Annotated in this window: 96 protein-coding genes and 1 tRNA gene (1 of these 97 only partly in view); 47 read left to right on the top strand and 50 right to left on the bottom strand. The window is 36.4% G+C overall.

Annotation, left to right across the window (positions count from 1 at the left end; translation table 11 throughout):
• Positions 1-30 precede the first annotated feature (30 nt).
• Genes FJA49_RS03460 through FJA49_RS03435 form a run of 6 tightly spaced genes read right to left on the bottom strand, consistent with a single transcriptional unit; the run spans position 31 to position 6,925 of the window.
• On the bottom strand, positions 31-999 hold the full coding sequence (locus FJA49_RS03460) for a hypothetical protein (protein WP_139998890.1): 969 nt from the start codon (positions 997-999) through the stop codon (positions 31-33).
• A 2-nt stretch (positions 1,000-1,001) separates the two neighbouring features.
• Positions 1,002-2,699 (bottom strand): DUF6909 family protein, encoded by a 1,698-nt coding sequence (locus FJA49_RS03455; protein ID WP_139998888.1) that lies wholly within the window; start codon positions 2,697-2,699, stop codon positions 1,002-1,004.
• A gap of 42 nt (positions 2,700-2,741) precedes the next feature.
• Positions 2,742-3,644 carry a carboxypeptidase-like regulatory domain-containing protein gene (locus FJA49_RS03450; RefSeq protein ID WP_139998886.1) on the bottom strand — a complete coding sequence of 301 codons (903 nt, stop codon included), beginning with the start codon at positions 3,642-3,644 and terminating at the stop codon, positions 2,742-2,744.
• Positions 3,644-4,474: a carboxypeptidase-like regulatory domain-containing protein gene (locus tag FJA49_RS03445; RefSeq protein ID WP_233590061.1), complete on the bottom strand. Its 831-nt coding sequence runs from the start codon at positions 4,472-4,474 to the stop codon at positions 3,644-3,646. Before FJA49_RS03445 ends, FJA49_RS03450 begins: the two co-directional genes overlap by 1 nt.
• Positions 4,475-4,523: 49 nt before the next feature.
• Positions 4,524-6,005, bottom strand: a complete 1,482-nt coding sequence (locus FJA49_RS03440) for a GH3 auxin-responsive promoter family protein (protein ID WP_139998882.1) — start codon at positions 6,003-6,005, stop codon at positions 4,524-4,526.
• A 50-nt stretch (positions 6,006-6,055) separates the two neighbouring features.
• Positions 6,056-6,925 (bottom strand): M23 family metallopeptidase, encoded by an 870-nt coding sequence (locus tag FJA49_RS03435; RefSeq protein ID WP_139998880.1) that lies wholly within the window; start codon positions 6,923-6,925, stop codon positions 6,056-6,058.
• Between the two features lie 237 nt (positions 6,926-7,162).
• Between FJA49_RS03435 and FJA49_RS03430 the strand changes: the two genes are divergently transcribed.
• Together FJA49_RS03430 and FJA49_RS03425 are read left to right on the top strand one after the other, a co-directional pair.
• On the top strand, positions 7,163-7,342 hold the full coding sequence (locus FJA49_RS03430) for a Sec-independent protein translocase subunit TatA/TatB (protein ID WP_139998878.1): 180 nt from the start codon (positions 7,163-7,165) through the stop codon (positions 7,340-7,342).
• 159 nt (positions 7,343-7,501) lie between these two features.
• A complete protein-coding gene (locus FJA49_RS03425; RefSeq protein WP_139998876.1) occupies positions 7,502-7,873 on the top strand; it encodes a MauE/DoxX family redox-associated membrane protein in 372 nt (123 codons plus the stop codon).
• 38 nt (positions 7,874-7,911) lie between these two features.
• Here FJA49_RS03425 and FJA49_RS03420 read toward each other — a convergent pair whose 3' ends face one another.
• From FJA49_RS03420 to FJA49_RS03405, 4 genes are all read right to left on the bottom strand, one after another.
• Positions 7,912-8,259 (bottom strand): helix-turn-helix domain-containing protein, encoded by a 348-nt coding sequence (locus FJA49_RS03420; RefSeq protein ID WP_139998874.1) that lies wholly within the window; start codon positions 8,257-8,259, stop codon positions 7,912-7,914.
• Positions 8,260-8,338: 79 nt separating this feature from the next.
• Positions 8,339-10,492: a Tex family protein gene (locus FJA49_RS03415; protein ID WP_139998872.1), complete on the bottom strand. Its 2,154-nt coding sequence runs from the start codon at positions 10,490-10,492 to the stop codon at positions 8,339-8,341.
• A 101-nt stretch (positions 10,493-10,593) separates the two neighbouring features.
• A complete protein-coding gene (gene rpiB / locus FJA49_RS03410) occupies positions 10,594-11,025 on the bottom strand; it encodes a ribose 5-phosphate isomerase B (RefSeq protein ID WP_139998870.1) in 432 nt (143 codons plus the stop codon).
• Between the two features lie 637 nt (positions 11,026-11,662).
• Positions 11,663-11,902, bottom strand: a complete 240-nt coding sequence (locus FJA49_RS03405) for a putative signal transducing protein (RefSeq protein ID WP_139998868.1) — start codon at positions 11,900-11,902, stop codon at positions 11,663-11,665.
• Between the two features lie 139 nt (positions 11,903-12,041).
• Between FJA49_RS03405 and rnr the strand changes: the two genes are divergently transcribed.
• The 3 genes from rnr to FJA49_RS03390 all read left to right on the top strand — a co-directional run bounded on the left by rnr (position 12,042) and on the right by FJA49_RS03390 (position 15,735).
• On the top strand, positions 12,042-14,228 hold the full coding sequence (gene rnr / locus FJA49_RS03400; RefSeq protein WP_139998866.1) for a ribonuclease R: 2,187 nt from the start codon (positions 12,042-12,044) through the stop codon (positions 14,226-14,228).
• A gap of 27 nt (positions 14,229-14,255) precedes the next feature.
• Entirely contained in the window at positions 14,256-14,936 is a 681-nt protein-coding gene (locus FJA49_RS03395) for a head GIN domain-containing protein (protein WP_139998864.1), read from the top strand.
• Between the two features lie 115 nt (positions 14,937-15,051).
• On the top strand, positions 15,052-15,735 hold the full coding sequence (locus FJA49_RS03390; RefSeq protein ID WP_139998862.1) for a LysE family translocator: 684 nt from the start codon (positions 15,052-15,054) through the stop codon (positions 15,733-15,735).
• Between the two features lie 61 nt (positions 15,736-15,796).
• On the opposite strand, the gene FJA49_RS03385 is transcribed toward FJA49_RS03390, so the two are convergent.
• Positions 15,797-15,870, bottom strand: a tRNA-Cys gene (locus FJA49_RS03385).
• Positions 15,871-16,004: 134 nt separating this feature from the next.
• On the opposite strand from FJA49_RS03385, the gene FJA49_RS03380 reads away from it, so the two are divergent.
• The gene (locus FJA49_RS03380; protein ID WP_233590060.1) at positions 16,005-17,942 is read left to right on the top strand and encodes an LTA synthase family protein; all 1,938 of its coding nucleotides are present in this window, start codon (positions 16,005-16,007) and stop codon (positions 17,940-17,942) included.
• Between the two features lies 1 nt (position 17,943).
• Here FJA49_RS03380 and folB read toward each other — a convergent pair whose 3' ends face one another.
• Positions 17,944-18,303: a dihydroneopterin aldolase gene (gene folB / locus FJA49_RS03375; protein ID WP_139998860.1), complete on the bottom strand. Its 360-nt coding sequence runs from the start codon at positions 18,301-18,303 to the stop codon at positions 17,944-17,946.
• A 127-nt stretch (positions 18,304-18,430) separates the two neighbouring features.
• Here folB and FJA49_RS03370 point away from each other — a divergent pair, with 127 nt between their 5' ends.
• The 4 genes from FJA49_RS03370 to FJA49_RS03355 all read left to right on the top strand — a co-directional run bounded on the left by FJA49_RS03370 (position 18,431) and on the right by FJA49_RS03355 (position 21,765).
• A complete protein-coding gene (locus FJA49_RS03370; RefSeq protein ID WP_139998858.1) occupies positions 18,431-20,524 on the top strand; it encodes a glutamine--tRNA ligase/YqeY domain fusion protein in 2,094 nt (697 codons plus the stop codon).
• 295 nt (positions 20,525-20,819) lie between these two features.
• A complete protein-coding gene (locus tag FJA49_RS03365; RefSeq protein WP_139998856.1) occupies positions 20,820-21,146 on the top strand; it encodes a YtxH domain-containing protein in 327 nt (108 codons plus the stop codon).
• Between the two features lie 12 nt (positions 21,147-21,158).
• Positions 21,159-21,512, top strand: a complete 354-nt coding sequence (locus tag FJA49_RS03360; RefSeq protein ID WP_139998854.1) for a competence protein — start codon at positions 21,159-21,161, stop codon at positions 21,510-21,512.
• A gap of 10 nt (positions 21,513-21,522) precedes the next feature.
• Positions 21,523-21,765, top strand: coding sequence for a DUF6327 family protein (locus tag FJA49_RS03355; RefSeq protein ID WP_139998853.1), 243 nt, complete (start codon positions 21,523-21,525; stop codon positions 21,763-21,765).
• Between the two features lie 44 nt (positions 21,766-21,809).
• On the opposite strand, the gene FJA49_RS03350 is transcribed toward FJA49_RS03355, so the two are convergent.
• Positions 21,810-22,796 (bottom strand): SPFH domain-containing protein, encoded by a 987-nt coding sequence (locus FJA49_RS03350; RefSeq protein WP_139998851.1) that lies wholly within the window; start codon positions 22,794-22,796, stop codon positions 21,810-21,812.
• Positions 22,797-22,867: 71 nt separating this feature from the next.
• Positions 22,868-24,382, bottom strand: coding sequence for a glutamate--tRNA ligase (gene gltX / locus FJA49_RS03345; protein ID WP_139998850.1), 1,515 nt, complete (start codon positions 24,380-24,382; stop codon positions 22,868-22,870).
• 207 nt (positions 24,383-24,589) lie between these two features.
• Here gltX and FJA49_RS03340 point away from each other — a divergent pair, with 207 nt between their 5' ends.
• From FJA49_RS03340 to FJA49_RS03310, 7 genes are all read left to right on the top strand, one after another.
• Positions 24,590-27,919 carry a DUF4175 family protein gene (locus FJA49_RS03340; protein WP_139998848.1) on the top strand — a complete coding sequence of 1,110 codons (3,330 nt, stop codon included), beginning with the start codon at positions 24,590-24,592 and terminating at the stop codon, positions 27,917-27,919.
• The gene (ybeY, locus tag FJA49_RS03335) at positions 27,912-28,331 is read left to right on the top strand and encodes an rRNA maturation RNase YbeY (RefSeq protein WP_139998846.1); all 420 of its coding nucleotides are present in this window, start codon (positions 27,912-27,914) and stop codon (positions 28,329-28,331) included. Before FJA49_RS03340 ends, ybeY begins: the two co-directional genes overlap by 8 nt.
• A 98-nt stretch (positions 28,332-28,429) precedes the next feature.
• A complete protein-coding gene (mnmG, locus tag FJA49_RS03330; RefSeq protein WP_139998844.1) occupies positions 28,430-30,301 on the top strand; it encodes a tRNA uridine-5-carboxymethylaminomethyl(34) synthesis enzyme MnmG in 1,872 nt (623 codons plus the stop codon).
• 10 nt (positions 30,302-30,311) lie between these two features.
• A complete protein-coding gene (locus FJA49_RS03325) occupies positions 30,312-30,827 on the top strand; it encodes a hypothetical protein (protein WP_139998842.1) in 516 nt (171 codons plus the stop codon).
• Positions 30,824-31,678, top strand: coding sequence for a class I SAM-dependent methyltransferase (locus tag FJA49_RS03320; RefSeq protein WP_139998840.1), 855 nt, complete (start codon positions 30,824-30,826; stop codon positions 31,676-31,678). The genes FJA49_RS03325 and FJA49_RS03320 overlap by 4 nt, the downstream gene beginning before the upstream one ends.
• 231 nt (positions 31,679-31,909) lie before the next feature.
• Complete coding sequence (locus FJA49_RS03315) at positions 31,910-32,488, top strand: OmpH family outer membrane protein (protein ID WP_139998838.1); 579 nt, start codon at positions 31,910-31,912, stop codon at positions 32,486-32,488.
• 91 nt (positions 32,489-32,579) lie between these two features.
• Positions 32,580-34,847 (top strand): helix-turn-helix domain-containing protein, encoded by a 2,268-nt coding sequence (locus FJA49_RS03310; RefSeq protein WP_139998836.1) that lies wholly within the window; start codon positions 32,580-32,582, stop codon positions 34,845-34,847.
• 1 nt (position 34,848) lies between these two features.
• Here the strand turns inward: FJA49_RS03310 and FJA49_RS03305 are convergent, their stop codons facing one another.
• The 3 genes from FJA49_RS03305 to FJA49_RS03295 all read right to left on the bottom strand — a co-directional run bounded on the left by FJA49_RS03305 (position 34,849) and on the right by FJA49_RS03295 (position 37,224).
• On the bottom strand, positions 34,849-35,232 hold the full coding sequence (locus FJA49_RS03305; RefSeq protein WP_139998834.1) for a DoxX family membrane protein: 384 nt from the start codon (positions 35,230-35,232) through the stop codon (positions 34,849-34,851).
• A 5-nt stretch (positions 35,233-35,237) separates the two neighbouring features.
• Positions 35,238-36,386: a DNA polymerase III subunit gene (locus FJA49_RS03300; RefSeq protein ID WP_139998832.1), complete on the bottom strand. Its 1,149-nt coding sequence runs from the start codon at positions 36,384-36,386 to the stop codon at positions 35,238-35,240.
• A gap of 67 nt (positions 36,387-36,453) precedes the next feature.
• A complete protein-coding gene (locus FJA49_RS03295) occupies positions 36,454-37,224 on the bottom strand; it encodes a hypothetical protein (RefSeq protein ID WP_139998830.1) in 771 nt (256 codons plus the stop codon).
• Between the two features lie 257 nt (positions 37,225-37,481).
• Between FJA49_RS03295 and FJA49_RS03290 the strand changes: the two genes are divergently transcribed.
• From FJA49_RS03290 to FJA49_RS03275, 4 genes are all read left to right on the top strand, one after another.
• The gene (locus tag FJA49_RS03290; protein WP_139998828.1) at positions 37,482-38,669 is read left to right on the top strand and encodes a phosphoglycerate kinase; all 1,188 of its coding nucleotides are present in this window, start codon (positions 37,482-37,484) and stop codon (positions 38,667-38,669) included.
• A 102-nt stretch (positions 38,670-38,771) separates the two neighbouring features.
• Positions 38,772-40,691 carry a LysM peptidoglycan-binding domain-containing protein gene (locus tag FJA49_RS03285; RefSeq protein WP_139998826.1) on the top strand — a complete coding sequence of 640 codons (1,920 nt, stop codon included), beginning with the start codon at positions 38,772-38,774 and terminating at the stop codon, positions 40,689-40,691.
• A 41-nt stretch (positions 40,692-40,732) separates the two neighbouring features.
• Positions 40,733-41,704 (top strand): DUF4837 family protein, encoded by a 972-nt coding sequence (locus FJA49_RS03280; RefSeq protein ID WP_139998824.1) that lies wholly within the window; start codon positions 40,733-40,735, stop codon positions 41,702-41,704.
• Positions 41,705-41,715: 11 nt separating this feature from the next.
• On the top strand, positions 41,716-42,162 hold the full coding sequence (locus tag FJA49_RS03275; RefSeq protein WP_139998822.1) for a GNAT family N-acetyltransferase: 447 nt from the start codon (positions 41,716-41,718) through the stop codon (positions 42,160-42,162).
• Here the strand turns inward: FJA49_RS03275 and FJA49_RS03270 are convergent.
• The 4 genes from FJA49_RS03270 to FJA49_RS03255 all read right to left on the bottom strand — a co-directional run bounded on the left by FJA49_RS03270 (position 42,159) and on the right by FJA49_RS03255 (position 45,591).
• Positions 42,159-42,977: an OmpA family protein gene (locus FJA49_RS03270; RefSeq protein WP_139998820.1), complete on the bottom strand. Its 819-nt coding sequence runs from the start codon at positions 42,975-42,977 to the stop codon at positions 42,159-42,161. The two genes, FJA49_RS03275 and FJA49_RS03270, sit on opposite strands and share 4 nt — an antisense overlap.
• Positions 42,977-44,614, bottom strand: coding sequence for a S41 family peptidase (locus FJA49_RS03265; RefSeq protein WP_139998818.1), 1,638 nt, complete (start codon positions 44,612-44,614; stop codon positions 42,977-42,979). Before FJA49_RS03265 ends, FJA49_RS03270 begins: the two co-directional genes overlap by 1 nt.
• A 162-nt stretch (positions 44,615-44,776) precedes the next feature.
• Entirely contained in the window at positions 44,777-45,172 is a 396-nt protein-coding gene (gene rnpA / locus FJA49_RS03260) for a ribonuclease P protein component (protein ID WP_139998816.1), read from the bottom strand.
• An 11-nt stretch (positions 45,173-45,183) separates the two neighbouring features.
• Positions 45,184-45,591: a hypothetical protein gene (locus tag FJA49_RS03255; protein ID WP_139998814.1), complete on the bottom strand. Its 408-nt coding sequence runs from the start codon at positions 45,589-45,591 to the stop codon at positions 45,184-45,186.
• Between the two features lie 345 nt (positions 45,592-45,936).
• On the opposite strand from FJA49_RS03255, the gene FJA49_RS03250 reads away from it, so the two are divergent.
• Positions 45,937-46,194 (top strand): hypothetical protein, encoded by a 258-nt coding sequence (locus tag FJA49_RS03250; protein WP_139998812.1) that lies wholly within the window; start codon positions 45,937-45,939, stop codon positions 46,192-46,194.
• Between the two features lie 65 nt (positions 46,195-46,259).
• Here the strand turns inward: FJA49_RS03250 and FJA49_RS03245 are convergent, their stop codons facing one another.
• The 7 genes from FJA49_RS03245 to FJA49_RS03215 form a co-directional block, all read right to left on the bottom strand.
• Positions 46,260-47,297 carry a patatin-like phospholipase family protein gene (locus FJA49_RS03245; protein WP_139998810.1) on the bottom strand — a complete coding sequence of 346 codons (1,038 nt, stop codon included), beginning with the start codon at positions 47,295-47,297 and terminating at the stop codon, positions 46,260-46,262.
• Between the two features lie 42 nt (positions 47,298-47,339).
• Entirely contained in the window at positions 47,340-47,660 is a 321-nt protein-coding gene (locus FJA49_RS03240) for a hypothetical protein (protein WP_139998808.1), read from the bottom strand.
• Positions 47,661-47,665: 5 nt separating this feature from the next.
• Complete coding sequence (locus FJA49_RS03235; RefSeq protein ID WP_139998806.1) at positions 47,666-48,133, bottom strand: hypothetical protein; 468 nt, start codon at positions 48,131-48,133, stop codon at positions 47,666-47,668.
• A gap of 7 nt (positions 48,134-48,140) precedes the next feature.
• On the bottom strand, positions 48,141-48,617 hold the full coding sequence (locus tag FJA49_RS03230; protein ID WP_139998804.1) for a M15 family metallopeptidase: 477 nt from the start codon (positions 48,615-48,617) through the stop codon (positions 48,141-48,143).
• 196 nt (positions 48,618-48,813) lie between these two features.
• A complete protein-coding gene (locus tag FJA49_RS03225; protein WP_139998802.1) occupies positions 48,814-49,242 on the bottom strand; it encodes a hypothetical protein in 429 nt (142 codons plus the stop codon).
• A 2-nt stretch (positions 49,243-49,244) separates the two neighbouring features.
• Positions 49,245-51,845 (bottom strand): hypothetical protein, encoded by a 2,601-nt coding sequence (locus FJA49_RS03220; RefSeq protein WP_139998800.1) that lies wholly within the window; start codon positions 51,843-51,845, stop codon positions 49,245-49,247.
• A 63-nt stretch (positions 51,846-51,908) separates the two neighbouring features.
• Entirely contained in the window at positions 51,909-55,391 is a 3,483-nt protein-coding gene (locus FJA49_RS03215) for a hypothetical protein (protein ID WP_139998798.1), read from the bottom strand.
• A gap of 371 nt (positions 55,392-55,762) precedes the next feature.
• Between FJA49_RS03215 and FJA49_RS03210 the strand changes: the two genes are divergently transcribed.
• Positions 55,763-56,461, top strand: a complete 699-nt coding sequence (locus FJA49_RS03210) for a S24 family peptidase (protein ID WP_139998796.1) — start codon at positions 55,763-55,765, stop codon at positions 56,459-56,461.
• Between the two features lie 31 nt (positions 56,462-56,492).
• On the opposite strand, the gene FJA49_RS03205 is transcribed toward FJA49_RS03210, so the two are convergent.
• The 5 genes from FJA49_RS03205 to FJA49_RS03185 all read right to left on the bottom strand — a co-directional run bounded on the left by FJA49_RS03205 (position 56,493) and on the right by FJA49_RS03185 (position 64,142).
• On the bottom strand, positions 56,493-58,397 hold the full coding sequence (locus tag FJA49_RS03205) for a M1 family metallopeptidase (RefSeq protein WP_139998794.1): 1,905 nt from the start codon (positions 58,395-58,397) through the stop codon (positions 56,493-56,495).
• A 59-nt stretch (positions 58,398-58,456) separates the two neighbouring features.
• Positions 58,457-60,052: a S8 family peptidase gene (locus FJA49_RS03200; RefSeq protein WP_139998792.1), complete on the bottom strand. Its 1,596-nt coding sequence runs from the start codon at positions 60,050-60,052 to the stop codon at positions 58,457-58,459.
• A gap of 139 nt (positions 60,053-60,191) precedes the next feature.
• Positions 60,192-62,636 (bottom strand): TonB-dependent receptor, encoded by a 2,445-nt coding sequence (locus tag FJA49_RS03195; RefSeq protein WP_139998790.1) that lies wholly within the window; start codon positions 62,634-62,636, stop codon positions 60,192-60,194.
• A gap of 35 nt (positions 62,637-62,671) precedes the next feature.
• Positions 62,672-63,100: a MarR family winged helix-turn-helix transcriptional regulator gene (locus FJA49_RS03190; protein ID WP_139998788.1), complete on the bottom strand. Its 429-nt coding sequence runs from the start codon at positions 63,098-63,100 to the stop codon at positions 62,672-62,674.
• 184 nt (positions 63,101-63,284) lie between these two features.
• The gene (locus FJA49_RS03185) at positions 63,285-64,142 is read right to left on the bottom strand and encodes an MBL fold metallo-hydrolase (protein WP_139998785.1); all 858 of its coding nucleotides are present in this window, start codon (positions 64,140-64,142) and stop codon (positions 63,285-63,287) included.
• A gap of 181 nt (positions 64,143-64,323) precedes the next feature.
• Here FJA49_RS03185 and FJA49_RS03180 point away from each other — a divergent pair, with 181 nt between their 5' ends.
• The 5 genes from FJA49_RS03180 (at position 64,324) to sufD (ending at position 68,832) form a co-directional block, all read left to right on the top strand.
• A complete protein-coding gene (locus tag FJA49_RS03180; protein ID WP_139998784.1) occupies positions 64,324-64,653 on the top strand; it encodes a HesB/IscA family protein in 330 nt (109 codons plus the stop codon).
• A 51-nt stretch (positions 64,654-64,704) separates the two neighbouring features.
• Positions 64,705-66,153, top strand: coding sequence for a Fe-S cluster assembly protein SufB (gene sufB, locus FJA49_RS03175; RefSeq protein ID WP_139998782.1), 1,449 nt, complete (start codon positions 64,705-64,707; stop codon positions 66,151-66,153).
• Between the two features lie 34 nt (positions 66,154-66,187).
• Positions 66,188-66,934, top strand: a complete 747-nt coding sequence (sufC, locus tag FJA49_RS03170) for a Fe-S cluster assembly ATPase SufC (protein WP_139998780.1) — start codon at positions 66,188-66,190, stop codon at positions 66,932-66,934.
• Positions 66,935-67,027: 93 nt separating this feature from the next.
• Positions 67,028-67,396, top strand: a complete 369-nt coding sequence (locus FJA49_RS03165; protein ID WP_139998778.1) for a four helix bundle protein — start codon at positions 67,028-67,030, stop codon at positions 67,394-67,396.
• A gap of 119 nt (positions 67,397-67,515) precedes the next feature.
• On the top strand, positions 67,516-68,832 hold the full coding sequence (gene sufD, locus FJA49_RS03160) for a Fe-S cluster assembly protein SufD (protein ID WP_139998776.1): 1,317 nt from the start codon (positions 67,516-67,518) through the stop codon (positions 68,830-68,832).
• Between the two features lie 53 nt (positions 68,833-68,885).
• Here sufD and FJA49_RS03155 read toward each other — a convergent pair whose 3' ends face one another.
• Positions 68,886-69,569, bottom strand: a complete 684-nt coding sequence (locus FJA49_RS03155) for a hypothetical protein (RefSeq protein ID WP_139998774.1) — start codon at positions 69,567-69,569, stop codon at positions 68,886-68,888.
• Positions 69,570-69,621: 52 nt separating this feature from the next.
• Positions 69,622-70,968, bottom strand: a complete 1,347-nt coding sequence (locus FJA49_RS03150) for a serine hydrolase domain-containing protein (RefSeq protein ID WP_139998772.1) — start codon at positions 70,966-70,968, stop codon at positions 69,622-69,624.
• 160 nt (positions 70,969-71,128) lie between these two features.
• Between FJA49_RS03150 and FJA49_RS03145 the strand changes: the two genes are divergently transcribed.
• From FJA49_RS03145 to FJA49_RS03135, 3 genes are all read left to right on the top strand, one after another.
• Positions 71,129-73,279 (top strand): TonB-dependent receptor plug domain-containing protein, encoded by a 2,151-nt coding sequence (locus FJA49_RS03145; RefSeq protein WP_139998770.1) that lies wholly within the window; start codon positions 71,129-71,131, stop codon positions 73,277-73,279.
• A gap of 12 nt (positions 73,280-73,291) precedes the next feature.
• Positions 73,292-74,698 carry an HmuY family protein gene (locus FJA49_RS03140; RefSeq protein ID WP_139998768.1) on the top strand — a complete coding sequence of 469 codons (1,407 nt, stop codon included), beginning with the start codon at positions 73,292-73,294 and terminating at the stop codon, positions 74,696-74,698.
• Between the two features lie 68 nt (positions 74,699-74,766).
• Positions 74,767-76,866 carry a T9SS type A sorting domain-containing protein gene (locus FJA49_RS03135; protein WP_139998767.1) on the top strand — a complete coding sequence of 700 codons (2,100 nt, stop codon included), beginning with the start codon at positions 74,767-74,769 and terminating at the stop codon, positions 76,864-76,866.
• Positions 76,867-77,070: 204 nt separating this feature from the next.
• Here the strand turns inward: FJA49_RS03135 and FJA49_RS03130 are convergent, their stop codons facing one another.
• The 4 genes from FJA49_RS03130 to FJA49_RS03115 form a co-directional block, all read right to left on the bottom strand.
• Positions 77,071-78,108, bottom strand: coding sequence for a hemin-degrading factor (locus FJA49_RS03130; RefSeq protein WP_139998765.1), 1,038 nt, complete (start codon positions 78,106-78,108; stop codon positions 77,071-77,073).
• 11 nt (positions 78,109-78,119) lie between these two features.
• Positions 78,120-78,896 (bottom strand): heme ABC transporter ATP-binding protein, encoded by a 777-nt coding sequence (locus tag FJA49_RS03125; RefSeq protein WP_139998763.1) that lies wholly within the window; start codon positions 78,894-78,896, stop codon positions 78,120-78,122.
• 1 nt (position 78,897) lies between these two features.
• Complete coding sequence (locus tag FJA49_RS03120) at positions 78,898-79,932, bottom strand: FecCD family ABC transporter permease (RefSeq protein ID WP_139998761.1); 1,035 nt, start codon at positions 79,930-79,932, stop codon at positions 78,898-78,900.
• 81 nt (positions 79,933-80,013) lie between these two features.
• Positions 80,014-80,895, bottom strand: coding sequence for a heme/hemin ABC transporter substrate-binding protein (locus tag FJA49_RS03115; protein ID WP_139998759.1), 882 nt, complete (start codon positions 80,893-80,895; stop codon positions 80,014-80,016).
• Positions 80,896-81,189: 294 nt separating this feature from the next.
• Between FJA49_RS03115 and FJA49_RS03110 the strand changes: the two genes are divergently transcribed.
• From FJA49_RS03110 to FJA49_RS03080, 7 genes are all read left to right on the top strand, one after another.
• Positions 81,190-82,404, top strand: coding sequence for an aminotransferase class V-fold PLP-dependent enzyme (locus FJA49_RS03110; protein ID WP_139998757.1), 1,215 nt, complete (start codon positions 81,190-81,192; stop codon positions 82,402-82,404).
• A 12-nt stretch (positions 82,405-82,416) separates the two neighbouring features.
• A complete protein-coding gene (locus FJA49_RS03105) occupies positions 82,417-82,854 on the top strand; it encodes a hypothetical protein (protein WP_139998755.1) in 438 nt (145 codons plus the stop codon).
• 4 nt (positions 82,855-82,858) lie between these two features.
• On the top strand, positions 82,859-83,284 hold the full coding sequence (locus FJA49_RS03100; protein ID WP_139998753.1) for a SufE family protein: 426 nt from the start codon (positions 82,859-82,861) through the stop codon (positions 83,282-83,284).
• A gap of 16 nt (positions 83,285-83,300) precedes the next feature.
• Positions 83,301-84,020, top strand: coding sequence for a hypothetical protein (locus FJA49_RS03095; protein WP_139998751.1), 720 nt, complete (start codon positions 83,301-83,303; stop codon positions 84,018-84,020).
• A 35-nt stretch (positions 84,021-84,055) separates the two neighbouring features.
• A complete protein-coding gene (locus FJA49_RS03090) occupies positions 84,056-84,379 on the top strand; it encodes an SUF system Fe-S cluster assembly protein (protein WP_056066957.1) in 324 nt (107 codons plus the stop codon).
• 131 nt (positions 84,380-84,510) lie between these two features.
• Entirely contained in the window at positions 84,511-85,014 is a 504-nt protein-coding gene (locus FJA49_RS03085) for a DUF2480 family protein (protein WP_139998749.1), read from the top strand.
• A gap of 68 nt (positions 85,015-85,082) precedes the next feature.
• The gene (locus FJA49_RS03080) at positions 85,083-85,970 is read left to right on the top strand and encodes a DUF3078 domain-containing protein (protein WP_394344077.1); all 888 of its coding nucleotides are present in this window, start codon (positions 85,083-85,085) and stop codon (positions 85,968-85,970) included.
• Between the two features lie 59 nt (positions 85,971-86,029).
• Here the strand turns inward: FJA49_RS03080 and hflX are convergent, their stop codons facing one another.
• On the bottom strand, positions 86,030-87,262 hold the full coding sequence (gene hflX, locus FJA49_RS03075; RefSeq protein ID WP_139998745.1) for a GTPase HflX: 1,233 nt from the start codon (positions 87,260-87,262) through the stop codon (positions 86,030-86,032).
• A gap of 48 nt (positions 87,263-87,310) precedes the next feature.
• Positions 87,311-87,418 carry a T9SS type A sorting domain-containing protein gene (locus FJA49_RS18655; RefSeq protein WP_139998743.1) on the bottom strand — a complete coding sequence of 36 codons (108 nt, stop codon included), beginning with the start codon at positions 87,416-87,418 and terminating at the stop codon, positions 87,311-87,313.
• Positions 87,419-87,896: 478 nt separating this feature from the next.
• On the opposite strand from FJA49_RS18655, the gene FJA49_RS03065 reads away from it, so the two are divergent.
• The 3 genes from FJA49_RS03065 (at position 87,897) to FJA49_RS03055 (ending at position 97,655) form a co-directional block, all read left to right on the top strand.
• Positions 87,897-94,766, top strand: a complete 6,870-nt coding sequence (locus tag FJA49_RS03065; RefSeq protein ID WP_139998741.1) for a choice-of-anchor J domain-containing protein — start codon at positions 87,897-87,899, stop codon at positions 94,764-94,766.
• A gap of 65 nt (positions 94,767-94,831) precedes the next feature.
• Positions 94,832-95,764 carry a PorP/SprF family type IX secretion system membrane protein gene (locus FJA49_RS03060; RefSeq protein WP_139998739.1) on the top strand — a complete coding sequence of 311 codons (933 nt, stop codon included), beginning with the start codon at positions 94,832-94,834 and terminating at the stop codon, positions 95,762-95,764.
• A gap of 19 nt (positions 95,765-95,783) precedes the next feature.
• On the top strand, positions 95,784-97,655 hold the full coding sequence (locus FJA49_RS03055; RefSeq protein WP_139998737.1) for an OmpA family protein: 1,872 nt from the start codon (positions 95,784-95,786) through the stop codon (positions 97,653-97,655).
• Between the two features lie 998 nt (positions 97,656-98,653).
• Here the strand turns inward: FJA49_RS03055 and FJA49_RS03050 are convergent.
• Genes FJA49_RS03050 through FJA49_RS03040 form a run of 3 tightly spaced genes read right to left on the bottom strand, consistent with a single transcriptional unit; the run spans position 98,654 to position 103,448 of the window.
• A complete protein-coding gene (locus tag FJA49_RS03050) occupies positions 98,654-99,988 on the bottom strand; it encodes a DUF5689 domain-containing protein (RefSeq protein ID WP_139998735.1) in 1,335 nt (444 codons plus the stop codon).
• A 19-nt stretch (positions 99,989-100,007) separates the two neighbouring features.
• Positions 100,008-100,613: a choice-of-anchor J domain-containing protein gene (locus FJA49_RS03045; protein ID WP_139998733.1), complete on the bottom strand. Its 606-nt coding sequence runs from the start codon at positions 100,611-100,613 to the stop codon at positions 100,008-100,010.
• A 12-nt stretch (positions 100,614-100,625) separates the two neighbouring features.
• Positions 100,626-103,448: a carboxypeptidase-like regulatory domain-containing protein gene (locus FJA49_RS03040; protein ID WP_139998731.1), complete on the bottom strand. Its 2,823-nt coding sequence runs from the start codon at positions 103,446-103,448 to the stop codon at positions 100,626-100,628.
• A 136-nt stretch (positions 103,449-103,584) separates the two neighbouring features.
• On the opposite strand from FJA49_RS03040, the gene FJA49_RS03035 reads away from it, so the two are divergent.
• The 5 genes from FJA49_RS03035 (at position 103,585) to FJA49_RS03015 (ending at position 109,283) form a co-directional block, all read left to right on the top strand.
• Positions 103,585-104,631, top strand: a complete 1,047-nt coding sequence (locus FJA49_RS03035) for an endonuclease/exonuclease/phosphatase family protein (RefSeq protein ID WP_139998729.1) — start codon at positions 103,585-103,587, stop codon at positions 104,629-104,631.
• A 64-nt stretch (positions 104,632-104,695) separates the two neighbouring features.
• Positions 104,696-105,235 carry a 3-hydroxyanthranilate 3,4-dioxygenase gene (locus FJA49_RS03030; protein ID WP_139998727.1) on the top strand — a complete coding sequence of 180 codons (540 nt, stop codon included), beginning with the start codon at positions 104,696-104,698 and terminating at the stop codon, positions 105,233-105,235.
• Positions 105,236-105,458: 223 nt separating this feature from the next.
• Positions 105,459-106,385, top strand: coding sequence for a magnesium transporter CorA family protein (locus tag FJA49_RS03025; RefSeq protein ID WP_139998725.1), 927 nt, complete (start codon positions 105,459-105,461; stop codon positions 106,383-106,385).
• 111 nt (positions 106,386-106,496) lie between these two features.
• Positions 106,497-108,050 (top strand): L-piperidine-6-carboxylate dehydrogenase, encoded by a 1,554-nt coding sequence (gene amaB, locus FJA49_RS03020; RefSeq protein ID WP_139998723.1) that lies wholly within the window; start codon positions 106,497-106,499, stop codon positions 108,048-108,050.
• A gap of 333 nt (positions 108,051-108,383) precedes the next feature.
• The gene (locus FJA49_RS03015; protein ID WP_139998721.1) at positions 108,384-109,283 is read left to right on the top strand and encodes a DUF6268 family outer membrane beta-barrel protein; all 900 of its coding nucleotides are present in this window, start codon (positions 108,384-108,386) and stop codon (positions 109,281-109,283) included.
• Between the two features lies 1 nt (position 109,284).
• On the opposite strand, the gene FJA49_RS03010 is transcribed toward FJA49_RS03015, so the two are convergent.
• From FJA49_RS03010 to FJA49_RS02985, 6 genes are all read right to left on the bottom strand, one after another.
• A complete protein-coding gene (locus FJA49_RS03010) occupies positions 109,285-110,031 on the bottom strand; it encodes a LytR/AlgR family response regulator transcription factor (RefSeq protein WP_394344076.1) in 747 nt (248 codons plus the stop codon).
• 1 nt (position 110,032) lies between these two features.
• Positions 110,033-111,076 (bottom strand): sensor histidine kinase, encoded by a 1,044-nt coding sequence (locus tag FJA49_RS03005; RefSeq protein WP_139998717.1) that lies wholly within the window; start codon positions 111,074-111,076, stop codon positions 110,033-110,035.
• 157 nt (positions 111,077-111,233) lie between these two features.
• Positions 111,234-112,193: an L-histidine N(alpha)-methyltransferase gene (locus FJA49_RS03000; RefSeq protein ID WP_139998715.1), complete on the bottom strand. Its 960-nt coding sequence runs from the start codon at positions 112,191-112,193 to the stop codon at positions 111,234-111,236.
• A 6-nt stretch (positions 112,194-112,199) separates the two neighbouring features.
• Positions 112,200-113,345 carry an ergothioneine biosynthesis protein EgtB gene (gene egtB / locus FJA49_RS02995; protein ID WP_139998713.1) on the bottom strand — a complete coding sequence of 382 codons (1,146 nt, stop codon included), beginning with the start codon at positions 113,343-113,345 and terminating at the stop codon, positions 112,200-112,202.
• 407 nt (positions 113,346-113,752) lie between these two features.
• Positions 113,753-114,238, bottom strand: coding sequence for a DUF6646 family protein (locus FJA49_RS02990; RefSeq protein WP_139998711.1), 486 nt, complete (start codon positions 114,236-114,238; stop codon positions 113,753-113,755).
• A 51-nt stretch (positions 114,239-114,289) separates the two neighbouring features.
• Positions 114,290-115,018 (bottom strand): metallophosphoesterase family protein, encoded by a 729-nt coding sequence (locus tag FJA49_RS02985; protein ID WP_139998709.1) that lies wholly within the window; start codon positions 115,016-115,018, stop codon positions 114,290-114,292.
• Between the two features lie 129 nt (positions 115,019-115,147).
• On the opposite strand from FJA49_RS02985, the gene FJA49_RS02980 reads away from it, so the two are divergent.
• A protein-coding gene (locus FJA49_RS02980; protein WP_139998707.1) for a DUF5686 family protein crosses the window boundary here: on the top strand, positions 115,148-115,343 show its 5' end (the start). It continues 2,198 nt past the right edge of the window; the window shows 196 of its 2,394 coding nt (coding positions 1-196); it begins with the start codon at positions 115,148-115,150; the stop codon falls past the right edge of the window.

The following is a 115,343-nucleotide window of genomic DNA, read 5'->3' as shown; positions in this document are numbered from 1 at the left end:
TTACTCTTAACTAATAATGGTTATAATACTTTAGGACTTAACTTTTAAGGCTTGGTTTTTGTAAAATTTTATAGATATACGTATGGCTAAAAATAATCCCAAAAACAATAGAGGAAATAAAATAATCTTTTTTTCTTTTAAGGGTTTTGTGCGCTCAATATTTAGTACATGGCTATTTTCTTTTATCGTTTTATCCAAATTTAATAAATCAATCCTCAAGTTTCCCTGTAATTGAATCATGCCTTCCTTAGTTTTAATTACATCATTCAATTGATTATTTTCATTATTGTAAACTAATTTATCACTCTTAAGGTTTTTAGAAAAATTATTTAAGATCCTATCTATTTGATTGATTATTGAATCATTTTGATTGATTTTCATTTGAATATTTTTATAACTTTCTTTTTGTAAGGAGCTATAAAAATCATTATCATTAAAAAATTTCATTAATGAATTTACCATACTTTCTTCATTAACTTTATTTTTCATAAAGAAAGAGATTGTATGAAAAGGATAATTTCTACTCGTTAAATCATCTTTAATTACATCATTCAAGTTATCATTTTCTGCTAAAAGTTTTACAAATTCAAAATTTTGTTCGTTAGCGCTTATAAATTTATATATATCAATTATAGGTTCAATTTTGATTTCGGTAATGTTTTTATAATCCGAAATACCTGTGTTTTTTAGATAAATTGAATCATTTTCATTAATTTTTGATTGTAGTAATTGAACTTTTGAGTATAAATAATTTATACTTCCAAAATTAGCAGTTACGATTATTTTATTTTCATAGCCTTTTTTTTCTTTATCCAAATAAAACCCCAATCCAGCTCCAATAATAAAAAGAATTGCAAGAATTATAATATTCCTTTTTACAAAAAGGAATCCTCTAAATACCCAACTTAGAAAATTCTCATATGCCTGGCCTAATTTTCTTGAAACTTGTGACAAGTCAATTTCTTGATTGTCTGGATTGGTTGGTGAGTTTGAACTCATGGTTAGTTTGTTTTTATGTTAAAAATTTGTTCTAGTATTTTAATCGTGATAAGGTAAGTTGGTTTTACTCCAGTAGTTCCTAAACCACCTGAAGCCAACGTACTTCCTGTTTCTAATGGATTATCAGAAGCATAATAAGCATATCTGACCTGAACGTCTGGGTTAATGCTTTTTCTAATTTTTGAAGCCGACTGTATTGCTTTCTGATAGTAAGCTCCTTCCATTTCCAAGCCAATAACACCCCAAGTTGATTCGTGGAAAAACTTCAATAAATCTTTATTTTGAAGCGAAGTCCCTAAAACAGAAACCATAGGCCCTGCATAGACTGGAATTCCGTTTCCTTCAAACATTTTGGCTGTCAGCTGATTTTCAAAAGGGTAGTTATCGCCTGTTCCTTCGTTGATATGGGCAGACGGAATCATAATATCTCCTTTTCCACCTTCCAAAATTCCGGCTTTCCCCATGATAGAAACTGATTCTACATTCAAGAAATATTTGTTTTTCCCGTCTTTGTAAGGTTTTAAAAGCTCATCTATGGTTTCATAGGCCTGTTCACCAAATGCATAATCCATGACGATAATAACCGGAGCATGGGCTCCTATTTTCGCTTTTGGGAAAGCTGATTTTGCCCATTCGATTTTGGCAGTATCAAAAATCTGCACGTCGATATTGGTTCCTGAAGTGTCCGGTAATGAAATCATACCGTATTTTAACGCAAATTCTTCTACTTTGTTTCGCAGGTCGTTTGCACCTGGCTTACTTAGTTCTTCATATACGAAGAAATCAGCCTTATCCTTAAATTTTGTCTTAAGCGTATGTGTTGCAAAAATAGAATTCATAACACTATGCATATTGGCACTGATAATATGGATAGGTCTGTCCAGCAATTCATTTTGCTTCAAGACTTCTTTTATATTATTGGCCCAGATTTCTCCGTGGATATGGTGGCCTAAACGCTCTCTAAGTATCGGACTGAAGGTTATTGTTCTTTTATTATTGAATATTACTTCTTCAATAGCCAGTTTTCCTAACCAGTAAATTACGTGAAGGAAACGATCTGGTTTTTCTTCCGTTCCAAAGGCTTCATAAATATCAAGTATTTCCTCAAAAGAACGCCCTAGAATAATAGAAGCATGCGAAATCGCTATTTCTTTTTCAATCAGGGTGAGTTTTTTATTCTGAACAACTATTTGCTCAAGTTTCTCCCAATCACGAGTCATTTCCTTGGTGTTTTCATCCAATAGAACTCTATCCTTGATTTTGTGCGATTCGATAAAAATAAAGGTAAGATGCGTCAGGATATCATAAATATCGGAACGTCCTCTTGTGATTTCAACATTCATTTGTTCGCTATCAATTCTATAGCAATTTCTCTTTCTTTTTGGAGGAACAATCGCCTTGAAATGCGATTTTGAATAGCCTTCATCCGAGGTAAGATTGATAAAACGACATTCTTCAATTCCTACAGGAAGCCTTTCAATAACGTACAAAAGTCCGCTTAATTCTACTTTTTCTTCTGCAATCGTTCCGTAGATTTCTGGTCTTAATTGTAACAATGCTTCTCTTAACGTATCACCTGAAACACCCATTGGCTTATAGAATCCTCTATTAAACAAATGGCGCATAGTGATGTACAGTTTTTCAATAGCCGCAGAAGACTCCTGGGCTCTTGATCGTGATATATTTTTAGTTTCTTTCATTTCTATTTATTTTCTAACCTGCAAATGTAGGTTTTTTATTTTTTAGTTGGTAATTGTAATGCTCATTGCTATCTCTAAATACTTGTCGTTGTATTTTCGCATCAACAAATTGCTATAGCTTTTAGGATTTTGTATTTTGTGTAATTCCCTCTGTGTCCATTTCCCTTCGAAATACCAACAGGTGTTTTCATCTGAAGGCAAAAATCCAAAAAACGGCTCAAAGGTTTCAACATCCATTCTTTTTTTGTTTCCGGTTATGTCTTTATACTGAGCCCCTTTTTTATGAAATTTATTTTCATTGATTTTCAGATGCTCAACAACCACAAAAAATCCGTTACTTGGAATTTCAATATTATTTTTCTCCATATTGACCGTCGTGTTCTTACTCCCCTTTTTGACCTCAACAATATGGTTATCTTCTAATATATCTTCTCCCGGAGATCCATCAGGGTTTACATTCAAAAGCCTCAGATTGACTTTTGCGTTTTCAATCTTACTGCTTGTGTATATAATGATTTCTTTTAAAAAAGGATAATTTTTGGCCTCATCCGAATACGCAAAATACTTTGCTGTTGTTTGCTGACTGTAATAGCGTATGCCTCCCCTTCCAAAACTGCCTATTTCTTTTTGCTTTTGCTTTTTTGCAGAACTAATAATCACTTCATTCAGCTCGATTTCCTTTTTTTGCAACACGACATTCTTTGCTTCTGCTGCCCTAATAATTTTGGTTTCAAATCCTACTGCAGAAAAAATAAGGTTTTTTGTAGCGTCAATCGTAATAGAAAAACGACCGTCTTCTTCAGATGAAGTCCCATCTTTTTCATCTTCAACCGTAATACTTACATAAGGGATGGGATTTCCAGCTCCATCTTTTACAATACCTCTGGTTTGTGAAAAGAGAGAAAGACTGAATAAAAAGAAGATTAATGCCGTTTTGGTTTTCATCAATTGGTAAGTATTAGCGTCACTGAAGGCTCATAAACTGTTTTAGAACCCGAAAACGGATTTATTTCTTCTCTCGTCCTTTTCAACCATCTTCCACCTGAAAAGCTAAACAAAAAATCTCTTTCTACAGCATTATAAAGTACCAGAGGCGCATAAGTTATCTGGATTTTCGTAGTATTTGTATTAAAGTTTGTAATTGTTTTTTCTACTTTATTTTTCTTGATCAGCAATTTTTCAAAAACTACAAAAATCCCGGTTTTTGGCATTTCCAAATTAAAATCCGATAGGTCAACTTCACTTTTGGTAATTCCTTTTTTTAACGTAACTATATAGTCTTTTGTCAACAATTCATTACCTGGAAAACCATTTTCATCAACATCATAAAGATGTAGTTTGATTGTAGCATCATCAATTTTGCTGTCGGTCATAATAATCGCCTTTTGAATCCAGCGTGTCTTTTTGTATTCTGGATAGTATGGAAAAAATTTGGCATCCATCCTTGGCCCGTTGTCAAAAGCTTCGGCTACCGTATTTTTGGTCTTACCTATTTCTTGCTGCTTTTTTTCCTTTTTATTGTTAATCGTAACCTCATCCAATTCAAAAGACGAAGGCGAAAGCAGGACTATCTGCGATTCTGAAACCTTGCTTATTTTTTTCTGATATCCCAATGCCGAAAAAATCAAGTTTTTATTCTTGTCATTCGTTCCGATATGGTATTCTCCATTTTCTTCGGAAGTAGTTCCGATATTTTCGTTCTCCACCCAAATACTTACATAGGCTATAGGATTTCCAGTCAAGCTGTCCTTAACAACGCCTTTTGTTTGGGCCATAGCGTTTACTGCAAAAAACAAAAAAAATATCGCCAGTTTTTTTATCATACTATCTTAACTTATCTGCAATGGTTCTGTCATTGCTTAATCTCGGAATTTTATTCTGTCCGCCCAGTTTTCCTATAGATTTCATGTATTCCTGGAAACCGTTTTTTGAAACATTAGTTACGACCAGCTTTCGCAATACGTTGCCTGCAATCAGATCGTCATAATACACATTCTGTTTTCTCATGGCATCATCTATTCGAAGAGAAAAAGCAGCCAGGTCTTCCGGTTCATTTTCAAACTCAATAAACCATTCGTGGTAAGGCAATCCTTCTTTTGGCGTAATCTGTGGTGCTACAGTAAATTCATTCACGCGTATTGTCGTATTTTCCATCGCTTCCTTGAGCGCTTCTTCTACCTCTTTTCCTATGACATGCTCTCCGAAAGCAGAAATATAATGCTTGATTCTTCCAGAAACGATAATACGATAAGGTTTTAATGAAGTGAACTGCACCGTATCGCCAATATTATAACTCCAAAGTCCTGCATTTGTAGAGATAATCAACACATAATTGACTCCCATTTCCACTTCGCCTATGGTATATCTTTTTGGGTTTTCTGTAAAAAATTCGTCTGCTTTTACAAACTCATAAAATATTCCGGCATCCAAAAGCAATAGCATTCCTTTTGCTTTTTGAGAATCCTGGTAGGCGAAAAAACCTTCAGAAGCAGGAAAAAGCTCAATGCTATCCACTTTTCTTCCAATCAGATTTTCAAATTTGGCTCGATAGGGCTCATAATTGACTCCTCCATAGATAAAAAGATTAAAATTCTTGAAAATTTCACCGACAGGTTTCCCTCCTTTTTGCTTTAGTTTTTCAAAATACATTTGCACCCATGACGGAATCCCGGAAATTACGGTCATGTTCTTGTCAAATGTTTCTTCAACAATGGCATTGACTTTGGTTTCCCAATCTTCGATACAGTTGGTTTCCCAACTTGGCATTCTGTTTTTTTGAAGGTATTTTGGAACAAAATGAGCTACAATTCCTGACAAACGCCCTAATTTGATTCCGTTTTTTTCTTCTAAAATTGGGCTTCCCTGCAAGAAGATCATCTTTCCGGAAACAAATGAAGCATTTTCAGTTTCGTGAATATAGTGAAGGATGGCGTTTCGTGCAGCTTGAATATGAAACGGCATAGACTCTTTGGTCAGCGGAATATATTTAGCACCGGAAGTTGTTCCTGAAGTTTTCGCAAAATAAATCGGCTTCCCTTTCCATAAAACATTTTCTTCTCCCCTTTTTACTTTTTCGACATAGGATTTTAAACCCTCATAATCACGTATTGGGACATTTTTTGCAAAATCTGAAAATGACTTTATCTCACTAAAATTATGATCTTGACCAAATTGGGTGTCTTTTGCCTGCTGAATCAATTCTTTGAAAACCCGTTCCTGGGTTTCAACAGGATTATTGGCCCATTTTTGAGTCTTGTCATAAATTTTTTTGGCGAATTTTTTAGCAAAAAAAGCTTTTATTGACATTTTTAAAATTTCTGTTTTTTAGGAATAGCTAGGAAAATGACGCTTCCTAATTATTCAAATTCTATAAAGTTGGTCGGATCAATGGCAAATCCATCTTTCCATAATTCAAAATGCAAATGCACACCTGTCGATTCCTGACCTGTCGATCCAGCCATGGCTATTACTTCACCAGTTCTGACAACATCTCCCTGGGATTTGGTAAGTGATGCCGCATGTTTATAAACTGACATAATTCCTTCCCCATGTCTGATAATTATCACATAACCTGTACTTGGTGTCCAATCAGCAAAAATTACGGTTCCGTTTGCCACAGATTTTATAGGTGTGTTTTTGGGAACGGCAATGTCAACCGCAAAATGTTTGTTTTTAGGATCATATTTATCTGTTATATGTCCTGTTACCGGTGGAAAAAGTACCAGATTTACTTTAGTCTGAGCCTTGTCAAAAAGATTGTATTTGTCTTCCTGGGCTACTTTTTCCCTCAGAATGGAATCTTGTTTTGATGGCTTGAAATTAATCTCTGAAGCATCTGCCAACTCAGCTGCCATAATGGAATCTTTATTCAGTTTAGCTACTTCAACATCACCAGCAAGCACTTTTTTGATTGATTCAATATAGGCATTGTTCATTTTGATGGCTTTTTCTAAAGAATCCGATTTCAAAGCCAGCTCAGTAGCTTCCCTTTTTAATTTGGTTGAAGCATAACCCGGGATATATTCCCGCAATGGAGTAAATGCAATGATATAAGTAGTAATTGCAATCAGGAAAATAGCTCCGCCTGTTAGCACTACAAATACATTCATCAGATTCAATTTCAGGGAGAAAATTTCTTCAAAAGTTTCTTCATTCAAAATAACCAGTCGGTTTTTTGTGAAGAGTTTTTTCTTTAAAATTTGTCTTTTTAGCCTCTTACCTGACATTTCATTTTTGTATTTTACAAATATAATGATTTGGATGTCTTGCCAATGTTTTTCTGCAATTACTAAGCTGTTAAATCAGTTATAAAAGGAAAAGCTTATTGATTAGGAAGGCTTTCCAAGTTAAAAGGCCTTTTTTAACTTATAATTATTTGTTATAGAAAGAAAGTGGTACGGTTTTTCTTTTTACATTTGCAGAATATTTACAAATGCTTTTGCCAAAGCATAAACTTTTTAATCATGGGAAAATTAGGTTTAACAGAAATTCTTGTAATCGTTGCGATTATCTTATTGCTTTTTGGAGGTAAAAAAATTCCAGAATTGATGAAAGGATTGGGTTCGGGTATAAAAGAATTCAAAAATGCTGCTAAGGATGACCAACCGGCTGCATCTAAAAAAGAAGAAGATACAAAAGTTTAAGACCGTTTTTTAAAACTGTTTTATTGAAGCCTCAAGGATTATGAAATCTTTGAGGCTTTTATTTTAATGATTATTTTACTTAATTTTTTATTATTTTAAAATATAAACGCTTAATTTTTTAATTTAGCTATAACAAAATAACTTAAAAAATAATAAAACATGAAAATAATCAAAACCATTCTTTGTGTTCTTTTTGGGCTGATGTTTATCAACGCCGGCCTGGACAAATTTTTTCATTATATGCCTATGCCTGAGGCAACACCAGAACAATTGAAACTTTATGAAGCTATAGGTACCCTTGTATGGCTTTTGCCTTTGGTTGCTACAATTGAGTTGTTAGGCGGGTTATTATTTATTTTTCCAAAAACAAGAGCTTTGGGAGCTATTGTTATTCTTCCAGTAACTGTTGGGATCGTATTGCACAATGCAGTATTTATGCCTTCCGGACTTTCTATTGCCGGCGTGCTTTTTCTGATTAATATCTGGATGATTGCTGACAACTGGGACAAGTATAAACCTATGTTCACTTAATAAATAAAAAAAGCCTCCAGATAATCTGGAGGCTTTTTTTATTCCCTATCGTTTTTCAAAACTTCATATAGTTCTTTAATTTTAGAAACAGGCAAGTCGTTTAACAACTTGTGGATTTCTCCAATAGTGTCACCTTTCGAAATGGAATAAAGAGCATGGTCTTTTGAAAGTTTCTGGTCTTTTTCCGGAATGAAATCAAACAGATCGTTTGGTGTACAGTTAAAATCGATACAGAACTGTTCTAGTTTCTTAAAAGGAATTGACATGAGTTTGTCGTTTACTGCTCCATTGGCATAACTTCCCGAATGCCCTTTTTCAATAAGATACTTTACTGGTTTAGTAATCCCTTTCATCTTAAAAATAGGCTTTAAATTTAGTTTTATCATTTGGCTTACAATTTAGTTACGGCTTTAATTTTCAGGGAGTTTTTCAAATATAAAAAATTTTGTATTCGATTTACAATTTTTATAAAATCATAGTCAGCTGAATCCTTTTTCTACTTTCGTCTATCTCAACTACTTTTACCTGGACTTGCTGGTGTAATTTGACCACTTCATTCACATCAGAAACATAGCCTTCTTTTAGTTGCGAAATATGAACTAACCCACTTTCCTTGATTCCGATATCAACAAAACATCCAAAATTAGTAATGTTGTTTACTATTCCTGGCAAAACCATTCCTGTTCTGAGGTCGTTCATTGTTTTTACATTCGGATCAAATTCAAAAACCTTGGCTGATTTTCTCGGATCCAAGCCTGGTTTTTCTAATTCTTTGACGATATCTTTCAAGCCTAATAATCCTACATCTTCCGTGACATATTTTTCTAATGGTATCTGGCTTATTTTTTCCTTATTGGCAATCAGCTCATTTAGCGATATTTTCAAGTCTTTTGCCATTTTTTCAACTATACCATAAGCTTCCGGATGCACTGCAGAATTGTCCAGCGGATTTTTTGCATTTGAAATTCTGACGAATGCTGCTGCCTGTTGATAGGCTTTTTCTCCCAATCGAGGTACTTTCTTTAATTGTTTTCTTTCTTCAAAAGCGCCGTTTTCTGATCGATAAGCCACAATATTTTCAGCCATCTTTTCCCCTATTCCAGAAACATAACTCAATAAAGATTTGCTCGCAGTGTTAATATTAATACCTACAGAATTCACGCAACGCATGACTACTGTATCTAATTCTTCTTTTAGCTGAGATTGGTCAACATCATGCTGGTATTGACCTACTCCTATCGATTTTGGTTCAATTTTCACCAATTCGGCCAAAGGATCGGATAATCTTCTTCCGATGGAAACTGCCCCACGAACTGTCACGTCATAATTTGGAAATTCATCTCGGGCAATTTTTGAAGCTGAATATACCGAAGCTCCCGCCTCACTTACCACAAATACCTGAAGTGGTTTATCAAAAGCTATCTTTTTAATAAAAAATTCGGTTTCACGCGAAGCGGTTCCGTTTCCAATTGAAATGGCATCAATTTTATAAGCATTTACCATGGAACGGATTTTTTTCATGGCAATAGCCGTTTCATTTTGAGGCGCATGCGGGAAAATCGTTTCGTTGTATAGCAGGTCACCTTTCTCATCTAGACAAACAATCTTACATCCACTTCTAAAACCCGGATCAATCGCCAAAATCCTTTTTTCGCCTAAAGGTGGTGCTAGTAACAGCTGTCCTAAATTGCCAGCAAAAACCTGAATTGCTGTGATGTCGGCTTTTGCTTTTGCTTCCTGCAACGTTTCATTTGAAATGGCCGGAGTTAACAATCGTTTGTAACTATCTTCAATTGCCTTTTTAAGATGGATAGCCGTTTCTTTCTTATTTTTGATAATGGACTCTTCCATCATTTCAATGGCTTCCTCATTTTCAATCTCAATCTTTAGTTTTATAAATCCTTCATTTTCTGCACGAAGCATTGCCAAAAGTCTATGAGAAGGCGCTTTTATCAAATTTTCCGACCAATCGAAATATTGTTCAAATTTTTTAGCTTTTTGTTTAATCTGTTCTGCTTCCGGGCTCGATTCATTTTCAAATTTCAGCTTAACGGCTTTGGTTACAATTGCTGATTTTCGTTGATAAATACGTCTAAGGTTTTTCCTAATGAAGATGTTTTCGTTAATCCACTCAGCTATAATATCTCTTGCTCCCTGAAGTGCTTCATCTTCGTTTTCAACCTTGTCGTTGATATATTTCGAAGCCACAAAATCAATATCATCATTGTTTTGCGCCATTATAATCTTGGCCAAAGGTTCCAATCCTTTTTCACGGGCAACATCAGCTCTTGTTTTTTTCTTTTTCTTAAATGGCAGGTATAAATCTTCCAGATCGTTTAAATCAAAACTCTGCCTGATCTTTTTTTCCAATTCAGGAGTTAACGAATTCTGTTCTTCTATCGATTTAAGAATAGCTTCTTTTCTTTTAACAATGGTTTCGAATTCTTTATTCAATTTGGCAATCTGTTCGATTATAACCTCATCAAGGTTACCCGTTTTGTCTTTTCTATATCTTGAAATAAAAGGTATAGTGCAATCTTCACTTAAAAGCTGCAATGTGTTTTCTATATTTTTTACTGGCGCTGTAACTTGCTTGGAAATGAATTCTAAATTGGTCATATGAAGTCTTGATAATAATTTTAAGAGGAGGCAATTTAAAAAAAGCATCTTAAAAACCCGTGTTTCAAAGATGCTTTTAAATTATATTTCGAAAAGATGTTTTAGCTGCAAGCTATCTTATTTACACGATTTTGGTGTCTTCCGCCTTCGAAATCGGTATTTAAAAAAGTTTCTACCATTTCTACGGCCTGGTGTATGGCTGTAAAACGTGCCGGGATACTGATGATATTGGCATTGTTATGCTGTCTTGCCAATGCTGCAATTTCTTTAGTCCAGCATAAAGCACTACGAATTCCCTGATGTTTATTAACAGTCATATTGATTCCGTTGCCGCTGCCACAGATTACGATTCCGAAATCTGCTTTTCCGTTTTCAACATCCAAAGCTACAGGATGTCCAAAATCAGGATAATCCACGCTATCAGTCGTATCAGTTCCATAATTGGTTACTTCATAACCTTTAGCTTTTAGCATTTCTACAATCGCCATTTTATATTCCGGTCCGGCGTGGTCATTTCCTATTGAAATTTTCATAGTTCTATTAATTAGTTGTGTACTGCAAATTTACCGCAACAGTTTCCATTTACCAAACTAAATCCTATTGAAGTTGCTTCTTTTGATTATCAATCCTTTACGATTTTGTGGTTTTGTAAAAGACTGATAATCATTATATAAATTGTAACGTAAATGTTAATTTATTGCGATGTTAACAGGAATTTACAATGTACTGACTTTTAGTTAATTATAAATTAACATGGATTGTTCATAACTTCGGATAGAATTTTAGAAGTATTTCTTGTTTGTTCAATTAAAATGACTAATCCAAAATTACATTTAGAAAAGCAAATTTAGTTTGGCGATTTTTTGGAAAAGTTATCAGCATCAAAAATTAGTTTGTTAACACAAATTAACAAGTAAAGTTATTTACAATTTAGAAGTAAAAACGATTATCAACGGATGTTAACAAAGTATTAAAAATACTTAAAAATGAAGTCTTTAAACCAAATTCTAATTGTTGATAAGTCGGTATAACAAATGCTATCTTAAAATCCTACATCTAAAAAATTAAATTATTCTAACTATCAACAAGCTATAATAACCATCAAAAAATTAATTTAAAATTTCTTTTTTCTTTTTATGTTTTTAATGAATGTTGACAACTTCGGAAGATTTAAACGATTTTCAAATTTTGGTTACGGTTAAGTTCGTCAAGAATTTCTTTGGTTTCTTCTACATCTTCCGGATGGACTTTCAATTTGATTCCTCCCAATGCCTGAGAATACATTGGAACGATGTTCATCATTGTCTCGTTTTCGAAAAAATATCGGATGTCCTCTAAATCGAGTCTATGTTTTAAAATAGTGATTTCATGAGGATAATTGAAGATTGCGATAGTAATGAAATTTTCCATTTGAATTTGGTTTTCATAAAGATAGCAAGAAATGCTTTTATTCATGAACAGACCAAAAGTTATATTTTGTTTAAAAAAATTAACATTTGAGAAGAAACTGCCTACAATTTCGTAATTTTCAGCATTATTAGAAAAGAATATGAGTAAGAAACCCAGAAAGCCTGTAAATAAAACTAAAGACTTTACAGCAAAAATTTTAAAGATTTTATCGCAAGACGCCAATAAGACATTCAATTATAAACAAATAGGAGCAAAGCTTGAAGTAGATGATACAAAAAGCAGAAATGAAATTATAAAAGACCTTAAGCTTTTAGCCTCACAGAAAAAAATTGTAGAGATTGAGCCGGGTAAATATATGGTAATAGCTACCAGCCAGGATTATTACGAAGGTGTTATCGACATGACGAGCAGAAAAACTGCTTATTTTGTTTCGGAAGAATTTGAAGATGATATTTTTATTCCTACCAATAACCTGAACAAAGCCTTAGATGGTGACAAGGTAAAGATTTATGTCTATAACCGAAGAAGAGGTAAAAAGCCTGAAGGTGAGGTCATTGAAATTATTGAAAGAAAAAAGACTGATTTTGTAGGAGTCATTGATATCCAAAAAAACTTTGCCTTTGTTTCTACAGCTAATCCGAAAATGTATACGGATATTTTCATTCCAAAAGATAAGATAGGAGAAGCTCAGAATGGTGATGTTGTTCTAGTTCATATTGAAGATTGGCCTAAAAAAGCCGACAGTCCGTTTGGAGTTGTTATCAAAGTTCTTGGAAAACCTGGTGAGCACAATACAGAAATCCATGCGATTTTAGCAGAATACGGCTTACCATACGATTTTCCTGTCGAAGTTGAAGCCTATGCCCAAAAACTAGATACATCTATCCAGGAAAGCGAAATAGCCAAACGACGTGATATGCGTGATGTTTTGACTTTTACAATCGATCCAAAAGATGCTAAAGATTTTGATGACGCTTTGTCTTTCCAGGTGTTAGAAAATGGAAATTATGAAATAGGTGTCCATATTGCCGATGTTTCCTATTATCTGGAAGAAGGAACTATTTTGGATAATGAAGCCTATCAAAGAGCTACTTCGGTATATCTGGTAGATAGGGTAGTGCCAATGCTTCCTGAAGTATTGTCAAATTTTGCCTGTTCATTGCGACCGCATGAAGAAAAATATACATTCTCAGCCATTTTTGAATTAAAGGAAAATGCTGAGATAGTTAACCAATGGTTTGGAAGAACGGTAATTTATTCTGACCAGCGTTTTGCTTATGAAGAAGCACAACATATCATCGAAACAAAAGGAAATAGTATTCCTGCAGAGATTTCGTTAACCAGAAGCGAATTCATCGTACCGGAAGCCATTCAGAAAGCAACCTTAAAAATGGATGAGCTGGCCAAGATATTACGCAAAAAGAGAATGCGTGATGGAGCTATTTCATTTGATAAAGTTGAAGTAAAATTCAATCTTAATGAAGCGGCAGAACCTGTTGGAGTGTATTTTAAAGTCTCTAAAGATGCCAACCATCTGATTGAGGAATTTATGTTATTAGCCAATAGAAAAGTAGCTGAATTCATTGGAAAACAAAAACCTAAGAAAACATTTGTTTATCGAATTCACGACGAACCGGATGAAAATAAACTGATCAATTTACAAACGGTGATTTCAAAATTTGGATACAGTATCAATTTTAAATCTAAAAAAGATATTTCCAAATCGCTGAATCAATTGCTTGAAGATGTCAACGGAAAAAAAGAACAGAATATGGTTGATACGTTGACCATCCGATCTATGAGTAAAGCGAAATATTCAACAGAGAATATAGGGCATTATGGTTTGGCATTTGACTATTATTCGCACTTTACATCACCAATCAGGCGTTATCCTGATGTAATGGCACATCGTTTGTTACAGCATTATCTCGACGGAGGAAAATCAGCCGATGAAGAATCCTATGAAGAGAAATGCCAACACTCGTCTAATATGGAAGTTTTGGCTACAAATGCAGAACGAGACAGTATTAAATACATGCAGGTCAAGTATATGCAGGATCACCAAGATGAAGAGTTTTTGGGTGTGATTTCTGGAGTAACAGAATGGGGAATTTATGTAGAAATTGTTTCCAATAAATGTGAAGGTATGTGTAGAATTCGTGAAATACGTGATGATTATTACACATTTGATGAAAAGCAATATGCATTGGTTGGAGAAATTTCAAAGAATATCCTGCAATTAGGAGACGAAGTTTATGTTAAAGTAAAAAGCGCCGATCTGGTTAAAAAACAATTGGACTTTACTTTTCTGAGAAAGAATGAATAAGTAAGATACTAATCAAATTATAAGACCATGAAAAAGATAATTTTAGTAGCATTATTAATGCTATCACAGGTGAATTTTGCACAAGAAAAGCTTACCAAAAATTTAGGTGACTTTGACCAGGTAAAAGTTTTTGATAGGATTTCACTACAGCTGGTTCCTGCTAACGAAAACAAAATTGAAATAACAGGAGAGCGTAGAGAAGATGTTGAAATTGTCAACAAAAATGGAGAGCTGAAAGTAAGAATGAAACTTAAAAAGCTTTTGAAAGGAGAAGATATTACTGCTATTCTTTATTACAAAAACGAAATTGAAACTATTGAAGCCAGTGAAGGTTCTTATGTTTCAAGCGAAAAAACGTTCAAAGCCATTGATTTTCATGTCAATTCAAAAGAAGGAGCAGAAATAAAAATCAGCCTTGATGTTCAAAAATTAGATGTAAAAGCTACTTCGGGCGGTATCGTAAAACTAAAAGGAAATGCTAACAGCCAGGATATTGTTATCAATTCTGGAGGTATAGTTGATGCTAAAGATTTAGAAACTTCACATACTGCAGTTGCTATCAATGCTGGTGGAGAAGCTGATGTAAGAGCTTCAGAACTTGTTGATGCAAAAACCAGGGCAGGAGGAGACATCACTATTTATGGAAGTCCTAAAAAAATAAACAAAAAGACTTTCGCAGGAGGAAATATTACAGAATCCAAGCGATAAAGACTGCTAAGGATTGTAATTTTTAAATTATCTTTGTGTTACTATTTTTAATTTGCATAAATTGCTGATTGAATATGGATCTGAAGAAACTTTCAAAAATTACAATCCTTTTTTAATGATTCAAGACATCTTAACAGGCATTCCTCTAGGTTTATTCCTATGCTTTATGATCGGGCCTGTTTTTTTTATACTGCTAGAAACTGCCGCAGTTAAAGGTATACGCGCTGCATTGGTTTTCGATTTTGGAGTTATAGTAGCAGATGTTCTTTTCATCTGCATTGCTTATTTCAGTAGTTACCGACTTATCAACAGTTTAAAAGATGAACCGGCTCTTTTTATTTTTGGAGGACTGATTATGCTTACCTATGGCATCATTTCCTATCTAAAACTCAACAAGGCAAGTAAAAATATTTCTGAAGAAGCTGAAGTTGAACTTATCAAAAAAAATTACGGAAGCCTTTTTATTAAAGGATTTCTTCTCAATTTTATCAATGTTGGCGTACTGGGATTTTGGCTTTTGATTATCATTACCTTCGGACCTCAGCTTGATTTAAAAACTTCCCGTCTAATTGTTTTCTTTGCTTCAGTTATAGGTACTTACCTTATGGTCGATTTGGCAAAAATGTTTTTAGCAAAAAGACTTAAAAACAAAATGACATCTTCTAATATTCTAAAAATTAAGAAAATAACCAGCATACTTTTAATTATTTTCGGATTCTCGATTATGTTGCAGGGATGGTTTCCAAGTGACCAAAAGCTTGTAAAATCAGCTCTTGAGAAAATAGAAAAAAGAAAATAAGGGAGTATTAAATACGACTAAAAATAAAAAAAGAGATACTGAAAAGTATCTCTTTTTCTTTTGGAGGCATCGAGCGGATTCGAACCGCTGTAGGAGCTTTTGCAGAGCCCAGCCTAGCCACTCGGCCACGACGCCATAACTTGATTGGATGGCAAATTTACATATTATTTGCTGTAACGCAAGAAAATCTTTAGCAAATATTAATTTTTAATTTTAATCATTTGATAATAATAAATTTTACTTTTGGCTTGAACAAAATCAAAAAGCATATGTTGAAAAAGCTCCATTTTCTAAAGCCATTATTTAATTTTATTTCTATTGGATTGATAATTATGACATTAAGCAGAATATTGCTTTTTTTCTTATATAGGGATAGGATTGACGAAACCGAAAATTATTGGCGTATTTTTCCAATCGGATTACGCTTTGACCTGATTATTTTATGTTACATTTCCTTTCTTCCTGCAATCCTAATTTGTCTTTTACCTGACAGTTTTCTGCAAAAAATCAAAAAGTTTTTCCACATCTATTTTTTATTCTTCCTGTTTCTATTCCTTTTGATGGAAGTTTCAACCCCTGATTTTATTGCTCAATATGATACAAGACCTAACAGACTTTTCCTGGATTACTTGATTTATCCAAAAGAAGTGATGGGAACCTTATTAAAAAGCTACCTGCCTTCTATGATATTTGCAGTAGTGTTTTTAAGTGTAGCAGTTTATTTTGGTTATAAAAAAGGAAAAAAATTGTTTTATCCTTCGTTCCAGAATTATAAAACAAAGCTGATTTTATTTCCTCTAGTGGCTTTTTTATTGTTTTTCGGAGCTCGTTCCAGTTTAACGTCAAAACGTCCTATAAACGCAAGTAATGCTGTTTTTTCAACCGACCAGTTGACTAATTGTATCGGTTTAAATTCTTTTTATACGGTTGCTTTTGCAGCTTATTCTTTGAAAAATGAAGGTAATTCTGCAAAAATGTATGGCAAGATGGATAGCAAAGAAGCCTACGACCGAGTTAAAAAATACATGACCGCTTTGCCAGGAGATTTTACAGATCCTGAATTGCCTTTATTGCACAATCAAAACCCGGATTCATTAAGAGAGAAACCATATAACCTGGTTATTTTTCTACAAGAAAGCCTTGGAGCTGAATATGTAGGATGCTTAGGAGGGAAGCCACTAACACCTAATTTTGATGCATTATCCAAAGAAGGTTTATTATTTACAAACCTGTATTGCACCGGAACCCGTAGTGTTAGAGGTATTGAAGCAGTTGTTACCGGTTTTTTACCATCGCCTTCAGAAAGCGTTGTCAAATTAAGCAATTCACAATCTGACTTTTTTACACTGGCAGGACTGTTAAAAAGCAAAGGATTTGATACGAGCTTTATCTATGGAGGAAGTGCTAACTTTGATAATATGGCCTCTTTCTTTAATGGAAATGGCTTTGATAATATTATAGATGAAGCTGATTTTGACAGCGATGGAAAGAAATATGCTTTTAAAGGAACTTGGGGTTATTCCGATGAAGATCTGGTTACAAAAGCAAATGAATATTTCAAATCACAAAAAGGTAAACCTTTCTTTTCTTTGATGTTTTCAACTTCTAACCATGAGCCTTTTGAATTTCCTGATGGAAGAATTCAATTGTTTGATAAGAATAAAAATACGGTCAATAATGCTATGAAATATGCCGATTTTTCTATCGGTAAATTCTTTGAAATTGCTAAAAAAGAAGACTATTTCAAGAACACTATTTTTATAGTAATTGCAGACCACAATACAAGAACCTATGGAAAGCATTTGGTACCAATCAAAAAATTCAGAATTCCGGCTCTGATTATCGGCCCTCAGGTTCCAAAAGGTGAAAAATTTGATAAATTGAGCAGTCAAATTGATATTCCACCAACTTTACTAAGTATGCTTGGAATGAAAGTACAGACGCCAATGCCAGGAAGAAATATTCATGATCTAAAGCCTGAAACCAAAGGAAGATCAATCATGCAGTTTCACGATATCAATGCTTTCCGTGTAGAAGATCAGGTAGTGATCATGCAGCCAAATAAAAAAGCATTGCAATTCAAAATTGAAAGCGATACTATTCTGACACCGGTAAAATTAGATGAAGAGTTGGCAAAAGATGCTTTAGCTCACGTTACCGCAGCTTCTGATTTATACAAAGAGAAAAAATATAAAATAAAGAAATAGACTAGTTTCTATATTCCTCCAATTGAATGGTAACTGCTTCAACGTCACCACCAATTGGAGGATTTATTTTTGAAACAGAAACAATTATTCTGGAAACAGAAGCTATTTCTCTAAAAACACGCTGCACGATTCTATGGGCTACATGCTCTAAAAGTTTAGAACGGATAGCCATTTCTTCCATCACAATTTTATTAAGATGAACATAATCTACTGTATCTAAGAGTTCATCTGTTTCCATCGATTTACGCATATCGGTTTTGATTTCCAGATCTACAGAATAGTCGGAACCAATTTTACTTTCTTCTACTAAACATCCATGAAATGAATACGTTCTGATGTTTTTTAGCTTGATAATTCCCATGACAATATGTGTTTTTTGATTGGAGATATTCGTTCAATAATTTCGTTGTTCAAAATTAGGTATTAAAGAATAAAAATTAAGCATTTTCTTGGCAAAATGAATAACTTTGCTGTCTTAATTTATGAATATGGCATCAGAAGAAAAATCACTGAATTTTATTGAACAAATCATTGAAGAAGATATTAAAAATGGTTTGTCTCAACAGAAATTACGTTTTCGTTTCCCGCCTGAACCCAACGGTTATTTGCATATCGGACATGCAAGCTCGATTGCTTTAAATTTTGGACTAGGCATTGATTATCAAGCACCTGTTAACCTTCGTTTTGACGACACCAACCCTGCAAAAGAAGAGCAGGAATTTGTTGACGCCATCAAAAGAGATGTACAATGGCTTGGATATCAATGGGAACATGAATGTTATGCTTCTGATTATTTCCAGCAATTATACGATTGGGCTGTTGAATTTATTAAGAAAGGTAAGGCTTATGTAGATAGCCAGACTTCTGAAGAAATGGCACAGCAAAAAGGTACGCCTTCCACTCCGGGAGTTGATAGTCCATACAGAAATCGTTCGGTTGCCGAAAATCTTGATTTGTTCGAAAGAATGAAAAATGGTGAATTTCCAGAAGGGACGCACATTTTGAGAGCAAAAATAGACATGAAATCAACCAATATGCTGATGCGTGATCCTATCATGTATCGTATATTACATAAACACCACCATAGAACTGGCGATGCTTGGAAAATATATCCAATGTATGACTGGGCACATGGTGAAAGCGATTATCTGGAGCAGATTTCTCACTCTTTTTGTACGCTTGAATTCTTGCCTCACAGAGAATTATACGACTGGTTCCTGGATCAGATTTATGATGACAAAACGATTCGTCCAAAACAAAGAGAATTTGCGAGACGTAATCTTTCGCATACAGTTGTGAGCAAAAGAAAACTATTAAAATTAGTTGAAGATAAGCATGTTAACGGATGGGATGATCCAAGAATGTCAACCGTTTCCGGATTGAGAAGAAGAGGTTATACACCTGCTTCTATCCGTAATTTTGCCCATACTATTGGTATTGCAAAGCGTGACAATTTGATTGATGTTTCTGTTTTGGAATTTTGCATACGTGAAGATTTAAATAAGACAGCACCTCGCGTTATGGCAGTTTTGGATCCTGTAAAACTAGTTATTACCAATTATCCGGAAGGAAAAGAAGAATGGCTGGATGCAGAAAACAACCAGGAAGATGAAAATGCAGGATTCAGAAAAGTCCCTTTTTCAAGAGAATTATATATTGAAAGAGAAGACTTTTTAGAAGAAGCTTCAGGCAAATTTTTCAGATTGACTCTTGGAAAAGAAGTACGTTTAAAAAATGCGTATATCATTAAAGGTGAAAGAGTTGTAAAAGATGCGAATGGAAATATTACAGAAATCCATGTAACCTACGATACGGATAGCCTTAGCGGTAGTGGTACAGAAGCAAGCCAAAGAAAAGTTTCCGGTACGTTGCATTGGGTTTCTATTGCCCACGCAATTGAAGCTGAAGTACGTTTGTATGATAGACTTTTTACGGATGAATCTCCAGATACTCACAAAGGAAAAGATTTCTTGGAATTTGTAAACCCAAATTCGCTTCAGGTAGTTACTGGTTATTTAGAACCAAGTCTGAAAGAAGCTAAAAATGAAGACAAATTCCAGTTCCAAAGATTGGGTTATTTTACTGTAGATAAGGATTCTACTGATAAAAAATTAGTTTTCAACAAAACCGTTTCTTTAAAAGATACCTGGGAAGAAAAAGGTAAAAAAGAAGAAAATATTATCAATAATTCCCTTAAGGAAATCAACAAATATTTCAAAGTAGCTACTCAAGAAGAGCGAAATGCAGTTGAAAAAGCAATAGGTGAAGAACTGAAAAATGTGAATAATTTTAGCTTACTGCAGAATACTTTAAAGAAGAATATCAATAATAACAAAAGCTCTTTGTTATTTTCAAACTATCTTCTGAAATATTCATCGCTAAAACCTTCAGATGTTGAAACGGAAACCTTGCATAAGTTATACTCGATGTCGTTAAAAAGCGAATCACCTTATGTTCGATTGGAAGTTATTAAGAATTTAAAAAATGATGAGGCAAATCGTTCGGAGTTTTCTTCACAGCTAGCTGAATTAAAAAATTCTGAAAAAAATGAAGAAGTTTTAAATCTGCTTTCAGAAAATTAAAACTATAAATTTTATATATGAAAAGCTCCTGAATTCAGGAGCTTTTCTATTATATAGTTTTTCTATTGAAAAATAAAATCACATAATTTTTTCTAATTAAAAATGACTTTCATAAATAGATTGTAAGCCGTTTTTAGAAATTGGCAATGTAATTATATGGTCAGGCTTTCAATCTTTGATTAAACAAGAAATATGGCGGTTTTGCTAAACTTGCCTATACTTTAACTGGTTGTTAACATCGAAATGTTAAAATTTAGTGTAACTTTAGAGTATTAACATATAAAAAAGAAAAGTTATGTCAAGATCAAACACAGTAATCGGAATATTAGCAGGAGCTGCAATTGGTGCAGCAGTAGGAATTTTATTCGCACCAGACAAAGGTCAGAAAACAAGAAGAAAAATTAAAGATGGATTTGACCACCAAAAAGATGAATTGCAAAATAAATTCAACCATTTATCAGATCAGGTAAAAAGCAAGTTTTCAAGAGCGAAAGTAGATTTGGAATCGAGTTTTGATGATTTGGTAGCCAATGCTCAAGATACCAAAGAAGATGTAATTGCTGCTTTAGAAAAAAAGCTGGCTGATTTAAAAGCACAAGCTGCAGCAGCTAATAAGAAATAAAAAAATTGCTTTATGGCATTTGAAAAAATAAAAGAAAATACAGACGACCTGCAAGATAGAGCCAAAGAATTTTTAGACGCTAACATTGCTTACTATAAACTTTGGGGATTTAAGATTGCAATGAAATCGACTACATTAATGCTCAAATTATTTATGTTGAGTATAATGTTGGTGATTGTAACCCTGTTTTTTTCAATTGCATTAGCGTTAGCGATTGGATATGGACTGGATAATTTTGCTTATGGATTCTTAATCGTCGGAGCGATTTATCTTGTACTTGCCATATTGGTATATTATATTCAAGATAAGATCGTTGAAGGTCCGATTCTGAAAACATTCTCGAAATTATTTTTCAAAAAATATTAAACGAAAGCCTATGCAAGTAAAGAGTTATTCTTCTTATGAAGAAATAAATAGGGAGCTTCAGATTTTAAAAGTAGAGAAGGATTTGGCCTATGAAAAAATGAATAAAAGTTTTCATGACACCAAAGATAGCTTTACAGCAAAAAATATTCTGGGAACTGTCCCGGGAATAGCATTAAACATAATAGGAAGTTTATCCGGGCCACTTAAAAATGTCGGGATAGCCTATCTGACGAAAAAGATTTTCCGTCTATAAACAAAAAAGAGGCTTATAGAGCCTCTTTTTTTATTTCAATGTGATTATAGTTCACCGTGTTCGCTTTCATGCGATTCTGGGAATATTGGTGGTTTTGGAGTTGATTTCTTTTCAGATACCTTAGCGCGTTTCATAGCTTCACCAACTTGGTTGGAAGCAGTAAAAGAAGCTACCATATTGTTTAGCATATCGCTTCCAGCCTGTGGCGAATTAGGAAGCAATATCAGGTTAGAATTGGCATCTGCACCAATGGCCTGCAACGTATCATAATGTTGCGTTACTACAATCAAAGCTGAAGCTTCCTGTGAATTGATACCTACTTTATTCAATACATCTACACTTTCTACCAAACCACGTGCAATTTCACGTCTTTGATCAGCAATACCTTGTCCTTGCAACCTTTTGCTTTCTGCTTCCGCTTTAGCTTTAGCAACGATTCTGATTCTTCCTGCTTCTGCTTCATATTCTGCTGCTGATTTTTCTCTGTCTGCTGCGTTGATTCGGTTCATGGCATTTTTAACCTGGATGTCTGGATCGATATCAGTAATTAGTGTATTGATAATATCATAACCATAAGTAGTCATAGCCTCATTCAATTCACGTTTTACAGCAATAGCAATATCATCTTTTCTTTCAAAAACATCATCCAGCTTCAACTTAGGGACTTCTGCGCGAACAACATCAAATACATAAGAAGTAATCTGGTCATGTGGATATTCCAACTTGTAAAACGCTTCGTACACTTTATCTTGGATTACTTTAAACTGTACGGAAACTTTCATTTTCACAAATACGTTTTCTTTCGTTTTTGTTTCGATGATAACGTCAAGCTGCTGAATTTTCAAATTAATCTTGCCCGCAATTTTATCTACTATCGGAATTTTAAGTTGTAATCCGGAGTGACGGATGCTTTGGTATCTTCCAAAACGTTCTATAATAGCAGCAGTTTGTTGCTTAACCGTAAAGAACGATGAAAAGAAAATAAATAAGGCGAAGAATAAAAATACATACAAAGGAATGTTTAAGTCCATAATAGAGTGTTTAAAGTTTATCGGGTTTAAGGTACAAAAAAAGCCTCTCATTTCTGAAAGGCTCTTCTAATTTATTTCAGGCTAGCAATCGCTTTCCGAATTCTAGTGATTGTTTCTTCTTTTCCAATCATACTGATAATGTCAAATAGGTGAGGACCTTTTAAAGAACCAACAAGGCTCAATCGTAAAGGTTGCATAATCTTGCCCATTCCTATTTCATTTTCTGTCATCCAGGTTTTAACTGTGTTTTCAACATTTTCGGTTGAGAAATCTAAAGTGTTTTCCAAAATGCCAATCAATTTCTCCATTAATTCAGCAGTTTCTGGTTTCCAGTTTTTTGCAGCTTTTTCATCATACGATGTTGGTGCCAGGAAAAAGAATTCAGACAAATCCCAAAGTTCAGAAGCAAAAGTAGCACGCTCTTTTACCAAACGAACAACCTCTGTTACAAACTCTATCGGTTTGTTGATTCCCTTTTCAACTAATACGTGCGAAAGTTGGTGCGCCAATTTAGTATCATCTGCTCTTTGGAAATACTGATGGTTGAACCATTTGTTTTTCTCTGGATCAAACTTTGCACCAGCCTTATGAACTCTTCCCAAATCAAAAGAGTTTACTAATTCGTCAAGAGTAAATAACTCCTGATCGGTTCCTGAACTCCAGCCTAATAATGCCAGGAAGTTGATTACTGCTTCAGGAAGGAATCCTTTTTCTCTATAACCTGAAGATATTTCTCCTGAGCTTGGATCTTTCCATTCTAGTGGAAATACAGGGAAACCAAGTTTATCACCGTCTCTTTTTGAAAGCTTACCATTTCCAACTGGTTTTAAAATCAATGGAAGATGGGCAAATTCCGGAGCTTCCCAATTAAAAGCTCTATATAACAAAACGTGCAATGGCATAGAAGGAAGCCATTCTTCACCACGGATAACATGTGATGTTTCCATTAAATGGTCGTCTACGATGTTGGCCAAGTGATAAGTCGGCATTCCGTCGCCTTTAAACAAAACCTTATCATCCAAAAGATTGGTGTCGAATTTTACTTCACCACGAATCATATCGTTCAAATGCAAAATTTCATTAACCGGAGTTTTGAAACGAATGACATATTCTTCACCATTTGCAATTCTCTGTGCTGTTTTTTCAGCAGAATTGGTTAGGGAATTATCCAATTGCTCACGATTTCCGTGATTGTAAATAAATGTTTTTCCTTGTTCTTCTTCGTTTTTGCGCAATTGGTCCAAATCTTCAGCAGAATCAAATGCATAATAAGCCCATCCAGATTGTATAAGCTGGTCAGCATATTCTTTATACAGATGTTTTCTCTCGCTTTGGCGATAAGGTCCAAATTTTTCATTTTTTCCAACTGTCTCGTCAGGAGCAATTCCAAGCCATTCTAATGCTTCCAGAATATAAGCCTCGGCTCCAGGTACAAAACGGTTTTGGTCGGTGTCTTCAACACGAAGGTAAAACACACCACCATGTTTTTTAGCAAACAGATAATTGAAAAGGGCAGTTCTCACGCCTCCAATGTGTAAAGGCCCTGTTGGGCTTGGGGCAAAACGAACGCGAATAGGTCTAGACATTTTGAATAAATTTTGGTGCAAAGATACGATTTTAGTTAAAAGTTATCAGTTCACTAAAAGCAGTTTTCAGACAATAACTCCTAAGAAATCTGCAATCTAAAATCCTAAATCTTCAATCGGAAATCCCCATTTGCCTCTCTCAATTTTAACCTTTCATATTAATATAAATTACTATTTTTATCGGTTATAAAGAAACGACTGACTATTTTGGAAAATAAAACACTGATATACGACAAATTAGAAGCATTTATCAAGAAGTATTATGCGAACGAACTCCTCAAAGGATTGATTTTCTTTGTTGGGTTAGGATTATTGTATTTGCTGTTTACGCTTTTTGTCGAATATTTCCTTTGGCTGAAACCTATGGGCAGGACAATCCTGTTTTGGGCATTTGTTGCCGTGGAACTTTTCCTTTTATTACGTTTTATCCTATTTCCAATTTTCAAGCTGTTCAAGCTTCAAAAGGGAATTAACTATGAAGAAGCATCGGCAATCATAGGCAGTCATTTTTCTGAAGTTGATGACAAACTGAAAAACTTCCTTCAATTGTCGAATGACAACAACCAGTCGGAATTATTGTTGGCTTCAATCGACCAAAAAGCACAGACCTTAAACCCAATTCCTTTTGGAAACGCTATTAATTTCAAAGGCAACGTTAAATACCTTCCTTGGGCAATTATTCCAATTCTGTTTTTTGCTTTCTTTATGATATCCGGTAACAGTGATATGATTACGCAAAGTTTCAATAGGGTAGTGCGTTATAACGAACGTTTTTCACCGCCGGCTCCATTTGCTTTCCAGATTGTGAATCCTTCTTTGCAAACTGAACAGGGAAATGATTTTGTACTTCAGGTAAAATCACAAGGAAAGGTTGTTCCTGAAAATGCGATGATTTTCATAGATGGAGAAAGCTATTTTATGCAAAGTCTTAAAACAGGAGTTTTTGAATACAAGTTTACCAGGCCATCTAAAAACATAAAGTTTCATATAGAAGCCAATCAGGTAACAACTAAAGATTATGAACTGGCTGTTGTAGCCGTTCCAACCATTGCCAATTTTGAAATGGTTTTGAATTTCCCATCCTATTTGAATAAGAAATCGGAAACAATTCAAGGTTCTGGAAACGCAATTGTACCAGAAGGGACAAAAGTGACCTGGAAAGTAGCTACTTTAGCAACAAAGTCTGTGGAATGGTCTGATTTAAAAACGATTACACCATTTTCTTCTAACGAAAACACATTTCAGATTACAAAAAGCATTCTTCAGAACACAGATTATCAAATTTTGACTTCAAATGCTAAAGTAAAGCATTATGAAAAGTTGAATTATCAGATTTCTGTTATCAAAGACCAGTTTCCAACCATTACCGTAAACAATGCACCAGATAGCCTTAAGCTAAACCAGAATGTTATTGTAGGACAAGTTTCAGATGATAACGGATTGTCTAAATTACAGATTGTTTTCTACCCGAAAAGCAAAACCAACGAAGCAAAGAAGATGGCTTTGCCGGTTAAAAAAGATGTTTTTGATCAGTTCATTTTTTCTTTTCCAGGTCAGCTTCCGGTAGAACAAGGAGTTTCCTATGAATATTATTTTGAAGTTTTTGATAACGATGCCTTACATGGTTTCAAGTCTACTAAATCTTCTGTTTTCTCAGATAGGTTAGCTACAATTGAAGAAAAAGAAGAGCAGAATTTGCAACAGCAAAATGACAATATCAACAGCTTAGAAAAGTCAATTAAAAATCAAGACAAACAATTATCTGAAATTGATAAACTGCAAAAGTTAGGTAAGGAAAAAACCAACCTTGAATTTAAAGATCAGCAAAAGGTAAATGACTTTATCCAACGCCAAAAACAACAAGAGCAAATGATGAAAGAGTTTTCCAAAAAGATGGAAGACAACCTTGATAAGTTTAAGACGGATAAGAAAGATGAGTTCAAAGAAGAACTGAAAGAACGTCTTGATAAAGCTGAAAAAGAAATTGAAAAGAATGAAAAGTTATTAGATGAGTTGCAGAAATTATCTGAAAAACTACGTGAAGAAGAACTGTTTGAAAAGATTGACAAATTCAAACAAAGCTCAAAAAGCCAGACTAAGAATCTTGAACAATTGGTAGAGCTTACTAAGAAATATTATGTAGAGAAAAAGGCGGAACAGTTAGCTGAAAAATTGGATAAGCTTTCAGAAAAGCAAGATGCCTTATCAAATAAAGATAAAGAAAATTCTGTCGAAAACCAGGAAGAAATTAATAAGGAATTCGATAAGATTCAAAAGGAATTAGACCAGCTTGAAAAGGATAATGAGCAATTAAAAAAACCGATTGATCTGCCAAAAGATGAGCAAACGGAAAAGAGTATCGATGAGGATTTAAAGAAAGCATCGGATGAATTAAAAAAAGACCAGAAAGGAAAAGCCAAGCCAAAACAAAAAAGTGCTGCCCAAAAGATGAAGCAGATGAGTGGCGCTATGATGGAAAGTATGGCCGGAGGTGAAATGGAACAGATGGAAGAGGATGTGAAAATGCTACGTCAGATCCTTGATAACTTATTGGCTTACTCGTTTTCGCAGGAAGACCTGATGAAGAATTTCAAAGGCCTCAAAAAGGGTTCGCTTTCGTTCAATAAAAACCTAAAAATCCAACAGGATTTAAAACAACAATTTAAACATGTTGATGATAGTTTGTTTGCAATGTCATTGAGAAACCCTAAGATAGGTGAGAATATTACAACGGAAATTGGTAACGTACATTACAATGTTGATAAGGCTTTAGAAACCCTATCCGATGCCCAAGTTCAAAAAGGAGTTTCACACCAGCAGTATGCGGTATCATCATCCAACAAGCTTGCGGATTTCTTAAGCGAGATCTTAACCAATATGCAAATGCAGATGCAAATGTCGGGTTCTGGTGCTGGCAAGCCTAAGCAGGGACAAGGTCAGGGAATGCAGCTTCCGGATATTATTCAGAAGCAACAAGGACTTGGTGAGAAGATGAAAGATGGAATGAAGAAAGGAGAAAAACCAGGTGAAGGTAGTGAAGGTAAAGATGGAAAACCGGGTAAGGAAGGAAAAGGGAAGAATGCCAAGAGCGGAAACAAAGAAGGAGTAGGTGGTGAAGATGGTGAAGGTAATGCAGGTGAAATATTAGAGATTTACAAAGAGCAGCAACGCTTGCGTGAAGCTTTGCAAAAAGCATTAGAGAAAGAAGGTATGGGTGGTAACGGACAAAACGCACTCAACCAAATGAAGCAAATTGAAAAGGATTTGTTGAACAAAGGTTTCAAAAACGAAACACTTCAAAAGATGCTGAATCTAAAACACGAATTATTGAAGTTGGATAATGCGATACAGCAGCAAGGAGAAGAAAAGAAACGCCAGTCGCAAACCAACACAAAAGATTACAATAACCAAACGAATGCTATTTCTCCTGCCTTAAAGCAATATTTAAATAGTATTGAAATATTAAACAGACAAACACTACCTTTGCGGCCAAATTTTAACCAGAAGGTTCAAGAATATTTTAGAAAAGATGATTAGTTTTAATTACGAAACCGAGTTTGAATTGCCTAATGAAAATGAAATTGAAAAGTGGCTTTCAGAGGTTATAGTTTCGGAATCCAAGAAAGAAGGAGATATCAATTATATCTTTTGTGATGATGAATACTTGCATGAAATCAATGTCAAATATCTTGACCACGATACCTTAACAGACATCATTAGTTTTGATTATTCCATAGGGAATGAATTGCATGGTGACATCTTCGTCTCCATTGAAAGAGTAGCAGATAATGCAAAAGACTTCAATGTGAGTTTCGATGAAGAGTTGAAAAGAGTACTTGCCCATGGGATATTACACTTTGCAGGATACAAGGATAAGTCTGAAGCAGACGAGTTGAAGATGCGCTCAAAAGAAGATGAAAAGATAGCGATGTTCCACGTGAAACAATAGCTTAAACATCTCTTCCAAAAGAATTAAAAATTACTAAACGTTCCACGTGGAACACAATAAGATTTTGGTTCTCCAAAATCGTAAAGAGAGGATAAAAAATGTTTCAAGAAATCTACGATGTGATTGTTGTTGGAGCCGGACACGCTGGTTCAGAAGCGGCCGCGGCAGCGGCCAATTTGGGTTCGAAAACCTTATTGGTCACAATGAGCTTGCAGAACATAGCCCAGATGTCGTGTAATCCAGCAATGGGAGGAATAGCAAAAGGACAAATCGTAAGAGAAATTGATGCTTTGGGCGGATACTCTGGAATCATTTCAGACAAAACGGCCATACAGTTCAAGATGCTCAACAAATCAAAAGGTCCTGCCATGTGGTCGCCAAGAGTTCAGAGCGACAGAATGCGTTTTGCTGAAGAATGGAGATTGATGTTAGAAAGAACGCCAAATCTTGATTTCTATCAAGAAATGGTGAAAGGTTTGATCATTGAAGATGGCAAGATAAAAGGAATCAAGACCTCGCTCGGAATTGAAATAAAAGCCAAGTCAGTTGTTCTGACAAATGGAACTTTCCTGAATGGATTGATTCATATTGGAGAAAAACAATTTGGCGGAGGTAGAGCAGGAGAAGGAGCCGCCTATGGAATCACTGAAGATTTAGTTCGTGCCGGATTTACTTCAGGAAGAATGAAAACAGGAACGCCACCACGTGTTGATGGACGTTCTTTAGACTATTCTAAGATGGAAGAACAACCAGGTGATGTAAACCCGGATAAGTTCTCCTATTCTGACGAAACAAAGCCGTTGGCACATCAAAAATCATGTTTCATGACCTATACGTCGTTACAGGTACATGATTTGCTTCGTGAAGGATTTGATCGTTCTCCAATGTTTAATGGAAGAATCAAAAGCCTTGGGCCAAGATATTGTCCGTCGATAGAAGATAAGATAAACCGTTTTGCAGATAAAGAAAGACATCAATTGTTTGTAGAACCTGAAGGATGGAATACGGTTGAAGTGTATGTAAATGGTTTCTCTACATCGCTTCCGGAAGAAGTACAGTTCAAAGCACTTCGTTCTGTGGTAGGTTTTGAAAATGTGAAATTCTTCCGTCCTGGATATGCTATCGAATATGATTATTTCCCACCTACGCAGTTAAAACATACACTGGAAACAAAATTGGTTGAAGGTTTGTATTTCGCCGGACAGATTAACGGAACTACAGGTTATGAAGAAGCAGCTTCACAAGGATTAATGGCTGGTATCAATGCGCATTTAAAAGTGCATGAAAAAGAGCCTTTAATTTTGAGAAGAGATGAAGCGTATATCGGAGTTCTTATTGATGACCTGATTACAAAGGGAACAGAAGAGCCATACCGTATGTTTACTTCCAGAGCAGAATACCGCACTTTATTGCGTCAAGATAACGCAGATTTCCGTTTAACGCCAAAATCCTTTGAGATTGGCTTGGCTTCGGAGTCTCGTATGCGTAGAATGGAGAAGAAATTGAACGAATCAGAAGCGATGGTTAATTTCTTTAAAGAGACTAGTGTGACAGTTGCAGAAACAAACCCTATTTTGGAAGAAAAAGGTTCAGCACTGATTTCACAGCCAGATAAAATGTTTAAAGTTTTTTCTCGTCCACAAATCGATTTAGAAGATATTCTGAAATTTGAAAAGGTGGCGCAATATGTACAAGACAACAATCTTGATAAAGAAGTATTAGAGCAAGCCGAAATACAGGTTAAATATTCTGGCTATATCGAAAAAGAAAAAAACAATGCTGATAAACTAACACGTTTGGAAGATGTAAAGATTCCAGAAGCATTCGATTATGATAAGATAAAATCATTGTCGCATGAAGCTCGTGAAAAGTTCAAAAAGATACGCCCGGTGACTTTATCGCAGGCATCTCGTATTAGCGGAGTTTCTCCAAGCGATATTTCTGTATTATTAATTCATATGGGAAGATAATATGTTTCACGTGGAACGAAACACTCAAAACCGCATTATCAAAGGAATTGTCTCAATTTTTTTGATAATTTTTGTTTTACAAAGCTGCATCGGAACAAAGCCGGCTTTTCTGATAGACGATTATTATGTTTCTGAAAACGGGAAAGAAGTCTTGGGAACTAAACCGCTCAATGCTTTTATTTTTGAAAATAACCTGAAGAATCTTCCCTTTGAACAATTTCTCGCCCTCAAGTACAAATTGAATAATTATCTAACAAGAGAATTTTGGATTCCGATTGATGGTGATAAGTATAAGCTCATTGTCTATGAAAATTCAGAATTTGATAAATATTTTGGTTTTTCAAACTTTGCAGTACAAAACCAAGAAAATATCGCCAACATTGTAGGAGGCCAGCCAAAATTTATTGCGATCTCAGTGATTAATGAATTTAATGAAGATTGCCTCTCCAATAAATCCATGTTTCAAAATAAAGTAACAGCCTATCTTAAAAACCTTAAAGACGAATACATCCAATTTAAACAATGATCTCAGCAAATCATAAGCATTACCAAACCGTAAAAGATAACTCTGTCTCAAAAGAAATTTTTGAGCTACTGCACGATGAAGATTTGGACATGCTCATTACTTCACCTCAACCAGAAGGTGCGGCACTTTCTAAATATTACGAAAGTGACGATTATATATCGCATACTGATGGAAAACGTTCACTTTTTGAAAAAGCATACCATTTTATAAAAAATATCGCTTTAAAAAATAAATTAAACCTGGTTAACGGCTTACAGGATAAAAAAGGAGCACTTTTAGATATTGGAGCTGGAACTGGAGATTTTCTTTTGGTAGCTAAAAATGGTGGCTGGAATGTGATAGGAGTAGAACCTAGCGAAAAAGCCAGATCTATCGCAAGTCAAAAAGGAGTGGAGTTAAAACAACAAACGGTTGATTTTGCAGACCACTCTTTTGATGTTATAACCATGTGGCATGTTTTAGAACATGTGCCTGATTTGCAAAGCCAGATAAAAGAACTAAAAAGATTGCTAAAGCCAAACGGTGCAATAATTATTGCCGTACCTAATTTTAAATCATATGATGCAAAATACTATGGCGAATTTTGGGCGGCATTTGATACACCAAGACACCTATGGCATTTTTCAAAAACAGCAATTAAGAAATTATTTCAAAACGAAAATATCGAGCTCATAAAAATCTTGCCGATGAAATTCGATTCATTTTATGTTAGCCTTTTGTCAGAAAAATATAAAACCGGAAAAATGAATTTTATTAAAGCTTTTTTTATCGGTTTGAAGTCAAATTGGAAAGCAAAGCAAAAATTTGAATATTCTTCGCATATTTATGTGCTAAAAAATGCTAAAAATTAAAATAAAAGCAGATGTTGGAAGATTTTTAAGGTTAATATGAAAAAATATTGGCTTTTTTTAAAAGTCTCTTAAATCGCCTTATTTCAATTCGTTTTTGATAGTTAGAATTTATACCCGTTTTTTAAACGATAAAATAATTTTATATAAAGAAAAAAACCGAAAATTAACACTTAGGGTATTTGTAACATTTTTTTTCTATTTTTGACCCAATTAAAAAATAAAGAACTCAGAATGAAAAAATCAATAGTAGCCATTGCAATTGCAATCTCATTATTTTCTTGCAACAAAGCTGAAGAAAAAACGACATCAGAAAAAACAGCATATATAGATACTGTAAAATTGATGGATGAATATACAGAATCAAAAGACCTTCAGGCTAAATTTGAAGAAAAATCGAAAGTTATGGGCAGAGAGCTTGAACTTGAAATTAAAAAATTCCAGGATGAAGCCGATAATTTCCGTAGAAATGCACAAGCAAATGGTCCTGAGTGGGCACAAAGAAAAGGAGCAGAGTTACAGAAAAAGGAACAGCAACTTACTTATGCTCAGCAAGCTATGAGCCAACAACTACAAAAAGAAGCGGCTGTTGAAAGAGATTCTGTAGTTAGTAAAGTGAGAAAATACATAAAAGATTATGGTAAAAAGAATGGTTATTCTTATATCTACGGAACAGGTGATGCTGCAACGGTTCTTTATGCAAAAGAAGGGTATGATATTACTGAGAAAATCGTTAAAGAATTGAATGACAATTATAAAGCTCCAGAAAAAACAGAAACAAAGGACACTGCAAAAGCTGAAGAGAAAAAATAAATTCTAAAAAATGCCTTCCTGAGTGAAGGCATTTTTTTTGGGAAATATTTCGAAAAATTGACTATTTTTCCATTTCGAAAACTACAAGCCAATGCAACCAATATCTGAAGCAGCATCGTATACGCTGAAATTCATCAACCAGACTCAGCGTTCCTTATTTCTAACCGGCAAAGCCGGAACCGGAAAAACCACCCTTTTAAGAGAAATCATACAATCCACCCACAAGAATACGGTGGTCGTAGCTCCAACAGGTATAGCGGCTCTGAATGCGGGCGGTGTTACCATCCATTCCATGTTTCAGCTTCCGTTTGCGGGATTTATACCGGAATACAACAAGACACCGCACTTTTCTGACACCATAAAATTCGAAACCAAAGACACACTTAAGCGCCATTTTAAAATGAATGGTACTAAAAAATCAGTGATCCAGAATATGGAATTGCTGATTATTGACGAAGTGAGTATGCTTCGTGCTGATCTTCTGGATGCTATTGACTTTACAATGAGGAGCATACGAAGAAAAGAGCTTCCTTTTGGTGGTGTTCAGGTGTTATTTATTGGCGATTTGTTGCAGCTTCCGCCTGTTGTTAAAAATGAAGAATGGGAAGTATTGAAAAACTATTACCGTGGAAAATTCTTTTTCCATTCTCACGTAATGCAGCAATATCCGCCCTTATACATTGAGCTTTCAAAGATTTTCCGCCAGACGGATGATAAATTCATATCGATATTGAACAATCTCCGTAATAATCAGGTAGATGCGGAAGATATCAAAAACCTAAACCATTACGTAAAGCCGAATTTTGACCTAAAGCAAAACAAGGGATATATAACCCTGACAACACATAACGCAAAAGCCGATGCTATAAACGAACAATCATTGGTTGATTTACAGGAAATGCAACGGACATTTTTACCTGAAATTATCGGGGATTTCCCTGAAAAGATTTACCCTGTAGATGAAAGGCTGAATCTAAAAGTAGGGGCCCAGGTCATGTTTGTGAAAAATGACCTTTCGTTGGAAAAGAATTATTTCAATGGAAAAATGGGTACCATCAAATCATTGTCTGAGCAAGAAATCCTGGTTCATTTTCCTGAAGAAAATAAAACAATTGAAGTAGAAAGATACGAATGGCAAAATATCAGATATTCTGTTGATCCTGATACCAAGGAAATTGTTGAGGATGTTTTAGGGACTTTTACTCATTATCCGATAAAATTAGCCTGGGCGATAACGGTACACAAAAGCCAAGGATTGACTTTTGACAAAGCTGCGCTTGATGTATCGCAGGTTTTTCTTCCCGGACAGGCGTATGTGGCTTTGTCACGACTTCGTTCGTTAGAAGGGCTTATTTTGCTTTCTCCGCTACAAATGAATGGCATTTCGAATGATTATGATGTCATGCAGTATTCCAATAACAAAGCTTCGGAAGAACTGCTGCAGTCTTCTTTGGAAAAAGAAACACAAAATTTTATTCATAACTACCTCAAAAACAGCTTTGATTGGAAAGAACTTGCACAGGAATGGAGAAACCACCAATATAGCTACAACGAGGATGCAGAAAAATCTGAAAAATCAAAGCATATGCAATGGGCAAAACGGCAGGCAGAATCTATAGGAGCGCTAACCGAGCCGGCTACAAAATTCATGCGTCAACTGGATAAGCTCTTTTTTGATGAAACGCATGATATTCAGTTTGTTTTGGAAAGAATACAGGCTGCCCATGATTATTTCTTAAAACCAATGGACCAGCTGGTACATGAAATCCTATGGAAATTGGAAGAAGTAAAACGAGTTAAAAAAGCAAAAACCTTTTTTCAGGAACTATATGCTTTGGAAGAACTGCAGACTAAGGCAGTGCTGCGATTGATGAAAGCTAAAAGACTCATAGAAATAGTAGCATCAGGTCAGGAAATCTGTAAAGAAAATCTGGATTCGCAGGAAATACGATCGTATAAATCTAAAAAACTGGATGCGATTCGCAAAGAATTCAAGAATACACATGCTACGCTGGTGGAAGATGACTATGATGAAAACCGTTATATGCCAAAGAAAAAAGAGAAAAAGCTTCCTAAGAAATCAACCGTAGAGGAAACCTACGAACTCTGGCAGCAAAACAATTCTTTACCTGAAATCGCACGTCTACGCAAACTAACTCAACAGACCATAGTGTCTCACTTTGTCAAATTGATCCAATCCGGAAAAGTCGCATTATCAGACGTACTTCCGGAAGGCATAATACAAGATTTAGCCGAAGCTTTTGAAGGCTACAACGAAGAATCTCTCAACGGATTGAAAGAAAAATACGGAAATAAATTTACCTGGGATGAATTGAAGTTATTTAGGGCTTCACAGTAAATTATTGCATAAAAAACACACCTAGAACAGCCGGAACAAAATAGATAGCAATCGTTCTGGCTCCATCATAATCTTTAGCGATTCGTTGTCCGAATAGAAGAAAAATCAGCGTAACCGCAGAAACAACAGAACCATAAAAACCAAACGTAGTTCCTTTATTCATAAGCATCTGGATGATACCGGCAACGCAAAGAATTCCTGCTACTATTTCCAAAACAAGAATAAGCATCAGTGATAGTGGTACGCTGTTTTTGATAAATGTTTTTTCAAAATGACCTTTAAGCCAGCCTACATTGCCTTGCCAGTCAATTACTTTGTCATAGCCAGATTGTAAAAAGGTTACGGCCAAAAATACTAAAATCAATATGGAAGCAGTGTTGTTCATGATTACTATTTTTTGTGGATTAATCGGGTTAGTTTTATAGATAGATCGGTGAGGATAATTTTGGCATTTCCGTTTCGTTCGATATGGTAAACGGCATCGGAAAGTTCTTTGAATATATCGTTGATATTGTTGCCATTAACAAAAGGAGCAAAGTTTTCCAGTTTGAATTTTTCAACTTTCGGCTCCATATAAACCAGGCCGGAAGCCTGATAGTTTAGCAATAACGCCTGTCTGAACATTTCGATACAAAAATGCAAAAATTTCTTTTGCGCTTCGCGCCCCAAACCGGCAATTTGTTCACTCCAGGCAATCAAGTCGTTAATGGCTGCTGCATTTCCTTTAGCACGAAAGGCGGCACGAACCCATAAAACAAACCATTGCTCAAAAGGCTGTTCTTCACTGTCTTCACGCAATAAATGCAAAGCCTTGCTAAAATTTCCTTGTGCCTGATGTGCAATTTTTTTGGCTTCGCGAGGTTCCATATTTTCACGTGAAACCAATACATCTGCAATTATATTTTCATGGATTCCGTTGAAATGCAATACCTGACAGCGGGAACGTATCGTCTGTATAATAGATTCTTCATCTTCAGAAATCAAAATAAAAAGCGTTCTTTCCGGCGGTTCCTCCAGAATTTTCAGAAGCTTGTTTGATGCTTCGACATTCATCTTGTCGGCCATCCATACAATCATGATTTTATAACCACCTTCAAATGATTTCAACGAAAGCGATTTCAGTACTTCCTGCGCATCTTCCACACGAATGAGTCCTTGCTTATTCTGAACACCAAGATATTTATACCAGTCGAATAGCCCGCCATATGAGTTTTCAAGCAAAAAGGAACGCCAGTCGGCAATAAAATCAAGACTTTTTGGCTTTGACTTCACGTCATCGGTTGAAACGGTAGGATAGATAAAATGCAAATCGGGATGCGAAATGTTATTGAATTTCAAATTGCAGGCCTCATTTTTCCCCTGATTTTCACCCCCAGAATTCTGACACAACACATATTGCGCATAGGCCAAAGCCATGGGTAATGTACCGCAACCTTCAGGACCAACAAACAGTTGCGCATGCGGAATTCGTCCGGCATCAGCGCTTTTTGTAAGATGGCTTTTGATATGTTCTTGTCCTAGGATTTCTGAAAATAGCATGGAACAAATATAGGGGAAAAACGATGAAGAGTTAGCAAGCTTCAAAAAAATGAACAGCTAAAAAAACTTATAAACTGCTTTTCAAATCATTAAACAAAAACATTTCGTTTTCCGTATTTATGGAGCCACGCCTTGGCCTGTCTAAATCTAAAGTTATATAGATCACGACTGAAGTCAAAAGACAGAATCCTAAAATATAAAATCGATCTATTTTTTTCTTAAAGCCGGAACTATAGCCGATGTAGAAGGAAATGATAATAGAAAAAAACAATAGCAGATAAACGATTGGTTCTGGAACATTTGAGTTATACGCCATGTTTGCTGTGGTCGCAGAATCAAACATACTGTTTAAGGCCGGAATCATCATATTGGAAGGCAAGAATAAATCCTTGTCTTTTGAACATAAAGAAGTTCTATTCCATAAAGACTCGCTTGTTTTTCCAGATTCCCTTAAAGCGGCATTGATTTTTTCTTCATCCCTATCAGATTCAAAATAAGCAATCCGGGAATTAAGATAGACTGCCAAATCTTTTTTGAAAGCGTTTTTTAAACTATCCGGATACGTATCAGTCCGGAGTATCACAGTTCCTATGCAATTCGCTTCATCGATAAGGCTTGCCTTTCGGTTTTCGAATCGGGAACCCGCCATTCCAAAAGTAAATGCCAAGATCAATGCCAACAATCCTAATAACGAAGATAGGATGCCGGAATTATCAGAATCTGTTTTTGTTTTTTTTACTCCAACCCGATACCCAATGTTAATCGCCAGCAGCATGGCAAAAAACAAGAAGATTACAACATATTTTGCATCTAAATCAAATAAGAAAGAGTGTTTCATAGGTTTCCAAAGAATTGATTATTTTTTTGATAATGAGGGACAAAAGGCTTTCTTATCGTATAGAAGTGGCTGGGAAATTTTTAACAAGAAATAAATGTACAAAAATTTTCAAATCAGATTTTCTTTAAGTGCATTCTCACCAATTATAACGTTTTCGCTAATGAATTAAGCTTATTTTAAATGTTTTCATATTTTTTAGTTCGTTAAAAATCATATATTTGTGAATCCAATAAAAAAACAAATAAAATATACCACTAATGAAAACTTTGAACGACTTCAATTTCAAAAACAAAAAAGCACTAATCAGGGTAGATTTCAACGTTCCTTTAGACGACAATTTTAAAGTAGTTGATGCCACCCGAATTGAAGCAGCAAAGCCAACAATTGATAAAATTCTTGCTGATGGCGGAAGCGTAATCCTAATGTCACACTTAGGAAGGCCAAAAGCAAAAGAACCAAAATATTCTCTGGAGCATATCCTGGAAAAAACTTCTGAAGTTTTAGGCAAAGAAGTAAAATTTGCAAATGACTGTATTGGTCCGGTGGCTGAAGAAGCAGCAAAAAACCTGAAACCGGGTGAAATCCTGCTTTTGGAAAACCTTCGCTACTATCCAGAAGAAGAAGCCGGAGATGTTGAATTTTCAAAAAAATTGGCTTCACTAGGAGATGTTTACGTAAACGATGCTTTTGGAACGGCACACAGAGCACATGCCTCAACTACTATTATTGCGCAGTTCTTTCCAAACGACAAATGTTTCGGAACATTATTGGCTAAAGAAATTGAAAGCCTGAACAAAGTACTTAAGCATTCTGAAAAGCCGGTAACGGCTGTTTTGGGAGGCTCAAAAGTTTCTTCAAAGATTACCGTTATTGAAAACATACTTGATAAAATCGATCATATGATTATTGGTGGAGGAATGACTTTTACCTTCATCAAGGCTTTGGGAGGAAAAATTGGCGATTCTATCTGCGAAGACGACAAAATGGAGCTGGCATTGGAGATTTTGAAGAAAGCAAAAGAGAAAAATGTCGAGATCCATTTGCCTGTTGATGTTATCGCTGCCAATGCATTTTCAAATGATGCTGAAACAAAAATAACAGATGTAAAAGACATTCCTGACGGATGGCAAGGACTTGATGCTGGTCCGGAATCGTTGGAAATTTTCAAGAAAGTCATCTTAAATTCCAAAACCATTTTATGGAACGGGCCGTTAGGCGTTTTTGAAATGGAAAAATTTTCAAAAGGAACCATCGCTTTGGGAGAATTTATTGCAGAAGCTACTGAAAAAGGCGCTTTTTCTCTTGTTGGAGGTGGCGATTCTGTTGCAGCCGTTAAACAGTTCGGTTTAGAGCCAAAAATGAGCTATGTTTCTACTGGGGGCGGGGCAATGCTGGAAATGCTGGAAGGAAAATCACTGCCAGGAATAGATGCAATAATAAGTTAAAAAACAAAATTTTTATACTAAACGTTTTAAAAGTTAGTTATAAAAAGTTAAGTTTGCAATATGCATAATTATTTGAAATATAATAAGTTATAATTTTCAGTTATGAATAAAACCAAAATAGCACTTTTTTTAGTACCCTTTTTCTCCTTAAATATTCTCGCTCAGGATGCCGTTTCTCAAGAAACCGCTCCGCAAATAACGACTCCTAAATTATCTGTTTTAGACTCTATAAAAAGCACATTTGTTGACCATGAAATTGCTTCATGTGTCGATAAGGAATGGATGGATGAATTGACCAATCAAGATCTATTCAAAGAAATGGAATTTGATATTGCTCATATAAATCCTGACGAAAAAGTAGATTATGATTTGTCTACTGATTTGTTAAAAGCCCGCTTGAAAGAAATGGACGCTAAGTCGCCTTTCAACATAGAATACAACCAGGGATTGGAAAATATCATCAAATCGTTCTTAAAAAATAGAAAAAGATCGTATGAAAGATTGATGGCGATATCAGAATATTACTTCCCAATGTTTGAGGCCGCCCTTGCCAAATATGACGTTCCGTTAGAAATTAAATATTTGGCCGTTGTAGAATCAGCTTTGAATCCACACGCAAAATCAAGAGTAGGAGCCACAGGACTTTGGCAGTTTATGTTCGCCACAGGAAAACAATACAATCTGGATGTTTCTTCCTACATTGATGAGAGAAGCGACCCATTGAAAGCTACAGAAGCAGCTTGCCAATATTTATCGAATATGTACAAAATATTTGGAGATTGGGATTTGGTTTTAGCATCATACAATGCCGGTCCAGGTAATGTTTCAAAAGCAATCAGACGTTCTGGAGGACAGCAAAACTACTGGAATATCAGAAAAAATCTTCCAAAAGAAACTCAAGGATATGTTCCGGCTTTCTTAGCTACAATGTATATTTATGAATATCATAAAGAACATGGAATTGAACCAAAAAGAGCAGCCATTAGCTATTTCGCAACTGATACGGTTATGGTAAAACGTGAAATGTCTTTCAAACAGATTTCTGACTTGTTGGATATTCCGGAAGCGCAAATCAAACTTTTGAACCCAGGCTATAAATTAGATGTAATTCCTTCCGTTAAAGGAAAAAACCATTATCTGAGATTGCCAGTTCCAAAAATTGCAGTATTCACTTCAAATGAGGATAAGATTTATGCTTATGCGCAAATTGAGGAAGACAAAAGAGAAAAGCCTTATTTTTCCAGAAAAGCAACATCGCCTACAGGCAATACAACTGAAACGGCGATTGCTTCAACAGAGGCGAGAAGTCCTTATGTAGATTATTCGGAAGAACCGGAAATTGTTAGAGGCAGCAAAATTGTTACTAAGACAAAATATCATACGGTTAGAAAAGGTGACAATATTGGTGAGATTTCTCAGAAATATGGCGTTACCGTTTCTGAAATCAAGAAATGGAACCGTTTGAAAAACAATAATGTAATGCTAGGCGCCAAGCTGAAGATCCAAACTAACGAAAGAGTGGCTACCACTGTAGTTAAGAAAACTCCAAAGCCAGCTGCTAAAACCAAAGATACTACAGAAACTGCTATTGCTGCTGTTGAAAAGCAAGAAGCAAAAACTAAAGAAGTTGCCGCAGACGATACTGAAAACAAAGAAGATGAGAAATCAGAATTTTATGTAGTACAAAAAGGCGACAATCTTAATTCGATTGCCCGAAAATATGGCGTAACCGTTGCAGAAATTAAAGAATGGAATAGTCTTGAAGATACTAATGTACTTTCAGGAAGCAAATTAAAATTGATTCCAAACGAAAATGTTCCGGTAATCGAAACTAAGGCTGAAAAAGCACAGCAACAGATTGCATCTTCAGCAAAAGTACACCAATACCTTGTTCAAAAAGGCGACTCGCTTTTCAGTATTGCTAAAAAATATCCAGGAGTTACAGTTGAAAATATCAAAAAATGGAATGATATTAGCAGCGAAAACATCAAACCTGGAATGAAGCTTAAAATCCAAGGATAATCTCCTTGGATTTTAGCTTTTCCATTGCAAAAAGCAACACAATGAAAAAGCTACTGCTGCTCGTAATTTTAGCGGCCTTTTCCTTTTCCTGCACCCAAAAAGAAGTAAAAAATTCCGATAAGCAATCCATCGGGAATACAAATTCTCTTGCTGTTTTTATTGATGACAAGCTTTGGATTGGCGAAATAGGGGATACTATCCGAAAAAAATTTGCCGCTCCTGTTGACGGACTTCCTCAAGAAGAGCCGCTTTTCACGATTAACCAATATCCATTACACGCTTTCGAAGGTTCGTTAGCCAAAAACAGAAACATTCTTTACATAAAAAAAGAGGCCAGAAATGATTTTGATATTTCTGAGAACCAATATGCCCTGCCTCAAAACCTCATCCGTATTTCAGGAAATTCTACAGCTTCTATTATTGACAAACTGGAGAAAAATGCTGCAGAAATAATTGCAAAGATGCAACAAACAGAAATTGAGGTAACCCAGAAAGAGACCCAAAAGGAGTTAATGGATAGTAAGAAGTTCAAGAATAAATTTAATATTTCGCTTCAGGTTCCAAAAACGTATAAGGTGGTGCTGGAGAAAGAAAAGTTTCTATGGCTGAAGAAAGAAATCCAAAGTGGAAATTCCAGCCTTTTAATATACCAGATTCCTTTACATGCTATCAGAAAAAGTGACGATGCGATTAACAACATCATAAAGTCGCGTGATTCTATTGGAGGACTCTACATTCATGGCACAACCGAAAACTCACAAATGGTAACGGAAGATTCTTATTCGCCCTATTTGTTAAATACAACCATAGGAGGCCTGAAAGCTTATCAGACCAAAGGGAATTGGGAACTGAGAAACGATACCATGTCCGGACCTTTTATCAACTACAGCATAATTGATCCTAAAAACAACAGAATTCTTGTCGTTGAAGGATTTTGCTATGCGCCATCGACTCCGCAAAGAGATCTGATACACGAACTAGAGTCGATAATTAAAAGTATTTCATTTTTATAAAAACAAACCCAATGTCCCTAATTTGGAAAATAAAGCCTTTTAAGGCGCTTTCTCTTGATGAACTGTATAATTTGCTGGAATTGCGTAGCGAGGTCTTTATAGTGGAGCAAAACTGCGTATATCAGGATATCGATGGCAAAGACAGGAAAGCAATTCATTTAATTGGCGAATTTGAAGGCGAAACAGTAGCGTATTGCAGGCTTTTCAAAGCAGGCGATTATTTTGACGAATCCTCCATAGGAAGAGTTATCGTCAAAGAAAAGTATCGTGATAAAAAATGGGGACACGATCTTATCCGTGAAGCGATTAAAGCAATCAAGGATAATTTTGGTGAAGAAAAAATTACGATTTCGGCCCAGTTATATCTCAAAAAGTTTTACGAAAACCACGGATTTTCCCAAACCAGTGAAGAATATCTCGAAGATGGTATTCCTCACATAGAAATGAAAAAGGCTTAAACTTTGGTTATAACCAACTCAACCCGGCGATCCAAATCGGAACCTTTGCCAAGCGGTTGGGTATTTCCATAGCCTTTAAATGTCATTCTGGTTTTTGGCACTTTTTTGAAAACCAGATATTTATACACTGCTTCGGCTCTATTCACAGAAAGCTTGCGCTTTTTGGTATGTTTATCGATGGCTTCTTTGTGAAAAGGCGGCGTGCAACACACATGTCCCTGAATTTCAAATTCCAGGTTCTTGTATTTTAAGAGTTGTCGTGCCATCCTGTCCAGTTCATTTTTTGATTTCATCGTGAGCTTGCTGCTTCCTTTTTCAAACAATAACTTTTCCAGATAGATACGGTCGCCAACAACGTGGTTTTTATGGATTTCGCTGTAAACTCCTGGGATTTCAAGCTTTTCGATAGGAATTTCTTTGAAGTTCATCACCACGTCCACACGTCGGTTTTTGGAGCGTACTTCAGAAATATTATCAATATCATCTTCAATCAAAACCCTTCCTCTTCCTTCAATAGTAACGATAATCTTGCTTTTGACTCCGTTTTCAATCAGCTTTTCTTTAATAGCATTGGCGCGATTGTTAGAAAGCTTGAAATTGTATTCGTCTTTTCCCCGGTCATCACAATAGCCATAAATGCTTATGGATTCAATCCTGACAGAATCTGTCGACTGTATGAATTTGAGAACATCGTCTACTTGATTTTCAGTCAGATTGTATTTATTCGTATCGAAATAAACAGAATGAACTACCTCTTCTTGCGCAGAGACAAATCCAAAAATAAACAGGGGGAGAAGTTTAAGGATGCGAAGCATTATTTCAGTAGTATTTTGTTGTATTCTGTTGGGTTATTTAGCAAGGCAGTAGCCTTTTTGATTTCAGAATTATTTTTGGTGTAATATTGATACAAGCCTTCTTTGTACTGATATCTTTTGATGATTTCGTCCAAAATAAGTTCTTTTATTTCTGCCTGATGCTTGTTCAATTGGGTCTCGTCGCTTTTTTGCAGGGCCGTAAGCAGCTGTTGTACTTCCACCTTGATGTCTTCGTCTATTTTTTCTTTTTTAGCAGCCTCAAGCGTTTTTTTCATCGATTGCTCGGTTTCTGTATCAAAAGCAAATTTCTGGTCTTTCAGGAATTTTTTAAAGTCGGTGTAATCCGCATCCGTAATTGTAGGGATTTTGTCTCCCATAGCCGGATTTTTATAATAGTATCGCGTCACGTAATTAAAAATACCATCGTTTTTGACCAATGCTTCCGTAATGGCGCTTAATTTTGTTTCAGACAGTTCTACATCAGGTTGGATTCCACCTCCGTCATATACGGTTCTTCCTTTGCGAGTCTTAAATGCAGTATAATTTTTTTCATCAGTACGTATTGCTTTTCCGTCCTTATCCTTGTGTGCATAATCTAATGCCTGGATACATCTTCCGGATGGTGTGTAATAACGCGAAATGGTTACTTTTACTTGTGTTCCATAAGTCAAATCGATAGGTCTTTGAACTAAACCTTTTCCAAAGCTTCTCGCACCAACAACTACAGCCCTGTCTAAATCCTGCAAAGCTCCGGCTACAATTTCAGATGCCGAGGCACTTTTTCCATCCACTAAAATCACCAAAGGAATTTCGGTGTCGACTGGAGCTCTTGATGTTCTGTAGGTATTATTGTGTTTTTCGATATGCGATTTTGTAGTCACGATTGTCTCGCCGCTTGGCACAAACAGGTTACAGATATTAACAGCCTCGCCTAATAATCCGCCCGGATTTCCTCTTAAATCCAAAATTATTTTTTGGGCACCATCTGCTTTAAGCTTTTCAAGTGCTTGTTTGGTTTCTTGTGATGCCTTGGCATTAAATTGAGAAAGAACAATATAGCCGGTTTTGTCGTCTACTTTTGAGAAGAACGGAACAGCTTTTAGGTCAACTTCCTCTAAGATTAAGGTTGTATTGTTTGTTTTGCCCTGACGGAGGTATTTTATGTCAATTTTGGCATTTTTGCTTCCTTTCAAAAGCTGTGATGCATCATCTTTAAAATCAGAAAGACTTACATCGCCAATCTGGATGATTTCATCTCCGGCTTTTAGGCCGGCCTTGTCGGCAGGATAATTTTTGTAAGGTTCCTTGATAATCAGCTTTCCTTCTTTTCTCGTGATCATGGCCCCGATTCCGGTATACTCGCCAGTGTTATTGATCTTGAATTTTACGACATCCTGTTCGTTGAAATAAACCGTATAAGGATCCAATTCCATAAGCATATTCTTGATAGCCTTATCCATCAGCTCTCCTGGATTGGTTTCGTCTACATAGTTCATGTTCACGGTTTTGAACATGGTCGTGAATATTTCAATCTGTTTTGCAATTTCAAAGAAATCATTTCTGAAACTCGCTCCAACATACAAAAGGCCTCCAGCTACGACCGGAATGATATATTTCTTTTTTAAAAATGCATACATAACTTTAAGTTTTTCTTTTTCTTCTTCGTTTCTTTCCTTTTAGGAGAAACAAGACCACTAAAATAATAATAAATGGCTAAACATTTCATCTCCATTAAAATAAACTGAATAGCATTGAATATAGGCTAGTAACGGGAATTGCTGCTTTTTTAGTATTGGAATTTAGGAATCGGTATTTTTTTCAATCTCTGGATTTATCTGAAGATGGAATTTTTCAAACAGCTGTATGGTTTTACGGTTTATATCTTCGTAGGATAGTCTTTCTTTTGTTTGGTATAAAAGCATAAAAGAATAGGAGTCGTCCAATGAATCCAGTAGTAGGTTTTTATTCAGGCGGTAGGTTTCACGGAGTACTCTTTTGAAATAATTCCGATCAACCGCTTTCTTGAAGTATTTTTTTGAAACTGAAACACCAATTTTTAATATTTGACCTTCTTCGAGAGCCTGTTTTTTATATACAAGCCGTAACGGAAATTTTGAAACCGATTTTCCTTCACGAAACATTTCATCAATCGCCGTCCTACTTTTTAATTTTTCCGATTTGGGATAGGTATTCATTCTCCTCAGTCTTACGGATAAATATTATAGACGATTTTTAAATCAGGGTAATTGATATAAAACTGGATACGATTGCCTTGTTTTTTTCGGGTAATGATTTCAATAACACAACGGTTACCACTGTTGTCGATGCAATTGAAAGTTACTGTCTTGTCTGTTTCGTTTTCGATGGTTTTTCCATAGACATCAATGTTATACAGTTGTGTTTGAGTGGAGTTAATGACAATACGGTTTTTGTCACCATCAAGGGTAATAATAAGGCTGGTGTCTTTAAAATCCGACCATTTTCCCCAATCACCTTTGGCGTTTTTTTCCATCACACTATAGCTGGAAGTCTTGAACCTGTATTTCTGGGCAAAAGTCTGCTGTGTTCCGACTACTATAAAAAATAGCACAGCCAATATTTTTAATGCTTTCATCTTGAAATTTATATGGGTGGTAAAGTTACAAATATATTTGAATTGTATTATTTCAGATGGATTGTTCGATTTGGAAAGGAACGGGACTTCTGTTTTTCCACAAGATTTTAACATAAAATTTCTACATAATCCCCAAAAATGTAGATTTTTTTTGGAATTATAAACAATTGAAATAAAGCGGTTTTAATCTTTAAAAATGATTAAAAAAAATATATAAACTTGTGATTTACAGATGTTTGTGTTTTTTGTTTAATCTGAGGGATAAAAATATTTTGTAAGGATGGCATTGAAATTGTCTTACATAATGAAAATCACGATAACCACTATAACCACAAAAAAACTACTATGAAAAAATTAATTTTAAGCGCAATTATGCTTACTGGAGTTGTAGCATTTGCACAAGAAGCACCTAAGAAAGCCACAAAAGAAGTTGTAAAAAATGCAGCATCTACAGCTAACACTGAAAAGAAAGCAGAAGCTCCTAAGGTGACAGAAGTGAAACAAGAAGCTACCGTTACGAAAAAAGCCGAAACAACCACAACTAAAACAGCCGAAGTTGCCCAACCAGCAGCTCCTGCAGTGAAAACAGCAAAAAAAGAATAGTATAAATCCTAACCGACCAACTATTTAACTAAAAACCTTTGGATGATTCCAAAGGTTTTTTTGTGTCAACTATTTTTAATCAGTTTTTTAGCAATCTCATTTAACTCTTTACGGTTTTGGTCGATATAACTCAGACCAGCTTGTATCAGTTCGTAAATGTTTTTTGATGAAACATCGTCCATTTCGGGCGAAGCATTTTTTAGAGAAGGCATTAATCGATGATAGTTTTGCCTATTCCTTGTGCCCAAAGTTTCATACATTTTTTTTAAATGATAGTCTGTGGTTTCTACGTTTGAAGAAAGCAGAATGTCAATAAGTGGTTGAATCCATTTTACTTTTCCCGCATTTTCAAATTGGCGGTACGTATAGGGCTTTAATACCTGACCCGTTCCAATAGAGACGATAATCATGTCGCTGATTTTAGGAAAATCTTTTTTTCCAGGCTGATCCAGCACTTTTGAAAATTCTATTTTCCTAGCTTCAGCATAAGCACACAAAGCGGGATTGTTGGCGTATACACCACCATCAATGAGCGTAAATTCCTGCCCATAAAGCGATTTTATATTGGCGGGCTCAAAATAGGTGGGTGCAGCAGCAGTAGCCCTGCAGATGTCTTTGGCGTAAAAATTCTCTAAATCAGAACCCGCTTCATGGCTTGTAAAAAATTTCGCTTTTCTGTGAAAGATGTCGTACGAAGTAATCAGGCAAGGTTTTGTGAAATCTTTGATTTCAAGATTGCCAAATACATTTTCTAGCTGTCTTTCTAAAGCTTTTTGTGAAATCCGCTCATTAAAAAGTCCGAACGGATTGATAAGTTGTTGCCAAAACGATACATTGAAAATACTTTCACCATGTTTGGCATAAAGGTCTAAGGCAGTTTCTACTGAATACTTCGCTTTTTTATCGCTATCGGGATAGAGTAGGATAGCGGCAAGTATTCCTCCTGTGCTGGTTCCGGCAATAAGATCGAAATAATCACCGATTTTTGCATTTGGATTGTCTAATTTTTGAAGTTGTTCTTCAATATACTTTAAAATAACGCAGGTTATGATCCCTCGGATTCCGCCTCCATCCAGACTTAAGATTTTGATTTTTTTTGACATGGCTTTTATAATTTGAGATTTGGGTGCTCATTTTGATTTTATTTAGATGCTTAGTATCACTGTTTTGATAACAGTTTGTATGATCGTGTTTTTGATATTATTAATTTTTATTTTCGACAAGCCTGCTCCTTGTAATGCTTTTAGGGCAATAAGATCCTGTTGGCTTTTCAACAACCAAGAAAATTCTTCTTCCGTCAGCGATGACGATGCTAAAAGCAAGGTCCAGCGTTCTAATTTTTCTTTTGAACCTTCCAGAAAAGCAATAATGTCTTTTTGGATTTCAGGCTTGAATTCTTTGTATTTGTCGCCTAAGAGCGTAACCAGTTGCTGTTTCAGCTCTTTTAATAATTTTTCGATATCCATGATTTCTATTTATTGCTGTTGATAAGGCCTAAAAGACCGTCTTTTGATGTCTTGTCTTTTTTGATTTCATATTGGATCAGCATGTCTATAGCTTCCATTACCTGTTTTTTTGATTCCTGAAGAAAAACAGGCGATAACGATTCTTTTTCTTTCCAGCGTTTGAAGAATCCAGACAGTAAGTTTTTTTCTTCGTCTGTTAGGAGTTTCCACATGGCAAACGTGATTTCATTGTCGGGCTTATTTTTTTCATATTCGATAAGCTTTTCAACCTGAAGGAAAAATGCTTCTGTTTCCTGCTGATTCTTTGCATACGGCGTTGTTGCTTTGTCCATTAATTTCGAGGCTTCTACTTTCAATTCGGTCGTTTTCTGATAAGAATACTGATCAAAAACTGCCGTTCTTGTCGATTCGCACGAGACTGCTGCAAATGACAGGAAAAAGAAGAGCATCATATTTTTTCTGATTGTTTTCATAGCTGTTTTATTTTAAAATTACATATCCGTTTTTGTCTTTTTTAAGCTTTGACAATGATCTCCAGCTTAAGTTTCTTTTTTCAAAGTGGGGCATATCTTTAAATGTTTTCCAATTGCCGCCCCATTCCCAACCGTGTTTGGCGAAAATTTTCACACACTCATACCAGTCGGCAATTTTGTCATTGTCCCAGTCTTTTTTAGTGTCCCAGGAAGCGTCCTTTCCGTCAATTATCAGGCAGATGTCAACAGCAAAACCGTAATTATGTATGGATTGGCCCGCTTTGGCATTCGTGACTTTTTTTCCAGGTTTTGTTCTTCCTTGTGCATATAAGGCATCTTGTTCTTCAAAAGTCCGAAGGCCTTGCGTCACCCGAATTTTTGCTCTGCCCGTCAAAGCATTGTCGCATTCTTCAATGACTTTTGTAACTTCTTCTCTAACAGTTGGATGAAGTTTTTCGATTCGTTGTTTAGTATATTTATCCATTTGTTTTCAATTAATTACATTACAAATATATGAAAAAAATCAATTAAATAAAAGAAAATAAGATTATTTTCAACTAATTAAAAAGCTATAATAAACAGATTTTTAGATTGTTGGTTTAAATGTGAGGTAAAAGGTAATAAAAAAAGCTACTCGAAAGTAGCTTAATTTTGATTGTGTTTTGATGAAATGTTTCTAGTTAAACTAATAACCATTCTGGAACTTGCTTCTTTTTGATTTGTTCAAATGAATAAAAGTTTTTGCATGTTTCATCAGTAACTAGCATATCTGGATAATCTGAAAGGATTTCATTGAAAAATTTATTCATTGAGTGATAGGTTTCGACGTTTTTAGTGTGGTCTATCCATATATAAAAATAATACCTTTTGCCATTTATTACACTACTATTTGATATATGTTGAGTTTTAAATTCATCTTTGTCAGTTATGGAAAATTCTATATAAATGTTATCGTTATCAATTCCTTTGTTTAAACCCATATCTCCTGATGATAAAGTCTTTTCTTTTGGAATAATTTCAAATTTGTTTTTCTTTCCAAACTCTATGATTTTTTTTAAAACCTGCTCTTTGTCTCTGTGTTCTAATGAAACAATTATTTTATTTCTCATTTTTAATATAGTTTTTTTAGATTATCAATTCCTTTTATAAATATTACTCCTTTTTCTTCTAATTCTTTTAGAATAGGATGGCTTAAAGTAAAAGTTCCCAAATCATCATATACAACAACGACTTTTTTCCCTAAAGGATTCATAAATCCTTCTGTAGACTTGATGTTTTGTGGCAGATATTTTTGAATTTGTATGTTTAATTTTTTAATTGCCTTTTCACTCCCCAGATTAGTTTTTGCCTCTATAATATATTTCTTAGTAGCACAATCAATGTCTCCAATGTGCATACTAGTTATTTTGTTTAAGACTCTGTTAGAAAAATCAGTAATTTCATCTGCCGCATTTTCAACTAATTCTAAAATTTTTTTTGCTACAGATGCTTCAAAAACAGCAGTCGGATCTCCCTTACTTAAAATATTATCAATATTTTTAATTATAACTTCTTTCGAAAGACCAGACCATTTTAATGCTATATTCTTAGGATTTGTCCAACTCCAGGTTTGCCCATCAAAAACAATTTGCTTTTCACTCATCAACCTTTTTTCTTTTCTTAGTATTTCCAAATATTCTTCTACAGCATTATCAGAAAGGTTCTCTAGTTTTTTGGCTAATGCATTAATTTCTTTTTTACTACCTCTGAAAATTTCTATTCCATCTTTAAGAAGCGCATAAACACCATCTTCTAATTTAACCGGAATACCCGAAAATAAAGGAGAACTAGTGGCTACCTTTTTCAGTTCGACATCAAATTTTTGGAAAAAGACCCTTAATTCGTCATTTCTAAAAATACTATTCAGCCATTTGAGAATATTTTCTAGAAAAATACCTAAATTTTTAGATTTTTCTCTAATGTAAGCAAAAATAGCTAAAAGATTTTCAAAGCTGGCAACCACTCTGTCTGAGACATTAAAGACAACCCTTTCCATGGTCTTAAAAATGTTTATCAAAGACTCTGCCAGTTTTTCAAATGCGTCTGCTACTGTTTTAGCACCGCCGGTAAACAGTATTTCCAAAATAAGTTGGATGATAAACCCGATGATATAGCCATAATAATAGGCAACCGTATCGAGATTGGGCATTTCTGCATCTTCAGTTAACCAGGTAAATATTTTGGTTGGGAGTGTAAGGAGAAATGATGCGCTTTTTGTAAAGAATTCGATTAAGGCTTTCAGGTTTTCTTTGCTAAAAAGATTCTCGAGCGTTTCAAGCATGTTTTCAATTATTTCAAAGAACAGACTAAGGTAGCTTGGCAGATTTAGTGCTGCATTTTTACCTTTTTTCTGTAAAGTGGCCAATGACTTGCAGATTATCGATAACATGTCGAAAATTCCTTTTATGGCGTCAATGATGCTGTTTATAATCCCAACGATATAGGCGTTATACAATACGAAAACAGTTTCTGCGAAATCAAGAGCCTTGCCTAATGAATCGCTTAAAAAATCCTTTACTTTTCGAAGCATATATAACAGTTGGTTGATAATCTTTTTGAAAAAATCAGCCTTGCCAACAGTTTTTTTCTTGTCTTTTAGTTTTTTTTCTAACTCAACAATTCTGTTTATTGCTTCGGCATTGATTTCTTCAGGTTTGAGCGGTTTTACCTTTTTGTTCTTTTCCTGAAGGGATTTGATGACTCCCAATCCTGGTAAAAACAAGTTGATGTTCTTTAGTGGCAAGCCATTATCATCATAATATTTCCATCGACTATCGTCCAGTTTGAGTTCCCCGATGGCTTGTGCAATCCCGTCAGAGATCCCGTGGATTCCTTCCAATGTCAAATCTGATGAAAACCGTACGACATTTTTAAAATATCCAGCAATCATTCTTTTGACCAGATAAAAACTGCTTGATTTGTCAATGATGTGGTCCTTGATAATTTCCTTCAAGGCCAAGCTTGAAACTTTTGTATTAAAATAGTCAACAACCCAGCTTAGTTTTTTGTATGGAACGCCTGATGAAGAGGTTACGTTAGCACCTGTTTTTATCCTGACTACAGAGCCAAAGATATTCATGCTGTCATGGGTTTCAATAAACAGAACTATTTCGTTCTCATATAGGGTATCAATTGATTGGTAGGCAGTTTCCAGCAGTGCCCCGTCTTTTGAGATAAAAAGCACTACTGAAAGCTTCTTTTCTATCAAAATGTCGTTCAACTGGGTTATCTTTTCCCTCTTTTTCTTCTTTATTCGCATCGCTACTATTTCTACATTTTCCATTAAGGAACCCCATGCAACGGGCATGTTATTGGTAACCCGAGCGAAATATTTTTCGCCAAACTTATAGATCCGTGTCTGTATGCTCGAATTTTGATGATAAACCGTTGCGGAATCTGATATTTCCGTAGACGAAACGACGTTGGAGACGAAGATGTAATTTCCTTCCCTATAATCGAGGATCTCACCGTCTTCAACAGTCTCGAATTCGTTAGAATTTCCGTTATGTGGTTCTACCTCTACATAGATCATTTCAGAATAAGCATTGCTTTCATTTTCATTTGTTTCATCATTTTCAATGCTGATTTCATTATTGAAAACGTAGATGTTGTTTTTTACGTCTGTAAAGGAATAATTTCCCTGATGGAGTAGTCCATATTCTGTCGCTCTCATATTTTGTGTGGTTAAAAAGCCCTGCTCCATGGAGCAGGGCTTAAGGATTAATTTTGGCTTATATTATGCGGTTTGGGAATTATCTCCAATCAAGACATCTGTTTTTACAAATGATTTTATAGGATTGCCTTCGGAATCCAATATAGGCTGCCCATCGCTGTCAAACAGAGTATTGTCGTCACAGTCCGAATTGCAAGGCAAAGCGTTGACCACATTCAAGCCCATGCTTCCTGCCTGGATAATAGTCAGTGAAGTTGGTACACGGCTTTCCCATGTTTCTTCTACTTCGCCTTCCTGTGTTTGCAATTCTTTGATGATAGAAACAAATAACGGATCTTCAGGAGCCGGTACTTGTCCGCCATTCCAGACTTGTCCTGTAGCCATAAACCAGTTAACGGCTTCTTCAAATCCCGGACGTACGGTCAGGATTACTCTTGCCATACCGCTTTGAAGGAAAGCTCTGAATATTGGGTCATTTGTCTCATTCGGGTTGTATAGTTCTGCCCATTTTTCTTTGTTAGCCCAATAAAATGGGTAGAAATGGTAGCTCATCAAATCCCATTCAAAAGCCTGCTCTAAAAACTTAACCTGCGATGTATAAATATCTAAATTGGCATCGTTTTTAACTTTTAAGTCCATAGCACTACTTCCAAACAGCATGTTTTTGCCCATATTTTCATGGCCCAACATGTAAGCAATACAGTTTTTTCGCAAAATCGTATTTTCAACCTGACGATAAAATCCTGGATTTGTTTTTGCTTTAGCTTCTCCTGTTGCTTTAGCTTCGGTCAGTTTTCCCTGATATTCTGCCAATTTTGCCTCATAAGCTTCGATAATGGCGTTAAATGCTTTTAACCTCCATTGCTGTTTTGCTTTCTCAGTCAATTTGCATTTTACTGATGCAACAATATCTCCGGCAACATGGTTTCCGAGTGTAAAGGAAACTGGAACTTCTATCTCAAAATTATCTATAGGAGAATTTAGAGTCATGGTAGTCTGATGGAATTTTGCAGGATCCATAACTGTTTTATTTCCAATAGATAAAGACAGAATATTTCCTTGATAACCATTTGTGCTACTGGCATTAAAAATTCCAAATGCATCAGTGGTTTTATATCCTTCAGGGATTTTTATTTTGCCATTTCCAGAGTTGGATTCAGTGTCAGCTATTTTTGCTCCATTCGGATATCCCAAAATCGTAAAGGATTCTCCCACGGTAATTTCCTCATCAGGATAAGCTTCTATTTCTGCATTGTAAATAGCTGCCCAGTGCTTATAGGTATTTTGAACTAGTACGTTGCTGTCTTTTAAAGTTAACAAGGTAGCAGTTCTTGGGTCAATTGGCTTTACCAAAACTTCTGTAAAGGTGTCTTTTTTACCAGAAGTTACTTCGTTATGGAAAGAAGACGGTTCTGGAATCATAAATTCATACATCAGACGCTTTCCGTAATTGACAACCTTATTTTTGTAAATTTTGTCTACCCAACGGTATACCCCGGAAATATGATTGTCTCCCTTACGGTTGTCAAAACCATGTGTGTCTTCTTCAGAAAACTCTTCAATAATTTTAGTCGTACGTTCTTCTTTTACTTTTTGTACGACACGATCAAGTGCTCGTTCCGTAATTTCTTTGGCATACATAACTGCCTGGCTGTTTGATGTCTCTGATGAAGTATTGTTGGCATAGGAAGCATTTACTTCTCCTCCAAAATTCCCTGATCCCCAATGAACTCCCGCCTGAACACCTATACTGGTGTCCTTAGCCATTACTGAAGCAACTTCCTGATTCATTTCATGGCGTTCTGTAGTGGAGGTATCGGTTAATTTTTCGATTTCCTGTTCGCTGCTTGTCGTAGTCGTATCTTCAGTTTTTCTGGAACGTCTGGTGGTTTTCTCCTTAAACTCTCTCGCCATGATATTTTCGATATGCGAAACTTCACCCGGAACATAGCAACAAATTTCTTGTTCTACTTTCCTGTAATCGGTAATACCTAATCTTCTAAAACCAAAGGTTCGAACCGGTTCAAGGGCAGGAGTTGTATCGGGCTCTCCGGGGGTATTTTCATCATAAATGTCAACTATTTTATAACTTCCATTTCCAGAGGCTTTTAGTTCTTGTATCATTCCAGAAATTATTCCACCGCCTCCAACGGTACCTCTTCCTGTGATTTGTATGGCAGTGTTATTGCTCAACAGTAATTCTCCGTCAACTGTAAAATTTGTTGCCACTGAATAGTCTAATTTTTCTCTGAAAAGAGTTACCTTTAATTTGTCATCAACCCAAGTGTCATCAAAGGAAGTGCCTGAAATTATCGTTCCATTTGGAAATTTTACGTTATAGCTAGCACCAATAACATCAGCTCCTTGCGGGGCGTTGTTAAATAAAAACGTTAAAGGAGATTTGCCCATGTGGTTTTGTCCTATAAATGAGAAGACATTACCCAAGCCTATCGTATTTGTGTTTATAGGCGTTAAAATACCACCGTTATTAACAATCTCCGGATTGCCCGGGTTTTGCTGGATGAGCGTATTTGACTCATCAATTATTCCGCCCTCCATAGCTCCAATAATCCCAGTAAGTGTGCCAAAGTCATTTGAGAGATTCAAAATGACACTCTCCGTAAATGCGGAAATATTAGGAGAACTTAATGCAAAATCAATTTCTGAGTTTGCATTAAACTCAAAAGGTGGTACAGTGACTCCAACATATTCGACAAGTGTTTTTTCAATACCCAAATCCTTATCAGTATATTTTTTCTCAACAGTTTGGGCAGAAGCATAAATGTCTTTCAGGTCTTGCTCATATTGCTTATAAGCACTTTCTCGAGCCAACTGCGTCGATTTATTGTAGGATTTTTGAATGACAGACAGTTCTTTTATTGTTTCTTGGTATCGCGAAATCTTTTGTTCGGCTAAAAACAGATCCAATTTTTTATCCAGTGCTTTAGAGTTTACAGGAATTGAACGCGGTGTTCCTTTTATTGGAGCCTCGTAATTGGCTTCGTTTTCAACAAAGATTTTAGGAATAATAATCCTGGCTTTGGCTATTTCTTTTTGTTGCTCAAATGTCAAGCTTTTATTTGATACAAATTGATCGGCAACTAAGAGCGATAAAAAGATTTCACGCAGATAGGGTGATTTTTGAGAAATGATTTGATAAAAAAGATTATCCCACATTTGAATCTTTGTGTTGAAATCTAAAGGGCCGATGTTTGGAGGGGTATTTGCTGCCAATTTCAATTCGGTCAAAGAATTCCTATTGGCCATAAGCCATTCAGAAAATTTTAGAAATGGATCGCTTACAATAGAACCAATTTCTTTTTTTAGTTTTAAATTTTGACTTTCAAAACTAGTGGCCAAGCTTTGTAATTGTTTTTTTCTTTCAATGTTTGGGTTACTTTGAATCGCAGAAAGAAAATGGCTTGCAGAATATTCTGTTTCTTGATCGATTTGTACGAAATGGTTTTTTGTTTCAGCGTCATTAATCAACTCTGGCGCTCTCATGGTCATAAACCTGAAAAGTGTGTTTTTAATTTGTGTACTCATTTTGTTATTAATTTAAAATTTAAAAGAAATAAATCTTAGTAAATAACCTTTCAAAAATTACAAAACCGCTTTCCGGACAGCAATAGTTTAATTTTGTTTGGCTTATAAAGATTTTTACATTGCAAATATAGAAGAAAATAATCTACAAAACAAATTAAAATAAGATTATTTTCAAATATTTTGTAATCGGCTAATAATTATTGAAATGCTTCTATTTATGTTAACTATTGCTTATAAATGAGTTGTTTAAAATGTTTTCACTCAAACGTTTCATTCAATTTAAAACAGTACTATTTTCTTAATTTAGCGATATTTTTTATTGTGTAAAGATTTTTTTCATAAATTTGCCCAATAAATAATATTATAATCATATGGTTTCAGAAAGAGTAGGAGAATACATGGCTAAGAAAGGCATAAGTTATTATGCTTTTGAAAATAGCATTGGTGCCAGCAGAGGAAGTATTTCTAAAGCTGTAAAAGATGGAAAAAGTATTGGATCGCAGGTTTTAGAAAATATTCTTGCCGTTTATACCGATTTAAATCCAACCTGGCTTCTGACGGGCCAAGGAAATATTTTTGTGGATAATGAAGAAATCCTGAACAATAAGCAGATTGAAACCTACAGGCTTAGAACAGACAGTTATGTTGAAAATCAACAGATTCCACTGTATGATATTGAAGCAGTAGCAGGATTGGTGCCTCTTTTTCAGGATAGTAAGGCACAGGATCCAATCGATCATATTTCCATTCCGCATTTACCAAAATGTGATGGAGCGGTTTATGTTACGGGTGATAGTATGTATCCTTTGCTAAAAAGTGGCGATATCGTTCTGTATAAAGAAATTCACGATGTTGCTAATGAGATTTTCTGGGGCGAAATGTACCTCTTAGGAATCGATATGAGCGGCGAAGAGTATGTGACTGTGAAATATATCCAAAAATCGGAAAATCCGGGCTGTGTGAGGCTCGTAAGCCAAAATAAGCACCATCAGGATAAAGATGTAGAGCTTTCAAAAATAAAAGCGCTGGCTCTTGTCAAAGCCAGTATTCGAATTAATGCTATGAATTAAAAAAGGCGGACAATTTTGTCCGCCTTTTTATTTAGTTTTTCAAGATCTTACTGTTGTCCGGAATTGGTGCCGGATATACGTTATTGTCTTTTTTCACATCAGCCATCAGGTTTTCTGGATCGATTTCAATCTTGCTGATCGTTCCCATTCCTTTGTCAATAGTGAATTTTAATGAAGGATAAGCCCAATCCCATCCTTTTAAGAACGTTCTTTTGACGCCCGGATATGGATTTTCTTTGATTCCTCTCATCATTTGCAACGGAGCATAGAACGATTCCTTGCTTCCATCTACATAAGTAACCATAATATCTAATGGCATTGGCATTCTTCCAATTCTTTGAAGTACAACTTCTGTTTTTCCGTCTGCATCTCTTACTTCTTTAATCCCGTAATCGATGGTGTTTGTGGTCTGCGTCCAGTCTATTAGATACCAATCAAGGTTCATTCCTGAAACTTTTTCTGCGGTTCTTTTGAAATCGTTTGGCGTTGGATGCTTAAATTTGAAATCGTCATAAAATCTTTTAAGCGTTTTTGCCAGGTTTTCCTGTCCAATAATATAACCAAGTTGTGTCAGGAACAATTCGCCTTTGCTATATGAAGATATACCATATACCATGTTTTCTTCAAATCGGTCACCATGTGTCGTCTGTGGTTGTTCTCTACCTGTTTTAGCCATGTAGAAATAGTTAGAATAGGCTGAATCGAATGGATTTTTTTCATCTTTACTAGGCAGTACTTTAGCCATAGCCAAATCTGAAATGTAAGAAGTGAAACCTTCATCCATCCATCCGTGTTTGGACTCGTTAGTCGCCAAAACGTGTTGGAACCAAGAGTGAGCCATTTCGTGAGCTGTAACGCCTACTAAGCTACCATAAGATCTTTCGCCTGTGATTAACGTACACATAGCATATTCCATTCCACCATCGCCACCTTGAATGACTGAATATTGTTTGTATGGATAAGGACCTACATTTTTATTAAAGAAATCCATCAATTCTGCAGTTTTTGGCTGCATTTTTTTCCAGTTTTCTTTAAGTTTTGCTTTGTCTTTGTATAAGAAATGCAATTCTACATTATTTGGACCCGGGTAAACGTCATGGATATAATCCTTGTCTGCCGCCCAACTGAAATCATGAACCATTGGCGCATTAAAATGCCAGGTTAGGGTTTTAACTTTTCGAGGTATTTTTACTTCAACACCTTGATCCTGATAACCGTATCCAATTTCATTTTTATTTTGAAGATATCCTGATCCTCCTAAAATGTATTTTTTATCAATGGTGATTTTTACATCGAAATTGCCCCATACACCGTGAAATTCTCTTCCGATATAAGGGTCTGCATGCCAGCCTTCAAAGTCATATTCTGCCATTTTTGGATACCATTGTGTCATGGAAAGCGCTACACCTTCTGAGCTGTTTCTTCCTGAACGGCGAATTTGCTCTGGAACTTGTCCGTCAAAATCCAAAGTAAATTTGGTTTTGCCTTTTGGTGCAATCGGTTTTGCCAGGTCTACTTCCAAAATAGTTCCTACCACAGTTGTTGTAGCCGAAACACCATCTTGCATAAAGTTAGTCACATTCAGGTAACCAATTTGATTTGGTTTTAAGGAACTGATTCTGCTTTCTGTTTTTTCAACACCACCGGATTTTGAAGTTTTTACCATTCTTTTATCCGGGTCTACAATGGTTTGTAACCTGATATCCATTTCACTTCCAGGTTGAAAGGCATTGTTATAGAGGTGGAAAAAGACTCTTTTGAGCGTGTCTGGAGAATTGTTAGTATAGACCAGTTCTTGTTTTCCTTTGTATTGGTATGTTTTTACATCCATGTTCACGTCCATTTTATAATCGACATGCTGTTGCCAATACCCGTTTTGTGCCTTTGCACTTATACAGAATACAGAAAATACTGAAAGTAGAAATAGTTGTTTCATAAGCATATAAAATAAAAATGGAAGGGAAATCCCCTTCCATTTTGAAAGTTTCCTAGTTTTTATTTTTTCGTTTTAGCCATTTTTTCTGCCATAATCAAAGCATTGTAGGCATTAACCATCTTACCAGATGTTGAGATTTTTGAGAAGGAACGCTTGTTCGCTTTTTCACCATTCAGGACTACATCAATATTGGTCGGGATTCCTGAATCCATCAAGATATGTTTTACCTGCGAAGCAGTTAACGATGGATAATAAGAACGGATTAAAGCAGCAACTCCGGCAACATTAGGTGAAGCCATTGAAGTTCCTTGTTCGTATTTGTATTCGTTATTTGGATAAGTAGCATAAATTTTAACTCCAGGAGCGAAAACATCTACATCTTTACTACCGTAGTTCGAGAAGTCTGCCACCAGGTTTGTTCCATAAGTTGTGTCTAAAGCACCTACTTTTATTACGTTATCTGCAATTTCGCCAGATGCAATACGGTCATTTGGAAAACGCTCTTCTACATCAAGATCTGCACCTTCATTTCCAGCTGCCAAAACAATCAATACATCCTTGCTTGCAGCATATTTGATTGCGTCATAAACCCATTCTTTATGCGGAGAAAATCCTTTTCCAAAGCTTCCGTTGATTACCTTAGCACCATTATCAACAGCATAGCGAATTCCTAGTGCAATATCTTTGTCGTATTCATCACCATCAGGAACAGCTCTCACTGCCATAATAGCAACATTGTTAGCAATTCCATCTCCACCAAGGCCATTGTTTCTTACCTGAGCGATAATTCCTGAAACGTGAGTACCGTGTGAAGCGATTTCTTTTTTAGGACCTGTAACATTGTTATTTCCGTGTTTTGAATCTTTTAGGTCATCAATATTGTCACCTAAAATTTTTCTTCCATCGTGTTCAAGGTTCAGGTTGTAGTTTAGCTGATTGTAAATATGCTCTTGATATTCTTTCAACTCCGACTTGAATTCTGGCCCAGCTTGTGCAATAACAGAAAGCATTACTCTTTTGTACTGGCTTACAGTAGGATCTTTCGACTCTAAAGCTTTAAGTTCTTCTACTGTATAATTTTCCTTTTTTAATTCTTTTTGGATTACTTTATCGGCATTATTGATGAAATCAAACTGCTGTTTTGATGCCAAAGCTTCCTGATATTCCTTATCATAGGCTGCCTTTGCTTTCTTGAAGTTTTCAGAACCATCGTCTCCTTTGCGGACAATCCTTGTCATTTCCAAAGTTTCATTGGCAACATCACCAAGGAAATTCCATCCGTGAATGTCATCGATATAACCGTTTTTGTCATCATCGATTCCGTTTCCAGGAATTTCTTTAGGGTTAGTCCAAATAACTGATTTTAAGTCCGGATGTTCAATATCTACACCTGAATCTACCACACCCACAATTACTTTCGTTCCTTTTTTGTTTTTGATCAATTCTGAATAGGCTTTATCAACGCTCATTCCCGGAATTGTATCTTTTATGATATCAAGATGACTCCATCTTTTCAGATCATTTTCTTTGATTTTTGAAGTTTTTAATGGGAGGTTCTCTATACTTGTGATTGGAGTCATGCTTTTTGAAGCACCACATCCTGATAAAACCAACACTGAAAGCAGTGAAAGGGAGGACAGTTTTAGTATTTTCATTTTCAAAAAAAATTTGATTTCAATTAGTTTGCCAAAAGTACACTGACTTTACCACAAACTTATAAATAATTAACTTTATTTTAGAAAGGTTGATGATTTAAATTCAATGAATTGGCTTTTAGGGAATTCAAAATTAAGTTTAGCCATTGGTTGACCCGGCTCTCTGTTTGATGTCTTCTGCTCCGCCAGTTTTTCTTCTGTCGTTAGCATTGCTGTTTCCGAAGTTATAAGTATAGGATAAAACCGCCACTCTGGTTTCGCGACTTACTTTGAAATGTTCTCTATAATTTGTGAATTCAGTATCTGCAGTTGTTCGATTGGTATAAAAAACATCGTTTACGGCTAATTTCAGTGTACTGTTCTTGAATTTTTTCTGAACTCCAAGATTGACATACCAAATCGGATCTACATCCATAAACGCATAGATTTCCCTAGCGCGATAGTTTCCTGTAACTTCTGCAGTATAGCCATTTCCAATTTTAAAATTATTGACAGAATTGCAGTTGAAAGTAAAATTCCCTCTGTTTTTCAATGTTGTGCCTGCTACGGTTCCGGAATAAGATCCATAATAAGAATTAAAGCTGTTGGCAATGTCCCACCATTTTGCAACCTTAACCGGAACAATTATGAATAGGCCATAAATATCGGCAGTATTTAAGTTTTTGTCGGTTTGAACTGTTAGCTGTTGGTCGTTTTCCGATGGCGCAATTACTCCGGTAATATTATCTGTTGTTCGTGAAAAATTGAGTGTTGTGAAGATGTTCTGGTTGAGAATATGCGTGAGTTCAAAAGAATGAGTCGTTTGCGGCTTGAGATAAGGATTTCCTTCTTTGTAGGTTGTTGGGTCAAGGAAAAATTTAAACGGATTTAATTGGTCATAACTCGGACGTGAAATTCTTCGACTGTAATTAAATTCCAGGCTGTTATTGTCGTTAATGGCATAGCTCAAGAACCCGCTAGGGAATAGTTGTGTATAATTGTTAGTGAATGAAGTATTGTCAACCAGTTGTTCTCCAGTTATGTTTGTGTTTTCCACTCTAAAACCTAGATATGCGCTCCATTTTCCAAACTGTTTTGAGGCATTGATATATACTGCATTGATGTTTTCTTTGTAGATAAAATGATTGCTTTTTGTGGGATCAAAAACAGGAATGCCGCTGCTGACATCGTAAAATTCCAGATTATTGTCTGCTTTGACATAGCTTGTTTTTAGCCCAGTTTCGATTTTGACATCATTTTTTAGTGTTTTTACAAAGTCGGTTTTCAAGGAATAGATGTCTAAATCGCCATTAATATTTCCATTGAGCAGATAAGGATTTTGATTTTCTACATTATTGAGATCGAAATAACGTGTTATGAAATTCTGCCTGGTTTTATTACCATAATTAGCATAATCAAAATCTGTAGTCCATTCTGTACCCAAAGTATCAATCGCATATTTGTGGTTGAGGTTTACAGAATAGTTTTTCAAATTGTTACGTGAATTGTTGTTGGTGAAAAAGCGGGAAGTTTGGGAATTTGTCTCATCAAAAACATCGGAAGCATTTTTTCCGGTTGGATTATAGCGGTTGCTTACCGTATTGGCAACGATTCCGAAAGTATGTTTTTTGCTGGCAAAGAAATCGGCACCAATTTTACCGATATGATTTCTAAAATTGGTTCTTAAAAAATTGTCTTGCTCATAGGCACCGGTAAAATTCCCGTCGTTATAAAATCTTCGGTCTAAAATCAGTTCCGTAAAGCTTTCACGGTATGCAAAGTTATAATTTCCAAAAATGTTTATGTCTTTATTTCGATGATTCAGGCTCAAACTGTTATTGCTTTTTGGATATCTTCCCTGACCATAAGCAGTAGTAATACTTCCGTTTGTTCCTTTTCGTTTGTCTTTTTTCATTCGGATATTGATGATTGACGAACCTGCCGCATCGTATTTTGAGCTAGGATTAGTAATAAATTCGATTTTCTCTATAGCGCCGGAAGGAATACCACGGAGATAATTAGCCAAATCATTACCCGTCATTTGCACGGCCTTTCCATCGATTTGTACCAAAATGCCTCCTTTTCCACGTAAGCTAATATTGTCGCTATTGTCAACATTGACGCCTGGAGCTTTTTCAAGTACCTCAAAAGCTGATGAGCCCGTGGCTGTAATGCTGCTTTCCACATTGAGGATCATTTTGCCGTCTTGCCGTTCGATGTATGGTTTTGTCTTGGTGATTACAACTTCATCAAGATTTTGTATGTCCGCCTTTAATACAATAGGAGGTAGTTCTACATTTTGAATTGCCTCAAATGGTTGGCTTTCGTATCGGGTTTTTCCATTTTCAACAATTTGAACCTGATACATTCCTTTGGTCACGTTTTGGAAAACGAATTGGCCATTTTCATCAGAATACTCTGTTTTTACCAGTTTTTGTGTCGAATCGACTAAATACACAATAGTGTTGGAGATGCTTTCATTTTTGTCAGATGTTATTTTTCCAGAAATAGAGATTTTTTCCGGCTGTTCCAAGTTTTGTCCAAAAAGCAAGCTTGTCATGGTCGAAACCATAAGTATAGCAAGGATGAATATAAATCTTAGCATAATTGTTCGTTTTTTGATTGATGATTGATGATGATTTAATTGCAGTTAGAGATGATTCTCTTCAACGTTTTGTTCATTATTTCTAATTCTTCAGGAAGAATTCCAGCTAAAGCGGTTTTTCGGTTTTCCAATACCAAGCTATGGACTTTTTTGACAATAGATTTTCCTTCGTCTGTTACGTTTAGATTTGATTTTCTTCGATCGTCCGGGTTTACTTCACGTTCCAAATATTCAGATTTTACTAAAAGCTCGATTATGCGCGTGACAGAAGCATTGTCCTTAAAAACTTTTTCTCCGATTTCTTGTTGCGAAATGCCGGGATTTTCCATGATTGATTTAATGATAAGCCATTGGTCAATCGTGATTTTATAACCGTTTTCCCGAAGTCTTTTCTGAGCAAAAATGCGATAGGTTCTGATTGCTTTGTCCATTGTATAAAAAGTAATGTCTTTTAATTTTTCCATTAGGGGCTGATTTTGAATCAAATATAAATATGATTTATCAATAATTGATATATCAAATAAATATTTAACGTTTTATTTGAAATTGAATAGGGATAAATATTACTTAGCGTCTTTGCGTGAAAATAATTCCTCGCAAAGACGCTAAGTCACAAAATTTATAAGAGAGATTTTTAAAAAGAAGTTGTTATAAGATTTCTTCGCAGGTGAAAACGTCTTTTAAGCGTACGCCTTTTTCCGTGTTTTCAACAGTTATGATTTGGTTGTGAGCGTCGTGTTCTAAAAACAGATAGTAGTTGTTTTGAGCAGCTTCGGTTAGGAATTTTGCTTTTTCTGGTAATGTTAAGAGTGGGCGGGTATCATATCCCATTACATAAGGCAAAGGAAGGTGTCCGGCTGTTGGCAATAAATCTGCCATAAAACAGATAGTCTTGTCCTGATATTGAATTTTTGGGATCATCATTTTTTCTGTATGACCATCGGCAAAGAAAATATCAAATCCGAGTTCTGATTTTTTAAGCAAATCTCCGTCCGGTCTTTTGATAAATTCCAATTGTCCGCTTTCCTGCATTGGGATAATATTTTCGGTAAGGAAAGAGGCTTTTTCTCTAGGATTTGGTTTTGTTGCCCATTCCCAATGATTGTCGTTTGTCCAGAATTTGGCATTTTTAAAAGCGACTTCATATCCGGTCTTGTCGTTATTCCATTGAACACTTCCACCGCAATGGTCAAAATGCAGGTGTGTCATGAAAACATCTGTAATGTCGTCACGATGAAAACCATAAAGAGCTAAAGATTTGTCAATGGAATGGTTACCCCAAAGTGAATAATATCCAAAGAATTTTTCTGATTGTTTGTCGCCCATTCCGGTGTCAATCAAGATCAGGCGGTTTCCATCTTCAATTAAAAGGCATCTTGCGGCAATGTCAATTAGGTTATTATCATCAGCAGGATTGGTTTTGTTCCAGATCGTTTTTGGAACTACGCCAAACATGGCTCCGCCGTCTAGTTTAAAATTTCCTGCTTCGATTGGATATAATTTCATTTTTATGAGAATATAAAGGGTTAAAACTGCTTTTTGTTCGCAAATTACTAAAATCGATTGGCTTTTAAAGACCAGAAATAAACTTTTTCTATAGAAACATAGTTAGAAAAATGTTACTGATTATGGAAAAAGCTAAATATGACGTATCTTTGCAAATTAATTAGACTAAATTTAAATCACTATGATAAAGGTATCTGATACAGCAAGTAAAAGAATCATCGATATGATGAATGATGACGGCTTTGATGCTACCAAAGATTACGTTCGTGTGGGCGTAAAAAGCGGTGGGTGTTCCGGCTTGTCATATGAGTTAAAGTTTGATAAAGAACTAGGAGATAACGATAAGGTTTTTGAAGATAATAATGTAAGGATTGCCGTTGAGAAAAAATCATTTTTGTACTTAGCAGGTACAATTCTTGAATTTTCCGGAGGCTTGAATGGAAAAGGATTTGTTTTCAATAACCCGAACGCCACCCGAACTTGCGGTTGTGGAGAAAGTTTTTCTTTATAAAACTAACCCTTTCAGGGTTTTAAACCCTGAAAGGGTTGAATTTAAAAAAATATGAGCAAATACACAGAAGACGATTTAAAAATCGAGCTTGAAAATAAAGAATACGAATATGGGTTTTATACTGATATAGAGTCCGATACTTTTCCTGTTGGCTTAAACGAAGATATTGTCCGTGCTATTTCAAAGAAAAAAGAAGAGCCAGAATGGATGACCAACTGGAGAGTAGAAGCGTTCAGAGCCTGGGAACAGATGATTGAACCTGAATGGGCAAATGTTCATTATGAAAAGCCTAAATTTCAGGATATATCGTATTATTCTGCACCTCTAAAAAAAGCTAAATACGAAAGCCTTGATGAGGTAGATCCGGAACTTTTGGAGACATTCAAAAAGTTGGGGATTTCTCTTGATGAGCAAAAAGTACTAGCAGGAGTTGCTGTGGATATTGTTATGGACTCGGTTTCTGTAGCGACGACATTCAAGAAAACGCTAGCTGAAAAAGGAATTATATTCTGTTCTATTTCAGAAGCTATCAAAGAACATCCTGAATTGGTTCAAAAATATATTGGTTCTGTAGTTCCGCAAAAAGACAATTTCTATGCGGCTCTGAATTCGGCTGTTTTTTCAGACGGATCGTTCTGCTATATTCCAAAAGGCGTTCGTTGTCCGATGGAACTTTCAACCTATTTCCGTATCAACCAAGCCGGAACCGGACAGTTTGAAAGAACATTGGTTATTGCTGATGAAGGAAGTTATGTTTCTTATTTAGAGGGATGTACTGCTCCATCACGTGATGAAAATCAATTGCATGCTGCAGTAGTGGAATTGATTGCGTTGGATGATGCTGAAATCAAATATTCTACAGTTCAAAACTGGTTTCCGGGTAACAAAGAAGGTAAAGGTGGAGTATTCAACTTCGTAACCAAACGAGGTTTGTGCGAGAAAAACGCAAAAATTTCCTGGACACAGGTAGAAACTGGTTCTGCCGTAACCTGGAAATATCCATCATGTGTGCTAAAAGGAGATAATTCGGTTGGAGAATTCTATTCTATCGCCGTAACCAATAATTTCCAGCAGGCTGATACCGGAACCAAAATGATCCATTTAGGGAAGAACACGAAATCAACGATTATTTCCAAAGGAATCTCTGCCGGGAAATCACAAAATAGCTACCGTGGACTAGTTCAGATCAGTTCAAGAGCAGATAACGCAAGAAACTTTTCACAATGTGACTCGCTATTGATGGGAAATAACTGCGGAGCACATACTTTTCCATATATCGAATCTAAAAATCCGTCGGCTAAAATAGAACATGAGGCAACGACCAGTAAGATTGGTGAGGACCAGGTTTTCTATTGCAACCAAAGAGGAATTCCTACAGAAAAAGCTATTGCTTTAATCGTAAATGGTTTCAGTAAAGAAGTCTTAAATAAACTTCCTATGGAATTTGCAGTTGAGGCGCAAAAATTATTAGAAATATCACTTGAAGGTTCCGTTGGATAATCTTTCAAGACTCTATAAAAACACAAAAGCAACAATGTTAAGTATAAAAAATTTACACGCTGGAATTGAGGACAAAGATATCCTGAAAGGCATCAATCTTGAAGTGAAAGCCGGCGAAGTTCATGCTATTATGGGACCTAACGGTTCTGGAAAAAGTACACTTTCTGCTGTAATTGCAGGAAACGAAAATTATGAAGTTACTGAAGGTACAGTTGAATTGGATGGAGAAGATTTGTCTGATTTAGCACCTGAAGAAAGAGCACATAAAGGTGTGTTTCTTTCATTCCAGTATCCTGTAGAGATTCCGGGAGTTTCTGTAACGAACTTTATGAAAACTGCTATTAACGAATCCCGAAAAGCAAAAGGGCAGGAGGAAATGCCAGCTAATGAAATGCTGAAATTAATTCGTGAAAAATCAGAACTTTTGGAAATTGACAGAAAATTTTTGTCACGTTCGCTTAACGAAGGTTTTTCTGGTGGTGAGAAAAAAAGAAATGAGATCTTCCAAATGGCAATGTTGGAGCCAAAATTGGCTATTCTTGACGAAACGGATTCAGGTTTGGATATCGATGCTTTGAGAATTGTTGCCAATGGTGTTAATAAGCTAAAAAGCGAGAACAATGCGATTATTGTAATCACACACTACCAAAGACTTTTAGATTATATCGTTCCGGATTTTGTACATGTTTTATACAATGGAAAAATTGTAAAATCTGGAGGAAAAGAATTGGCTTACGAACTGGAAGAAAAAGGTTACGACTGGATTAAGGCTGAGAATTAATTTGACGAAAGTCGGAAAGTCGCAAGTTGTAAAGTTGCAAGTCTGAAAGGGCTTGTGGGAAAAAATTAATATACGCCATAAAAACCCATACAAATGGGAAAGTTTAATTCCTTTGAAGAGATTAATTCTTGGCAAAAGTCTAGAATTTTCAATAAAAAAGTTTACCTCATAACAGAAGGTGAAATTTTTAAAAAAGACATTGATTTTGTCAGGCAAATACGAAGAGCCTCAATTTCGATTTCATCAAATATTGCAGAAGGTTTTGAACGCAATACAGATAAGGAATTTATATATTTTCTCTACGTTGCAAAAGCATCGGCGGGTGAAGTTCGTTCCCAATTATATTTAGCATTTGACCTAAATTATATTGAAGAAAAAGATTTTGAAGATTTACTTTTTGAAATAATTGAAATATCAAAACTCTTAAGTGGGTTTATTAAATATCTAAGTCGAAAGTTATAAAGTCGCAAGTCGAAAAGGATTGCAGATTTTAGATTTAAGACAAAAAAAATAGTTGATTGCAAAAGTCTTTTGACTTTAGGACTTTAGACTTTAAGACTCTCAACTTTAAGACTAACAAAATGGAATTAAAAGAAAAACTAATATCATCTTTTATGGCTTTTGAAGAACGTGTAGATGTTGATTCAGCATTGCACGATGTTCGCACAGAAGCTTTTAAAAATTTTGAAGAGAAAGGCTTTCCTACTAAAAAAGAGGAAGCTTGGAAATATACTTCGCTGAGTTCGATTTTAAAAAATGACTTTAGCGTTTTTCCAAAAAAGGAAAATGCAGTTGAGTTTTCGGAAGTAAAGAAATTTTTCCTTCATGAAATAGACACCTACAAAGTTGTTTTTGTAGATGGTGTTTTCAGCTCATTTCTTTCTTCTACAACACATGACGGTTTGGATGTCTGCCTGATGTCTTCTGCACTGAATAAGCCAAAATACAAAATGGTAATCGATGAATATTTCAATAAGATTGCCAGTAAAGATGAAAGCCTGACTTCTTTAAATACTGCTTTTGCTTACGAAGGAGCTTATATCAATATTCCGCGAAGTAAGGTGGTAGAAAAGCCGATAGAAATCATCAATTTTTCTACAGGTACAGAAGCAGCATTACTAGTCCAGCCGAGAAATCTTATTATCGTTGGTGAAAATGCGCATGTGCAGATTATCGAAAGACACCAGAGTTTGAATGAAAACCCGGTACTGACAAATTCTGTTACCGAAATCTTTGCTCAAAAAAGAGCGATTGTAGATTATTACAAGATTCAGAATGACAATCTAGAGGCATCTTTGATTGATAATACATATATCGCCCAGAAAGACCAAAGCAACGCTTCTGTGCATACTTTTTCTTTTGGAGGCAATCTGACAAGGAACAACCTGAATTTCTTCCACCAGGGCGAGCATATCGACTCTACGCTGAAAGGAATTACAATTATTGAAGGAAAACAGCACGTTGACCATTATACTTTGGTACATCATGCGACTCCAAATTGTGAAAGCCATCAGAATTACAAAGGAATTTTTGATGATAAGGCTACAGGAGTATTCAACGGAAAGATTTATGTAGAGAAAGAAGCTCAGAAAACAGATGCTTTCCAACAAAATAACAATATCCTTTTAAGCGATAGAGCTTCTATCAATGCAAAGCCACAGTTGGAAATTTTTGCAGATGATGTAAAATGTTCTCACGGTTGTACGATAGGCCAGCTTGATGAAAAAGCAATGTTCTATATGCAATCTAGAGGTATTCCTCAAAAAGAAGCGAAAGCTTTGCTGATGTATGCCTTTTCAAATGAAGTAATCGAAAGTATCAAGATTCCGGCAATGAAAGCCAGAGTCACTAAGATTATTGCGACTAAATTAGGCGTTAATATGGGATTTGATTTATAATTGAATACATAAAGAAACAAAAAAGACTTCAAGATAATTGAAGCCTTTTCTGTTTAGTGTAAAATGTGATTTATTAATGCTCTTTCTTGTGTTGAGCCATTGTAAGATGTGTTTTCCCATATTGGCCCGACATCTTTAGCAAACCAGTATTGCAAATCGATAATGACAGTTTGTTCGAGAATTTTCATCTCTACTATTGTTTTTGTCTTTATGACATTAGGATAAGTAATGCCATTCAATACAACGGTTGAATTTTTTTCTAGTATAGTGCCGGTGTATTTAATTTTAGCGGTGGTCGATGTGGTTTGTCCGTTAAAAGAATAGGTGATTTTGGAGGATAAATTCCCATTCCAGGAAGCATTGGCTTCCAGATCGTCTTTGAAAATTGGAATTTCATATCCTTGCATGTTCATTGTAATACCTTCTTGATTAATAGAAGAGTCGGCTATTTTTTGTAAATAAGTTGCTCCTTTTTTTGCGACCCAATTCTGAACACCAAAAACATTGTCTGCCTGATCAGAAATTTCATAATATGTTGTGCCATTGATTGCGGTGCTGCCAATGATCTTTAATTCTGAGTTTCCAATGTCGGAACCAAAAATCCAGGTATTATTTACTGCCATTGGCCAATAGTTTCCTGTCGACTCACCATAAGATACGCTATTGCTATCATCGCTACTGCACGAAGTGACGAACAGCGCTGAAACGAATGCTAATGCTAGAACAATTTTTTTCATTTGTTATGTTTTTTTACGAAGATAGGATTTTTAAGGAAAATCAGACAAATAATTATTTCTTGATGCTGTCCAGAATTCCTTTCAACATTTTATTAAAGTCAAAAGCTTCATCGTCAGTCAGTCCAAAACGGACAATAACCAAATCTTTTGATGGAATGATAAAGATTTTCTGTCCCTGAAAACCGCTGGCATAATACAAATCTTTTGGAGCATCGGGGTATTTACCACCAGCATTGAGCCAGAAATGCCCGCCATAACGACCTTTGGATGTTGAGGTTGGTGTAGCCACATAGTCAGCCCAGTTTTCATCAAAAAGCTGTTCGCCATTCCAATTACCTTTATGGAGATATAACAAGCCAAATTTGCCCCAATCTCTTGTAGTAGCCCAAGCGTAAGAAGAACCTACATAATTCCCTGCCATATCGGTTTCTACCAACATCGAATCCATTCCAATTTTGTCGATTAATGAAGAATACCAGAAATCCAAATACTCCTGCTGTGTCTTAAACTGGCTTCTTAAAATACCGGACAATAGATTGGTGGTTCCTGAAGAATAATTCCAGCTTTCGTTTGGCTTGCCTACCAATGGCTTTTCTCTCTGGACTTTTGCCATGTCTTCAGCCTGGAAGAGCATAAGTGTAGCATCACAAATCTTATCGTATTTCTCTTCCCATTCTAAACCGGAATTCATATGAAGCAGGTCGTTTATGGTAATTTCAGAACGTTTGTCGTTTTTCCATTCGGCAATTGGCGCCGGCTTGTAAATGTCTATCTTCCCTTGTTTTTGCAAAATCCCAAAATAAGTGGCTGTTAGGCTCTTGGTCATTGACCAGCCTAAAATCCTGGAATTCTTATCAAAACCCGAATCGTATTTTTCACCAACAATCTTGTCTTTATATATAATAAGGAGCGAACGTGTCCTTTTGTTCTTTTCGCCCTTTTTGTCAAAAGCATTTTCGATCGCTTTATTTAGTTTGCTATAATCAATAGCAGCGAAAGTAGTGTCGGCAGGTTCGTTATTTCCATATGGATAGGGAAGATTGCTGTTAATTTTGGCTCTTTTTGGGGTCAGATAAGGTTTTGAAAAGTCAAAACTATCATCGATTAATGTTACACCCAGACCTTCACGGTATATTGCCTTACGTTCTTTTAAGCCATAAACAGAGGTCGAGGCATAATTTTCTTTTTCGTGAATGGTATTGCTAGCCAGTGTAATAAGCTTAATATCATTATCACCCGATTCGATCATTTGTTGTGAACGATGGCCTATAAAATATCCTGAAGCGATGCTTTTTGCCGAAAATCCTGATATCAAGTCCAGCTTAGGATAATTCGTGAATCCCAAATACACAATCATTATGGCCAAAAGAATACCCGCTATTTTAAGTTTTTTCTTCATGAAAGTTCTTGATTTTGGTAAATTTAAGAAGAAAATCATTATCAGAATGTTTTCAAATTAAGGGGCTGACATTTTTATTTAGAATTAGTAAAAATAATTTGCATAAACCAGATAGCCTCCCTAGATTTGCAATTTAGAATTAATCTAAAGATGAATTGTAATGCAGATTTATACTAAGGCTTATATTTCCTTATCCCTTTTTCTTTCTTTTAGTGCTTTTTCGCAAGAAAAACTTCAAGATACCACAAGAACCAGTCAACTTGAAGAAGTAGTTGTTACGGGTCAGTTCGAACCGCAATCTCTTAAAAAATCAGTCCATAACGTCAGAGTTATTACTCGAGAAGACATAAAGCGTCTTGCAGCCAATAATTTGGGAGATGTTTTGAACCAATATCTTAATATTTCTATCAGAACAAGCGGCAGTGACGGACGTTCAACTGTTTCAATGTTTGGTCTTGATGCGCAATATTTCAAGATATTAGTAGATAACGTGCCCTTGGTCAGTGATACAGGTTTAGGAACCAATATTGATCTTACTCAGGTAAACCTTGACGATATTGAGCAAATTGAAATCATTGAAGGTTCTATGGGTGTTACTCACGGTGCTAATGCAGTAACGGGAGTATTGAACATTATTACTAAAAAGAGTTCAAAGCATAAATGGGAGATTACAGCTACCGCTCAGGAAGAAACTGTATCTAATGAGTTCGCTTTTTTTGATAAAGGAAGACATATCCAGAATGCTAAGATTTCGCATAACTTCAATGAAAATTGGTTTGTTTCCGTTGGTGGAAGCCGAAATGATTTTGCTGGATTCTTTGATGATAAAGAAGGTAAGGATTATATCAAAAACGATGGGAAAAGAGGTTATAGCTGGCTTCCAAAAGAACAGTTAGTCGGCAACGGATTGGTTGGATATACCAAAGGTGATTTCAGGATTTTCTATAAGTTTGATTACTTTGGCGAAAATGTAGATTATTACAATCCGGTTGTAATTCCAATAGTTAATTATCCTTTTCCGGATACGAACTTCTCTAATGATAGAAGATACATTTCCAATAGATATTACCATCACTTGAACTCATATGGGAAATTGTTTTCACAGTTGAACTATAATGTTTCGGTATCTCACCAAAAGCAAAACCGCGATATTGAAAAATTCAATTACCAATTAGAAAGCCAGAGTGAAACGGCTAATAATAGAGAAACCTACCAGTCAAAAGAAGTAATTTATTCGACAGGAGCTTTGAGCAATTTCTTTAAAGATAAAAGAGTAGATCTTCAATTGGGTTACGAAGCAGTAAACGAAAGAGGTTTTTATGATGCTACTGCCGGAATTTTTAAAGACGATCAGCAGCAAGTAACAGATGTCAGAAAAAGATTGGAGAACTACGATATTTTTACGGCGGCAGAAATCCGCTTTACAGAAAAATTCTCTGTGCGTCCTGGAATACGTTATTCTATACAATCTAAATTTGAAGATCAATATGCAAGTTCATTGGGCTTGAGATATATTTTTCCTCATGGAATTGAAGCCAGAGGATCTTTAGGCAAGTCATACAGAACTCCAAATTTTGATGAACTGTATACTTATTTTGTGGATTCCAATCATAATCTTCAAGGAAATGAAAACCTGATCCCAGAAACAAGTTCTTCTTACGAATTAAGTGTAAAGAAAGCAACTTATTTTGATTCAGGAGCCCAACTTTCAAACAACCTTGCAGTTACTTATATGGATGTTGACGATAGGATAAGTATGGTTTTAACACAGGTAACACCGATGCAAAGCTATAAATACATGAATATCGACAAGTACAAGATGTGGAATATTTCATCGACACACCAGTTTGCATATAAAAACTGGAATGCAAAAGTAGGGCTGGCCTTAGTGGGTATTTCCCAAAAAATCGATTTAGCAGCGTTAAATTTAACTTCAGATGATAAATTCCTGTATTCTTTACAAGTGAATTCCAATCTATCCTATAATGTTCCAAAATGGAATACATTATTTTCAATCTATTACAAATTCAACGGGAAACAACAGCAATTTATATCGTCTACAGATACTGCAGGAAATGCTGAGTTCATCTTGTCTGAGCTAGAATCTTACGGCTGGATGGATGCTTCGATCCGAAAATCATTTTTCAAAAATCAGTTTGAAGTTACTGTTGGAGCTCGAAATCTTCTGGATGTTACGAGTGTACAGCTTACACAAGGAACTACTGGCGTACACGTAGCAGGTTCTGACTTGCTATTAGGATATGGAAGATCCTATTTCTTAAAACTTACGTATAATCTCAATTTTAATTAATCTATAAATAATATGAAAAAAAATCTAGTTTTTATTCTATCACTGGTAATGCTGGCCTTCGCAGGTTGTAGCGATGATGATAATAAAGGTTCTAATCCTATTTCTGTTGCTTTTGGTGTGCCGTCTTTAAATTTGACTGACGCAACAACACCTATACAAATTGTGTTCTCTAAGCCTACTACAGCGGCTGGTTCCCTGAATATTTCTTTTGTTACAACTGCGGTTGCATATGGTACAGATTTTACTACTGCTCCTGCTGCTACAGGAACTACTTTGACTATTCCTTACGCTGCTAATGTAAGTTCTGTTTCATTCAACTTCAATAAATTAACGAATGCAGTTCCAACAGATGTAAAAAATGTAAAATTCACAATCATTGATGCTACAAATGTTACTGTTTCTAATAACAATAGAATTCAAGTTAACTTTAACGAAGCCGCTTCTTTAGGACAAGCTATGGCAGCAGCAGTTGGAGGACCAAATCAGCCAAATCAGGTATATATTGATTTGAGCAGCGGAGGTAATGCTACAGCACTAAGAACTTCTTGGGATCTTGGATTCTATGGAGGTACTGATTTCAGAGTGACTATCAACGGTTCATTGAAAATGGCTGCTAAGAAATTAGAAACTACTAATATTGATGAGGTTCAATCACCAGACGAGTCTATGATTATTTCTCAAGGACAAGGTGTGGCTTCACAAATTGACCATCCAGCAGGACTTATCACAGGTACAGCTATCGAAGCAGTTTCTGCTAATGATGCTGACAACAAGGTATATTTGATTAACATGGGAAGCAATCCTTCCGAAACAGCTCCATCAACAGGTTCTGAAGGTTCAGCTTCAGGTACTTTAAGAGGTTGGAAAAAAGTAAGAATCCTTAGAAGCGGAATGGATTATAAAATCCAATATGCTGATATTGATGCAACAACTCACGAAGAGAAAATCATCTCTAAAAATTCAGCATACAACTTTACATTCTTCAGTTTGGTTACTAAGAACGTAGTAAATGTTGAGCCACAAAAAAACCAGTGGGATATCAACTTTACAACTTTCACTAACCTAGTAGGTCCAACAACTCCTTACTACTACCCAGATTTCGTAGTAACTAACCTAAAAGGTGGTGCAAGATCCTACCAAGTTGTAAACACTGAAACTTTGAACTATGACACTTTCACACTTGCTAATGTGGTGTCAGGTAACTTTACTGAAGACCAAAGAAACATTGGTTCTAACTGGAGAAGTACAAGCATTACAGGTCCTGGAGGATTGCCAGTTTCAGCATTCGTTTTGAAAACTGATCGTTTCTTCGTTATCAAAGACCCAGCTGGAAACATCTACAAATTGAAATTTACTGGTGGTGCTAATGCATCAGGAGAAAGAGGTTATCCTACTTTCCAATATGCTTTGCTACAATAATTAACATATAGAATTATACTAACCGAGCCGATAGGCTCGGTTTTTTTATACATTTTAAACAAATATTTATGATGAAAAAATATCTTAATTTCTTTTCATTGAGCCTTTTATTGTTTTTTACATCTCTTAGTTATGGGCAAACCTATACTGTGACGATGAGTAATGTTTATGTCAATAATCAATGGGTTAATCAGGGAAGCGCTATTAGTTTTGGAGCTAATGACATTATTACGGTGAAGCTTTCTGTTGATGTTTACAGTAGTACTGGAAATTCGGGAATGCTGAACGTATACTATCAAAGAGGTTCGGGCTATGAGCCTATTGTTCCTTCTGGCGGTTATGGGGGAACAATTACTGGCTCAGGATCCCGCAATTTTACAATTGAATTAAATGGTGCACAATTTAATGCTTCTGGAGGATTTATTTTTGCTCAATTTGCTGTTTCAGGAAATAATGGGGCAGTGCCTAGGAGCTCCAATTGGCCTGTAATTAAACCTGGAGCACCTCCAATTTCTAACAATAGCATTGTTGGCACTCAAACAAAATTTTATGGTCTAAGTGCAACAATTACGGGAAGTACTCCTTCAGGAGGTAACGGTAGTTATTTTTATCAATGGCAAAAAAATACAACAGGAAGTTGGTCAAATATTGTTGGAGCTCATGAGCAAAATTACTTAACTGAATTATTGACGCAGACAACTCAATTTAGAAGAATAGTTATGTCTAATGGAACCACCGATCATACTAGTGGAGCTGTTGTGGTAACAATAGTAAATTCATTACCAATAACTAATAATTCAATTTCTGGAAACCAGACCATCAACGAAGGAAATACAGCGTCTTTTATAACAGGAACTAGTCCTTCTGGTGGAAGTGGACCTGATAGTTACAGATATATATGGCAAAAAAAATCAGGAAATGGTACATGGACTACCATACCTAATGCTTCTAATCAAAACTATTCACCAGGAACTCCATTTGTTACTACAAACTATAGAAGAATTGTGAAATCTGGTAATGCTGCAGATATTACAAGCAATGAAGTAACAATAACGGTTATTCCGGCTCCGCCAATCCAAAATAATACAATTGTTTTAAATAATGGAACAATAAATGGTAGCCAGCCAACAGGAGGAATAGGTGTTTACAATTATTCTTGGATATTATGGGGAGGAGAAGAACCGTATACTTTTCCAAATACAAGCCAAAATTTGGTTATAACTGCAGATATATATAATTATTTAAATACGTATCCGAATTTATTTATTGTAAGAAATGTAACTTCAGGAAGCCAGATTTTGAGCAGTAATAGTATCGTAATTGCTCCACTTCCAGTAATACAAAATAATACCATTTCTCTTAACGGATCTTCAGTTACAGGAAGTTTGCCAACAGGAGGGAATGGTAATTATACATATACATGGAATTTGGTGGGAGGTGAAGAGCCTTATGTCTTTCCTGAAACAAGTCAAAGCATAGTTCTTTCTGCGTCTATATTTCAATATCTGGAAACGTATCCCAATTTATTTATATCCAGAACCGTGAATTCTGGGAATAAGGTTTCTTATAGTAATAATGTTACTTTAGTTCCTTTGCCACAAATACAAAATAATACGATTTCGGCGAATGGACTTCAAATTATTGGAAGTCAACCAACAGGCGGGGATAACATATATCAATATTCTTGGTTTATATCGAGTCCAGAAGATCCAATATTTTTTCCTGATACGACAAAAGATTTAGATCTAAACCCTTATACGAATGCTATTCGGGTATTACAGACTTATCCAACGGCGGTTTTATATAGATTAGTGAAATCTGCCAATAGAAGTTCTTATAGTAATAATTTAAGTTTTTATAGTGGCAGGCAAAGACAAAAAGAAATGTTGTTTACGCAAGGGAGTGAGAACTTTAATTCTGAACCAAAAATCTATCCAAACCCAACAACAAAAGCAGTAAATTTCGAAACGGGTTTAAATCAAACTACAGCTGTTGAGATTGCAGCTTACAATGAATTTGGAATTAATGCTGTTGTTTTTAAAGGAGATGTAAATCCAGGACAAGTGATAGAATGGAACATCCCGTCAAATTATCCTAAAGGATTGTATTTCTATAAAATCCTTTCTGGAAATGAAGAAATCAAAACAGGAAAAATAGTGTATCAATAATTTTTCAAACCATATTATATTCAAACCGAGCCATTGGCTCGGTTTTTTTGTTTTTAAGCCACAAAAAGTCATGAATGACATATATAGCTCATTCGAGGCTCTTTCGTTCGTTAGAGCAAAAAAAACAATGTTTTTATCCCATAAAAAAAGCCTGCCATCTGTTTGAGATGGCAGGCAGGATAAAAAATATAGTAAACTAAGTACCTACAAAGTAGCTACCAGGTCTTTCCATTCTTTTAATTCAGGGATACCTGGTTTTCTTTTTCCAAAGAACTGAACGATGATGTCACCCATTTCGTTGAACACTTCAATAGCTGTAACTTCTCCGTCTTCTGTCGGTTTTCTTACAATCCATGTCTGAGCAATTTTAGACATATCCAGGTGCATGTTGAAATCAGGGTCCATTACGTTAAACCAGTCACCGTGCCACATTGTTTTTCTTACCAAACCAGTGTGAATTTGGATGTTTCCTCTGTTTCCTGTAAATACCATGATAGGAAGTTTGCTTTCAGCAGCTCCTTCAAGCATTTTTACGATTACATCCTTTTCTACTTTTTTAGCAAGATTTTCGTTTGGAGCCAAACGCAATGCCTGCGTTCTTGTTACTCCAAATTTGCGAAGCATACCAAAAAATTCGTGTGTGTCTTTCAGATTTTTCCAAGCTGTTTGGAAACCGGCAACATCAATATCAGCATCTGCTTTTTCATCGATGTTTAAAGGTACTTCGATTGCAGATTCTGCAGTTGATTGGTCGTCAGACATGTATTTAGCAACTAATTCGTCAAAAGCAGCTTCGTTGCTGTCTTTTGTCAAATAAATCTTGTGTATAGCCAAGCCATCTTTTCCAAAGAACTGAAGGCTTTTTCTGTCACCGTGCTCTGATTTCTCTTCAACAGCAAAAGCTTTAGCCCAATGACCTATAAAGATACGTAAATCGATATCTTCACCTACAAACAGTCCTGCATGAGGAGAGCTGAAATCAGGGTTAAGATAAATTCCTTTTCTTTCATGAACGCACTCTTCGTTGCGTGTCAAAGCCATTACTTTTCCTAGTTGTTCAACATCAGTCAGTATTGCAGCAAATTCCGGACGAAGCCTTGTAACGGTTTCTCCTACTTGTGTAGCTAGCAATTCTGCCTCACTTACTCCTAGTTTTTCAGCAGCATTGCGGATTCTTAAATTTGGGTTTTCAGCTTTTAGCTTATCCCATTGCGACTTCAGGTTGTTTGTTAATGTATCCATCTGTGTAACTATTATGTTCCAAAAATTATTAAAGGGTTCTGATTTACCGGATTAAGGCAAATTGTGCAAGGAAAATTATACACCTTGCTTATGATTTCTTTTGTAAAGACTTTTTCAGGTTTGTCGTGGCTCACGATTTTTCCTTTTTTCAATAGGAGCACCTGATCAGCAAATTGTGCTGCCAGATTCAGGTCGTGTAATACAACAATGGCTGTATTGCCAAGTTCTGTAAAGTTTTTGATAGTGTGCAATATTTTGTGCTGGTGTAGCACATCAAGATTGTTCAGGGGTTCGTCCAGAAAGACTAGCTTGTGAGCGATATTGTTTTCCAGTTGGGCAAGTACTCTCGCCAAATGGACACGTTGTCTTTCACCTCCTGAAAGTGTATTATAATCACGGTCTTTCATAGAAAGAACGTCGGTTTCTTCCATCGATTTCATTACAGCATCCAAATCGGTTTGATGAGGTACGGAGTTGAAATACGGATAACGACCCATCATTACGACATCGGTTACGGTCAACGGGATGTCATTGCTATTCTGTTGTGAAAATTTAGCCTTATGAAGCGGAAGTTCTTTCTGGTCCCATTCTTCGAATGTTTTTTTCTTGAATGTGATTGGCTCTTCACCGTGCTTCATTTCATTGGCCAACATGCTCAGCAGTGTTGATTTTCCTGCACCGTTTGGCCCGACAATGACAAGTAATTCACCATAATTTACAGAAACGTCGATGTTTTCCAAAATGGAAAACTTTTTATGTGCATATGATATCTTACAAGCTTCTAACATATTACATCGATTTTTTGCTGCGAATTAAAATAGCGATAAAAATTGGCGCTCCCATAAAGGCAGTCAGGATTCCGATTGGAATTTCTGATGGTGCCGCAATGGTCCTGCTTATGGTGTCTGCTGTAAGCAACAAAATACTTCCAAAAACAGCCGACATTGGCAGGATGATATGATAATTCGATTTAAAAATTAATCTCAAAATATAAGGAACAATCAGACCGACAAAGCCGATGTTTCCAGAAAAAGCAACACAGGTTCCAACTAGCAAAGCCGTCAGGATAATGATTCTTTTTTTGATTTTTTCAACCGGAATTCCCAAATGCTGCGCATCTCTTTCGCCCAACATCATTGCGTTCAGTGCTTTTCCTTTAGTAATCAGGAAAGAAAAAGCTACAACAATCACGACGGCAAGGATTGCATTTTTTGTCCAGGTTGCGCCACCCAAGCTTCCCAAATTCCAGAATGTCAAGTCTCTTAATTCTTCTTCTTTCGAAAGATAAATCAAAAAACCTGTGGTAGAAAAGGCCATAGCGGTAACAGCAACTCCAGAAAGCAGCATTACAACCACATTTGTTTTTCCGTTTGAGGTTGAAATCCTATAAACGATTGTCATGGTTAGCAAGGCTCCCAAAAATGCGGCTATACTCAACAACGAGAAGTGAAACACTTCAGGGATGTATGGCTTGATATGGGTTCCAAGAACGATAGTAATTGCTCCAAGAAGTATTGCTCCGGAAGTAATTCCAATCAAATCAGGAGATGCGAGTGGGTTCTTGAACATACCTTGAAGACAGGTTCCCGAAACCGACAATGCACTTCCAATCAGGATGGCCATTACAATTCGCGGCAATCTCAAATCCATCAGAACAAATTTGTCACTTTCAGAAATGGAATTGTCATCATTGATAAGGGCCTTAAAAATCTCAAAGAACGAATGCTTTTCGAATTCGTAAACTCCCATATATAAGGCTGCCGTTGCCAAAATCAGTAACAACAGCAGGCTTAAAAATAGATATAACGGTAACTTATTTTGCATTATAATTATTTCTTCCCCTAAGGGATCAGTGGCATTTTATTTCCTAAACGCTACGCATTCAGGTTTAAAGGCTTTTAGTTTTTATTTAGTAGCTTTAATCAATTCTGCATTCAATGTTGCAGCACCTTCACCAACGCGAGGTCCGAAACCTGAAATTAGAGCACCATCTAAAGCAATAATTTTTTTGTTTTTTCCGGCATTTGTTTTTTCAACGCCTTGAATTTTAAGCAATCCGTCAACACCGCCAAGGCTTTGCAAACCTGTTGTGAACAACAAGATTACATCAGGATTTCCTTTGATTAAAGATTCTGGAGTTAAAGGTTTGAAATCGTCAAATTCTGTGATAGCGTTTTGTCCGCCAGCCAAAGCAATTGTTTTTTCAACCGGAGTGTTTTTACCAGCAACCATCAATGTTCCGGCACCTCTTGCATAAATAAACAATACTTTTGGAGCTTTAGCAATTGGCTGTACTTTTGCTAAATCAGCGTCTACTTTGTCTGTTAGCGCTTTGAAGTCAGAATTTTTGATAATCCCAGCAACATCAGCAATTAATTTTTTTGTTCCTTCCGGAGAAAATTCTTGTGTCAGGATATGTGCTTCGATTCCTGCAGCTTTGATTTTTTCAGCTAGTTCAGGACTCATGTCTTTATCAGTTCCAATGATTACTGTTGGCTTCAATGCAACAATCGATTCGATAGTAATAGAGCGAACGTGGCCTAAGTCTTTGGCAGTTGCTTTAACCGTTTCAGGATAAGTTGAAGTTACATCAACACCTACTATTTCTTTTTCATGACCTAAAGCGGCAACAATTTCTGTTACAGCTCCATTTAGTGAAACAATTTTTAGGCCTTCGGCTTTTTCAACCGGAGTTTCTGGAGTTTCTTCTTTCTTAGCTTCTTCTTTTTTACATGAAAAGACTGCTAATGAAACAATTGCAAGGACAAGAACGCTTATTTTTTTCATTGTAGTTGAGTTTGTTATTTTAAATAAATCTAAATAATGGCAAAACTATAACTATTTTTGTAGCCTTGAAAGTAAAAAATCTTAAAAGTTTCCTTAAATTACTGTAAGACGATGTTTTGGCAACTATTATATAGGTTTTTCCTGCCTACGATTGGGTTATCTTACTAATCTAAGGCTTTTTGGATGAATTTTCAGGTCTGTTTTGAACGGACATAACTAAATTTTAATTCTATCTTAATTCTTAACTGTATTAAATAAACATACCGTAAATTTGCATCTATTTCCAGATATAAAATGTTAGACATTCAATCCATTCGAGCCCAATTTCCAATACTTTCGCAGAAAGTGAACGGTAAGCCGTTGGTTTATTTTGATAATGCGGCTACCTCACAAAAACCTAAAGTGGTTATTGATGCCATCTCGGCCTATTATGAAGAAATCAATGCCAATATTCATCGTGGTGTGCATAAGCTAAGCCAACTGGCGACTGATGCATATGAGATTTCCCGTAGCAAAATACAACATCATATTAATGCTAAGTACAACCATGAAGTAATTTTTACTTCAGGAACTACCCATGGAATCAATTTGGTTTCCAATGGATTTGCTTCTGTTTTAAAGGCAGGAGATGAGGTGATGGTTTCAGCTTTGGAACACCATTCGAACATAGTACCTTGGCAAATGCTTTGCGAACGTACGGGCGCAAAGCTGATTGTGATTCCGATGAATAACGAGGGAGAATTAATACTGGAAGAATTTGAAAAATTGCTTTCAGAAAAAACCAAAATAGTTACAGTCAACCATATTTCGAATGCGTTAGGAACGATTAATCCAATAAAGGAAATTATCAAAAAAGCACACGAGGTAGGAGCTGCTGTCTTAATTGACGGAGCGCAGGCCGCACCGCATATAAAGCCAGATGTTCAGGAGCTGGATTGTGATTTTTATGTTTTTTCTGGACATAAGATCTGCGGGCCAACAGGCAGCGGGATTTTATACGGAAAAGAAGCGTGGTTGAATAAATTACCGCCGTATCAAGGTGGAGGTGAAATGATTAAGGAAGTCACATTTGAAAAGACAACCTATGCGGAACTTCCTCATAAGTTTGAAGCAGGAACTCCTAATATTGAAGGTGGAATTGTGCTTGGAACAGCAATCGATTATCTGAATTCGGTGGGATTTGATAACATTGCAGCTTATGAACACGAACTTTTAGAATACGGCACCCAACGTTTGCTAGAGATTGAAGGGTTAAAGATTTACGGAACTTCTAAAAATAAGACTTCTGTAATTTCATTTAATATAGAAGGCATCCATCCGTATGATATCGGAGCTATTGTAGACAAGTTAGGAATTGCGGTAAGAACGGGGCATCACTGTGCTCAGCCAATTATGAGTTTCTTTAATATTCCGGGAACCGTAAGAGCTTCTTTTGCATTCTACAATACGAAAGAAGAAATTGATGCTTTGGTAGAGGCTGTCAAAAAAGCTAAAACCATGTTATCCTAAAAATAGAGTAGTATGAAAATTTTATCTGCATTTGTAATGATTTTAGTTCTGGCAAAAGGCTGTAACAGCTCAGAACTAAGAAAAGAGAGCGAAAACATTTCTTTTGAATATGAGGCTACAACCCGTGGCAACTATCGTAAAATAATTGCGAAGCAGGACACCATCTTTACGATAAAAAGCAGAAAAGGGGAGGCCGTTGAAAAAAAACTTTCACGTAGCGATTGGAACAGTATGCTGGATCTGTTGGCAAAAATAGATAAGGGAAATATGCAAAATCTGAAAGCGCCTTCTGAAAAACGGTTTTATGATGGTGCCATGATTGCAGGCCTTACGGTAATTTACAAGCAGGATACCTATAAAAGCAATTCATTTGATCATGGAAATCCACCAGAAGAAATAAAAAAATTGGTCGAAAAAATCATTTCGGCTTCTGATTTGAACAAAGAGTAAGACAATGACAATTCAAGAAATACAAGAAGAAATTAAGGACGAATTCTCCATGTTTGACGAGGAGAATTGGGATGAAAGATACCAATATGTAATTGACATGGGCAAGACACTGCCCTTGATTGATGAGCAGTACAAAACCGATGTTAATATTATCAAAGGTTGCCAATCAAAAGTCTGGTTACATGCAGAACAGAAAGACGGGCAGATTGTTTTTACGGCAGACAGTGATGCCATTCTGACTAAAGGAATTATTGCCATCCTGATTCGTGCTTTTTCAGGTCAGAAAGCTTCTGACATTCTGGATGCCGATACTAAATTTATTGATGACATCGGATTAAAGGAACATTTGTCTCCAACACGTGCCAACGGATTGGTATCCATGATTAAGCAGATTAAGATGTATGCCTTGGCTTTTCAATCTAAAAACTAACCCAAACAAATTTAAAATGATACAAAAATGCTTTTTTCTCGTTTCTCTTTTCTTTGTGAGCCTGACTTTTGGTCAAAATGCCAAGCCGAAGGACTATTCAAAGATTAAGTTTGTTTATGAAAAAGTGTCAAACTATCATTTGGATGAAAAAGGTATATATGCCGATACATTGCTGTTGCAACAGGATTTGAAAAAGAATAAGTACGAAAAGGTAGCTTCTCCGGTTGATTCTCAGACTATCTTAGGGTTTATAGCCTATGATAAGCTGTCTTCAAAAGAAAAGAAAAGAATTGCCAGCTCTATTTTCCACAATGCGGAATTAATTTCAGGAGAATACGACAAAAAGACCAATACAACTGTGCTTCAGGTTATCAGGAAAGACCATGACATTTTTAAGAAAATTAAACAATATCTTAAAAGAAATGTGGATGGGGTAAATTCTACGATTGAAATTAATTATGCTACACGCCAATATAAAAATAGCAATGTAAACACTACTACTGTAAAAAGTTTTGATGAGGTAGGCCTAAAAATTACATATGAAGGGAAAAGCAGCGGTTTTTATGCTTTTCAGAATAAAGATACTGGCGAAGAAATCAAAGTAATTGTTGATTTTAAAGAGAACCTGCCTGCTGTCGTTCTTCCGGATATGGTGTTGCTAAACAACACTGCAGGAGTTAATACAGTTTCCACTCTTCGAGGTATTGCTTACCTTAAATCTGTTAGCTATGAATAATTGTTTAATAGACTAAAAAGTTATAAAAAAATAGTATGGAACAAGAAATAGACACTAATCAATTGGGCGAGGATATCGTCAAAATATTGAAGACCATTTATGATCCGGAGATTCCGGTAGATATTTATGAGCTTGGGCTTATTTACGATGTAATGGTCAATACAGATTATGAAGTCAAGATATTAATGACATTGACTTCTCCAAACTGCCCTGTGGCAGAAAGTCTTCCGAAAGAAGTGGAAGAAAAAATCAACAAAATAGACAACGTAAAAGCTACCGAAGTCGAAATCACTTTTGATCCGCCTTGGAGCAAAGACTTGATGAGTGAAGAAGCTAAATTAGAACTAGGAATGCTGTAGATTAGTTGAGAGTTGAAAGTGGATAGTTTATAGTTGGGGTTTGCCATTATATTAAGTGCACTCTCACTATAAACTATCCACTCTCAACTAAAAACTACCCACTATCCATTATCCATTTTCAACTATCCACTATGGAAGAGATTATAAATAAAGTAGCAAACAGCACATTAGAAGTATTTGATTTAGAAGATTATTATCCAAAAGGGGAGCGTGTGGAATTAGATATTTCGCAATGGCTTTTGGAAGGTTTTCTTTTGCGTGAAAAGGATTTTCGTGAACATCTGAAACAACACGATTGGTCACAGTATGCAGATAAGTATGTTGCAGTTTTTTGCAGTACGGATGCTATCATTCCGGGTTGGGCTTTTATTCTCGTGACTATATATCTGACTCCTTTTGCTAAAAAAGTGGCCAATGGCAGGCTGGAAGATTTGGAAAATTCGCTGTATGAAGAAATTCTTCCAACTCTGGATTATACCCAATACGAAGGTAAGCCGGTCATTATTAAAGGATGTTCCAGAAAGCCAGTTCCAACAGGAGCCTATCTATTGGCAGCACAAAAATTGCATCCTTTTGCCCGAAGCATTATGTATGGTGAGGCTTGTTCTGCAGTGCCCTTGTATAAGAAAAAATAACATTTTTAGTACTTTTTTCTGTGTTAAAAAGCTGTATTTAATACCTTTGTTAAAAAACAGGAAAGATGATAAAAAAGTTCACCTTACTACTGCTTTGCTTTTTCGGAATGACAAATGCCAAAGCCCAAGAGCCATCAGCTGCAGCAGCAGATACTACTAAAACATGGCAAACCAAAGGAAATGCGTCTCTTCTTTTTAACCAATCTACCTTTGACAACTGGCTGGCGGGTGGTGAGAACAACATCTCAGGAACCCTCGGTGTCAATTATGATTTTAATTACAAGAAAGATGATGTGACATGGGATAACAAGGTTATCGCATCGTACGGTATCGTTAAAACACGAACCAGTTCATTTGCAAAGAAAACAGACGACCGTTTAGAACTGAACTCTTTACTGGGTAAAAAGTTTAAGCCGGACAGCCGTTGGTATTATTCAGCATTCCTAAACTTCAGAACACAATTTACCAAAGGTTATGAGTATGGAAAAGATCCTGATGGAGCGGAAATAAGAAAAGAAATTACCAATTTCCTTTCTCCTGCCTATCTTACTTTTGGTCCGGGTATCTTATGGAAAAGGGACGATAATTTGAAATTCAACTTTGCGCCTGCTACTTCAAAAATCACTTTTGTAGACAAGAATTTTACGCTTCCGAACGAAGGGTATTTTGGCGTAAAGGAAGGCAAGTCGCTGCGTTATGAGCTGGGTGCTTATGCATCTGCTTACTACAAGTTGGACATCATGGCCAATGTAACTTTTGAGAATATATTGAGCCTGTATTCAAATTACCTTGAAGATCCGCAAAATGTGGATATAGATTATCAGCTGAATATCGTGATGAAAATCAACAAGTATCTTTCTACCAATTTGTCGTTTCAGACAATTTATGACGACAATGCTTTCCGAGGTTTCCAAATCAGGCAAGTATTTGGGGTAGGAGCCAACTATGGTTTTTAAGAAATTATATATAAAGAAAAAGCCTTCCGATTTGGAAGGCTTTTTTTATTGAAATATTCTTAGTCGGCGTTTTTGTCTTCCGGAGCTTCTTTATAATCCGGATACAAGAATTTATTATAGGGAAAACGTGTAATATGAATTTCTCTTACGGCTTCATATACTTTTTCACGAAACTCTTCAAAATTCTCCTTGTTAAGCGCAGAAATAAACAGAGCCCTGTTTTCCCCCATACGTGACATCCAGGTATCTTTCCATTCTTCTAGTGTATAGTGTTTGGTTGTCTTTTCCGTAATCAGATCATCGGCATCTATAGTCAGGTGTTTGTACGAATCAATCTTATTAAAGACCATGATGGTTGGCTTGTCAGCACTTTTGATGTCGGCCAAAATCTGGTTTACAGATTCGATATGGTCTTCAAAATCAGGATGTGAAATATCTACAACATGCAGTAACAAATCTGCTTCACGCACTTCATCCAACGTACTTTTAAACGATTCAACAAGCTGAGTAGGCAATTTGCGAATGAATCCCACTGTATCGGATAACAGGAACGGCAGGTTTTTGATAACAACCTTCCGTACAGTAGTATCCAATGTAGCAAACAGTTTGTTTTCGACAAAAACCTCACTCTTGCTGATAACGTTCATCAATGTTGATTTACCCACGTTGGTATAACCTACTAAAGCCACACGAACCATAGCGCCTCGGTTGCTTCGCTGTACTGACATTTGTTTGTCAATGACCTTAATCTTGTCCTTTAGCAAGGCAATACGGTCACGAACAATACGCCTGTCCGTTTCGATTTCCGTTTCCCCGGGACCACGCATCCCGATACCTCCTTTTTGGCGTTCCAAGTGCGTCCACATACCAGATAGCCTAGGCAATAGGTATTGGCATTGAGCCAATTCTACCTGTGTCCGAGCATAAGATGTTTCGGCACGTTGTGCAAAAATATCCAAGATGAGGTTCGTCCTGTCCAGTACTTTGCAGTTTAGTATTTTGGTGATATTCTTTTGCTGTGAAGGCGAAAGTTCATCGTCAAAAATAACCGTATTGATACTGTGTTCTTTTACGTAGTGGTTGATTTCGTCCATTTTTCCGGTACCTAAAAAGGTCTTCGGATTAGGACGCTCCATTTTCTGTGAGAAGCGTTTTACAACTTCTCCACCGGCCGTATAGGTCAGGAATTCGAGCTCATCGAGATATTCGTTGAGTTTTTCTTCATTTTGGTGTTGCGTGATAATCCCCACAACTACCGTCTTTTCAAACTTTATAGTTTCCTTTTCTAACATAAGTGCAAAGATAAAAACAGTTTGGCTAATAACAGGAGTGCCAAAAGATTATTTTTTCATGAGTACTTTTTGAACGGTGCTATTGCCGCCTGTTATTTGAGCATAATAATATCCGCTTGGAAGATTCGACAAATTTATTCCCAATAGTAAGTCCATTTTAATTTCGAATAAAGCAAGGGCCAAAAAGCAATTATTAAATTAATTAAATTAAATGGTTAATAAAAGAAGTAAACATATTTATATAAGAAAAATCCTTTTCCTTTATAAAGCTTAGATGCTTTTTAGGCGCAAAGACTGTTTTAGGGTTTCTCATGACGCCTTATATCGTCTTTTTGCATGAATTTTAATGCAAAATACGATTTATTGCATAATGTTTCACAAAAGATGTTAAAATGCAATGTTTTTTGTAAAACAGCAGGTTTTTTGGCATAAACTTTAAAAAAATCAATAAAAATTACCTTAAAAAAAGAATAAATGTTCCGTGTAAAACAAGCTATAGACCCAAAAACTATGGATATTCACAAAACAATTTAGTTAAATGTCATTTTTTTGTTACGATATTCTTAAAAATAGTTAAATTTGGAGTTCTTAAATTTTTATCAAAATATATTAAACAACCTAAACTTTTCATTTTATGAAAAAAATTACGTTATTACTTCTTACCTTTTTCATCTCTCTAGTCGCCTATGGGCAAGGCCTGACAGAGAATTTTGATGGAGGTACGACACTCCCTGGTGGTTGGACCCAGTTCAATAACGGGCAGGGTGCACAACAAAGAGTTTGGACGATCAATACGAATCCAACTTTTTCTGTGTCACCTAATAATTCTGCATTTATACAGAATTACCAAATTGGAATGGGAAACACTTCGAGAGACTGGTTAGTCACTACTCGGGTCACCCTTCCAGAAAATGCCCAATTACAATTTATGACCAGGGCCTTCCTGAATCAAGATCAAGGAACCATCTATGAGGTTCGTGTTTCAAGAGATGCGAATCCGGCAACTACAACAGCTTATACTTTAGCTGAAGACTGGTCCGAACAGGAATTAAATCCTGATGGGATTTATAAAGAGGATGGTACCACGCCACATTGGGATGAAAAAACAGTTAATCTGAAAGCGCTGGGCTATAATGCCGGTGAACAGGTTTATATTGCTTTTATCCGTGTTTTTGCGCAACCAACAGGTGCCCTTGGAGGTGACCGTTGGTATGTTGACGATGTACGTGTTTCTAAAAAATGTGAGATGCCTATAGGCATGGGGGCACCTACCATTAATATGACCAATGCGGTGCTTACATGGAATGTTCCTGCGGGAGGTGCTAATGACTTTGAATTGGTTATTGTTCGTGATGACCAAACAATTGATCAAGGCACAGTTATAAACGTAACAGGTTTGACCTATACTACACCTAACACATTAACTCCTGATACCAATTATAAGTACTATATAAGAGCAGTCTGCTCTCCTACTAATAAGAGTGACTGGACGGCACCGTATTTCTTTACGACGGCCGCTTTGGGAGAAACGTGTGCGGATCCTATCGTGATTCCAGGAATACCGTATTCTACTAATAACAATACTGCCAATTCAAATGACAGAACTGATATAGCTCAAGGAGCTACTTGTGGAGCTGTTCCGGCAGGTACAAATTATATGACGGGTAACGAAGTGTTTTATTCTTTCGTGGCTCCAACAACCGGAGATATCCGAGTTGAAATGACACCAACCGGGCCAAACTCCGGTGTATTTGTATACAACAGTTGTATTAACGTTGGAGTAAGCTGTATTGCGGGTGTGGCAAACACTGGAAGCGGTACAAGAGTAATTCCTGCAATAAACGTTGTGGCAGGACAGACTTATATTATTGTTATTTCTTCTACTAGTGCTACACAAACTGTAGGTTACTATTTAGAGTTGCAATATGTAACTTGTCCGGAGCCTACTAACCTAAGTGCGCCGGTTGTTAATCAGACTGGAGTTGAATTATCATGGAATAACCCTGACCCTACGTATGCTGCTTGGGAGGTGGCTATCCAACCAGCAGGAGCAGCGATTCCTGGTCAAGGTGTTTCAGGTGTCCCAGTAACTTCAAGTACAAATGTTCCATTTGCGACAGATCTTGCAGGAAATCCAATTGTTGGTTCAACTGCATACCAATATTGGGTAAGAGCATTGTGTGTGGTAGGTGGTACGACTTATAGCCCATGGGCAGGTCCATTTGAATTCTTTACACCAATATGTGACGCTACTTTGCCAAATGCGCAATGTATCCATAATTTCAGGCTGACCGGTACTAACGGATGGCAAGGAGCGGTTATGCATGTACGTCAAAACGGTATTACCGTTAAAGTATTAGGTCCGCAATTTACATCAGGTAGTTCTTTGGTGGTTCCGGTGCCGTTATGTAACGGTATTCCGTTTGAACTAGTATGGGTAACTGGAGGTACAGCACAGGCTAGCGTTGGAATTGTTGTCCAAAACTCATTCGGACAATTATTATATCAAAAAACGGCAGGTACAGGAGCACCAGGTGCTACGCCATTGCATACGGAAATGGTAGATTGCGAATTCCCAAAATGTCCTCCTCCAATTAACTTAGGAGTGACAGCAGTTACATCTAGTGGAGCTACTCTAACTTGGACACCGGCTTCACTTCCTTCAGGACCAACTACGGAATGGGAAATTTATTTGGAAAGACAAGATATAGCAATTGCACCTAATAATGCTACTCCGGTCGATTTGGCTAATGCTACAACAGTTCGTCCTAATCCAAGAACCGGATTGATTTCAGATACTCAATATGTATACTATATCAGAACTATTTGTGGTCCTAACAGGACAAGTGCATGGGTAGGTCCTTTTACATTCAGAACAGGAGTATCTTGTGGTATTCCTACAGCTCAAGGCGTACGAAACCAACAGACAACAAGAGTAGACTTATTCTGGACGCAACCTGCGTTAGGAGGAGCTACTAACTGGCAGGTAGTAGTACAAGACGTAGGAGCAGGAGCTCCTACATATAATGACACCAGAGCTGTTGATATAACAAACGGAGGAACATATGGATCTGGAGTTGCTGGAGCTGTTGGTTCGGCATTGACTCCGGCAAGACAATATGAGTATTATGTAAGAGCGGTTTGTTCAACTTCTCCGTTAGACGTTAGTCGTTGGGTAGGACCATTCGTATTCTCAACTGCTTGCGAAACATTACCAGTTCCTTATTCTGAAGGATTCAACAGTACTTCGGCTAATCAGCTTTGCTGGTCTGTATTGAGTGTTCAAGGTACTAACACATGGAACATGAATGATACAGCTACTCCTTTTGAAGGAAACGAAGTAGCTACTTTTACTCCTAATAATGGTACAGCTAATGACGACTGGTTGATTTCACCAAAGTTAGATTTAAGACAAAACTATAGAATTCGATATAAATACAAGGCAGGTAGCGCAACAGCAGCTAATACACTTCAAGTTTTGATTACAAATGTTGGAAGTAATGGAAATATTGCTCCAACTGATTTTAATACAACAACTCCATTATGGAGCGGTAGCTTGACAAATACAGTGTATCAGGAGCGTATTATTAATCTTATTGGTCGTGGTAGTGCTACTGTTGATGGAGATGTAGTAAACATTGCTTTCCGTATTCCACCAGGAACAAACAACGCAAACAAGATCTTTATTGACGATGTAGTAATTGAGCCAATCCCGCCATGTCCGGATCCTATGGATTTAGGAATAGTGACAGGTAGCATCACGTCTACTTCTGCACAAGTATTCTGGACACCTGGATATCAGGAAACACAATGGCAGGTAGCGGTTCAGCCACTTGGAACAGGAGTTCCTGCAGCTACTTTCGCTGGACCTGTTACAACAAATAACATCAACTTCCTTGCGAATACGAATACCGTTAACGGTACTCCGTTACAACCAGGAAATCAATATGAAGTATATGTAAGAGCTATATGTGCTGATCCAAATGTAAGCCAATGGATAGGACCTATCGTATTCAGAACGCTTCTTTGCGAAACGGTTGATATGTGTGCGTATACTTTCACAATGACTGATACTGCGTCTAACGGATGGGGAGCAGGAGTTAATATGAGCGTTATCCAAAACGGATTGGTTGTTGCTACTTTGAACGGTCCTGCAAACGGACAGGCTTCATCAACACAGATAGTTAATTTCTGTCCAGGAGTACAATTTGAATTATTCTGGAACCCAAGTGGTGCTACTCCGGCTAACTTAGCTCAGGTAGGTGTATCGATTACTAATTTCTACGGAGAAGTGGTTTATACTAAACCAGCTGGAACAGGAAGACCAAACAGTCGTTTGTATAGAGGTATGCCTTATTGTTCTACAATTACCTGTCCTTATCCAACTAACCTGACAGTGGAGCAGACTTCGTCTTCTTCAGCCAACATTAGCTGGACGCCAGGAGGAACAGAAACACTATGGGAATATGTTTTCCAACCTGCAGGAGGTCCTTACCCAGGGTCATTGCCTGGAACACGTGTAAACGTGCCTAATGCAAACATTTTAGGATTGCCGGTTGCAATACCTCAAGAATATTATGTAAGAGCTATTTGTGGACCAGATAACATTAGTTATTGGTCAGGACCATATGAATTTACACTTTACAACTCACCAGGTTGTATTGGTGTCGATATTGAAGGTGTGACAATGTCAATTGGAGAAGAAAAGCTTCTTTGTCCTAGCGATAATTGTATTGATTTGACCGCAACTTATTTCCAAACACAGGCAACTACAAGTTATAGAGTAGAAAGTGTTGACTATGCGCCACCTTTCCCACTAGCGGGTACTTCTACAAGTATTGTACTTCCTATTACTGTAGATGATGACTGGTCGCCACTTGTTGATTTGACGCTATTAAGTGATCCTACAGGAAATAGCAGACCGTTTAATTTCTGTTTCTTTGGAGACTCTTATAGCAAATTATTAGTAACAGATAACGGCGCAATTACATTTAGTATTGCGGGACCGCAAGGAAATGGAGGTATGTATACACCATCAGGACCTAATGCAGGATATCAGCTATTTAACAATAGTACGATTCCATTGATTCCGGCTATGACTCAAACAATTCAATTGCCATACAGAAATTCTATTTCTGGAGTATTACAGGATTTGGATCCAGGTAACTCACCTATAGATGCTTCGATCAACTATACAGTTCTTGGTACTGCTCCTTGTAGAGCTTTCGTATTGAATTTTTATAAACTGTCTCTTTGGGGTGGTGCTTGTAACACTGGTGAAAAGCAGACCAGCCAGATTGTTTTATATGAGGGAAGTAACATCATTGATGTATATGTAGAAAAAAGAACTTCTTGTGCGGGCCATAATGGTGGACGTGGTGTTATTGGTCTTCAAGGAGATACAAATACAGAGTTTGCTGTTCCTCCTGGAAGAAATACAGGAACTTGGCAAGCAGAGCGTGAAGCTTGGAGATTTATTCCAAACGGAGCTAACTCTAACGTAGTTTTCAAATGGCTTAAAGATGGAGAGTTTTACAGTAATGACCTAACTGTTAACGTTTGTGTTGATGATGTAAACTTAATGCAGGCTGTAGCTTTGTATGACAAGTGTGATGGAACTAGCTTTGAAAGAAAAGCTGAAGTAACTTTAAAAGTAGATGAGTTCCCAATCAATGAGCCAAATGATTTACTTGCATGTACAGGTAACACTGCTCCGTTTGATTTAACAGTAAATACAGCGGTAATCCTTGATGGCGTTGCTAATGCTGCTGATTATGAAATATCTTACTACTTGACACCGGAAGAAGCTGAAGACGGATCTACTCCAGGAATTACTTCTGTTATTTCTACAGTTTTAGCTCCTATTTATGTTAGAATTGAAAAGATTTCAACTGGATGTTATGTGACAAGAGACTTTAATGTTGATCCAAGTTCTCCACTACCTGTATTTACAGTAACAGGAGACAGAATACTTTGTGAAGGAGATTCTACTACTATAACTGTAGAGGCGACTAACTTTGTTGTTGGTGATGCTGATTTTGAATGGACATTGCCTGATGGAACTATTTCTACCCAGACAGGACCTACATTCGATATTACTGCGGCAACAGCTGCTGATGCTGGAACTTATAGTGTGAAAGTTACAACAGGTTGTGATGAAACCTTAGAATTTACTGTAGAAGTAAATAGTATCGATACGGATTTCACTTATCCTACACCGGTTTGTCCTTCAGGTACTATTAGTCCAACGCCAGTAACAGCTGCGACATTTACAGCAGGTGGAAGCTATACAATTTCTCCAGCATTGCCAATTGATCCGGCTACCGGAACAATTACTCTTGACGGAGCAACAGCAGGTGACTATATTGTTACTTATACAGTAACTCCTGCAATTACGAATTGTACAGATGATAAGATAGGCCAGTTTGCAATAACTATAGCCGGTACTACTATCCTGCCAGTGGTTACGTTCAATTATACAACACCAGTTTGTAAAAGCGCTACTACAAATCCAATGCCTAATTTGGCACCGAATTTTACAACTGGAGGACAGTTCACTTCGACAGATGCTAACATTTCTGTGAATTTGACAACAGGAGAAATTAACCTGGCAAATACACAGCCTGGTACTTATACGATTAACTATTTAATACCAGCTGATCCTGCACAATGTAAAGCAGGAGGAACGTTTGATGCAACTATTGTAATTACTAATGCTATTACACCAGTAACAAGCTTTGGTTATGCTGATGATAGTTTCTGTTCAGGTGGTGTTCAAGTAGGACAATTGCCAACTGGTACTTTTGATGCCGGTGGACGATTTACGGTTGAACCTGCTACAGGATTAAATGTTAATACTACTACAGGTGAATTTATGCCAGGCACAACTACACCAGGAACGTATGTGATTAAGTATGTAATAGAAGCTGACCCTGCACTATGCCGTAGCAGATCAGAGTCTTCATATACTGTGACTATTGAGAATACATTTGATATCACTATTACTGACGAATGCCGAAACAATGAATATGTTCTTATTGCTGAACCTTCAGATCCAAGCTATACTTTCGTATGGAAAGATGCTCTAGGTGCTCCGGTTGGAACAAACAGCAATATCTTTAATGTTTCGCAATATGTTGCAAACCTTTCAGGGGAGCCTCAGTATCCATTGAACTTTACGGTAACTATCAGTACAGCTACTGGTTGTCAGAATGTGAAACCGGTAACAGTGGAAAGTACTTTCTGTGATATTCAGAAGGGTATTTCGCCAAACAACGACGGTAAAAATGATTATTTTGACCTAGCTGGTTTCAATGTGAAGAAATTGAGTATCTTTAACCGCTATGGAACGGAAGTTTACAGTCGTACGAACTATACTAATCAATGGAGAGGTCAGTCTAACAAAGACAAAGAGTTACCTGACGGAACCTACTATTATGTAATAGAGCGTAGCGGTGTACCTTCTAAAACAGGATGGATTCAAATCAATAGACAAACAAAATAGATATGTCAATAACACTGCCTGCTGTATGGCGGGCAGTGTTTTGATACTATAAAAAAATCAAACCAATGAAAAAAATACTTTTCACCGCACTGATAACACTGTCGGTTTTTGTTGATGTTGAAGCGCAGCAAGACCCGCATTATACGCAGTATATGTATAATATGAACGTGATCAATCCAGCCTATGCGGGTTCAAAAGAAAATCTGTCTTTTGGATTATTGTATAGACAGCAATGGGAAGGAATCGAAGACGCTCCTAGAACGTTTACTTTTTCAGGACACTCTCCTGCCGGAAAGAACGTAGGTTTAGGTTTGTCTGTGATTTCTGACGAAATTGGTCCTGTTAAAGAACAAAATGTTTATGGGGATTTCTCCTATACTTTAAATCTTGGTGGAGAGCATCGTTTGGCCTTAGGTATTAAGGCAGGTGCTACTTTCCAAAAAATAGGTTTGTTTTCAGATATTAACGGAACGTTGCCTGATCCAAGTGATGAAGCATTCTCTGAAGATAGCAACAATACCTATTTCAATATCGGAACAGGATTTTTCTATTACACTAATAATTATTACATCGCTTTGTCGGTTCCAAACATGCTTAAATCAAAGCACTTGAATGTTAGGAGAGATGGACAAGAAAGACACTATGGTGAAGAAACACAGCACTATTTCTTAACGGGAGGTTATGTGTTCCAATTGACAGATAACATCAAATTTAAACCGTTTGCAATGGTTAAGTCAGCTTTTGATGCGCCAGTATCATTTGACGTTTCGACTAACTTTTTATTCAGTGAAAAGTTTGAGATTGGAGCAACTTACAGATTGGATGACTCTTTTGGAGGAATGGTTAACTATGCAATTACTCCAAACCTGAGAATTGGTTATGCTTATGACAGAATCATTTCTGACCTGAAAGTAACTACTCCGGCTTCTCACGAGGTTATATTGTTATTTGATTTGAATTTCCCGAAAAAGGTATCACGTTCACCAAGATATTTCTAACCTAAAAGCGACCTAGACAATGAAAAATTTATATATTACATTAAGTTTTGTGATCGCTAGTATGACACTATCAGCACAAAATAAAGATACCGAAAAGGCTGACAAACTATTCAATAGATTTGAATATGTTGATGCGTCTAACGAATACCTGAAGCTTATTGAAAAAGGTAAGGCTGATAATTATGTATATAAGCAACTGGCCGATAGCTACTATAATGTATTTAATACCAAAGAAGCTATCAAGTGGTATGCTAAGGCAACACAAGAAAAGCAAGATGCCGAAACCTATTACAGATATGCCCAAATGCTAAAAGCAGAAGGAAAGTATGAAGAGTCAAATGCGCAAATGCAGAAATTTGCAAGTATGTCTCCAAACGACCAGAGAGCTGTAGCATTTAAGCAAGATCCAAACTATCTTCCAAAGTTAAAAAGCCAAACGAAGCTGTTTGATGAAAAGTCATTAGATATTAACAGTGACCAGTCTGATTTTGGAGCTGTATTGACAAATGACAACACATTGTACTTTGCCAGTGCAAGAAACAAGTCAAGAAAGACTTACGGATGGAATGAAGAACCATTCTTGGATCTTTACAAATCAACTTACAATGCTAACGGAACATTCAGCGAGCCTGTAACTGTTTCGGAAATCAATACAAAATTCCACGACGGTCCAGCTTCGATTACTGCAGATGGAAACACTATGTATTTTGCCAGTGAAAGTTTTAAAGAAGGTGATTTCGAAAAAGACAAATCGAAAAAACTTAAATTCGGACAAGTATATTTGTTTAAAGCAACTAAAGAAGGTGATAAATGGAGCAATGTAAAAGCGCTTCCATTTAACAGTAAGGAATATTCTGTAAGTAACCCAAGCATCAGCAAAGATGGTAAAACGCTTTACTTCTCTTCTAACATGCCAGGTTCTCTTGGTGGGAATGATATCTGGAAAGTAGCTGTTAATGCTGACGGTGGTTTTGGAACTCCTGAAAATCTTGGATCTAAAGTAAATACGGAAGGAAACGAAAGCTTCCCTTTCATTACTGATGATAACAGATTATTCTTTTCTTCTGACGGAAGAAAAGGTTTTGGAGGCTTGGATGTTTTCGTAATTGATTTCAATAAGAAAACAGATGCGATAAACGTTGGAGCTCCGGTAAACACATCAAAAGATGACTTTGCGTTTACATTTAATACAGCTAAGAATATTGGTTTCTTCTCTAGTAACAGAACAGGTAATGACAATATCTACCAGGCAACTCCAGTTTGTGGTGTAGAAGTAGTTACTATTGTTAAGGATGCTAAAACTGGTGCCATCTTATCAGATGCAAGAGTTGCTATTCTTGATGAAAAGAAAAATGTTATCGAAACAAGAACTACAGCTGCTGACGGGCAAGTGGTTTACAGTGTAGACTGTAATAAAGCTTATACACTTCAGGTGGCAAAAGACGGTTACGAAAGCAATGTATTCCCTGTTGCTAAAACTAACGGTGGAATCGTAAATGTTAATGCTGAATTGCAACCTATTGATGTGATTGTTACACCTACAGAAATTGTCTTAAAAGAGATTTTCTTCGAGTTTAACAAAAGCAACATCACCCAAGAAGGTGCATTTGAGCTAGACAAGCTAGTTCAAGTAATGAAAAATAACGATCAGTTGGTTATCATGGTTAAGAGTCACACCGATAATAGAGGTAGCGATGCTTACAACCTAAACCTGTCTGACCGAAGAGCAAAATCAACTGTTCAGTACGTTATTTCTAAAGGAATCGACAAATCTAGAATTTCTGGAAAAGGCTATGGCGAAAGCGAGCCTAAAGTGGATTGCAAAGAAAACTGTACAGAAGAAGATCACGCTAAAAACAGAAGAAGTGAATTCTTGATTGTTAAGAAGTAATTTTTCTAAAGTGAATATAAAAAAGGGAAGCTGAAAAGCTTCCCTTTTTTTATAGTGGATAGTTGGAAGTGGAAAATTTATAGTTGAAAGTTTATGGTGGATAATTTATAGTTGGAAGTTTATAGTGGATAGTTTATAGTTAGTGGAAAGGGATAAATAGAAATGAATGATTTTGTACCTGCTTTTGTGTGATTAAAAGCTTTTTGGTAATTCTTGACTTGCTGATAGTACTACTTGTTTTGTCTTTATTTCTTTTTTGGATATAAGTTGCGTCGTGAAGGCTGTTTTTAGCCTTCCTGAGAGGCCTTCTCTTGATTTATATGTCAATATCTGAAATTTGTTTTTAAAGAGAATAAGTCAAATAATTAGAGATGTTTTTCTGTGAACGAAATAGGAGAGAAAGAAGGGCATTTGATTATCGAGAACTTTACACCAAAAACATATTCTTCCGAATATGTATAAAATGAATTTTGCATACCTTTTTTTGTTTGGCATTGGATTCACTAAATCTGCTTAATTATTTTTAATCTGTGGCTAATCCTTAAAAACTGTTTTAGGTTCAGATGTGCTTTAATTTCATTGATGCTAGCTTTAAGGCATTTTTGTCAATAAAACAGTTCTGTTTTTTATGTTTGCCTTTAGAGGGCGGACTCTTTTTAATTAATACAATACGGATAAGGCCGTTTATAAGCCTTTTTAGAGGCTTTTTCCTGAATTAGCTAAAGATGTAGCCTCAATTCTTTTTTGGCCGTAAACAGGTCAGGAAATTGACAGATGCCTGGTGAGAATATATTCCGGGAATTTGTAGAAAGCGAACGAGATTGTAAAAGCGAATGAAGCTTCGATTTAATGGGTGTATATTAAACAGATACTATAAGCGCTGGAAATGACCACGATAATGATGAAACGATGCTATAATGGTTTTTCTGAGAAGTCATTATAAATAAAAATCCCCGTTGAGTTATCAACGGGGATTTTTTATTTATGTAACCTTTATCTTAGTTAACTACGATATCGTCGATACCAAAGTTTGTTGTAAGTCTTGGGTTTGAAAGTCCAGAACCAGTATATTCAAAGACGAAGAATCCGTTTCCTGTAACACCTGCAGGAATATTGAATGTTCCAGCGTTTACAAAAGTTTGGCTTGTTCCAATGGTAAAGCTTGAAGTAATATCTACAAGATTTGCATTTCTAATGTCTTGACCAGGAGTGTAATTCGTTGTATAATATACTTTCAGAGGAGCATGTCCTGCTACCGGGAATGAAACTTTATATTTGAAACTCATAGTGCTTGCAGCTGTCATATCAACCGGCATGAAGAACATTGTTTTGTTATCTTCATTTGGTGATCCAAACGATGTCATTTCAAGATATTTTGAAGCTGTCGTTTTGATAGTCCACACTTTAGTTCCAAGAAATGGTTTGTTGAAATAGTTAGGGAAACTAGTTTGGTTAGCAACATAGCTTTCAAAGTTTTCAGTAAAGCTTCCTAAATAGTTGAAGCTTCTTGTACCGCTCAATTGGATATCGCTTTCGTATCTTACGATGAATTGGAAGTCAGAATTGTATTTCGTCATTACACCTCTGATTTTTCCGCTTCCAGAAGGAACTCTGTTTCCTGAAAAAGGAGCGAAGCTACTAAAACGGATAATGTTAGAAGCACTACTTGTAGTTGCAGACGTGATAAAGTGGTTTGTTGCACCACCGCCTGAATCAATATCATAATACTTTCTTCCTACAGAACCATCTGCAAAACGTACATCATTGATTTCGATAAGCGTGTTCAAGTTAGCATTAGTATACGCTTGAGCAAGAGTTACTGTTCTTACCATATCATCCTCATTCACTCTTGTACAAGAAGGGAAGATTGATTGTCTCCAAACGTTTTCAGAGATTCTTCCAATCTGAGTTCCTTGGTATAGAGCACCAATCTGCAAAGAGTTGAAAACATTTGCATAGTACAAACCTTTTAGCTTGATGTAAACTTTAGTTCCAGGCGTAAATCCTTCTGCAAAAGTTGAAGAAACGTTCAAAGCAATACTGAATCCTACTGGAGCTCCTGTTTCAGGAAGCGTTTGCATAGAAATAGTTTTAAAGAAAGTTCCTTTCTCGTCGCTTGAAGTAACATATCCTTCAATGATATCATCGTCTTCATATAGCTTTGGAGTACCCGAAGCCATTGCGATAATCTGCTGAACAGTTTTGGTAGCCGTCAATCCCGGATCAACGCAATCCAAGTTTGGCGTGCCATAGTTGTCATCATTAGCACAACCAGAAATTAATCCGGCAGCAATCATTGAGACAAATATAGATTTAAATATAATAGATTTCATTTTTTTACTTTTAATAGAATTAGTTGTAAACTCTAATATTATCAATTTGATATGTACCGTCAAGTGTCGTACCATTTCCTTTTACTTTGAATGCAATATGAGCAGTTCCTGTAAATCTTGACAAATCAATTACTCCTGATTTAATAAATTGGTAGTAAGTAGCAGAAGTTGTCGGGAAAGTAGCATTCAATGTTTGCCATGTAGCAGCAGTAACATTGGTTCCGTCAAAGTCAGTTGAAATCAATACTTCAATTGTGTTGGCAGCATTGTCAACAAAAGCCTGAGCTGTCTGGAAAACTAATTTTTCACCTTCCTGAGCATCAAGGTTAATACCTGGTGTAATTAACCATGCTATGTTAGAAGTCTGGCCAGATTGATAAGATGTGAATTCTGCATAACCATTACCGCTGTAAACTTGGTTTGTCCAACGAGGAGTACCCGCTTCTGCAAAGTTTAACCATCCTTCTTTTTCAAAAAGTGTATTGTCAGCAGCTCCGGAAAAATCTTCACCAAAAATTAGTGGAGTATATTCAGGAAGTGTAGTATCGTCATCATTTACACAGCTTGACATCATTCCCATCGTAAGAGATGCGAATAATAATGTTGTTATCTTATTCATTTTCATAATACGCAATTATTAGAAGTTGATGTAAAGGTTTACAAAATAAGTTCTTCCGTATCCATAGAAATACTTAGGAGCAAAAGCAGGAGTTCCGCTAGAAACGTCTCTGTTCAACTCTTGGTAGTTAGCATTTCTTGCTTGTTCAAATCCACCCGTTTTGTAAGTCTGGTCAAACACGTTGTTGATACTTGCAAAGAATCCTACAGTCTTACCATCGATTCTCCATGATTTTCCTCCAGTTAAATTTACTAAATAAAAATCATCAAATTTCTCTTGTTTCAACAATTTTCTTGCATTCTCACGGTCAATATCAGAGAATGGGAAATCCATTCCGTAAGGATCTGCAGAGTTTTCGAAGAAATTGTGTGTTCTCAATAACGCAGATACATCTAAATAATTGCTTGCAAGGTAGTTTGCGTTAGCACCAATCCACCAGAAGTGAGGATCTCTATACTCAAGACCAACAGAGTAAGCTTGTTGTGGCATACCTGGAAGACGGTAGTTTTTCAAGTTAGCTTGCCCAAAATTCACTTGTGTGTTTGGAGCACCTACGCTTGCTACAGAACCTTCTTGAACAAGAGCTGCAAGAGCGTCATTGTTGATGCTTACAGTAGGATTGTTGTCATAAGTATACTGTCCGTAAGTACCGGTAGCAGTGAATTTTAATGTTGGTATGATTTGGTATTCGATACCCAATTCAACACCCATATTTTTCTTGTTGATGTTTGTTACTGTTTCAGCAACGAAAGCGTTAGCATCTGATCCGTCTCCTTCAAATACTCCTTCAGCAAAGAAGAATGAAGTTTCAGTAGCATTTTTGATAGTTGAATAGAAACCTGTCAATCTTGCTTTCAATTTAGGAGCTCTGATGATATAACTTGCATCAACACTCATGATGTTTTCGCTGTCGATATCTGGAACGATGATGTTGTTCAAACGTGCATTTGGGAAAGTGTTTCTCAATGAAGGCGCTTTAGTCATGTAGATTGCATTCACATCAAACATCTGTCTTCCTGTCATTTTATATGTAAAACCTCCTTTGAATCCAAAGTTTTCAAAAATGATCTTGTCGCTTTTTCCGAAAGAGTTACTTGCGTAAAGTCCGTTTTTGTATAGACCTTCTCTTTGGTATTGAGAACGAGAGAATGATTGAGCAAGATAGAAATCAAATGTGCTGTAGTTGAATTTAAACTGTGCGAAAGCATCAGCTACATCAGCAAGCAAGTTGTAGTTATAACCATATGTATCTCCCACACCTACTTGTCTGTTTGGATTGTTCAAGTCAGACTGTGCGAAATCTCCAGTATAGAAATTGTCAATATCATTAAAATACTGTCCTCCAAGAAGGTCAAGCATGTTTTGGAAGTTATGCGATTTTAGTTTTCTGTAAGTCGCACCAGCATTAAGGATGATGTTGTCAGAAAGCTGAGTGTTTAAGATAGAGTTTGCAGTCCAAGTCTTATCATCTGTTCTGTCTTCATAAAGTGCATAAACACTGTTTCCTGCAGCAGTTCTACCGTTAGCAGCATACATAGCTCTCCAGTCGATTTGTCTGTTAGTCAAGAAACGAGCTCTTGATGCTTCTAAAACGTTAGCTTCTGAATCACCTACGAAAGTATTTCCATCATACATTGAAGTATAGTAGCTAGGAAGATTTCTGTAGTAAGTAGGATCAGGGTTGTTTACGTTTTGGAAATCAAGACGGCTGTTTCCGATTTTACCAAATTGGTAAGAAACGTTTGTGTTTAAATTCGTCTTGTCAGTAATTTTCCAGTAGTGGCTTAGCATGAAAATAGGCTCTTCAACATCTTTGTCTCTTGAGTTTCTTTTCTCGCCATCTTGCCATCCCCAGTAAGAGTTGTATTTTTCTCCAGCTATTTTATTAACTTCAGCTGTGTTTGGAGAGTTTTTACCTCTGCTGTTTTGAGCATAGATTGATGTAAAGTTCAAGCTGTGCTTATCATTAAATCTTTTTTCGATACTTGCAAAGAAAGAGTTAGCGCTGTAGTCAGTTCCATCAAAGTAACCTTCCTGAGCCCATCTTCTTGAAGCAGAAATTACATAAGCAATTCCGTCTTTGTTCATTCCTGAAGCATGAGTTCCCATCATTCTCCAGCTATAGTTTGTATTGGTTCCAGAGAAAGAGATTCTGGTACCAGGTCTGTAAAATGAAGCCCTTGTATTGATTTCCTGAGTTCCTAAGATACCTCCGAAAGTGTAATCAGATGGAGCAGAACCCATTGTAAATTCCTGGTTTCTAGTAGCATCGTTCAAACCTCCCCAGTTACTCCATTGTGGTCTACCGTCATATACTTTGTTCATGACGATACCGTTAATCATGGTTGTTCCGTATTCATTGTCTAAACCTCTGATTCTGAAACGAGCCTGGCCCCAGTTGAAAGCTGCAGATTGCTGGAAAGCATCTCTTGTTGCCTGTAATAATCCTGAAGTACTTTCAGAACCACTGTTGTCATCACCCAAATCGTTTTCGGTAATGGTAATCAAACTCAATTGTTGTTCAGAAGTAATGTCTTCTGCTAAAACAACAACTCCCAAGTCTAAAGGTTGCCCCTCAACGTCAATAGACAGGATTTGACGAGAATAGCCAGAACTTGAAACTTCAAGAAGATGGCTGCCGTTTGGCGCATTTTCGAAAACAAATATACCGTCTGAATTTGTCAAAGCGGTCAATGTTGTGTTTCGAATTGTAGCTACTACATTTTGCAATGGTTTTTGTGTTTTTGAATCAACAACCTTACCCTTAACTAGAGCGCCTTGTTGAGCAAAAGCAAAAACGACTTGCATTACAAATAAAATGCTAATTACAAGTTTTTTCATAAATAAATTTAATGATTAATCCCTTTTTGTTAGAAATACAATTTCTTAACGGCGGCAAAGTTACATTATTAATTAATATTATTTACTTTTGCTCCCAAGTTTATGTTAAACTTCATATTTAATTAATATTGGATTTATGAGAATTAAAAAATTTATTGCCCTTTTCATTGTATTATCTTCAATAAATGTAGCGCAAGCTCAGGACAAGAAGTTTAAGGTGCAAACTATTGCGTTCTACAACTTTGAGAACTTGTTTGACACGATCAACAATGCAAATGTGAATGATGAGGAGTATACCCCAACAGGTACACAAAATTGGACAGGAGAGAAGTACAAGAAGAAACTGGCAAACCTTAGCAGAGTCCTAAATGAAATAGGAACCAGCGACCAGCAGAAGGAATCTCCAGTAATTATTGGTGGTTCTGAAATCGAAAACCGTGGTGTTCTTGAAGATTTGATAAAGCAGCCGCTTTTGATTAACAAAGATTATGGGATTGTTCATTATGACTCTCCAGACAAAAGGGGAATTGATGTGGCGCTATTGTACCAAAAAAAGCATTTCAAGCCAACGAGCTCAGTTAATGTTCCGTTAATCATTTACGACCAGACAGATAAGACAAAAAGAATTTATACTCGTGACCAATTGTTGGTGACTGGTTTGCTGGATGGTGAAGAAATGCACTTTATCGTAAACCACTGGCCATCACGTTCAGGAGGTGAGCAAAAGTCAAGCCCAAACCGTGAGGCAGCTGGAAGACTGAACAGAAAGATTATCGATTCGTTGTATAATATCAATCCAAACGCAAAAATCATTACAATGGGTGACTTAAATGACGGCCCATATAACAAGAGCGTTAAAGTGGAATTAGGAGCGAAAGCCAAAAAAGAAGAAACCAAAGAAAGAGGCATGTATAATCCAATGGAAGAAATGGCCAACAAAGGAATCGGGACATTGGCATACCGCGATGCTTGGGATTTATTCGACCAGATGATCCTTTCAGAGCCACTAATCAGAAAAGACTATACTTCCTACCGTTTCTGGAAAGCAGGAGTTTACAACAAACCTTTCCTTACGCAAACAACAGGACAATACAAAGGATATCCGCTTAGAAACTCCAACGGACAAGTTGGATTCAGCGATCACTTCCCGGTGTATCTGTATCTGATAAAAGAAGTAAAATAATTTTAAAGGCTAGTTTTTCACTAGCCTTTTTTATTTTTAGTAATTTAGTAGAAATATTAAAGCTATGGCAATTTCAAAACCATTCAATCTCAATCAGTGGATTGAAGAGAACAGGCATCTGCTAAAACCGCCTGTTGGAAATAAAAACATTTATGTAGATTCAGAAGATTATATCGTAATGATAGTAGCCGGACCCAATGCCCGTAAAGACTACCATTATAATGAAACGGAAGAATTATTCTATCAGCTTGAAGGCAGTATAAAAGTAATCATTCAGGAAGACGGCGAACGCAAGGAAATGGAACTCCACGCCGGAGATATGTATCTTCATCCGGCAAAAACGCCTCACTCTCCGGTTCGTTCGGCAGGCTCTATAGGTCTGGTTATCGAAAGAAAAAGAGCAGGAAAAGGTTATACGGATGGACTACTTTGGTTCTGCGACAATTGCAACCATAAATTGTATGATGTTTATTTTGAACTCAACGATATTGAAAAAGACTTCTTGCCGCATTTTCAGCATTTTTACAATTCCAAAACATTAAGGACATGTACAAAATGCGGAACCATTATGGAAGCCGATAAAAGATATACATTAAAGAGATAATTTTTTGTACTCTCAAAAACTATAAACCTTGCCCAATCGGCGAGGTTTTTTTGTAGTGCTAAAAAAAACATAATTCAGATAACAGTTTTACCTTTAATGCCCTACCTTTGCGCCGCATTTAAAATTATCCTTAAAAAATGGACGATTATTATCAGAAGAACATTTTATTAATTTAAGGACAGCATGTCATCCTGCAGGCTGTTCTTAGAAATAGCATTGCATTATGATCACATTCTACAAAAATGACAACGGGCTTATCCCTGCCCAAAACCCAAACGAAAGCTGCTGGATTAATGCGGTTTCTCCAACAGCAGAAGAAATCAAATACCTTCTCGAAGATTTAAAAATTCCCGAAGCTTTTTATAACGATATTGAAGATATTGACGAGCGTCCGCGTCTTGAAACCGAAAACGGCTGGAATCTCATTATCCTAAGAATTCCTTTTAAAAGCAATGACGAAAAGCTTCCGTTTAATACGGCACCATTGGGACTGATTTTTAATGAAGATGTTTTTGTTTCCTTATGCTTTCAGCCCAACGACATGCTTGAAGATTTTGTGTTGTACACACAACGTAAAAAAATAGCAATCGCTTCACATTATGATTTAGTGCTCAAATTACTGTTGTCGTCTAGCGTTTGGTATCAGAAATACCTGAAACACATCAACCAGCGTATTAAATTGGCCGAAAGCAATTTAGAAAAATCAATCAAAAACGAAGAACTTCAGGCACTGCTACAGATTGAAAAATGTTTGGTGTTTTTTATAACATCTTTAAAAGGTAATGACATACTATTCCACAGAATCAAGAATCTAAAAAACCAAAAAACAGATCTTAATCCTGATCTGGTTGAAGACGTGGAAATCGAATTGCGTCAGGCAGAAGAAACGACCAATGTATACAGTAATATCTTGACCGGAATGATGGATGCCTACGCTTCTGTGATTTCGAACAATCTGAACGTTATCATGAAAAGACTGACTTCCATTTCAATTATTCTGATGATCCCTACACTTGTAGCAAGCTTGTATGGAATGAATGTGCCTAATAATCTTCAGGCAAGTCCGCTGGGATTCTGGATTATCCTGCTCATGTCGTTACTGATTTCGGTTCTGGGCGTCTTTATATTTAAGAAGCGAAATCTGTTTTAATTCTTTAAGAAAAGGAAAGGCAATTGCTAAAAAAACATTTTGATTCGCAAAATCCACCTATAAATCATAACTTCGCAAAAAATAATACAATTTACAATCAAAAAGTTATAAATGGCAACAATAGCAAATCAATTTGGAATGACTGAAGCCTTGCAACAATTGGGCTTGGCAGCAATTAACGAAGGAACTTCAACAGGAAACAGCTGGTTTTCAAATGGCGAGATCATTGAAAGCTATTCTCCGGTTGACGGTCAGCTGATCGGAAAAGTAAAAACTACTACTAAAGAAGATTACGAAAGAGTAATGAAAAGCGCAACTGAAGCTTTCAAAACTTTCCGATTAATGCCGGCGCCACAACGTGGAGAAATTGTTCGTCAGTTTGGTCAAAAATTGCGTGAGAAAAAAGATGCACTGGGTAAATTGGTTTCCTATGAAATGGGTAAATCATTACAGGAAGGTCTTGGAGAAGTTCAGGAAATGATCGATATCTGTGACTTCGCTGTAGGATTGTCTCGTCAGTTGCACGGATTGACAATGCACTCTGAGCGTCCAGGACACAGAATGTATGAGCAATACCACTCTTTAGGAGTTGTTGGAATCATTTCTGCGTTCAACTTCCCGGTAGCCGTTTGGTCTTGGAATACAGCTTTGGCTTGGATCGCAGGTGATGTTTGCGTTTGGAAGCCATCTGAAAAAACTCCATTATGCGGTGTTGCTTGTCAAAACATCATCGCAGAAGTCTTGAAAGAAAATAACCTTCCAGAAGGAATTTCTTGCTTGATCAACGGTAACTACAAAGTAGGTGAGTGGATGACTTCTGACGTTCGTGTTCCGTTGGTTTCTGCAACAGGTTCTACAAGAATGGGTAAAATCGTAGCTCAGGCTGTAGCAGGACGTTTAGGAAAATCATTATTAGAATTAGGAGGAAACAATGCTATCATTGTAACTCCGGATGCAGATATCAAAATGACAGTTATCGGAGCTGTTTTTGGGGCTGTAGGAACTGCAGGACAAAGATGTACTTCAACACGTCGTTTAATTATCCACGAAAGTATTTACGATAAAGTAAGAGATGCAATCGTTGCTGCTTACGGACAATTGAAAATAGGAAACCCATTAGATCAAAACAATCACGTTGGACCGCTTATCGATACGCATGCAGTTGAAATGTACAACAAAGCGTTAGAAAAAGTAGTTGCTGAAGGCGGAAAAATTATCGTTGAAGGTGGCGTTCTTTCTGGCGAAGGTTATGAAAGCGGATGTTATGTAAAACCAGCAATTGCTGAAGCAGATAACTCTTTTGAAATCGTACAGCACGAAACATTTGCACCTGTTTTATACCTGTTGAAATATTCCGGAGAAGTTGAAAATGCAATCGACCTTCAAAATGGCGTAGCACAAGGACTATCTTCTGCAATCATGACAAACAATTTGCGTGAAGCAGAAAGATTCCTTTCTGTTGCAGGTTCTGACTGTGGAATTGCTAACGTAAACATCGGAACTTCAGGTGCTGAAATTGGTGGAGCGTTTGGTGGTGAGAAAGAAACTGGAGGTGGACGTGAATCAGGTTCTGACGCTTGGAAAGTATACATGAGAAGACAAACCAATACAATCAACTATACAACCAAATTGCCTTTGGCACAAGGTATTAAGTTCGATTTGTAAGATTTAGATATTCTTTATAAATAATAAAAGTCCCGCTGAAAAGCGGGACTTTTTTGTTTAAAATTAATTGATTATATCAACCTTATGCCTAAAACAAACTCCAATAAGTGTACGTCTTTATTGCTTTGCGGCTCTGCGCCTTTGCGTGAAATAATTGCTCGCAAAGGCGCAGAGCCGCAAAGTTCCTAATAATGGAAATTTGGTATAAACTCCCCGATAATCATTTTACATTTCCGGAAATAAAAACCTTTCGTCAAAACAACCAAGCCATTGGTCAAATGAATTTCCTGATGTATGACTGAACTGCGTACTTCGCACAAAAATAAATTTGACATGAAGAAACAGGTTTTTTATCTGGTACTATTTTTTGCACCAATTATCAGCAAAGCACAAACGGGTATTTCAGGACAAGTCAAGGCGGATTATGTGCCTTTTTCCAATTATGTACGCCCAATAGATAGCGTAAAGACAGATTCCAAAAGCGACTTTAAGAGAGTACAAGCGGCTTTGGAAATACCGCTCTCTCTTAAAATGGTTGATGAGAACAAGCCAAAATTATGGTCGCTGTATGTTCAGGGAAGCTATGCGGCTATGGAAAACAAATATTATGAAGAGAAATTGTTTCCTACAGAATTGCTAAATGCGCAGATAGGAGTAAAACACATCCGGCCAATTGGAGGCAAATGGTCCATGATGGCAACCTTATCCGTTGGTGTTTATACCGATTTGGAACAGATTACTACCGATGATGTTTTGCTACAGGGTGGTGTGCTTTTTATCAAAAATTTCAAGCCTAATTTGGCTTTCGGATTTGGTCCGGTATTGACCAATGCTTTTGGTGTTCCTATGGTATTGCCAGGGATTTATTTCAATTGGGAAACCCAAACTGCCTTGCATTTTAAGATAGCATTTCCTGAAGGTGCCGAAATAGGCTACAGATTTACGCCTAATTTTGACTTAAAAGCAGTCGTAGAATTGGATGGTATGACTGCCGAAGTTTCTCGAGATGGAAAATCAAAACTGTTAGGCTACCAACAAGTAATTGCAGGAATACGTCCTCAGTTTAAATTAGGCGAACATTGGACAGTTGATTTTACAGCTGGCTCTACACTCACACGTTCCTTCCAGACAAATGACAGGAAGCTTAGCGATATTTTTAAGGAAAAAGACATGGCCAATCCAAAGTTTACGACCACGTTTTATGGTGCGGCAGCTTTAAAATGGAAGTTTTAGATTATCGGCTCAGAAGGTTTTTATACACTACCTCTTTCAGGAGCGCTTCCCTGCGTGTTCTTGAAATGGGTAGTTGCTGTCCGTTAATAGAAAGACGCCCGCCGGCTATAGAATCGATATGGTCGATATTTACCAGAAAGGATTTATGAATCCTGAAAAACTTTTCTTTAGGAAGCGTTTCTTCTAACGATATCATAGTCTGATGAATAACCAAAATTTGGTTTTTGAAATGCAACTTTGCATAATTCTGCATTCCTTCGATGTAAAGAATATCAGTCCAGGATATTTTCTGGAAACCTTCACCTTGACGGATATATAAAAAAGGATCAACCGGAACAGGCTGTTTTGCTGAAGCAGTTAATAAAAACAACTGCTGTGCTTTTAAAGAAGCCTGATAAAACCGTTGAAACGTGATGGGTTTTAGCAGATAGTCTACAATTTGAAGGCGATATCCTTCCAAAGCATGTTCAGAATAGGCTGTTGTAAAAATGGCCATAGGAGGACGCTCCAGAGAATCTAAAAATTCCAGACCGGAAAGATAGGGCATATTAATATCCAGAAACAGCAAATCAACCTGCCCGTTTTGGACATATTCTGAGGCTTCGAGTGCAGAAGCGCAGGAACCTACAACTTCCAAAAAATCTACTTTTTCAATAAAATCGATAATGCTATGCCGTGCCAAAGGTTCATCGTCAACAACGAGACACCTGATTATTACTTTTGAAGGCAGTTCCGGATTCATATTCATATCAATTGAGTACTAAAGTAAGAATAATTGTATAGGTATCTTCCGTTTTCTCAATAGACAAATCATAACGGTCTGCATATTGAATATCAAGCCTCTTACGCACATTCTCTAATCCGAGTCCATGATCGTGTGATGATGGTTTATACTGTTCTGTATAGGAATTCTCTATTTTCAGCATTAGATTATGTCCTTCTTGTCTGCACACCAGATTTACATAGCCATTTTCATGAGGAAGCCTTGAAACGTGCTTAAAAGCATTTTCTACCAGCGGCATCAACAGCAATGGTGTAATCTGTAGGCTGCCGTTTTGGATTTCCCATCGGCAATCCACATCCAGTTCATTTCCCCAACGTACCTGCTCAATCCCAACAAGATCTTTTAAATACTTGATTTCAGCATCCAACATCACATATTCTCGATTGGACTGATACAATTGGTAACGGAGAATATCCGAAAATTTGATGAGCAGTTCAGATGCAAGAGGCACATTGCGCTGCATAAGGATATGGATATGGTTAAGCACATTAAACATCAGGTGTGGGTTGATTTGATCCTGCAATATCTTGAGTTGGGCTTCCAAATGATTTTGCTTTAACAGCGCATGCTTTTTCTCCATTATGCCATGTTCCTGATAAAAACGCAGGCCACAGGCCGTACCGTTAATTAATAAAGCAGCCGGAATTGCAGTATAAAAACGGAACCAGAAATGCTCTAAAACCGGCAATTTGGATTGAGGATACATACCTCGTATTTCATAATCTGCAAACAAAACAGATGTCAATGCGAGACATCCCGCCAGTAGAAATACCATAAAAATAAACTGGGCCACAAAAAAGCCCATCTTACCTTTATTCAAAGCTTTAGGTAGCAAAAAATCGCTAAGCGTATGAGCTATAGTAACAGAAAATACTATGAAAAGCAGTGCTTGGTAGACAGCATGCAAGAAACTAAAATTTTGAATCATCTGTGACCAGATGGCAAAGCCTAATGCGCACCAAAAGACACTTATAAATAGCCAATGCTTGTATTGAGAATTTTTTTTCATGTGGAAAGGCAAAGATAATCTTGCTTCGTTAAATTATAGAATATGCAAAGAAGTAAAGATTATTGCTTTTTTTGAAAAATATTTGACCAACGGTACCTACAGATTGACTAATAGCAAATACTATAGCTCATAGGAGAAGAAAAAACGAGTCTGCTTTTTATTTTTCCCACAAACTATCTGTAAAATACTGCTTGCTGTCTAAAAAGTTTTCGACTACTTTAAAATTCAACCGGCTTGCCAATTCTTCAATTTCTGCAAAGCTGTATTTTTTAGAAAGTTCTGTCCAAATGGTTTCGTTTTTTTCGAAAGTAAACGATTTGTTTAGCACCCGGCTATAAAACTGCTGTTTGGTCAGGCTGTACAAATAACTGTTGACTTCGCCGTTTTCAGGGTTGTAATGGCAATAAAAATCAAATTGATCTATAGCAATATTGGCATCCAGCTCCCGATTGATTCGGTGAAGCAGGTTCATGTTAAACGCCTTGGTAATTCCATGCGGATCGTCATACGCATTCTGGATAATCCTCGGGCTTTTCTGTAGGTCGATGCCAAGTAATAATTTGTCTCCTTTTTTCATTCCCGAAGCAAACATTTGAAGCAATCTAAAAGCGTCTCCTTTTTTATAATTACCAATGTTGCCTCCCAGAAATAGAAATAAGTTTGGAGTATCTTCTTTGGCTATATCTTCAAGAACATCAAAATAATCGCCAATCTTAGATTCTGTTTTTAGGTTAGGCAATGCAGCAAGCATGCTTTCTTCCAGAATCAATATGGCTTCCTCTGAAATATCAATTGGCATATAAGTGAAATCAGCATTTTTATTTAAGAAAGTACTGAGCAGCTGTTTTGTTTTTGTACCATCACCAGAACCAAATTCTACGATATTGAAATTTCCATTAAAAGCAATCTTATCCAGAATAGCATCCGATTGCCAGGATAAGATTTCCAATTCACAATTAGTTGGATAATATTCCGGCATTTTCATAATCTGTCGAAAAATTTGACTTCCGCTATCGTCATAAAAATATTTGGAAGACAAATGTTTCTTTTTTGCGGTCAGTCCTTCTAGGACATCTTCTGCAAAAGCGGTATAATGGATTGGTTGTGCAGTGTTCATAAGCAGTTATTTTGCGAGACGAATGCCATTGAATTGCCATCGTTCCTGGGCATGAAAAAAGTTTCTGTATGTTTTTCGGCTATGGTGAGTCGGTGTTGCGCAAGAGGCGCCGCGAAGCACCATCTGGTTAATCATGAATTTGCCGTTGTATTCTCCAATGGCGCCTTCCGGTTTTTTAAAATACGGATACGGCAGATAAGCGCTGTTTGTCCATTCCCAACGTTTTCCCCAATTGAATTTGTCGGATGCGGCTTCCCATTCGAATTCGGTTGGAAGTCGCATTTTTTTCCAAGAGGCAAAAGCAGCGGCTTCATAAAAACTGATATGTGTGAGGATGGCGTCAGGATTTATTTCTTCCAATCCGCTTACAGTATAATGGCGCCATATGCCATCAATTTTATGCCAATACAGCGGAGCTTCGATTTTATTTTCGATAATCCAGGACCAGCCTTCATCCAGCCAATAATCAAAATTTGTATAGCCGCCACCTGAGATAAACTCCAGATATTCGACATTAGTAACCAGCGACTTTGAAATTTCAAAATCATGCAGGTATACCTTATGTCTTCCATGCTCATTGTCAAAAGAAAATCCTTCGCCTTCAAATCCTATTTCATAAATGCCTTCTTCAAGCTTTACAAATCCGGATTCCTCATTTTCCTGTTTTTCCCAATCGATATTTTCATCATATATTGGAAAAATAGGATTGTTGCCAAGAATATATTTGATGTCGGTCAAGAGCAGTTCCTGATGCTGCTGTTCATGATTCAGTCCCAGTTCGATTAAGTCTTTCAATTCTTCCGATTTGAGTTGTAACAGTATTTGCATATGCATATCTACATACGAACGGTATTCAAATACTTCCTGCACACCCGGACGGGTAATGTTTCCTCGATTGGCACGGAAGACGCGTTTTCCCACAAAATTGTAATAGCTGTTGAATAAGAAGCTGAAATCGTCATCAAAGATTTTATAATCCGGCAAATGCTCTTTTAAGATAAACTGTTCAAAAAACCATGTAGTATGCGCCAAATGCCATTTTGGAGGACTGACAAAATCGGCAGGCTGCGGTACAAAATCTTCAGTCTTCAGCGTAGTGCAGAGATGTTCTGTGTGTTTTCTGATGGAATTATAACGATCTGAAAGTGTCATTTTATAGGATAGTTAGTATATCTAATTTACAAAGAATGTTTTACAGCATCTTTTAAACTAACTGATTTTAACCTATTTATAACATTGCTAAAAATTTTTACGCAACTGAAGCAACCTTTTCAAATCTTTTGCGTCTATATAGTAATTGCTATGAAAAAGATTCCCTTGTAGCCGAGTTCAACCCGGATACTATATTTGACAGTAGCTGCAAAAACTATCAATCTTTGCTTCAGGTTTGGTTATGATTACAGCAGCTGCATGTCACGTTATTCCGAAGTGTGACTGTCGCGTTACAACCGGAATAAAAAAGTCCCGATACCACCGGGACTTTTTCTTTTTACGGAATTCAAGAAACAAAAAACCCGATTCCATTGGAATCGGGTTTTGAATATGATAATGTGTGGTGATTACAGATTGAACGAAGCACCAACATGAAAAACAAATTGGTTATTCAGACGATCATAGCCAAATACATCGCTTTTATATTTTGCAATCGGAACACTAAATTCAGTGAATAATCCGAAACCATTCGTGAAGAAATAACGCCCTCCTAAATGAGCACCAAAGTTTCTTAATCCTAAATCCAAACCAGGATAGATATCAAAGTTTTCCGGCAAGCCCATAACATTTCCGATGTTGGCATTAAAACGGGCTTTTAAATCGAAACGGTCTTCAAATTTGGAACCGTCTCCATCAACACCTAATAGATAAGTTGTATATCCACCAATAGACATGTTTTCTCCGATTCCATAATCATAAGTAGCCATGATTCCTGTTGCATGATCCTGAAAGTTGGCTCCGACCTGGAATTTCTTGTCGCCTTTTCCACTAAAAGATTGTGCATTTCCTAAAAAAGCACTCAAAAGCAAAGCGATTGTTATAATTTTCTTCATAAGTAAAAATTTTATGCAAATATATGAGATTTTTGCATTTTTTGAAACAATTTAATTTCGACCACTTTCTTCCGGATATAATTGATAAACCGGATCGCTTTGCCAGAACTCCTTTGTTTTGATATCCAAAATCGTCAAAGGGCCTTTAAATGCGGCGCCTGTGTCTACATTCCAAATGTTCGCCTTATTGACAGGAACGGTTTCTCCAATTCGGGTTACCGGCGTATGGCCTATAAAAATTTCCGAATAAAGATTGAATCTTTTTGGATAATAGGGACTGTCTTTTTCTATAGACTTGTCAAGCGAAAGTGCATTTTCCCATAAAGTACGTTCCCAATAAAACATTTTTGGGAAATACTCATAAGTAACCCCGTTGAGGTTGGTAAATCCGGCATGAATAAACAAGCGATTGTGCTCGTCCAGATGGTAATTCTCTAAAGTCTTTAGGAAATCGATATGAATCTGTTTCTTTTCTGGCGACAACAAATTGTATTTTTCCATAGTCAGACGCCCGCCATGATTGAACCACTGCGGATTGTCTTTTTTAGCTTCAAGCCAGTGCATCAGCAAGTCGTCATGGTTTCCTCTTAGGAAGATGCAATTATGTGTGGTTTTTAGAGCAATTAAAAAATCAATTACTTCAGGCGATTCGCTCCAGCCGTCTACATAATCTCCAAGAAAAATCAGGGTGTCGTTTGTAGTAACGTCGGCTCTTTTGAAGATTTGGTGCAGGGCTTTTAATCCGCCATGTATATCTCCAATAATTAAGGTTCTGTTCATTCTATAAGTATTGCCCTCAAATATCATAAAAAACAATTGATTATATAAAAGAATAATTGACTTTTAGCGTTTAATTAGGATTGAAAAAGAAATTTTTTGGTTTAAAATTCTTACTTTTTAAAAAACGCTATGAAAAAAATTTACCCCCAACTTGTTTTTTTATTGCTTATAGGGCCAATTTTATACGGTCAGAATACCATAAAAGGAAAAATTATTGATTCAGAAACCAAAGAACCTCTTGCCTTTGCTTCGGTTATCATTAATGGAGATAACAGGCAGGGTGTGTCTTCTGATATTGATGGTGTTTTTGTCTATAAAAGTCAAT

The organism is Flavobacterium microcysteis (genome assembly GCF_006385255.1).
In the GTDB taxonomy this organism is placed as follows: domain Bacteria; phylum Bacteroidota; class Bacteroidia; order Flavobacteriales; family Flavobacteriaceae; genus Flavobacterium; species Flavobacterium microcysteis.
The sequence above is the reverse complement of the archived record's forward strand: the minus strand, read 5'-3'. Positions and strand labels throughout refer to the sequence as shown.

What these genes read in the sequence shown, in the direction of transcription:
- FJA49_RS03050 (WP_139998735.1), bottom strand. Translation starts at nt 99,988, where the DNA reads ATGAAATCTATTATATTTAAATCTATATTTGTCTCAATGATTGCTGCC.
- FJA49_RS03420 (WP_139998874.1), bottom strand. Translation starts at nt 8,259, where the DNA reads ATGATAAAACTAAATTTAAAGCCTATTTTTAAGATGAAAGGGATTACT.
- FJA49_RS03140 (WP_139998768.1), top strand. Translation starts at nt 73,292, where the DNA reads ATGAAAAAAAATCTAGTTTTTATTCTATCACTGGTAATGCTGGCCTTC.
- FJA49_RS03135 (WP_139998767.1), top strand. Translation starts at nt 74,767, where the DNA reads ATGATGAAAAAATATCTTAATTTCTTTTCATTGAGCCTTTTATTGTTT.
- FJA49_RS03110 (WP_139998757.1), top strand. Translation starts at nt 81,190, where the DNA reads ATGTTAGACATTCAATCCATTCGAGCCCAATTTCCAATACTTTCGCAG.
- FJA49_RS03190 (WP_139998788.1), bottom strand. Translation starts at nt 63,100, where the DNA reads ATGGAAAAATTAAAAGACATTACTTTTTATACAATGGACAAAGCAATC.
- FJA49_RS03035 (WP_139998729.1), top strand. Translation starts at nt 103,585, where the DNA reads ATGAGAATTAAAAAATTTATTGCCCTTTTCATTGTATTATCTTCAATA.
- folB (WP_139998860.1), bottom strand. Translation starts at nt 18,303, where the DNA reads ATGGGAATTATCAAGCTAAAAAACATCAGAACGTATTCATTTCATGGA.
- FJA49_RS03320 (WP_139998840.1), top strand. Translation starts at nt 30,824, where the DNA reads ATGATCTCAGCAAATCATAAGCATTACCAAACCGTAAAAGATAACTCT.
- FJA49_RS03180 (WP_139998784.1), top strand. Translation starts at nt 64,324, where the DNA reads ATGATAAAGGTATCTGATACAGCAAGTAAAAGAATCATCGATATGATG.
- FJA49_RS03440 (WP_139998882.1), bottom strand. Translation starts at nt 6,005, where the DNA reads ATGTCAATAAAAGCTTTTTTTGCTAAAAAATTCGCCAAAAAAATTTAT.
- FJA49_RS03105 (WP_139998755.1), top strand. Translation starts at nt 82,417, where the DNA reads ATGAAAATTTTATCTGCATTTGTAATGATTTTAGTTCTGGCAAAAGGC.
- FJA49_RS02990 (WP_139998711.1), bottom strand. Translation starts at nt 114,238, where the DNA reads ATGAAGAAAATTATAACAATCGCTTTGCTTTTGAGTGCTTTTTTAGGA.
- FJA49_RS03165 (WP_139998778.1), top strand. Translation starts at nt 67,028, where the DNA reads ATGGGAAAGTTTAATTCCTTTGAAGAGATTAATTCTTGGCAAAAGTCT.
- FJA49_RS03295 (WP_139998830.1), bottom strand. Translation starts at nt 37,224, where the DNA reads ATGAAACACTCTTTCTTATTTGATTTAGATGCAAAATATGTTGTAATC.
- FJA49_RS03280 (WP_139998824.1), top strand. Translation starts at nt 40,733, where the DNA reads ATGAAAAAGCTACTGCTGCTCGTAATTTTAGCGGCCTTTTCCTTTTCC.
- mnmG (WP_139998844.1), top strand. Translation starts at nt 28,430, where the DNA reads ATGTTTCAAGAAATCTACGATGTGATTGTTGTTGGAGCCGGACACGCT.
- FJA49_RS03460 (WP_139998890.1), bottom strand. Translation starts at nt 999, where the DNA reads ATGAGTTCAAACTCACCAACCAATCCAGACAATCAAGAAATTGACTTG.
- FJA49_RS03370 (WP_139998858.1), top strand. Translation starts at nt 18,431, where the DNA reads ATGGCATCAGAAGAAAAATCACTGAATTTTATTGAACAAATCATTGAA.
- FJA49_RS18655 (WP_139998743.1), bottom strand. Translation starts at nt 87,418, where the DNA reads ATGGACTTACTATTGGGAATAAATTTGTCGAATCTTCCAAGCGGATAT.
- FJA49_RS03030 (WP_139998727.1), top strand. Translation starts at nt 104,696, where the DNA reads ATGGCAATTTCAAAACCATTCAATCTCAATCAGTGGATTGAAGAGAAC.
- FJA49_RS03350 (WP_139998851.1), bottom strand. Translation starts at nt 22,796, where the DNA reads ATGGACTTAAACATTCCTTTGTATGTATTTTTATTCTTCGCCTTATTT.
- FJA49_RS03200 (WP_139998792.1), bottom strand. Translation starts at nt 60,052, where the DNA reads ATGAAAATACTAAAACTGTCCTCCCTTTCACTGCTTTCAGTGTTGGTT.
- hflX (WP_139998745.1), bottom strand. Translation starts at nt 87,262, where the DNA reads ATGTTAGAAAAGGAAACTATAAAGTTTGAAAAGACGGTAGTTGTGGGG.
- FJA49_RS03060 (WP_139998739.1), top strand. Translation starts at nt 94,832, where the DNA reads ATGAAAAAAATACTTTTCACCGCACTGATAACACTGTCGGTTTTTGTT.
- FJA49_RS03065 (WP_139998741.1), top strand. Translation starts at nt 87,897, where the DNA reads ATGAAAAAAATTACGTTATTACTTCTTACCTTTTTCATCTCTCTAGTC.
- FJA49_RS03025 (WP_139998725.1), top strand. Translation starts at nt 105,459, where the DNA reads ATGATCACATTCTACAAAAATGACAACGGGCTTATCCCTGCCCAAAAC.
- FJA49_RS03195 (WP_139998790.1), bottom strand. Translation starts at nt 62,636, where the DNA reads ATGCTAAGATTTATATTCATCCTTGCTATACTTATGGTTTCGACCATG.
- FJA49_RS03255 (WP_139998814.1), bottom strand. Translation starts at nt 45,591, where the DNA reads ATGAAAGCATTAAAAATATTGGCTGTGCTATTTTTTATAGTAGTCGGA.
- FJA49_RS03230 (WP_139998804.1), bottom strand. Translation starts at nt 48,617, where the DNA reads ATGGATAAATATACTAAACAACGAATCGAAAAACTTCATCCAACTGTT.
- FJA49_RS03305 (WP_139998834.1), bottom strand. Translation starts at nt 35,232, where the DNA reads ATGAACAACACTGCTTCCATATTGATTTTAGTATTTTTGGCCGTAACC.
- sufC (WP_139998780.1), top strand. Translation starts at nt 66,188, where the DNA reads ATGTTAAGTATAAAAAATTTACACGCTGGAATTGAGGACAAAGATATC.
- FJA49_RS03185 (WP_139998785.1), bottom strand. Translation starts at nt 64,142, where the DNA reads ATGAAATTATATCCAATCGAAGCAGGAAATTTTAAACTAGACGGCGGA.
- gltX (WP_139998850.1), bottom strand. Translation starts at nt 24,382, where the DNA reads ATGTCTAGACCTATTCGCGTTCGTTTTGCCCCAAGCCCAACAGGGCCT.
- FJA49_RS03120 (WP_139998761.1), bottom strand. Translation starts at nt 79,932, where the DNA reads ATGCAAAATAAGTTACCGTTATATCTATTTTTAAGCCTGCTGTTGTTA.
- FJA49_RS03085 (WP_139998749.1), top strand. Translation starts at nt 84,511, where the DNA reads ATGGAAGAGATTATAAATAAAGTAGCAAACAGCACATTAGAAGTATTT.
- egtB (WP_139998713.1), bottom strand. Translation starts at nt 113,345, where the DNA reads ATGACACTTTCAGATCGTTATAATTCCATCAGAAAACACACAGAACAT.
- sufD (WP_139998776.1), top strand. Translation starts at nt 67,516, where the DNA reads ATGGAATTAAAAGAAAAACTAATATCATCTTTTATGGCTTTTGAAGAA.
- FJA49_RS03380 (WP_233590060.1), top strand. Translation starts at nt 16,005, where the DNA reads ATGTTGAAAAAGCTCCATTTTCTAAAGCCATTATTTAATTTTATTTCT.
- FJA49_RS03425 (WP_139998876.1), top strand. Translation starts at nt 7,502, where the DNA reads ATGAAAATAATCAAAACCATTCTTTGTGTTCTTTTTGGGCTGATGTTT.
- FJA49_RS03390 (WP_139998862.1), top strand. Translation starts at nt 15,052, where the DNA reads ATGATTCAAGACATCTTAACAGGCATTCCTCTAGGTTTATTCCTATGC.
- FJA49_RS03240 (WP_139998808.1), bottom strand. Translation starts at nt 47,660, where the DNA reads ATGGATATCGAAAAATTATTAAAAGAGCTGAAACAGCAACTGGTTACG.
- FJA49_RS03455 (WP_139998888.1), bottom strand. Translation starts at nt 2,699, where the DNA reads ATGAAAGAAACTAAAAATATATCACGATCAAGAGCCCAGGAGTCTTCT.
- FJA49_RS03415 (WP_139998872.1), bottom strand. Translation starts at nt 10,492, where the DNA reads ATGACCAATTTAGAATTCATTTCCAAGCAAGTTACAGCGCCAGTAAAA.
- FJA49_RS03265 (WP_139998818.1), bottom strand. Translation starts at nt 44,614, where the DNA reads ATGTATGCATTTTTAAAAAAGAAATATATCATTCCGGTCGTAGCTGGA.
- FJA49_RS03355 (WP_139998853.1), top strand. Translation starts at nt 21,523, where the DNA reads ATGCAAGTAAAGAGTTATTCTTCTTATGAAGAAATAAATAGGGAGCTT.
- FJA49_RS03090 (WP_056066957.1), top strand. Translation starts at nt 84,056, where the DNA reads ATGGAACAAGAAATAGACACTAATCAATTGGGCGAGGATATCGTCAAA.
- FJA49_RS03235 (WP_139998806.1), bottom strand. Translation starts at nt 48,133, where the DNA reads ATGAAAACAATCAGAAAAAATATGATGCTCTTCTTTTTCCTGTCATTT.
- FJA49_RS03055 (WP_139998737.1), top strand. Translation starts at nt 95,784, where the DNA reads ATGAAAAATTTATATATTACATTAAGTTTTGTGATCGCTAGTATGACA.
- rnpA (WP_139998816.1), bottom strand. Translation starts at nt 45,172, where the DNA reads ATGAATACCTATCCCAAATCGGAAAAATTAAAAAGTAGGACGGCGATT.
- FJA49_RS03210 (WP_139998796.1), top strand. Translation starts at nt 55,763, where the DNA reads ATGGTTTCAGAAAGAGTAGGAGAATACATGGCTAAGAAAGGCATAAGT.
- FJA49_RS03310 (WP_139998836.1), top strand. Translation starts at nt 32,580, where the DNA reads ATGCAACCAATATCTGAAGCAGCATCGTATACGCTGAAATTCATCAAC.
- FJA49_RS03270 (WP_139998820.1), bottom strand. Translation starts at nt 42,977, where the DNA reads ATGCTTCGCATCCTTAAACTTCTCCCCCTGTTTATTTTTGGATTTGTC.
- FJA49_RS03215 (WP_139998798.1), bottom strand. Translation starts at nt 55,391, where the DNA reads ATGAGTACACAAATTAAAAACACACTTTTCAGGTTTATGACCATGAGA.
- rpiB (WP_139998870.1), bottom strand. Translation starts at nt 11,025, where the DNA reads ATGAAAATTTCAATAGGAAATGACCACGCCGGACCGGAATATAAAATG.
- FJA49_RS03430 (WP_139998878.1), top strand. Translation starts at nt 7,163, where the DNA reads ATGGGAAAATTAGGTTTAACAGAAATTCTTGTAATCGTTGCGATTATC.
- FJA49_RS03100 (WP_139998753.1), top strand. Translation starts at nt 82,859, where the DNA reads ATGACAATTCAAGAAATACAAGAAGAAATTAAGGACGAATTCTCCATG.
- FJA49_RS03275 (WP_139998822.1), top strand. Translation starts at nt 41,716, where the DNA reads ATGTCCCTAATTTGGAAAATAAAGCCTTTTAAGGCGCTTTCTCTTGAT.
- FJA49_RS03220 (WP_139998800.1), bottom strand. Translation starts at nt 51,845, where the DNA reads ATGAGAGCGACAGAATATGGACTACTCCATCAGGGAAATTATTCCTTT.
- FJA49_RS03095 (WP_139998751.1), top strand. Translation starts at nt 83,301, where the DNA reads ATGATACAAAAATGCTTTTTTCTCGTTTCTCTTTTCTTTGTGAGCCTG.
- FJA49_RS03250 (WP_139998812.1), top strand. Translation starts at nt 45,937, where the DNA reads ATGAAAAAATTAATTTTAAGCGCAATTATGCTTACTGGAGTTGTAGCA.
- FJA49_RS03005 (WP_139998717.1), bottom strand. Translation starts at nt 111,076, where the DNA reads ATGAAAAAAAATTCTCAATACAAGCATTGGCTATTTATAAGTGTCTTT.
- FJA49_RS03010 (WP_394344076.1), bottom strand. Translation starts at nt 110,031, where the DNA reads ATGAATATGAATCCGGAACTGCCTTCAAAAGTAATAATCAGGTGTCTC.
- FJA49_RS03435 (WP_139998880.1), bottom strand. Translation starts at nt 6,925, where the DNA reads ATGTCAGGTAAGAGGCTAAAAAGACAAATTTTAAAGAAAAAACTCTTC.
- FJA49_RS03145 (WP_139998770.1), top strand. Translation starts at nt 71,129, where the DNA reads ATGCAGATTTATACTAAGGCTTATATTTCCTTATCCCTTTTTCTTTCT.
- FJA49_RS03315 (WP_139998838.1), top strand. Translation starts at nt 31,910, where the DNA reads ATGAAAAAATCAATAGTAGCCATTGCAATTGCAATCTCATTATTTTCT.
- FJA49_RS03285 (WP_139998826.1), top strand. Translation starts at nt 38,772, where the DNA reads ATGAATAAAACCAAAATAGCACTTTTTTTAGTACCCTTTTTCTCCTTA.
- FJA49_RS03290 (WP_139998828.1), top strand. Translation starts at nt 37,482, where the DNA reads ATGAAAACTTTGAACGACTTCAATTTCAAAAACAAAAAAGCACTAATC.
- FJA49_RS03225 (WP_139998802.1), bottom strand. Translation starts at nt 49,242, where the DNA reads ATGAGAAATAAAATAATTGTTTCATTAGAACACAGAGACAAAGAGCAG.
- FJA49_RS03360 (WP_139998854.1), top strand. Translation starts at nt 21,159, where the DNA reads ATGGCATTTGAAAAAATAAAAGAAAATACAGACGACCTGCAAGATAGA.
- FJA49_RS03115 (WP_139998759.1), bottom strand. Translation starts at nt 80,895, where the DNA reads ATGAAAAAAATAAGCGTTCTTGTCCTTGCAATTGTTTCATTAGCAGTC.
- FJA49_RS03150 (WP_139998772.1), bottom strand. Translation starts at nt 70,968, where the DNA reads ATGAAGAAAAAACTTAAAATAGCGGGTATTCTTTTGGCCATAATGATT.
- FJA49_RS03405 (WP_139998868.1), bottom strand. Translation starts at nt 11,902, where the DNA reads ATGGAAAATTTCATTACTATCGCAATCTTCAATTATCCTCATGAAATC.
- FJA49_RS03450 (WP_139998886.1), bottom strand. Translation starts at nt 3,644, where the DNA reads ATGAAAACCAAAACGGCATTAATCTTCTTTTTATTCAGTCTTTCTCTC.
- FJA49_RS03040 (WP_139998731.1), bottom strand. Translation starts at nt 103,448, where the DNA reads ATGAAAAAACTTGTAATTAGCATTTTATTTGTAATGCAAGTCGTTTTT.
- sufB (WP_139998782.1), top strand. Translation starts at nt 64,705, where the DNA reads ATGAGCAAATACACAGAAGACGATTTAAAAATCGAGCTTGAAAATAAA.
- FJA49_RS03445 (WP_233590061.1), bottom strand. Translation starts at nt 4,474, where the DNA reads ATGGCCCAAACAAAAGGCGTTGTTAAGGACAGCTTGACTGGAAATCCT.
- FJA49_RS02985 (WP_139998709.1), bottom strand. Translation starts at nt 115,018, where the DNA reads ATGAACAGAACCTTAATTATTGGAGATATACATGGCGGATTAAAAGCC.
- amaB (WP_139998723.1), top strand. Translation starts at nt 106,497, where the DNA reads ATGGCAACAATAGCAAATCAATTTGGAATGACTGAAGCCTTGCAACAA.
- FJA49_RS03155 (WP_139998774.1), bottom strand. Translation starts at nt 69,569, where the DNA reads ATGAAAAAAATTGTTCTAGCATTAGCATTCGTTTCAGCGCTGTTCGTC.
- FJA49_RS03125 (WP_139998763.1), bottom strand. Translation starts at nt 78,896, where the DNA reads ATGTTAGAAGCTTGTAAGATATCATATGCACATAAAAAGTTTTCCATT.
- FJA49_RS03130 (WP_139998765.1), bottom strand. Translation starts at nt 78,108, where the DNA reads ATGGATACATTAACAAACAACCTGAAGTCGCAATGGGATAAGCTAAAA.
- FJA49_RS03205 (WP_139998794.1), bottom strand. Translation starts at nt 58,397, where the DNA reads ATGAAACAACTATTTCTACTTTCAGTATTTTCTGTATTCTGTATAAGT.
- FJA49_RS03395 (WP_139998864.1), top strand. Translation starts at nt 14,256, where the DNA reads ATGAAAAAGATAATTTTAGTAGCATTATTAATGCTATCACAGGTGAAT.
- FJA49_RS03000 (WP_139998715.1), bottom strand. Translation starts at nt 112,193, where the DNA reads ATGAACACTGCACAACCAATCCATTATACCGCTTTTGCAGAAGATGTC.
- FJA49_RS03045 (WP_139998733.1), bottom strand. Translation starts at nt 100,613, where the DNA reads ATGAAAATGAATAAGATAACAACATTATTATTCGCATCTCTTACGATG.
- ybeY (WP_139998846.1), top strand. Translation starts at nt 27,912, where the DNA reads ATGATTAGTTTTAATTACGAAACCGAGTTTGAATTGCCTAATGAAAAT.
- rnr (WP_139998866.1), top strand. Translation starts at nt 12,042, where the DNA reads ATGAGTAAGAAACCCAGAAAGCCTGTAAATAAAACTAAAGACTTTACA.
- FJA49_RS03300 (WP_139998832.1), bottom strand. Translation starts at nt 36,386, where the DNA reads ATGCTATTTTCAGAAATCCTAGGACAAGAACATATCAAAAGCCATCTT.
- FJA49_RS03015 (WP_139998721.1), top strand. Translation starts at nt 108,384, where the DNA reads ATGAAGAAACAGGTTTTTTATCTGGTACTATTTTTTGCACCAATTATC.
- FJA49_RS03245 (WP_139998810.1), bottom strand. Translation starts at nt 47,297, where the DNA reads ATGTCAAAAAAAATCAAAATCTTAAGTCTGGATGGAGGCGGAATCCGA.
- FJA49_RS03365 (WP_139998856.1), top strand. Translation starts at nt 20,820, where the DNA reads ATGTCAAGATCAAACACAGTAATCGGAATATTAGCAGGAGCTGCAATT.